General features: G+C 71.5%; 101 protein-coding genes and 4 pseudogenes (1 of these 105 only partly in view). 53 read left to right on the top strand and 52 right to left on the bottom strand.

Going from position 1 to position 111,035, the window contains the following annotated elements; all coding sequences use genetic code 11:
* From ACIRRU_RS19490 to ACIRRU_RS19475, 4 genes are all read right to left on the bottom strand, one after another.
* Positions 1-979 carry the beginning of a fructose-specific PTS transporter subunit EIIC gene (locus ACIRRU_RS19490; RefSeq protein ID WP_403681999.1) on the bottom strand. Its footprint begins 1,061 nt before the window's first position, so 979 of the gene's 2,040 nt are visible here — the first part of the coding sequence; it begins with the start codon at positions 977-979; its stop codon lies beyond the left edge, outside the window.
* A 73-nt stretch (positions 980-1,052) separates the two neighbouring features.
* On the bottom strand, positions 1,053-2,000 hold the full coding sequence (gene pfkB, locus ACIRRU_RS19485; protein ID WP_403681996.1) for a 1-phosphofructokinase: 948 nt from the start codon (positions 1,998-2,000) through the stop codon (positions 1,053-1,055).
* The gene (locus ACIRRU_RS19480; RefSeq protein ID WP_403682127.1) at positions 1,997-2,758 is read right to left on the bottom strand and encodes a DeoR/GlpR family DNA-binding transcription regulator; all 762 of its coding nucleotides are present in this window, start codon (positions 2,756-2,758) and stop codon (positions 1,997-1,999) included. The genes pfkB and ACIRRU_RS19480 overlap by 4 nt, the downstream gene beginning before the upstream one ends.
* Positions 2,759-2,959: 201 nt before the next feature.
* Positions 2,960-3,217 carry a DUF6296 family protein gene (locus ACIRRU_RS19475; protein WP_363203360.1) on the bottom strand — a complete coding sequence of 86 codons (258 nt, stop codon included), beginning with the start codon at positions 3,215-3,217 and terminating at the stop codon, positions 2,960-2,962.
* 174 nt (positions 3,218-3,391) lie between these two features.
* On the opposite strand from ACIRRU_RS19475, the gene ACIRRU_RS19470 reads away from it, so the two are divergent.
* Entirely contained in the window at positions 3,392-4,234 is an 843-nt protein-coding gene (locus ACIRRU_RS19470) for a PepSY domain-containing protein (RefSeq protein ID WP_403681992.1), read from the top strand.
* Between the two features lie 250 nt (positions 4,235-4,484).
* On the opposite strand, the gene ACIRRU_RS19465 is transcribed toward ACIRRU_RS19470, so the two are convergent.
* Positions 4,485-4,856 (bottom strand): STAS domain-containing protein, encoded by a 372-nt coding sequence (locus ACIRRU_RS19465; RefSeq protein ID WP_403681989.1) that lies wholly within the window; start codon positions 4,854-4,856, stop codon positions 4,485-4,487.
* Between the two features lie 304 nt (positions 4,857-5,160).
* Here ACIRRU_RS19465 and ACIRRU_RS19460 point away from each other — a divergent pair, with 304 nt between their 5' ends.
* Both ACIRRU_RS19460 and ACIRRU_RS19455 read left to right on the top strand, forming a co-directional pair.
* The gene (locus ACIRRU_RS19460; protein WP_403681987.1) at positions 5,161-5,502 is read left to right on the top strand and encodes an STAS domain-containing protein; all 342 of its coding nucleotides are present in this window, start codon (positions 5,161-5,163) and stop codon (positions 5,500-5,502) included.
* A 220-nt stretch (positions 5,503-5,722) separates the two neighbouring features.
* On the top strand, positions 5,723-6,193 hold the full coding sequence (locus ACIRRU_RS19455; protein ID WP_403681984.1) for an ATP-binding protein: 471 nt from the start codon (positions 5,723-5,725) through the stop codon (positions 6,191-6,193).
* A gap of 42 nt (positions 6,194-6,235) precedes the next feature.
* On the opposite strand, the gene ACIRRU_RS19450 is transcribed toward ACIRRU_RS19455, so the two are convergent.
* The gene (locus ACIRRU_RS19450) at positions 6,236-8,266 is read right to left on the bottom strand and encodes an ATP-binding protein (RefSeq protein ID WP_403682124.1); all 2,031 of its coding nucleotides are present in this window, start codon (positions 8,264-8,266) and stop codon (positions 6,236-6,238) included.
* Between the two features lie 126 nt (positions 8,267-8,392).
* Positions 8,393-9,373, bottom strand: coding sequence for an LLM class flavin-dependent oxidoreductase (locus ACIRRU_RS19445; RefSeq protein ID WP_403681981.1), 981 nt, complete (start codon positions 9,371-9,373; stop codon positions 8,393-8,395).
* A gap of 386 nt (positions 9,374-9,759) precedes the next feature.
* On the opposite strand from ACIRRU_RS19445, the gene ACIRRU_RS19440 reads away from it, so the two are divergent.
* The 7 genes from ACIRRU_RS19440 to ACIRRU_RS19410 all read left to right on the top strand — a co-directional run bounded on the left by ACIRRU_RS19440 (position 9,760) and on the right by ACIRRU_RS19410 (position 16,849).
* Positions 9,760-9,987 (top strand): hypothetical protein, encoded by a 228-nt coding sequence (locus tag ACIRRU_RS19440; protein WP_403681978.1) that lies wholly within the window; start codon positions 9,760-9,762, stop codon positions 9,985-9,987.
* Between the two features lie 217 nt (positions 9,988-10,204).
* A complete protein-coding gene (locus ACIRRU_RS19435; protein WP_403681976.1) occupies positions 10,205-10,789 on the top strand; it encodes a hypothetical protein in 585 nt (194 codons plus the stop codon).
* Positions 10,790-10,953: 164 nt separating this feature from the next.
* Positions 10,954-11,115: a hypothetical protein gene (locus tag ACIRRU_RS19430; protein ID WP_363203367.1), complete on the top strand. Its 162-nt coding sequence runs from the start codon at positions 10,954-10,956 to the stop codon at positions 11,113-11,115.
* Positions 11,116-11,819: 704 nt separating this feature from the next.
* The gene (locus ACIRRU_RS19425; RefSeq protein ID WP_403681973.1) at positions 11,820-13,172 is read left to right on the top strand and encodes an ABC transporter substrate-binding protein; all 1,353 of its coding nucleotides are present in this window, start codon (positions 11,820-11,822) and stop codon (positions 13,170-13,172) included.
* Positions 13,173-13,177: 5 nt separating this feature from the next.
* Positions 13,178-14,146: a carbohydrate ABC transporter permease gene (locus ACIRRU_RS19420; RefSeq protein WP_403681971.1), complete on the top strand. Its 969-nt coding sequence runs from the start codon at positions 13,178-13,180 to the stop codon at positions 14,144-14,146.
* A 17-nt stretch (positions 14,147-14,163) separates the two neighbouring features.
* Positions 14,164-15,093 carry a carbohydrate ABC transporter permease gene (locus ACIRRU_RS19415; protein WP_403681969.1) on the top strand — a complete coding sequence of 310 codons (930 nt, stop codon included), beginning with the start codon at positions 14,164-14,166 and terminating at the stop codon, positions 15,091-15,093.
* A 154-nt stretch (positions 15,094-15,247) separates the two neighbouring features.
* On the top strand, positions 15,248-16,849 hold the full coding sequence (locus ACIRRU_RS19410; RefSeq protein WP_403681968.1) for a glycoside hydrolase family 13 protein: 1,602 nt from the start codon (positions 15,248-15,250) through the stop codon (positions 16,847-16,849).
* Positions 16,850-17,160: 311 nt separating this feature from the next.
* Here ACIRRU_RS19410 and ACIRRU_RS19405 read toward each other — a convergent pair.
* Positions 17,161-17,313: pseudogene (locus ACIRRU_RS19405) on the bottom strand (hydroxyurea phosphotransferase); the annotation flags it as partial.
* A 205-nt stretch (positions 17,314-17,518) separates the two neighbouring features.
* Between ACIRRU_RS19405 and ACIRRU_RS19400 the strand changes: the two are divergent.
* Positions 17,519-18,187 (top strand): lysophospholipid acyltransferase family protein, encoded by a 669-nt coding sequence (locus ACIRRU_RS19400; protein ID WP_403681966.1) that lies wholly within the window; start codon positions 17,519-17,521, stop codon positions 18,185-18,187.
* Between the two features lie 135 nt (positions 18,188-18,322).
* On the opposite strand, the gene ACIRRU_RS19395 is transcribed toward ACIRRU_RS19400, so the two are convergent.
* Positions 18,323-18,928, bottom strand: a complete 606-nt coding sequence (locus ACIRRU_RS19395; RefSeq protein ID WP_403681964.1) for a DinB family protein — start codon at positions 18,926-18,928, stop codon at positions 18,323-18,325.
* Between the two features lie 332 nt (positions 18,929-19,260).
* Here ACIRRU_RS19395 and ACIRRU_RS19390 point away from each other — a divergent pair, with 332 nt between their 5' ends.
* Positions 19,261-20,079: a VOC family protein gene (locus ACIRRU_RS19390; RefSeq protein ID WP_403681962.1), complete on the top strand. Its 819-nt coding sequence runs from the start codon at positions 19,261-19,263 to the stop codon at positions 20,077-20,079.
* A gap of 6 nt (positions 20,080-20,085) precedes the next feature.
* On the opposite strand, the gene ACIRRU_RS19385 is transcribed toward ACIRRU_RS19390, so the two are convergent.
* The 3 genes from ACIRRU_RS19385 to ACIRRU_RS19375 all read right to left on the bottom strand — a co-directional run bounded on the left by ACIRRU_RS19385 (position 20,086) and on the right by ACIRRU_RS19375 (position 22,131).
* Entirely contained in the window at positions 20,086-20,946 is an 861-nt protein-coding gene (locus ACIRRU_RS19385; RefSeq protein ID WP_403681960.1) for an endo alpha-1,4 polygalactosaminidase, read from the bottom strand.
* A gap of 79 nt (positions 20,947-21,025) precedes the next feature.
* Positions 21,026-21,166 (bottom strand): hypothetical protein, encoded by a 141-nt coding sequence (locus tag ACIRRU_RS19380; protein WP_403681959.1) that lies wholly within the window; start codon positions 21,164-21,166, stop codon positions 21,026-21,028.
* Positions 21,167-21,210: 44 nt separating this feature from the next.
* The gene (locus ACIRRU_RS19375) at positions 21,211-22,131 is read right to left on the bottom strand and encodes a LysR family transcriptional regulator ArgP (protein WP_403681957.1); all 921 of its coding nucleotides are present in this window, start codon (positions 22,129-22,131) and stop codon (positions 21,211-21,213) included.
* A 66-nt stretch (positions 22,132-22,197) separates the two neighbouring features.
* Here ACIRRU_RS19375 and ACIRRU_RS19370 point away from each other — a divergent pair, with 66 nt between their 5' ends.
* Positions 22,198-22,809 carry a LysE/ArgO family amino acid transporter gene (locus ACIRRU_RS19370; RefSeq protein ID WP_403681955.1) on the top strand — a complete coding sequence of 204 codons (612 nt, stop codon included), beginning with the start codon at positions 22,198-22,200 and terminating at the stop codon, positions 22,807-22,809.
* A 40-nt stretch (positions 22,810-22,849) separates the two neighbouring features.
* Here ACIRRU_RS19370 and ACIRRU_RS19365 read toward each other — a convergent pair whose 3' ends face one another.
* Entirely contained in the window at positions 22,850-23,488 is a 639-nt protein-coding gene (locus tag ACIRRU_RS19365; protein ID WP_403681953.1) for a ScbR family autoregulator-binding transcription factor, read from the bottom strand.
* Positions 23,489-23,643: 155 nt separating this feature from the next.
* On the opposite strand from ACIRRU_RS19365, the gene ACIRRU_RS19360 reads away from it, so the two are divergent.
* From ACIRRU_RS19360 to ACIRRU_RS19350, 3 genes are all read left to right on the top strand, one after another.
* A complete protein-coding gene (locus ACIRRU_RS19360; protein WP_403681950.1) occupies positions 23,644-24,621 on the top strand; it encodes a ScbA/BarX family gamma-butyrolactone biosynthesis protein in 978 nt (325 codons plus the stop codon).
* 37 nt (positions 24,622-24,658) lie between these two features.
* Positions 24,659-25,513, top strand: a complete 855-nt coding sequence (locus tag ACIRRU_RS19355; protein ID WP_403681948.1) for an NAD(P)H-binding protein — start codon at positions 24,659-24,661, stop codon at positions 25,511-25,513.
* A gap of 89 nt (positions 25,514-25,602) precedes the next feature.
* On the top strand, positions 25,603-26,319 hold the full coding sequence (locus ACIRRU_RS19350; RefSeq protein ID WP_403681946.1) for a ScbR family autoregulator-binding transcription factor: 717 nt from the start codon (positions 25,603-25,605) through the stop codon (positions 26,317-26,319).
* Positions 26,320-26,385: 66 nt separating this feature from the next.
* Here ACIRRU_RS19350 and tpg read toward each other — a convergent pair whose 3' ends face one another.
* The 3 genes from tpg to ACIRRU_RS19335 form a co-directional block, all read right to left on the bottom strand.
* Positions 26,386-26,943: a telomere-protecting terminal protein Tpg gene (tpg, locus tag ACIRRU_RS19345; RefSeq protein ID WP_403681944.1), complete on the bottom strand. Its 558-nt coding sequence runs from the start codon at positions 26,941-26,943 to the stop codon at positions 26,386-26,388.
* Positions 26,944-26,952: 9 nt separating this feature from the next.
* Positions 26,953-29,232: a telomere-associated protein Tap gene (gene tap / locus ACIRRU_RS19340; protein WP_403681942.1), complete on the bottom strand. Its 2,280-nt coding sequence runs from the start codon at positions 29,230-29,232 to the stop codon at positions 26,953-26,955.
* 159 nt (positions 29,233-29,391) lie between these two features.
* Entirely contained in the window at positions 29,392-30,300 is a 909-nt protein-coding gene (locus ACIRRU_RS19335) for a helix-turn-helix domain-containing protein (RefSeq protein ID WP_403681939.1), read from the bottom strand.
* Between the two features lie 152 nt (positions 30,301-30,452).
* On the opposite strand from ACIRRU_RS19335, the gene ACIRRU_RS19330 reads away from it, so the two are divergent.
* Positions 30,453-31,493 (top strand): NAD(P)-dependent alcohol dehydrogenase, encoded by a 1,041-nt coding sequence (locus ACIRRU_RS19330; RefSeq protein WP_403681936.1) that lies wholly within the window; start codon positions 30,453-30,455, stop codon positions 31,491-31,493.
* A 182-nt stretch (positions 31,494-31,675) separates the two neighbouring features.
* Here ACIRRU_RS19330 and ACIRRU_RS19325 read toward each other — a convergent pair whose 3' ends face one another.
* The 3 genes from ACIRRU_RS19325 to ACIRRU_RS19315 form a co-directional block, all read right to left on the bottom strand.
* Positions 31,676-32,797, bottom strand: a complete 1,122-nt coding sequence (locus ACIRRU_RS19325; protein ID WP_403681933.1) for an AI-2E family transporter — start codon at positions 32,795-32,797, stop codon at positions 31,676-31,678.
* A gap of 65 nt (positions 32,798-32,862) precedes the next feature.
* Entirely contained in the window at positions 32,863-35,073 is a 2,211-nt protein-coding gene (locus ACIRRU_RS19320; protein ID WP_403681931.1) for a HelD family protein, read from the bottom strand.
* A gap of 172 nt (positions 35,074-35,245) precedes the next feature.
* Positions 35,246-37,138, bottom strand: a complete 1,893-nt coding sequence (locus ACIRRU_RS19315) for an RICIN domain-containing protein (RefSeq protein WP_403681929.1) — start codon at positions 37,136-37,138, stop codon at positions 35,246-35,248.
* A gap of 148 nt (positions 37,139-37,286) precedes the next feature.
* Here ACIRRU_RS19315 and ACIRRU_RS19310 point away from each other — a divergent pair, with 148 nt between their 5' ends.
* Complete coding sequence (locus ACIRRU_RS19310) at positions 37,287-37,949, top strand: TetR/AcrR family transcriptional regulator (RefSeq protein ID WP_363203389.1); 663 nt, start codon at positions 37,287-37,289, stop codon at positions 37,947-37,949.
* 130 nt (positions 37,950-38,079) lie between these two features.
* Here the strand turns inward: ACIRRU_RS19310 and ACIRRU_RS19305 are convergent, their stop codons facing one another.
* The 8 genes from ACIRRU_RS19305 to ACIRRU_RS19270 all read right to left on the bottom strand — a co-directional run bounded on the left by ACIRRU_RS19305 (position 38,080) and on the right by ACIRRU_RS19270 (position 44,789).
* On the bottom strand, positions 38,080-39,597 hold the full coding sequence (locus ACIRRU_RS19305; protein ID WP_403681926.1) for an AMP-binding protein: 1,518 nt from the start codon (positions 39,595-39,597) through the stop codon (positions 38,080-38,082).
* Positions 39,594-40,019: an acyl-CoA thioesterase gene (locus tag ACIRRU_RS19300; protein WP_403681923.1), complete on the bottom strand. Its 426-nt coding sequence runs from the start codon at positions 40,017-40,019 to the stop codon at positions 39,594-39,596. Before ACIRRU_RS19300 ends, ACIRRU_RS19305 begins: the two co-directional genes overlap by 4 nt.
* On the bottom strand, positions 40,016-40,354 hold the full coding sequence (locus ACIRRU_RS19295) for a holo-ACP synthase (RefSeq protein WP_403681920.1): 339 nt from the start codon (positions 40,352-40,354) through the stop codon (positions 40,016-40,018). The genes ACIRRU_RS19300 and ACIRRU_RS19295 overlap by 4 nt, the downstream gene beginning before the upstream one ends.
* The gene (locus ACIRRU_RS19290; protein WP_363203393.1) at positions 40,344-41,309 is read right to left on the bottom strand and encodes a hypothetical protein; all 966 of its coding nucleotides are present in this window, start codon (positions 41,307-41,309) and stop codon (positions 40,344-40,346) included. The genes ACIRRU_RS19295 and ACIRRU_RS19290 overlap by 11 nt, the downstream gene beginning before the upstream one ends.
* Before the next feature lie 25 nt (positions 41,310-41,334).
* Positions 41,335-41,595: a hypothetical protein gene (locus tag ACIRRU_RS19285; RefSeq protein WP_363203394.1), complete on the bottom strand. Its 261-nt coding sequence runs from the start codon at positions 41,593-41,595 to the stop codon at positions 41,335-41,337.
* A gap of 57 nt (positions 41,596-41,652) precedes the next feature.
* Entirely contained in the window at positions 41,653-42,279 is a 627-nt protein-coding gene (locus ACIRRU_RS19280; protein WP_403681916.1) for a TIGR03086 family metal-binding protein, read from the bottom strand.
* Positions 42,280-42,469: 190 nt separating this feature from the next.
* The gene (locus ACIRRU_RS19275) at positions 42,470-43,834 is read right to left on the bottom strand and encodes a PLP-dependent aminotransferase family protein (protein WP_403681914.1); all 1,365 of its coding nucleotides are present in this window, start codon (positions 43,832-43,834) and stop codon (positions 42,470-42,472) included.
* A gap of 4 nt (positions 43,835-43,838) precedes the next feature.
* Complete coding sequence (locus tag ACIRRU_RS19270) at positions 43,839-44,789, bottom strand: alpha/beta hydrolase (protein ID WP_403681911.1); 951 nt, start codon at positions 44,787-44,789, stop codon at positions 43,839-43,841.
* A gap of 516 nt (positions 44,790-45,305) precedes the next feature.
* Here ACIRRU_RS19270 and ACIRRU_RS19265 point away from each other — a divergent pair.
* Complete coding sequence (locus ACIRRU_RS19265; RefSeq protein WP_403681909.1) at positions 45,306-46,385, top strand: alpha-hydroxy acid oxidase; 1,080 nt, start codon at positions 45,306-45,308, stop codon at positions 46,383-46,385.
* Positions 46,386-46,773: 388 nt separating this feature from the next.
* The gene (locus ACIRRU_RS19260; protein WP_403681906.1) at positions 46,774-48,114 is read left to right on the top strand and encodes a class I adenylate-forming enzyme family protein; all 1,341 of its coding nucleotides are present in this window, start codon (positions 46,774-46,776) and stop codon (positions 48,112-48,114) included.
* Here ACIRRU_RS19260 and ACIRRU_RS19255 read toward each other — a convergent pair.
* Positions 48,084-48,749 carry a 4'-phosphopantetheinyl transferase family protein gene (locus ACIRRU_RS19255; RefSeq protein WP_403681904.1) on the bottom strand — a complete coding sequence of 222 codons (666 nt, stop codon included), beginning with the start codon at positions 48,747-48,749 and terminating at the stop codon, positions 48,084-48,086. The genes ACIRRU_RS19260 and ACIRRU_RS19255 overlap by 31 nt on opposite strands.
* 17 nt (positions 48,750-48,766) lie before the next feature.
* Between ACIRRU_RS19255 and ACIRRU_RS19250 the strand changes: the two genes are divergently transcribed.
* From ACIRRU_RS19250 to ACIRRU_RS19210, 9 genes are all read left to right on the top strand, one after another.
* Positions 48,767-49,030, top strand: a complete 264-nt coding sequence (locus ACIRRU_RS19250; protein WP_363203401.1) for an acyl carrier protein — start codon at positions 48,767-48,769, stop codon at positions 49,028-49,030.
* Between the two features lie 173 nt (positions 49,031-49,203).
* Entirely contained in the window at positions 49,204-50,853 is a 1,650-nt protein-coding gene (locus ACIRRU_RS19245; RefSeq protein WP_403681901.1) for a class I adenylate-forming enzyme family protein, read from the top strand.
* Complete coding sequence (locus ACIRRU_RS19240) at positions 50,850-52,115, top strand: beta-ketoacyl-[acyl-carrier-protein] synthase family protein (protein WP_403681899.1); 1,266 nt, start codon at positions 50,850-50,852, stop codon at positions 52,113-52,115. Before ACIRRU_RS19245 ends, ACIRRU_RS19240 begins: the two co-directional genes overlap by 4 nt.
* A 174-nt stretch (positions 52,116-52,289) precedes the next feature.
* The gene (hppD, locus tag ACIRRU_RS19235; protein ID WP_403681896.1) at positions 52,290-53,354 is read left to right on the top strand and encodes a 4-hydroxyphenylpyruvate dioxygenase; all 1,065 of its coding nucleotides are present in this window, start codon (positions 52,290-52,292) and stop codon (positions 53,352-53,354) included.
* 50 nt (positions 53,355-53,404) lie between these two features.
* Positions 53,405-54,322, top strand: a complete 918-nt coding sequence (locus ACIRRU_RS19230; protein WP_403681893.1) for a phytanoyl-CoA dioxygenase family protein — start codon at positions 53,405-53,407, stop codon at positions 54,320-54,322.
* Positions 54,322-55,215 carry a prephenate dehydrogenase gene (locus ACIRRU_RS19225; protein ID WP_403681890.1) on the top strand — a complete coding sequence of 298 codons (894 nt, stop codon included), beginning with the start codon at positions 54,322-54,324 and terminating at the stop codon, positions 55,213-55,215. Before ACIRRU_RS19230 ends, ACIRRU_RS19225 begins: the two co-directional genes overlap by 1 nt.
* 59 nt (positions 55,216-55,274) lie before the next feature.
* A complete protein-coding gene (locus ACIRRU_RS19220) occupies positions 55,275-57,245 on the top strand; it encodes an FAD/NAD(P)-binding protein (RefSeq protein ID WP_403681888.1) in 1,971 nt (656 codons plus the stop codon).
* Positions 57,242-58,711: an adenylosuccinate lyase family protein gene (locus tag ACIRRU_RS19215; RefSeq protein WP_403681885.1), complete on the top strand. Its 1,470-nt coding sequence runs from the start codon at positions 57,242-57,244 to the stop codon at positions 58,709-58,711. The genes ACIRRU_RS19220 and ACIRRU_RS19215 overlap by 4 nt, the downstream gene beginning before the upstream one ends.
* A gap of 121 nt (positions 58,712-58,832) precedes the next feature.
* Positions 58,833-60,293, top strand: coding sequence for a DHA2 family efflux MFS transporter permease subunit (locus tag ACIRRU_RS19210; RefSeq protein WP_403681882.1), 1,461 nt, complete (start codon positions 58,833-58,835; stop codon positions 60,291-60,293).
* 88 nt (positions 60,294-60,381) lie between these two features.
* On the opposite strand, the gene ACIRRU_RS19205 is transcribed toward ACIRRU_RS19210, so the two are convergent.
* From ACIRRU_RS19205 to ACIRRU_RS19195, 3 genes are read right to left on the bottom strand one after another with little or no spacing between them, the layout of a single operon-like run.
* A complete protein-coding gene (locus ACIRRU_RS19205; RefSeq protein WP_403681879.1) occupies positions 60,382-60,732 on the bottom strand; it encodes a 4Fe-4S dicluster domain-containing protein in 351 nt (116 codons plus the stop codon).
* On the bottom strand, positions 60,729-61,667 hold the full coding sequence (locus ACIRRU_RS19200; RefSeq protein WP_403681876.1) for a hypothetical protein: 939 nt from the start codon (positions 61,665-61,667) through the stop codon (positions 60,729-60,731). The genes ACIRRU_RS19205 and ACIRRU_RS19200 overlap by 4 nt, the downstream gene beginning before the upstream one ends.
* A complete protein-coding gene (locus ACIRRU_RS19195; protein ID WP_403681874.1) occupies positions 61,664-61,837 on the bottom strand; it encodes a hypothetical protein in 174 nt (57 codons plus the stop codon). The genes ACIRRU_RS19200 and ACIRRU_RS19195 overlap by 4 nt, the downstream gene beginning before the upstream one ends.
* Positions 61,838-61,983: 146 nt before the next feature.
* On the opposite strand from ACIRRU_RS19195, the gene ACIRRU_RS19190 reads away from it, so the two are divergent.
* Entirely contained in the window at positions 61,984-62,847 is an 864-nt protein-coding gene (locus ACIRRU_RS19190; RefSeq protein ID WP_403681871.1) for an alpha/beta hydrolase, read from the top strand.
* Complete coding sequence (gene fabI / locus ACIRRU_RS19185; protein WP_403681868.1) at positions 62,844-63,623, top strand: enoyl-ACP reductase FabI; 780 nt, start codon at positions 62,844-62,846, stop codon at positions 63,621-63,623. Before ACIRRU_RS19190 ends, fabI begins: the two co-directional genes overlap by 4 nt.
* 69 nt (positions 63,624-63,692) lie before the next feature.
* Here fabI and ACIRRU_RS19180 read toward each other — a convergent pair whose 3' ends face one another.
* Together ACIRRU_RS19180 and ACIRRU_RS19175 are read right to left on the bottom strand one after the other, a co-directional pair.
* Positions 63,693-64,337 carry a TetR/AcrR family transcriptional regulator gene (locus ACIRRU_RS19180; RefSeq protein ID WP_403681865.1) on the bottom strand — a complete coding sequence of 215 codons (645 nt, stop codon included), beginning with the start codon at positions 64,335-64,337 and terminating at the stop codon, positions 63,693-63,695.
* 381 nt (positions 64,338-64,718) lie between these two features.
* Complete coding sequence (locus ACIRRU_RS19175) at positions 64,719-65,612, bottom strand: alpha/beta fold hydrolase (RefSeq protein WP_403681862.1); 894 nt, start codon at positions 65,610-65,612, stop codon at positions 64,719-64,721.
* Between the two features lie 99 nt (positions 65,613-65,711).
* On the opposite strand from ACIRRU_RS19175, the gene ACIRRU_RS19170 reads away from it, so the two are divergent.
* A complete protein-coding gene (locus tag ACIRRU_RS19170) occupies positions 65,712-66,146 on the top strand; it encodes a hypothetical protein (RefSeq protein WP_403681859.1) in 435 nt (144 codons plus the stop codon).
* Between the two features lie 13 nt (positions 66,147-66,159).
* Here ACIRRU_RS19170 and ACIRRU_RS19165 read toward each other — a convergent pair whose 3' ends face one another.
* Positions 66,160-67,200, bottom strand: a complete 1,041-nt coding sequence (locus ACIRRU_RS19165) for a MerR family transcriptional regulator (protein ID WP_403681856.1) — start codon at positions 67,198-67,200, stop codon at positions 66,160-66,162.
* Positions 67,201-67,292: 92 nt separating this feature from the next.
* Between ACIRRU_RS19165 and ACIRRU_RS19160 the strand changes: the two genes are divergently transcribed.
* Positions 67,293-68,912 (top strand): alpha/beta hydrolase, encoded by a 1,620-nt coding sequence (locus ACIRRU_RS19160; protein WP_403681853.1) that lies wholly within the window; start codon positions 67,293-67,295, stop codon positions 68,910-68,912.
* Here ACIRRU_RS19160 and ACIRRU_RS19155 read toward each other — a convergent pair.
* Complete coding sequence (locus ACIRRU_RS19155; RefSeq protein WP_363203420.1) at positions 68,902-69,312, bottom strand: organic hydroperoxide resistance protein; 411 nt, start codon at positions 69,310-69,312, stop codon at positions 68,902-68,904. The two genes, ACIRRU_RS19160 and ACIRRU_RS19155, sit on opposite strands and share 11 nt — an antisense overlap.
* A gap of 112 nt (positions 69,313-69,424) precedes the next feature.
* Between ACIRRU_RS19155 and ACIRRU_RS19150 the strand changes: the two genes are divergently transcribed.
* Positions 69,425-69,916 carry a MarR family winged helix-turn-helix transcriptional regulator gene (locus tag ACIRRU_RS19150; protein WP_403681850.1) on the top strand — a complete coding sequence of 164 codons (492 nt, stop codon included), beginning with the start codon at positions 69,425-69,427 and terminating at the stop codon, positions 69,914-69,916.
* A gap of 178 nt (positions 69,917-70,094) precedes the next feature.
* Here ACIRRU_RS19150 and thpR read toward each other — a convergent pair whose 3' ends face one another.
* Positions 70,095-70,718 (bottom strand): RNA 2',3'-cyclic phosphodiesterase, encoded by a 624-nt coding sequence (gene thpR / locus ACIRRU_RS19145; RefSeq protein WP_403681848.1) that lies wholly within the window; start codon positions 70,716-70,718, stop codon positions 70,095-70,097.
* A gap of 643 nt (positions 70,719-71,361) precedes the next feature.
* Here thpR and ACIRRU_RS19140 point away from each other — a divergent pair.
* The 5 genes and pseudogenes from ACIRRU_RS19140 to ACIRRU_RS19120 all read left to right on the top strand — a co-directional run bounded on the left by ACIRRU_RS19140 (position 71,362) and on the right by ACIRRU_RS19120 (position 78,157).
* Entirely contained in the window at positions 71,362-72,252 is an 891-nt protein-coding gene (locus ACIRRU_RS19140; protein ID WP_403681845.1) for a S1 family peptidase, read from the top strand.
* 403 nt (positions 72,253-72,655) lie between these two features.
* Positions 72,656-74,512, top strand: a complete 1,857-nt coding sequence (locus ACIRRU_RS19135; protein ID WP_403681842.1) for a glycosyl hydrolase family 18 protein — start codon at positions 72,656-72,658, stop codon at positions 74,510-74,512.
* Between the two features lie 526 nt (positions 74,513-75,038).
* Entirely contained in the window at positions 75,039-76,907 is a 1,869-nt protein-coding gene (locus ACIRRU_RS19130; protein WP_403681841.1) for a hypothetical protein, read from the top strand.
* A 314-nt stretch (positions 76,908-77,221) separates the two neighbouring features.
* Positions 77,222-77,358 (top strand): annotated as a pseudogene (locus ACIRRU_RS19125) (IS5/IS1182 family transposase); the annotation flags it as partial.
* Between the two features lie 166 nt (positions 77,359-77,524).
* Positions 77,525-78,157 carry an NAD(P)-dependent oxidoreductase gene (locus ACIRRU_RS19120; RefSeq protein WP_403681838.1) on the top strand — a complete coding sequence of 211 codons (633 nt, stop codon included), beginning with the start codon at positions 77,525-77,527 and terminating at the stop codon, positions 78,155-78,157.
* Between the two features lie 21 nt (positions 78,158-78,178).
* Here the strand turns inward: ACIRRU_RS19120 and ACIRRU_RS19115 are convergent.
* Positions 78,179-78,610 (bottom strand): annotated as a pseudogene (locus tag ACIRRU_RS19115) (transposase); the annotation flags it as partial.
* Positions 78,611-79,216: 606 nt separating this feature from the next.
* On the opposite strand from ACIRRU_RS19115, the gene ACIRRU_RS19110 reads away from it, so the two are divergent.
* The 4 genes from ACIRRU_RS19110 (at position 79,217) to ACIRRU_RS19095 (ending at position 83,483) form a co-directional block, all read left to right on the top strand.
* Positions 79,217-80,068, top strand: coding sequence for an ABC transporter substrate-binding protein (locus ACIRRU_RS19110; protein WP_403681836.1), 852 nt, complete (start codon positions 79,217-79,219; stop codon positions 80,066-80,068).
* On the top strand, positions 80,065-80,901 hold the full coding sequence (locus ACIRRU_RS19105; protein ID WP_403681833.1) for an amino acid ABC transporter permease: 837 nt from the start codon (positions 80,065-80,067) through the stop codon (positions 80,899-80,901). The genes ACIRRU_RS19110 and ACIRRU_RS19105 overlap by 4 nt, the downstream gene beginning before the upstream one ends.
* Positions 80,898-81,713, top strand: coding sequence for an amino acid ABC transporter ATP-binding protein (locus ACIRRU_RS19100; RefSeq protein ID WP_403681830.1), 816 nt, complete (start codon positions 80,898-80,900; stop codon positions 81,711-81,713). Before ACIRRU_RS19105 ends, ACIRRU_RS19100 begins: the two co-directional genes overlap by 4 nt.
* Before the next feature lie 981 nt (positions 81,714-82,694).
* A complete protein-coding gene (locus ACIRRU_RS19095; protein WP_403681827.1) occupies positions 82,695-83,483 on the top strand; it encodes a YsnF/AvaK domain-containing protein in 789 nt (262 codons plus the stop codon).
* Between the two features lie 225 nt (positions 83,484-83,708).
* Here the strand turns inward: ACIRRU_RS19095 and ACIRRU_RS19090 are convergent, their stop codons facing one another.
* Positions 83,709-84,212 (bottom strand): hypothetical protein, encoded by a 504-nt coding sequence (locus ACIRRU_RS19090; RefSeq protein ID WP_403681825.1) that lies wholly within the window; start codon positions 84,210-84,212, stop codon positions 83,709-83,711.
* A gap of 1,201 nt (positions 84,213-85,413) precedes the next feature.
* Here ACIRRU_RS19090 and ACIRRU_RS19085 point away from each other — a divergent pair.
* Positions 85,414-86,820 (top strand): polysaccharide pyruvyl transferase family protein, encoded by a 1,407-nt coding sequence (locus ACIRRU_RS19085; RefSeq protein WP_403681823.1) that lies wholly within the window; start codon positions 85,414-85,416, stop codon positions 86,818-86,820.
* Positions 86,821-87,098: 278 nt separating this feature from the next.
* Positions 87,099-87,893: a MerR family transcriptional regulator gene (locus tag ACIRRU_RS19080; RefSeq protein ID WP_403681821.1), complete on the top strand. Its 795-nt coding sequence runs from the start codon at positions 87,099-87,101 to the stop codon at positions 87,891-87,893.
* A gap of 331 nt (positions 87,894-88,224) precedes the next feature.
* Here ACIRRU_RS19080 and ssuE read toward each other — a convergent pair whose 3' ends face one another.
* The 10 genes from ssuE to ACIRRU_RS19030 all read right to left on the bottom strand — a co-directional run bounded on the left by ssuE (position 88,225) and on the right by ACIRRU_RS19030 (position 98,220).
* Entirely contained in the window at positions 88,225-88,782 is a 558-nt protein-coding gene (gene ssuE, locus ACIRRU_RS19075) for an NADPH-dependent FMN reductase (protein WP_403681818.1), read from the bottom strand.
* 56 nt (positions 88,783-88,838) lie between these two features.
* Entirely contained in the window at positions 88,839-89,630 is a 792-nt protein-coding gene (locus ACIRRU_RS19070; protein WP_403681815.1) for an alpha/beta hydrolase, read from the bottom strand.
* A gap of 45 nt (positions 89,631-89,675) precedes the next feature.
* The gene (locus tag ACIRRU_RS19065) at positions 89,676-91,001 is read right to left on the bottom strand and encodes an NtaA/DmoA family FMN-dependent monooxygenase (RefSeq protein WP_403681813.1); all 1,326 of its coding nucleotides are present in this window, start codon (positions 90,999-91,001) and stop codon (positions 89,676-89,678) included.
* A gap of 35 nt (positions 91,002-91,036) precedes the next feature.
* Complete coding sequence (locus ACIRRU_RS19060) at positions 91,037-91,906, bottom strand: ABC transporter ATP-binding protein (RefSeq protein WP_403681810.1); 870 nt, start codon at positions 91,904-91,906, stop codon at positions 91,037-91,039.
* Entirely contained in the window at positions 91,903-92,802 is a 900-nt protein-coding gene (locus ACIRRU_RS19055) for an ABC transporter ATP-binding protein (RefSeq protein WP_403681808.1), read from the bottom strand. Before ACIRRU_RS19055 ends, ACIRRU_RS19060 begins: the two co-directional genes overlap by 4 nt.
* Positions 92,799-93,689: an ABC transporter permease gene (locus ACIRRU_RS19050; RefSeq protein WP_403681806.1), complete on the bottom strand. Its 891-nt coding sequence runs from the start codon at positions 93,687-93,689 to the stop codon at positions 92,799-92,801. The genes ACIRRU_RS19055 and ACIRRU_RS19050 overlap by 4 nt, the downstream gene beginning before the upstream one ends.
* Positions 93,690-93,691: 2 nt before the next feature.
* The gene (locus ACIRRU_RS19045; RefSeq protein WP_403681804.1) at positions 93,692-94,720 is read right to left on the bottom strand and encodes an ABC transporter permease; all 1,029 of its coding nucleotides are present in this window, start codon (positions 94,718-94,720) and stop codon (positions 93,692-93,694) included.
* 66 nt (positions 94,721-94,786) lie between these two features.
* Positions 94,787-96,361: an ABC transporter substrate-binding protein gene (locus ACIRRU_RS19040; protein ID WP_403681801.1), complete on the bottom strand. Its 1,575-nt coding sequence runs from the start codon at positions 96,359-96,361 to the stop codon at positions 94,787-94,789.
* Positions 96,362-96,841: 480 nt separating this feature from the next.
* The gene (locus ACIRRU_RS19035; RefSeq protein ID WP_403681798.1) at positions 96,842-97,783 is read right to left on the bottom strand and encodes a DsbA family protein; all 942 of its coding nucleotides are present in this window, start codon (positions 97,781-97,783) and stop codon (positions 96,842-96,844) included.
* On the bottom strand, positions 97,780-98,220 hold the full coding sequence (locus tag ACIRRU_RS19030) for an Rrf2 family transcriptional regulator (RefSeq protein ID WP_363203445.1): 441 nt from the start codon (positions 98,218-98,220) through the stop codon (positions 97,780-97,782). Before ACIRRU_RS19030 ends, ACIRRU_RS19035 begins: the two co-directional genes overlap by 4 nt.
* Before the next feature lie 153 nt (positions 98,221-98,373).
* On the opposite strand from ACIRRU_RS19030, the gene ACIRRU_RS19025 reads away from it, so the two are divergent.
* The gene (locus tag ACIRRU_RS19025) at positions 98,374-98,859 is read left to right on the top strand and encodes a cupin domain-containing protein (RefSeq protein WP_403681794.1); all 486 of its coding nucleotides are present in this window, start codon (positions 98,374-98,376) and stop codon (positions 98,857-98,859) included.
* 935 nt (positions 98,860-99,794) lie between these two features.
* On the opposite strand, the gene ACIRRU_RS19020 is transcribed toward ACIRRU_RS19025, so the two are convergent.
* On the bottom strand, positions 99,795-100,520 hold the full coding sequence (locus ACIRRU_RS19020) for a nitroreductase (RefSeq protein WP_403681792.1): 726 nt from the start codon (positions 100,518-100,520) through the stop codon (positions 99,795-99,797).
* Positions 100,521-100,621: 101 nt separating this feature from the next.
* Between ACIRRU_RS19020 and ACIRRU_RS19015 the strand changes: the two genes are divergently transcribed.
* The 4 genes and pseudogenes from ACIRRU_RS19015 to ACIRRU_RS19000 all read left to right on the top strand — a co-directional run bounded on the left by ACIRRU_RS19015 (position 100,622) and on the right by ACIRRU_RS19000 (position 106,931).
* The gene (locus ACIRRU_RS19015) at positions 100,622-101,227 is read left to right on the top strand and encodes a TetR/AcrR family transcriptional regulator (RefSeq protein WP_403681791.1); all 606 of its coding nucleotides are present in this window, start codon (positions 100,622-100,624) and stop codon (positions 101,225-101,227) included.
* Between the two features lie 16 nt (positions 101,228-101,243).
* Positions 101,244-101,480, top strand: a pseudogene (locus ACIRRU_RS19010) (STAS domain-containing protein); the annotation flags it as partial.
* A gap of 859 nt (positions 101,481-102,339) precedes the next feature.
* Entirely contained in the window at positions 102,340-105,177 is a 2,838-nt protein-coding gene (locus tag ACIRRU_RS19005; protein WP_403681788.1) for a PQQ-dependent sugar dehydrogenase, read from the top strand.
* On the top strand, positions 105,174-106,931 hold the full coding sequence (locus ACIRRU_RS19000) for a ThuA domain-containing protein (RefSeq protein ID WP_403681785.1): 1,758 nt from the start codon (positions 105,174-105,176) through the stop codon (positions 106,929-106,931). The genes ACIRRU_RS19005 and ACIRRU_RS19000 overlap by 4 nt, the downstream gene beginning before the upstream one ends.
* Before the next feature lie 301 nt (positions 106,932-107,232).
* Here the strand turns inward: ACIRRU_RS19000 and ACIRRU_RS18995 are convergent, their stop codons facing one another.
* Positions 107,233-107,559: a hypothetical protein gene (locus ACIRRU_RS18995; RefSeq protein WP_403681783.1), complete on the bottom strand. Its 327-nt coding sequence runs from the start codon at positions 107,557-107,559 to the stop codon at positions 107,233-107,235.
* 690 nt (positions 107,560-108,249) lie between these two features.
* On the opposite strand from ACIRRU_RS18995, the gene ACIRRU_RS18990 reads away from it, so the two are divergent.
* The 3 genes from ACIRRU_RS18990 (at position 108,250) to ACIRRU_RS18980 (ending at position 109,875) form a co-directional block, all read left to right on the top strand.
* Complete coding sequence (locus ACIRRU_RS18990) at positions 108,250-108,453, top strand: hypothetical protein (protein ID WP_403681780.1); 204 nt, start codon at positions 108,250-108,252, stop codon at positions 108,451-108,453.
* A 180-nt stretch (positions 108,454-108,633) separates the two neighbouring features.
* On the top strand, positions 108,634-109,191 hold the full coding sequence (locus ACIRRU_RS18985) for a hypothetical protein (protein WP_403681777.1): 558 nt from the start codon (positions 108,634-108,636) through the stop codon (positions 109,189-109,191).
* A gap of 468 nt (positions 109,192-109,659) precedes the next feature.
* Positions 109,660-109,875, top strand: a complete 216-nt coding sequence (locus tag ACIRRU_RS18980; protein ID WP_403681774.1) for a DNA-binding protein — start codon at positions 109,660-109,662, stop codon at positions 109,873-109,875.
* Positions 109,876-110,061: 186 nt separating this feature from the next.
* On the opposite strand, the gene ACIRRU_RS18975 is transcribed toward ACIRRU_RS18980, so the two are convergent.
* Both ACIRRU_RS18975 and ACIRRU_RS18970 read right to left on the bottom strand, forming a co-directional pair.
* A complete protein-coding gene (locus ACIRRU_RS18975) occupies positions 110,062-110,217 on the bottom strand; it encodes a hypothetical protein (protein ID WP_403681771.1) in 156 nt (51 codons plus the stop codon).
* 223 nt (positions 110,218-110,440) lie between these two features.
* Positions 110,441-110,656: a hypothetical protein gene (locus ACIRRU_RS18970; protein WP_403681769.1), complete on the bottom strand. Its 216-nt coding sequence runs from the start codon at positions 110,654-110,656 to the stop codon at positions 110,441-110,443.
* Between the last annotated feature and the right edge of the window lie 379 nt (positions 110,657-111,035).

Below are 111,035 nucleotides of genomic sequence, written 5' to 3'. Positions count from 1 at the left end.
CGGACATCAGATACGTCCGCAACCGGACGCCGAAGTGCGCGTGGTCCGCGCCGGATCCGGCCCCGGAGTCCGTACCGCCTTCGCTCTCCGCGAGGGTGGCGACCTCGCCGCGCTCGGCCTTGCGACGGGCCTCGGCGATCAGCTCGGCCGGCCGGTTGATGCCCGCCTTCACCCCGACGTCCACCAGCGGCTTCCCCCGGAACCGGCCCTTCTCCCGGACCTCCACGTCGTGCGCCCAGATGACGGCGTCGGCCGACGCGATCACCGCCGGGTCCAGCTTCTGGAAGCCGGCCGAGCCCTGGGTCTCCACGGTCACCTCGACACCCTCGGCGCGCCCGGCCGCGGCAAGCGACTCGGCGGCCATGTAGGTGTGGGCGATGCCGGTGGGGCAGGAGGTGACGGCGACGATCCGGAAGGGCGCGTCCCCGGACGCTCCCGCGCCCCCGGTCCCCGGCTCCTCGCCGGCCGGGGCCCCGGTCCGGGCCTCGCCTTCGGTGGCGTGGACCTCGGCCGCCGTATCCGCATCCGGCTCCGGGGGCTCCTCGCCGCGGATCAGCGCGGCCACCGCCCCCGGGTCCGTACCCGCGCGCAGCGCGTCCGTGAACTCCGGGTCCATCAGCCTGCGGGCCAGGCCCGAGAGGATGGTGAGGTGGTCGTCGTCCGCCCCGGCCGGGGCGGCGATCAGGAAGATCAGGTCGGCCGGACCGTCGGCGGCGCCGAAGTCGATGCCCCGCCCGCTGTGCCCGAAGGCAAGCGTCGGGGCGGTGACATGTTCGCTGCGGCAGTGCGGGATGCCGATCCCGCCGTCCAGTCCGGTCGGCATCTGCGCCTCCCGGGCGGCGACGTCCGCCAGGAAACCTTCGAGATCGGTGACGCGGTGCGCGGCCGCCATCCGCTCGGCGAGCGACCTGGCGGCGGCGTCCTTCGTGGTGGCGGACAGATCGAGGTCGACCAGTTCCGCGGTGATCAGCTCACTCATCGCGGTGCTCCTTGCTCGGGGACCGCCCTGCGGCGGCTCGGGGGACGAGAGGGGGACGGGGGAGGCACGGGGATCATGGCGCGGGCTCCGTCAGCGCGCGGTCCAGGGGGATGTGGGAGGTCGTCACGACCGACGCCGGATCGAGATCGGCGGGGGTGGGCATCAGGCTGCCCGCCAACTGCACCGCCGCCGCGCCGTGGGCGACGGCGGACGCCAGCGCCTCGGGCCCCCGCCCGCCCGCCGTCAGGAACCCGGCGAGCGAGGCGTCTCCGGCGCCGACGTTGCTGCGTACGGCGGAGACCCGGGCGGTGGCGAAGTAGGCGCCCGACGCCTCGGCCAGCAACTGCCCGTCCGCGCCGAGGCTGGCCAGCACCGACCGGGCGCCGCGCTCGCGCAGTTCCCCGGCAGCCTTGAGGGCGTCGCCCACCGTGGCCAGCGGACGGCCCACGGCCTCGGCGAGTTCCTGGGCGTTGGGCTTGATCACGTCGGGCCCCTCCGCGAGCGCGGCGGTGAGGGCCGCCCCGGAGGTGTCCAGCGCGATCCGCACCCCGGCCCGGTGACTGCGGGCGACCAGCTCCGCGTACCACCGCGGCGGGAGACCGCGCGGCAGGCTTCCGCAGCAGGCGATCCAGTCGGCGGCGGTCGAGCGGGCCCGGACCGCTTCCAGGACGTCCTCGGCCTCGTCGCCGCTCAGCTCGGGTCCGGCCGCGTTGACCTTGGTGAGGGTGCCGTCGGGTTCGACGAGCGTCACGTTGATCCGGGTGTGTCCGGCGACCGGAACCCCGGCCGCCTCGATGCCCAGGTCGCCGAGGAGCCGGGCGAGCAGCGCGCCCTCCGGACCGCCCATCGGCGCGACGGCGACCGTGCGGTGCCCGGCGGCCGCCACGGCCCGGGAGACGTTGACGCCCTTGCCGCCGGGGTCGACCCGGTCCGCGGTGGCCCGCAGCACGGCGCCGCGCACCAGACCGGGCAGCTCGTAGGTGCGGTCGAGGCTGGGGTTGGGGGTGACGGTGAGGATCATGCGCGTACCACTTCCGTGCCCCGGCTCTCGATGGAGCGGGCGTCGTCGGGGCTCAGGCCCGTGTCGGTGATGAGCAGGTCCACATCGGCGAGGTCGCCGAAGCGCGCGAAGTGCTCCTGCCCGAACTTGCCGGAGTCGGCGAGCAGGACGACCCGACGGGCCGCCCTGATCACGGCCCGCTTGACCGCGGCCTCGGCGAGGTCGGGGGTGGTCAGACCGCTGTCGGGGGCGAAGCCGTTGGTGGCCAGGAAGACCACGTCGGCGTTGATCTCGGCGTACGCACCGAGCGCCCAGGCGTCGACCGCGGCCCGGGTGCGGTGGCGGACCCGGCCGCCGACGAGGTGCAGCGCGACGCCGGGGTGGTCGGCGAGCCGGGCGGCCACCGGCAGCGCGTGCGTCACCACGGTCAGCGCCGCGTCGACGGGGAGGGCGGCGGCGAGCCGGGCGGTGGTGGTCCCGGCGTCGAGGATCACATTGCCGTCCGCGGGGAGTTCGGCGAGCGCGGCCTGGGCGATGCGCTCCTTCTCGTCGGCCGCGAGGACGTCGCGCTGGGCGAGATCGGGCTCGAAGTCCAGCCGGCCCGCGGGGATCGCACCGCCGTGCACCCGGCGCAGCAGCCCCGCCCGGTCGAGGGCCTTGAGGTCGCGCCGGACCGTTTCGGCGGTCACCTGGAACTTCTCCGCCAGGGAGAGCACGTCGACCCGTCCGCTCTCCTGGGCGAGGCGGAGAATCTCCTGCTGACGCTCCGGTGCGTACATGTGGTTTCTTTTCCGTTTCATGCCCGAGTCTGTGGTTTCGCGCTCAGGTTACGTCCGAGGTGCGGGAATGTAAACACAATCGGGCGAGGCGTGGGCAAGAACGGAAGGCGGGCCGGGAGGCCGGCGGGACAGGAGGAGGTGCGGGTGCGCGACAGCGGGGCGCACCCGCGGAAGGGGTGCGCCCCGCCGGTGCGGGGCCGGTCAGCGTGTTTCCGGCGCGTCCGCGCGCAGGGGGCGGGCCAGCAGGGGCGCCCCCGGGAGCTGATGGCCGCCACTGGCCAGCATCCGGACCTCGCCCCGGTCGCTGATCTCCGCGCGGACGATCCCGGTCTCGTCCTCGTACACCGGGAAGCCCCCCGCCCCGGACCGGTCGGTCAGCTCGACGGTGACGACGTCGTCCGTGGCCCCGGACACCTGGAAGATGAGTTCGTAGCGCTCTGTGGGAACCCTGTGATCCATGACGGCCTCCCGGCCGGACCGTGAACAGGTTGCGGTCCTGTAACCCATTGTTTCGCACCCGGACACCCTCTGCCCGGGGAGCGGCGGCCAACGGGCGGAGCCGCCCCGGTCGATCGGGTGACTCCGCCCGGTGGGACAACATGACCGGACGCTCGGGGGGCTAGGCATGCGTGCATGAGACATGAGCCTCGACGAACGAACAGCGCCTCCTTCCGCTCCCGCAACCTGACCATGGTCGGCGCTCTCGGCATGGCGGCCGCCGCGGCCGTCCTGCTGACCGGCTGCGGCCAGAGCACCGGCGACGCGACGTCCGCCGCCACCTCCGAGGCGGCCAAGGTCGTTCCGCAGCAGCAGACGGCCTCCGCGTCCGCCTCCGCACAGCTGAGCGAGGACCAGCGGGAGCGCAAGAAGGTGCTCGACGCCACGAAGGTCACCTTCGACGACGCGGCGACGGCCGCGGTCGGCGAGGTGGCGGGCAGCAAGCTGGTCGACCTGGATCTGGAGGGTGTGGACGACGACGACCGCGAGGACGGTCAGAGCCCCAGCCCCACCGGGACGGCGAGCCCGTCGGGCACGGCCAGCCCCTCGGGAACGGCCAGTGCGGCCGGGACCGCGAGCCCGAGCGGAAGCGGAACCTCCAGCCCGTCCGCGAGCCCCGGCGCCGAGGGCCCGGTCTGGGTGGCCGAGGTCGCCGAGAAGGACGGCACGGTCCACACCGTCCGGGTCGACGCGGTCGACGGCAAGGTGGTCGAGGCCCGCGTCGACGCGGATCAGGACGCGCAGGACAAGAAGCGGACGGCCGACCGGCTCGCCCAGGCCACCCAGACCCCGCAGCAGGCGGCGAAGGTCGCCACGGACAAGAAGAAGGGCACGGTCACCTCCGTCAGCCTGGACGACAACGACGGCAAGGGCGTCATCTGGTCGGTCGACGTCGTCGGCTCCGACTGGAAGAAGACCACCTTCGACGTGAACGCCAAGGACGACACCATCGTCCGCGAGGAGACCGACAAGGACTGACCGCTCCACCCACCCAGCAACTGAAGGGGTACGCCGGACATCCGGCGTACCCCTTCACTCTCGTCCGCCCTATGTCCGGCCTGCCCTGCCCCGCCCCGGCCCCTGTCGATGCCGTGCGCGCGCTGTCCGGATCCCGGGCCGTCGGGACGACTGTTCCGGGCGTCGGGACGATGCCCGGTCGAACGCGGTCCGCTGCCGTGGTGGAGGGGCGGTGGGCGTCGCACGGGGCTGGGCGGCCGAGGGGGCCCGGTCACCGTCCGGTGCCGCTGTGCGGGCCGCCTTCCAGGCCCCCGGTGAGGGATTCAGCGACCTCGAAGTGCTCCAGCACCTTCGTCACGGTCAGGAGCAGCAGGACGCGAGGGTGGAGCGGTCCGATCAGGACGAGTCGGCGCCGCGCCGCACGGTGGCGCTGACGTGCCCGCAACAGGGCGTCGAGGAAGGAGCTGTCGCCGAAGGTGACTCCGCTCAGCTCGACGGCGGTGGTGGGCAGGGCCCGTTCGTCGGCCTCGTCCCACGCGGCGTCCAGCAGGTCCCGCTCATCGGTGTCGAAGTCCCCGGAGACCACCACGACGAACGCGTCACGCTCGGCGCGGACGTGCACACGGGCAGGTGATCTTGACATCATCCGGTCATCCTCTCACCCACAGGAGTGGTCTATACCAAAAGATCGGCAACCTCTGACGCGATGTTGACCCAGCGGCCGGGATCCCCCCCTTCCGGGCCCCGGGCAGCGGTGGAGGGCCTTGGGCGGACCGCGGTTCCGTGCGACGATGGCAGGACACGAGACCGGCCGGCGCCTGTCGCCGGCCTTTGGGTTCTGGGTATCGCCCCCCTCACGGGCAGCCAGCTCCCGCCATCGTCGGCCGTCCCTGGAGAGGGACGCTTCGCCTTTGGGCTCTCAACCCCCGGAAGGGGGAATGCCCGCCATGCACATCATCACGATGCTCGACGGGGTGACCGCGACGGTCACTCCCCGCGGAGAGCTCGACCACGACACTCTTCCGCTGCTGCGCGCGGCCGCCGCGGAGCTGCCCGACCACGTGACCCGGGTGACCTGGGACCTGCGGGAGATCCACTTCATGGACTCCGCCGGCCTCCACCTGCTGACCGACCCGCCGGCTTCGGACGGCGGACCCGCGCGGTCCGTGTCCGTGACCGGCCTGACCGCGCAGACCCGGCGCCTGCTGAGCCTGGCCGCGGACGTCTTCCCCACCGAGGACTTCGCCCAGTTCCTCGCGAACGAGCACGCCGTCGAACAGGCGGCATGACCCCGGACGGAACAGCTCTCCGCCGACCTCGGGGCCGGTGTCCCGCACGGGGCACCGGCCCCGCGCCTGTTCCAGGGCGGTAGGCGTTCCCGGCGGAACGCCTCGGGCCGCGCGCCCGGCGGCCGACCGGTATTACGATCAGTGAACGAATGGCCTCACCTGTCGTCGACGACGGCCCCGGTGTGCGGGGCCGCGAGGCCGGGGCAGAGGAATTGATGTGATGGCGGACCAGATTCCGGGCACCGGCCACCGGCCGGGCGAACGCACCCTGCCCACAACCGTGGCCGAGGCGCGCGCACGGGTCAGCGAACACATCCTGACCGCGTTTCCCGCCCTGGAGGGCGGAACGCCGGAACCCGGCACGCAGGGCCTGGCGGAAGCGCTGCTGGTCACTTCCGAGCTCGTCACCAACGCCATCCGCCACGGCGGCGGACTCACCGGCTTCGACATCGTGATGACCGAGGACGGCGTGGTCCTGAACGTCGCCGACAGCGACCCTCAGCCTCCCGTCACCACCGATCCCGCGACCCGGGCGCCGGGGCAGCCCGGGGGGTTCGGCTGGCCGCTCGTCTGCCGGCTCGCCCAGCACATCACCCTCACCCCCCGGCCGGACGGCAAGGAGATCACCGTGCTCGTCCCGCTGACCGCCCCCGCGGCCGGCCCGCCGACGGGGCCCCGCCCCGCAGGTTGAGACCACCGCCCCGCGGGCTGGGACAACCGGTGTCCCGGCGCCTCAGGGCAGCCGCCGTTCCAGCGCGTGGGCCAGACCGCGCTCCGCGTCGTCGGCCGAAGCGCGCCTGTAGGCCCGCTCGTACGCCGAGTCCCCGGCGGCCTGCCGGGCCCGCAGCTCCCACTGCTCGCGGATCGCGCCCAGCTCCGGGGTGCCCCGGTGGGGGTGCCCGATCATGCGCCAGTACGTGTGCCCCGTACCGGAGGCACGGGCCGCGGCCACCCCGTTGCCCTGGGCGGCGATGGCCCCGGCGAGCAGATCCAGGCCCAACGCGATACCGAGGCTGTCGTGCAGCTCGTGCTTGCTCGCGAGCATCGCGCGCGCGTGGCTCTCGGCGTGCCGGGGCCGCCCCTGGAGGAGATGGATGAGAGCGAGCTGGTGATCGGCGTAGGCCCTGGCCCAGTGCTCGCCGAAACGCAGGCTGATCCGCTGGAGCCGGGTGGCCTCCTCGTACGCCTCGTCGAGCCGGCCCAGCGCGGATAGGGAGAACAGGCGTATCACCCGGCAGCGCAGCTGCGAGGGCGCGTCGGCCGGGTCGCACGGGTGGTGGCGCAGAGCGTGGTCGCTGACGGAGTGGGCGGTGTGCGGCTTGCCCATCATCAGATACGTGAAGCTCATGGAGTGCGCCGCCAGCAGGACCGCCTCGGGGTCCGCGTCCCGGCGCGCCGCGTGATGGCACTCCTCGCCCGTACGGCGGGCCGCCTCGTGGTCGCCCTGCAGAGTCAGCGTGATGCCCAGGGCCCACAGGGCCCGGGTGCGGTGCGGACCCGCGGAGAGCGGCAGGGCCAGCACCCGCTCCAGATACCTGCGGGCCTGGTGCAGGTGGCCGCAGCAGCTCCAGAAGAGACCGGCGCATCCGGCCATCTCCATCGCCCTCTCGGGGTCCTCCGCCAGAAGGTGGTCCAGAGCCGCGCACAGGTCTCCGTGGGTGTCGGCGACCCGGTGGTACCACGCGACCTGCGAGGGCCCCAGCCAGCCCGCGAACGCCTGCACGGCGACCTGGGCGAAGTGCCGGGCGTGCCGGTCGGTGAACAGCGTGTCCTCCGCCAGCTCGGCGAGCCACATCGCCCCGTACTCGCGCAGCGTGTCCAGCATCAGATAGCCGTCCTCGGTGCGCCGCAGCACGGACTGGTCGGCCAGCCGCTCCAGCGCGGGGGCGATCGCCTCGGCGCCGAGCGGACCGCCCGCGCACACCGCCTCCGCGTCCGGCACCATCACCACGCCCCGGAAGACGGACAGCCGCGCCCACAACAGCCGCTCCAGCGGGGCGCACAGCTCGTGGCTCCAGCCGATCGTGGTGCGCAGCGCCCGGTGACGCCGTGGCCAGGCGGTGTCGTCGGTCAGCTGGTCCATGCTGGACGCCAGACGTCCGGTGATCTCCTGGGCGCTGCTCCCGCGCAGCTGGGCACAGGCCAGTTCCACGGCCAGCGGTATGCCGTCGAGGCGCCGGCAGATCTCCTCGACGGCGGCCGCGCTGTCCGGGGCGTCGAGCCGCAGGCCCGGAGCGACGGCGGCCGCCCGGTCGTGGAAGAGGCGTACGGCGTCGTCGCCCTCGTCGCCCGCCGAGAGCGGGGGCACCTCTATGGGATGCTCACCCGGCGCACCCAGGGGCTCCCGGCTGGTGGCCAGCACCGTCAAGCCCGGGGCGGCCAGGAGCAGTTCGGCGACGAGCTGGGCGCAGGGGCCGACGAGCCGTTCGCAGCAGTCGAGGACCAGGAGCAGCCGCCGTTCGGAAAGCCACTCGCAGAGCGCGGCCACCGGGCGGCGGGGACTGTGGTCGAGCAGTCCCACGCCGTCGCAGACCGTCGTGGAGAGCAGCTGGTCGTCGTGGAGATGGGACAGGTCGGCCCACCAGACGCCGTCCGCGTAGTCTTCCTGCACGCGCTCGGCGGTGCGCAGGGCCAGCCTGCTCTTGCCGACCCCGCCGCTGCCCGTGAGCGTGACCAGCCGATGATCTCGAAGTGCCCGTTCGACGCTGACCAGTTCGTTGCTGCGGCCGACGAAGCTGGTCGTCACGACGGGAAGGTTGCCCATCACGGTGACATCCTGCCTCGCCGCACCCCACCGCCTCCGTTCATAGCGAAAAGTAGTCAGAAACGGCCGACAACACACCCTTTCCGGTCGTCGGGTGACGGGATGCGAAGGAGGGGAGGCGCCGCCTCACCGACCTCCGTCGAGAACAGCGGCCAAGGAGTCCAGCGCGCCCATCGGGTCGGGCCCGACCGGGGCGAGGACGGCGTCGGTGACCCCGGCCTCCCGCAGCCCGTCGAGACGCGTCCGGGCGTCCTGGGGCGTCCCGGCCACGGCGAGCCGTCCGATCCAGGCGTCGGGCACGGCCCGGACGAACTCCTCGCGGCTCGCGCTCCCCGCCCGCAGTTCCGCCAGCTCGTCGGCGAACGGCAGCGGGGCGACATGGGCCCGCCAGTCCGGCTCACCGATCCACTCCAGTCCCGGCCGGACGGCGTCCAGCGCGGCGGCCCGGTCGGTGTCGACGGACGCGGCGTTGTACGCGACCAGGCGGTGCGGGCGGGTCGCCGCGATGTGCCCGAGCGCCGCGCGGACGTACTCCGGGGCGACCGGCTCCGCCAGGACCGTCCCGTCGGCCACCTCGCCGGACACGGCCAGCGACTTGGGGCCCCGGACGCCCGCGAGGACGCCGGGCACCACCTCGGGCCGCGCGCTGGGGTCGAGCCGTGCCCCGTCGAGGTTCACGTAGCGCCCCTGCCGATGGACGAGGTCGCCGCGCAGCAGGGCGCGCAGGGCGTCCACGTACTCGTGCAGGAGCGTGAGCGGGCTCCGCGGCCACTGGCCGACGCTGCGCATCCAGTCGGGCATGCCGTGTCCGACGGCGACGTCGGTCCGGCCGGGGAACAGCTGGGCCAGGGTCGCGATCTCCAGCGCGGCGAACGCGACGTTGCGCGCACCGGCGGGCAGCAGGCCGATGCCCACCCGGATCCGTTGTGTGGCGGACAGCACGGCGGTGGCCTGGGCGATGCCGCCCCGGTAGCCGAGGTCCTCGACGACCCACACGGAACCGAACCCCAGCTCCTCGGCCCGGCGGGCGTAGGGAAGGACCAGGTCCACGGGCAGATCACGCGGCAGCAGGACGCCCACGGACCAGGAGGTGTCGGGGGAACGCACAGGTGCTCTCCTTCGCAACGACGGTGCGGCTTCTGGTGGCGCGGCAGGGTCCCGCGTCCCGGGGTACGGGCCCCGCGGCCACGGCGCGGCTTCCGGCACCGCGGTCCGGCCGCCTGCACCGCGACACGGTCTCTGCCGAAGCCCAGCGAAGCACCGTAGCCGGTCGGCGGCACGACCGGGGGGTCTGTCAGACCTCTGCGTTACGTTGCTGGCATGACGCGACACGTACTGCCGGCAGGCGCCCGGCTCGCCTCCCGTATGCGGAGCGAGGCCGCATCCGGCCCGCGCGCGGCCGGACACGGGGGTCACCCGCCGACCCGGTCGGGCCCCGTCGAGGAACGGACCGCGCGGACCGGTCCGGGAATCGTGGGAACGGAGGGCCGACGATGACGACCTCACCCGGCTCGCAGAAGCGGTCCTCGGCCGAAGCGGCCACCGAGCACCCGGAGATCACCTTCATCGGGTGCGCGCGGTGCGGCACGCAGATCGCGGGCCTCGACGGCCGGTACGCCTGCTCGGGCTGCGGCTGGGTGAACGAGTGGACCGAGGGCCACCGTCCGTTGCCCGCCGCACGCCGCCGCCCCCAGGGCGGGAGGACGGCCCCGAGCCCGTGAGATCCACGGCGCGGCCCGCACGGTCAGGGCTGCCCGCGCGGCGGGCGGCACGGAGAGAGGCTCACCCTCTCCCACGGTGCCGACGGCCCGCGGGCCGCTCGCAGTACCGGACCACCGGCATCCACGAGTCGGCACACCGGCAACGAGACCGAGTCGGCACACCGGCAGCGACACCATCCACCGCGGCGACGACGCGACCGCAGCAAGGAGAAGGACCATGCCCGCTCCCGCCGACCTCTCCGGCCACGCCGGTCCCCCCGGCTCCGGTGATCTGCCCGGCCCCGCCGGTGTCCGCGCGGCTCTGGCCGGTATCGCCTCGCTGCTGGCTTCCGGGCACCCCGCTGTCGCCGAGGAGGTGCTGGAGGCGCACGACAGCCCGGACGCGTACGTGAGCCGCTTCGGTGACCGGCTGGACCGGCGGGGCATCCGGGAGCCGGTCGACAACCTCGCCTGGATCGCGCTCATCGACGCGCTCGACTCCCGCGGCCTGCTCGCCGAGTTCGACTGGAAGGAGGACCCGCAGGAGATACGGGCGCAGTTGACGGGACTGGCGTCCCGCCCCTCGGCGGACCCCTGGGGGCCCGCCGAGGACGCGGAGACGCTGCTGCCGACCCACGAGTTCCTGCACGTCTGCGGTCGTCACTACCGGGAGGTCGGAGCGGCCCTCGCCGTTCTCGACATCGAGTCCGACTGCTACCCGGTGGTGGGGCTGCGGGCCGCCCAGGCCGATGAGCTGACCCGGCTCGCCGAACGGGCGGGCTTCCCGCTGCTGCACCTCGGGACGGAGCCGGACACGGACTGACGGCGACGCAGTGCGGAGCCGTGCGCGGCAGCGTTCCAGCAGGTGCGGGGCAGGTTCCGGCCCCTGAGGGGAATCGCGGAGCCCGCCGCCCACCACGTACACTCGCCCCCGCCTTCGCCGACCGGCGGAGGCTATTCGCACCAGACCGACGGGGAATATTCCGTATGACCACCGCAGACAGCATCGAGGCACCGATCTACGCAGGCCTCGTCGAGGAACAGGGCGACGTACTCGCCGAAGTGCGCCGTGTGGCGGAGGAGGTCCTGCGCGACGCCGACCGCGCGGTCGACTTCGGAACCGTCCGCCAGGCCCCCGTCGCCCGCTAGAGGGCGTCCGACGTGTGTCGCGCGCCCCAGGGGCGCGTGTCCATGACGGGACGATAAACGTCCAGCAACTATTGCCATATTCTTGCGTTCGTGACGCGACGGTTTGCTGAACAGGCGTCGCAAGCGGCAGCGGGTGAGGCCGCGGTAGGCCGGGTCCCCGACATCGGGCCCGACGCCACCGCGGCCCCCGGCGAAGAGCCGCGGACGCGGACGCGACCCCGTAACGACGAAGTGGCCCGCGCGTCGCACGCGGGAGAGCCCGCCGACGGTCCCTGGCGCAACGCGGTGACCTGGAAGCGCAAGGGCAGGGGGTCTCCGCCCTCCCCGGCCCGGACCTCTCCGCCCCCGCCTCCCGACCGCGACCTCACCCGGCCCGGCCCCGGCTCACCCGGCCCGGCCGCGGCACGTCACCGATCTGCGCGCCTTCCCGCGGCGCCTCGCCTCACGCGTCGTCCCGCCCGGCCTCCGGACGCCTCCTCCGGGCCCCCCGGCCCACCCCCTTCTCGCGGTCCGTGACGCCCCGCCGTTGTCGCCCCTTCGTATCGGCACGGCGGTTCCTTCCACACGCAACCGGCAAGGCCTGTCAATGATTTACGAAATCAACGCGACATCTTGCGGACATTCATCGGCGGTGGTTGAGTGTGGGGCGCCGCACAGCTCGGGGCTGTGGGCTTCCCGCACTCCTGCCCTAGAGGGGTCCACCGATGAGAACTTCTGTGTTTCGTCGTACCTGCACTGCCGCCGTCGCCACGGCCCTGGCCCTCACCGGCCTGGCCGCCTGCGGCTCCGAGGGCGGGGAAGCCGCGGACGGCAAGACGCGCATCACGGTCAACTGCTGGCCCCAGCCGAGTGCGAAGATCGACCACCAGCGGTTCGACGAGGACGTCAAGGCGTTCGAGAAGCAGAACCCCGGCATCGACGTCGTCGCGCACGACGCGTTCCCGTGCCAGGACCCCAAGACCTTTGACGCGAAGCTCGCGGGCGGGCAGATGGAAGACGTCTTCTACACGTACTTCACCGACACCGAGCGCGTGGTCTCCATCAACCAGGCCGCCGACATCACCGCGTACGTCAAGGACCTCGCGACCTACCAGGACATAGCCCAGCCCCTGCGGGACGCCTACACGGTCGACGGGAAGATCTACGGCGTGCCGCGCACCAACTACTCCATGGGTCTGCTCTACAGCAAGGCACTCTTCACGAAGGCCGGGCTCGACCCGGACAAGCCGCCCGCCACCTGGGACGAGGTCCAGGCGGCCGCCAAGAGGATCGCGGCCCTCGGGAACGGCACCGTCGGCTTCGCCGAGTACAGCGCCCAGAACCAGGGCGGCTGGCACTTCACCGCCCACATCTACTCCCAGGGCGGCACCGTCGTCAGTGAGGACGGCAAGCGGGCCGCGGTCGACACCCCCGAGGGGAAGGCCGTCCTTCAGAACCTCAAGGACATGCGCTGGCGCGACGACTCCATGGGCGCCAAGCAGCTCCTCGTCATCAACGACACGCTCCAGATGATGGGCTCCGGCAAGCTCGGCATGTACCTCGCGGCCCCCGACAACGTCCCGCGCATCGTCAAGGAGGCCGGCGGCAAGTACGAGGACCTCGCGTTCGCCCCGATGCCCGGCGGCGAGGGCACCCTCATGGGCGGCGACGGCTACATGTTCAACAAGAAGGCCACCCCCGCCCAGATCAAGGCCGGACTCAAGTGGCTGGAGTGGACCTTCCTCACTCCGGGCCAGGGCTACATGAACAACTACGCGCGCGCGGCGAAGGACGAGTCCCCGGTCGGGCTGCCCGAGCCGCGGCTGTTCACCGGCGCCACGGACTCCGAGGACCAGAAGCTGAAGAAGGCCTCCGCCAACGTCCCCGTCGAGAACTACCAGGCCTTCATCGACGGCGGGCAGCAGCTCGACATGAAGCTGGAGCCCAAGCACGGCCAGCAGATCTACGCGGTCCTCGACGGAGCCGTCTCGGCGGTGCTGACGAAGAAGGACGCCGACATCGACCAGCTCCTGAAGGACGCCCAGGCCAAGATCGACGGAATCCTGGCCCGAGGCTGACCGCCGTGAAGACCACGTCCCCGCCCGCGGCACCCGCGAGGACGCGGCCCGCCGGAGCGACGCCTCCCCCCGGAGACGTACGCCCGGCGGGCCGCGGGCCCCGTCGCCCGCTGCGCCGCAGGATCGCCGACCAGGCCACCGCCTACGCGTTCCTGACCGGCGGCCTCCTCTGCTTCATCCTGTTCTCGTGGTACCCGGCCGTCCGGTCGGTGATCATCGCGTTCCAGAAGTACACGCCCGGCTCGGACCCCCAGTGGGTCGGCACCGCGAACTTCACCCGGGTCTTCCAGGACCCCGAATTCGCGGCCGCCTGGCGCAACACCCTCACCTTCACGGTGCTCGCCCTGGTCATCGGCTTCGCCATCCCGTTCGTCATGGCCCTCGTCCTCAACGAACTCCGCCACGCCAAGGCGTTCTTCCGGGTCGTGGTCTACCTCCCCGTGATGATCCCACCGGTGGTCAGCGCCCTGCTGTGGAAGTGGTTCTACGATCCGGGCGCGGGCCTGGCCAACGAGGTGCTCCGCTTCCTCCACCTGCCGACGTCGAACTGGACCAACGGCGCCGACACCGCGCTCGTCTCCCTCGTCATCGTCGCCACCTGGGCCAACATGGGCGGCACCGTCCTCATCTACCTCGCCGCCCTCCAGGGCATCCCCGGCGAGCTGTACGAGGCGGCCGAGCTGGACGGCGCGTCGCTGTGGCAGCGGGTCCGGCACGTGACGATCCCGCAGACCCGCTTCATCATCCTGATGCTGATGCTCCTTCAGGTCATCGCGACGATGCAGGTGTTCACCGAGCCGTTCGTCATCACCGGCGGCGGACCGGAGAACTCGACAGTCACCGTGCTCTACCTCATCTACAAGTACGCCTTCCTCTACAACGACTTCGGCGGCGCGTCCGCCCTGAGCGTGATGCTCCTGCTGGTGCTGAGCGCCTTCTCCGCCCTGTATCTGCGACTGACCCGCACCGACTGAGAGGAGCGGCGCCCACCATGAGCCGGACAGCTCCGTCCCCGCCACAGCCGCCGCCCGCCGCACCCGCGGAACGGGCGGTACGCACCCTGGTCTCCCCGCTCGCCCTCGCCGGACGGCGCGGCAAGGCCGTCTACTGGTCGGTGTTCGCCCTCGTCGTCGTGGCCTTCGCCCTCGCGTTCCTCTTCCCCGTCTACTGGATGGTCACGGGCGCGATGAAGCCGCCCGAGGAGGTGGTCCGCGCCCCGCCCACCCTCGTGCCCGAGCAATGGCGGGTGACCGGCTACACCGACGCCTGGGACCTGATGCGGCTGCCGAGACACCTGTGGAACACGGCGGTCCAGGCCTCCGGCGCCTGGCTGCTCCAGATCGTCTTCTGCACGGCCGCCGCGTACGCGCTGTCCAAACTGAAGCCCGCGTTCGGGAAGGTCATCCTCGGCGGCATCCTCGCCACCCTGATGGTCCCGGTCCAGGCCCTCGTCGTACCGAAGTACCTGACCATCGCCGATCTGCCGCTGATCCACGTCAACCTGCTGAACGACCCCCTGGCCATCTGGCTCCCGGCCGTCGCGAACGCCTTCAACCTCTACCTGCTCAAACGCTTCTTCGACCAGATCCCGCGCGATGTCCTGGAGGCCGCCGAGATCGACGGCGCGGGCAAGCTCCGTACGCTCCGGTCCATCGTGCTGCCGCTGTCCCGGCCGGTGCTCGGTGTCGTCTCGATCTTCGCGCTCGTCGCCGTGTGGCAGGACTTCCTGTGGCCGCTGATGGTCTTCTCCGACACCGGTGAACAGCCGATCAGCGTCGCCCTGGTCCAGCTCTCGCAGAACGTCCCGCTGACCGTCCTGATCGGGGCCATGGTCATCGCGAGCATCCCCATGGTCCTGATGTTCCTCGTCTTCCAGCGCCACATCATCGCGGGAATCAGCGCGGGCAGCACCAAGGGCTGACCCGCGCCCCGTGGCGCACCCCACCCGAATCCGCCACCACCCCACTCACCGCTCCACCCCGCTACGGGGCGGCGCCAGCACCTCCAGCTCCTCCCGTCGCGCGGACCGGCCCCTCCCGCCGGCCACCGTGCCCCGTCCGAAAGGAACCCGCCTTATGGAAGGCAGCCAGCCCGCCGCCGACGACTGGTGGCGCTCGGCCGTCATTTACCAGGTCTACGTCCGCAGCTTCGCCGACGGCGACGGCGACGGCACCGGCGACCTGAGCGGCGTACGGTCCCGGCTGCCCTACCTGGCCGAACTCGGCGTCGACGCCCTCTGGTTCACCCCGTGGTATCTCTCCCCGATGGCGGACGGCGGCTACGACGTCGCCGACTACCGGACCATCGACCCGGCCTTCGGAACCCTCGCGGAGGCCGAGAAACTCATCGCGGAGGCCCGCGAGAGCGGCATCCGCACCATCGTCGACATCGTCCCCAACCACGTCTCCGACCAGCACGCCTGGTTCAGGGCGGCCCTGGCGGCGGGCCCCGGCAGCCCGGAACGCGCCCTCTTCCACTTCCGCCCCGGCCGCGGCGAACACGGCGAACTGCCGCCCAACGACTGGGAGAGCGAGTTCGGGGGAGTGCCCTGGACCCGGGTCGCGGACGGCGAGTGGTACCTCCACCTCTTCGCCGCCGAACAGCCCGACCTCAACTGGGCCCACCCCGCCGTCCGCCAGGAGCACGAGGACATCCTGCGCTTCTGGTTCGAACGCGGGGTCGCCGGAGTCCGCATCGACTCCGCCGCCCTCCTCGCCAAGGACCCGGAGCTCCCCGACCTCGCGGGGCACCGGGGATCCCACCCCTACCTCGACCGCGACGAACTCCACGACATCTACCGGGGCTGGCGGGCCATCGCCGACGAGTTCGGCGGCATCTTCGTCGGCGAGGTCTGGCTGCCCGACTCCGAGCGCTTCGCCCGCTACCTGCGCCCCGACGAACTGCACACCGCCTTCAACTTCACCTTCCTCACCTGCCCCTGGGACGGCGAGCGGCTGCGCCGCGCCATCGACGAGACCCTCGCCGAACACGCCCCCGTCAAAGCCCCCGCCACCTGGGTCCTGTGCAACCACGACATCACCCGCACCGTCACCCGCTACGGCCGCGCGGACACCGGCTTCGCCTTCACCAGCAAGGCGTTCGGCGTCCCCAGCGACCTGGAGCTCGGCACCCGCCGCGCTCGCGCCGCCGCCCTGCTCTCGCTCGCCCTGCCCGGCTCGGTCTACCTCTACCAGGGGGAGGAACTGGGCCTGCCGGAGGCCGACGTACCGCTGGACCGCGTCCAGGACCCCATGTACTTCCGCTCCCAGGGCCGGGCCCCCGGCCGCGACGGCTGCCGCACTCCGCTGCCGTGGGCGGCCGGTGAACCGTACGCGGGCTTCGGCTCCACCGGGGACCCCTGGCTCCCGCTTCCCCCGGACTGGCCCCTGCGCGCGGCGGACCGCCAGGCCGAGGACCCCGCCTCGATGCTGTCCCTCTACCGCGAGGCCCTGCGGCTACGGCGCACCCTGGCCGCCCTGCACACCGGACCGCTGCGCTGGCTCAGCGAAGGACCGGACCTCCTGGTGTTCGCACGCGGCGAGAACCTGGTCTGCGCGGTCAACCTCGGCGACGCGCCCGTACACCTCCCCGCCCACACCGGGATCCTCCTCGCCAGTGGCCCCCTGGACGGCGAGGACAGGCTGCCCGGTGACACGGCGGTGTGGCTGGCCGTCTGACAGCGACGACGGGACCTGGCTCCGGACGCCCCCCGGCGTCCGGAACCAGGAGCACTCCCGTTCCTCAGGCGGCGCGGGGCGTCGTCCCCCGCGCCATGGGACGCAGCCCCGGCCCGATGCGGTGCGGACCTCCGCGCGGCCGCCGTCGTGAGCCCGGAGAGGGGGGAAGGGCTACGGAGCGTCCCGAGGACCACGGACGACCCCACGATCACGCCCTTGCTCCATTCCAGCAGCTGCGAACGATGTGCAACAAGGTAGCTGACGGGCCACCCGAGCTGCGGACCGGGGGATCTGTGCGGGTGCGCCTGATCGGACCGTTGCTCCAGCAGCGTCCGCGCAAGGGCGGCCTGAGCGGGTTCCAGGGTGCTCTTGCCGTCCTCGACATCCCACAGCGCGTTCCGCTGCACCCGGCCGCGGGTCCACCTGGTGGCCCGCCCCCGGTCCAGCGTGAGGGCTTCGGTGAGCCGCCACCCGGTCGGGAAAACCGGGGGGTTGAGGCCTGGGAGGGGCGGAAGCACCGCCGGGCCGGAGGCGGCGGCCGCGTACGTCCGCCACCGTGCCCGGCTGAGTATCCGAACTCATGCCCGAGGCGCCCTCGGTCGCAAGGATGAACACGACCGCCCAGGGCACTGCCCCGCCCGACCCACCGGCCCCAGGAGAACCGAGACCGTGCTCAGCCGCATCGCCGCCGCCGTGGTCCCGTCCCTGGGACGCCTCACGGTCACCGCCGACCCCGCCACCGCCCCGCCCCCGGGCAGCATCGTCGTCGCCAACCACACCTCCCTGGCCGACCCGGGCATCGTTCTCGCCGCGCTGCTCCGTCTCGGCATCGAACCCGTCGTGCTCGCCACCGCGGGGCTCTGGCGGATTCCGGTCCTCGGCCGGCTGCTGGAGCGCGGCGGTCACGTGCCCGTACACCGCGGCACCCATCGAGCGGCCGCCGCCCTCGACGAAGCGGTCGCCGCACTCCGCGACGGGAGGCACATCCTCCTCTACGGCGAGGGCCGGCTGCCCTCCCGCACCGACGCGGCCGAGGCGCCGCCGGAGACTTTCCGCACCGGCCTCGCGCGCCTCGCGCACGCCTCCGGCGCCCCGGTCGTGCCGCTCGGCCAGGCGGGCGCCCGCCGTGTGACCTCCGGGCGGCGCGCCAAGCAGCTCTCCGGGCTGCTCACGGCCCCGGCCCGCCGCCCCCGTCTGCACGTCCACGTCGGGTCCGCCGTGCACCTTCCGCCGGACGTCGAGGAGGCCACCGCCACGGCCCGTGCCGCGGTGACCTCCGCCTGGCGTACGGCCGCCGCGCACCTGGGCGAACCCGCCGCACTGCGCCCCGCGCCATGAGCCGCCGGAACCAGGCCGGTCCCCGGAACCGCGCCGGATCCGCGACGCCCGCGAGCGCCGCCCGTGTTCACGCGGCCCCGCTTCACCTGGCTCCGCGCGGCGAGGCGCACCCGAGACCTGATCCCGGGGCAGGCCCTACCCTCCGGCCGACGTCCCGCTCCCCGCCTCCCGGGCGGCCTTCTCCAGCCGCTCGCGGTACGCCTCCCACCAGGCCCGGTCGTCCGAGGGCATGTTCTCGTTGCCGAGCCGCAGCCCTACCGCCCCGTCGACGAGCTCCCGCACGATGTCGGCGTGCCCGGCATGGCGCTGGAGATCGGAGATCACATGGACGAGGATCCGGTGCAGGGTCACCTCGCTCCGCTCCGCGGGCCACCACGGGACCCGTCCCACCGCGTCGAGGGGCAGGGCGGCGATCGTGCCGTCCGCGTGCTCCGCCACCCGGCGGTAAAGGGCGACGATGTCCTCGCGGGACTCGTCGGCGGTCGCCCACATGTCCTGGTTCTCCTCGGCGCCCTCCTCCAGCGCCGCCGGCACCTCGGCGAACGGCCGGTGGAAGGTCTCACCGAAATAGCCCGCCTCCACCCCTGCCGCGTGCTTGACCAGCCCCAGGAGATTGGTGCCGGTCGCCGTGAGCGGACGACGGATGTCGTACTCCGAGAGGCCTTCGAGCTTCCACAGCAGCGCGTCACGAGCGGATTGCAGATAGCTCTGGAGATCGGCCTTCAGCCGCGATGCGTTCATGCCCGAAGTCTGGCACCCGCCACTGACAGAGCCGCCCCGGCAAGCGACCGCCCCGCCACCGCCGGGCCCGGCGACTGCTCGGTCCCGGACCCGCGACCGCCCGGCCCGGCGAACGGTCCGGAGCGGTCAGAGCGGTGCGGGCGGGAGCGGTGCGGGGGAGCCGCCCAGGTGGCGGCCGTGTCCCGGGCGGCGTAGGTATGGAGGACATGCCGCTCCGCGGAAGGTGTGACGCCGCGGGGCCGACGCGCCTGCGACGGCCGACGACCACCAGCCCACCCGACCGGCCTCAGCGGTCGGCGGTTCAAGGGCCGGGTACGAGGAGACAGATCCCGATGACCGCGGCAGAGCAGACCACGCCCGTGCACGGCGTCCCGTGCTGGGTCAGCCTCATGACCCGGGACCTGCGGGCCACCGAGGACTTCTACGCGGCCGTCCTCGGCTGGACGTTCCGCTCCGGCACCCTCGGGGAGGGCTTCTCCGTGGCCCACGCCGGCACGCTGCCCGTGGCCGGGTTCGGACAGATCGCCCCCGGCCTGCCCACCTCCGTGACCTGGACCCCGTACTTCGCCGTGACCGACGCGGACGTCGTCGCCGCCCGGGTGCGGGAACGCGGCGGCACGGTCGCCGTCGGCCCGATCCGGCTGGGCCCCGGCCGGGGCGCCGTCGCCGCGGACCGCGAGGGGGCGGGGTTCGGCTTCTGGGAGGGCCGGACCCCGTCGTGGTCGCTCGGCCGCGGGAACGCGCTCGCCTCCCTCGAACTGCGCACCAGCCACGCCTTCGACTCGGCGATCTTCTACGCCGGGATCTTCGACTGGGCCTCCGGGGAGCCCGGCGGCTGCGAGGTGGGATACGCCTACGCCCAGGACGCCGTCGTCGTGCGGCAGGGCGGCCGGACCGTGGCCACCCTGCGCGGCGGTGGTGACGCCGCCTCCCGCGACCCCCGGCTGCGTCCGCGCTGGCACGTCCGCTTCCTGGTGGAGGACGTGGCGGCGGTCGCCGAAGCGGCGCGCGCGGCGGGCGGAACGGTCTCCCCGCCGGTGGACTCGCCGTCCCCTGCCGACGGTACGGAGTCGGTGATCAGCGATCCCGAGGGAGGGATCTTCACCGTCTGCTCCCGCCCGGTGCCGGGCGTGCCGGGCCCTCCGGGTTGAGGCCGGTCAGCAGGTACGGAACACGTACCCGGGTTCCCCCGCGGGCCTGACGTCGAGGTCCCGGCGTACCACCGACAGCCTCGCCCCCACGGAGGCACAGGCCTGGGCGAAGTCCCGCGCGGTGTACTCGACGACGAAGACCCGGTCGTCGTACGCGGAGGCGTAGTCGCCGCACTCGTCGTACCGGCCGCACTCCTCGGTGACGGCGAAGTCGAAACCGATCTGCTCCCGCCGCGCCAGCAGACCAGTGGTGTTCTTCTGCCCGATCGCCAGCCCGGCCGCGTGCGCGCGGGTGGCCAGCAGTTCGGCGAACGCGGCGTTGTGCGCCGGGGTCAGCAGACCGTCGGACCGCTCGAACGAATCCAGGTTGTCGGGCTCGACGGCCTGGAACCCCGCCTCCGCGCAGCCGTCGATCCAGCGGCCGACGATCGACTCCAGCCGGGTGCGCCGGTCGGCGGTCGTGGTGTCGAGCAGCGCCTCGTCCCACGCCTCGTCCACGACCAGGTCGCCGTCGTCGTCACGCAGCAGCAGATCGGGGTGGTTCTCGCGCCACCAGTCCAGGGCGTCCGGCTGGGCCTGGAAGGCGTTGACGTAGCAGACGTTGTACATCCCCTCGGCGGGCTGGTCGCCGCGGTCGCGGGCGACCGCCCGCACTCCGGCGGCGGGCGGGTACCCGCCGCCGATCTGGTAGTCGAACGTCATGTCGGGTGTGGGCGGCACGGCCTTCGGCGCGGACCGGGCGGGGGAGACGGGGGAGTGGACGGCGGACAGCAGCAGTCCGGCTCCCACCGCGAGAGCGGCACAGACGGCCAGGACGACGAGCGTGCCTCTGCGCCGTACGAGGAAGGAGGGGGACTGCGGGGACATACGTACTCCGTGCGTGGGCGGTGGACCGGACGGGCCTGCGGGACGCGCCCCCCGGGGTGCCCCGTGCACCCCATGGTCCTCAGGCCGGTGGGGCCTCGACGGTCTGGAAGATGTTCGGCGCGGGCAGCGGTGTGATGGCGCGGAGGGCGAAACCGCCCGCCGTGCACTGGGCGGCGACGTCGTCAGCCGCATGTTCCCGGCCGCCGACATGGACGAGCATATGGAGGTCGCTCAGGTAGACGCCCTCGGGGCGGTGCGCCGGAGTCAGCCCGGCCGGGTGTCGCGCAGTGTCTCGGCGGCCTCGGCCGTCACCGCTTCGGCGACGGCGGCCAGGGCCGGCGAGTCCAGCTTCCACTGCTGCCAGTGGAGCGGGACGTCGACCACGTGGTCCGGGGTGAGAGTCACCAGCCGACCGGTGGCCAGCAGCGGTTCCGCGTGGACGTCGGGCAGCAGGCCCCAGCCCATACCGGCCACCACGGCCGTCATGAACCCCTCCGACGTGGGGACGAAGTGGCGCCGGGCGCTCGCTCCGGCCGGACGGCCGAGCCGGCGCGCGAACGAGTCCTGGAGATCGTCCCGCCGGTCGAAGCAGATCACCGGCGCATCGGCGATCAGCTCCCGCAGCGGGGCCGCCGTACCCCGCCCGAGCCACCGGTCCGCGAAGCCGGGCGTCGACACCGGCAGGTACCGCATCCGGCCGAGTCCGCGCACCGAACAGCCCGCGACCGGCTCCGGCGACGAGGTGACGGCCGCCATCACCAGCCCCTCGCGCAGAAGTGCGGCGGTGTGGTCCTGGTCCTCCCGGCGCAGCTCGAAACAGAGCCCCAGCTCGTCCGGCACCCGGCGCAGGGCGGAGAGGAACCAGGTCGCCAGGGAGTCGGAGTTCACCGCGATCGGCAGCCGCGTCGACTCGCCCGGCCCGGCCGTCCCGAGCGCCGCGAGAGTGTCGCGCTCCAGCCGGGCCAGCTGGCGGGCGAACCGCACCACCGCCTCGCCGGACTCGGTGGGCCGGACCGGCTTCGTGCGCATCAGCAGCACCCGGCCCGTGCGCTGCTCCAGGGCCTTCACGCGCTGGCTGACCGCCGAGGGTGTGACGCGCAGGGCCCGCGCCGCCGCGTCGAAGGTCCCCTCGTCGACCACGGCCAGCAGCGTCCGCACTTGATCGAGAGGAAGCTCTGTCATCATGAAAGCTAATGATAGGTAAGAATCATTAGCTGTACACCAGATCATCCCTCTTCGTAGCGTGGGGCCATGACGACTGCCCTGACCGCTGCGGCCACCGGATTCGGCACCGGTCTCTCCCTCATCGTCGCCATCGGCGCCCAGAACGCCCTGGTGCTCCGCCAGGGTGTCCGCCGGGAAGGCGTGCTCGCGGTGGTGGTGATCTGCGCCCTTTCCGACGCCGCACTCATCACCCTGGGCGTCGCGGGAGTCGGCGCCGTCGTGGTGGCCTGGCCCTCGGCCCTGACCGTCGTGGGGCTGCTCGGCGGCTTTTTCCTGATCGGCTACGGAATTCTCGCCGCACGCCGCGTGCTGCGCCCGGCGGCGCTGCACACGGGCGACGCGCCCGGCGCGTCGAAGCGGGGCGTCGTGCTCACGTGTCTGGCGATGACGTGGCTCAATCCGCACGTGTACCTGGACACCGTGTTCCTGCTGGGCTCCGTCGCAGCCGACCAGGGGGCGATGCGCTGGACCTTCGGCCTCGGGGCAGTTCTGGCCAGCGTGTGCTGGTTCGCCGCGCTCGGCTACGGGGCCCGGCTGCTGAGCCGGGTGCTCGCGCGCCCCTCCGCGTGGCGGGTGCTGGACGGCCTCGTCGCCGTGATGATGACCGGCCTCGGCGTGAAGCTGGCGCTGGGGGCCTGACCACCCCGGCCCCGGTGGCGCTCCGCCGGCCGGGCCGGGGTCACTCGCCGGTGTCGAGGTGGCTGAGACGCTCCGCGCGTTCCGGGGTCAGGTCGAGGGCGGTGAGGATCGACGGCGTGGCGATACTGGGGAGGATGTGCTGCTGGAGGGTGATGTGACGCCGTTGCAGGTCCCGGTAGTCGGTGAGGGTCTGGGAGACCGCCTGGGTGCCCGCGAAAGCTGCGACGTAGAGATCCGCCGTCTCCGTGGGGTTGACGTGGGGGAGCAGTTCGCCGTTGTGTTTGGCCTGGGCGAGGAGGGCGTGGGTGGCCTCCTGCCAGCGGAGGAAGGGACCACTGCGGTCGAGTCCCTGCGCCTGCTGATCCATCGAGAGGCGGACGCCCGCGCGGGCGAGAGGGCTGGTCTGGAGCCGATGGCTGAAAAGTATCCCGACGTCGATGAGCTCCTGGAGCTTCAGCGTCTGGTTCGGGACCGTCCTGGGCGGCTCCTGGGCCTCGATGACGCCGAGCGCGAGATCTTCCTTCGACGGGAAGTGGAAATACAGGGCGCCTTTCGTGACGCCCGCGCTTTTCAGTATTTCGGTAATGGTGGCCGCCTGGTAACCGTATTTCTCGAAGGCCTGGGCCGCCGCCATGAGAATCGTCCGGCGGGTGCGGATCGCCCGGTCCTGCTTCGCCATACTGTCTCCTTCGCTGGGCGGGGGCCGGTGAACGGTCGGGTCGACGTGGGGGGACCACCCTGCCGGGGATAGGAAAAAAACCGCGTAGTCTGTATCTTATCAGCGCACGCGCGGTTCAGGAACGGCTCGCCATCACATGACCCCTGGGGGGAGTTATGACCGAAGCAGCAGTCTTGATCGATTCGGCGCCGACTACGGGACCGGAAGCCGCCGCGGCACATCCGGTGGGGATCGACCTGGTGCACCGGGCCCGGCCCGAGGACGCCTTCCCGCGCACCTGGGTACGGCTGGGGCACGACCGGTTCTCGGTGGAGGCGGTCCTCCCGCACGATCACCCGTTCTTCGCCCCCCTGGCGGGCGACCGGCACGATCCGCTGCTCTTCGCGGAGGCGATGCGCCAGTCGGCCGTGCTGGCCTTCCACGCCGGGTACGGCGTCCCGCTGGGTCATCACTTCCTGATGACGGATCTCGATTACGCCTGCGAACTGGAGCAGTTGGCCGTCGGCGGCGTACCCACCGAGATCGACGTGGAGGTGTTCTGCTCCGACCTGAAGTGGCGGGGCGGGATCCCGGCGCAGGGGCGCGTCGCGTGGGCGGTGCACCGGGACGGACGGCTCGCCGCCACGGGCACCGGGGCGACCCGGTTCACCACCCCCCGGGCGTACCGCCGGATCCGCCACGGCGCCCCGGCCGAGGGCATATCCATACCGCGGACCCCACCGGTCGCCGCCGCGCGCGCGGGCCGGACCAGGACCGAGGACGTGGTGCTCGCGGAGACCGGGGAGGACGGCGTCTGGGAGCTCCGCGTGGACACCCGGCACCCCACGCTGTTCCAGCGCCCCAACGACCACGTCCCCGGCATGTTCCTGCTGGAGGCGGCGCGGCAGGCCGCCTGTCTGGCGGCCGGAGCCGGAGGGTTCGTCCCGGTGGAGGCGCGCACCCGCTTCCACCGGTACGCCGAGTTCGGCAGCCCGTGCCGGATCAGGGCGGTGAACCTGCCGGAACCGGCCGGGGATACGGTGACCATGGGCGTGACGGGCCATCAGAACGAGGAGACGGTGTTCACCGCGGTGCTGTCCGGACCCTCCGCGGCGGCCCGGGTGGCACCCGGCGGGAGCGAGGCGGACCGGTGACGATCCCGGTCCCGGGACAGGGATATGAGGAGTTGCGGTGATTCTGGTGACGGGCGCGACCGGAGCGGTGGGCCGCGAGGTCGCGGGGCTGCTGGCGGCGGCCGGACCGGTACGGGTTCTCGCGCGTCGGCCGGAGCGGCTGACGGTTCGGGGACCCGGGGTCGAGGTCGTCGCGGGGGAGTACGGGGACCGTGGGGCCCTCGACCGGGCGCTGAAGGGCGTCACCTCGGTGTTCCTGGTGACGAACAGCCCCACGGAACCCGACGACGAGCGGGTCGCGACGGCCTCCGCCGAGGCGGGTGTCCGCCACCTGGTCAAGCTGTCGATGATGGCCGTGGAGGAGCCCGGAGCCGAGGACCTCATCACTCGCGTCCAGCGGCGGAACGAGCAGACCATCAGGGAGTCGGGTGTGCCCTGGACGTTCGTCCGCCCCCGGACCTTCATGTCCAACACCCTGTCCTGGGCGCCGGGCATCCGCTCGTCGGGCGTGGTGCGCGCCCTGTACGGCGACGCGCCGGTCGCGTGCGTCGACCCCCGCGACGTCGCCGCCGTGGCCGTCCATGTCCTCACCGGCGCCGGACACGAGGGCAGGGCGTACGCGGTCTCCGGCCCGGAGGCGATCAGCGCGCGGGAGCAGACGGCGCAGCTCGCCCGGGAACTGGGGCGGCCGCTCCGCTTCGAGGAGCTGGACCGGAAGACCGCGCGCACGGCGCTGCTCGCGAGGTATCCCGCCCCGGTGGCGGAAGCCTTCCTGGAGAGCGCCGAGCGGCAGTCGGCGGGTGCCAAGGCGGCGGTCGTACCCACGGTCGGGGAACTGACCGGGGCCGCGGCCAGGCCCTTCCGCACCTGGGCGGCCGACCACCGGGACGCCTTCGGGGAGCTCAAGCCGTAGGCCGCACATCGGGGTTTTCCGTTTCCTGGAAAGGAAACCGGTAAGTTGGTTTGGTACCTCCATCAAGCCGTCCAGGAGCGGAGAACCCGGTGACCAAGCAGGAGCGCGCCACCCGCACCCGGCGGGCGCTGATCCATTCCGCCGCCACCGTGATCGAGCGGCACGGCTACGCGGAGGCCCGCCTGGTCCTGATTAGTTCCGGCGCCGGCGTCAGCACGGGCGCGCTCCACTTCCACTTCGAGAACAAGGCAGCCATCGCCGAAGCCGTGGTGACCGAGGCGTTACGCGGACTGGCCGAGGTGTCGGGCACGATCCGGCACCGGACGGACACCGCGCTCCAGGCCCTGGTCGACACCTCGCACGCCGTCGCCGAGCTGCTGCGCGAGGACCCGGTGACCCGGGCCGGATTCCGGATCAGCTGCGACGGGGAGGGCTCCGGGGCCCCGGACCTGCGCGCGGAATGGCTCGCCCGCGTCCAGGACCTGCTGGCCGACGCGGCCGCCGCCGGAACGCTCGCCGAGGGCGTCTCCCGCGCGGACGCGGCTGCGGCCACCGTCGCCGTGACGACCGGTTTCGAGGTACTGGGCCGCCACGACTCCGGATGGCTGTCCCCGCAGACGCTCACCGGCTTCTGGCACCTGCTGCTGCCCCGGCTCGCCGCCCCCGACGTGCTCGCCCTCCTGGACCCGTCCGGCCCCGGGGCGAAGGAGACCGTTTCCGGACACGTCGGCTCCACGGAGGCCGGCGCACCGGCGAGCAGGTCGACGGTCCGCGCGACGCCGCCGTTCCCGGACACCCGTTCCTGACCACCGGCCCGCGCACCGTCGAGATGCGGCCGACCGTCGAGCCGTTCCGCTCGGGCGCCGGAGGGCTCAGAACTCCAGCTCGACGTAGTCGATGTCGGTGAACTCGACCCGCAGCCCCGGGGCCCGGCGGCCCCGGTCGGTGAAGTACTGCTCCTGGAGACCTTCGGCGGCGATCCGCCGCAGCTCCTCCTCCGCCGCCCCCGCGCCGCGCGCGTCGAAGAGACGGGCGGCGTACGCGGGTGGCAGATGCTGGGTGATGAGCCGGACGCGTCCGTCGTCGGTGCTGCCGGGTGCGGCCGTGAAGCCGAAGCGGGCCCGCGTCTCGATGACGATGCCCGTCGAGGTTGCGGCCTGCTTCCTGGCCCGGTCCCGGACCCGGGGCTGCCACCGGCGGCGGACCTCGCCCTCCAGCCGGGCGGCCAGCTCCGGGCGCGGGCGCTTGATACCGCCCGTGAGATAACGCTCGACGGTGCGCTGGGACACCCCCAGCACCCGAGCCGCCTCACGGGTCGAGCCCTTCAACTGCTTGACCAGGAAGCGGACTTGCGCCCCGGCCGACTTGGGGAGCGGGCGCGTCGCCGTGTTCTCCGAGGCCCGGTCCAGACTGTCTTCGAAGATGCCCACCGGCTTGTCCTACTCTCCGCCGTCGGCGGCATCGACGCCCTTGATGTGCCGGGCCGGATTGTGCCCCTCGTCCAGCATCCGCACGGCCCACAGCAGATCCTGGGTGCCCTCGTGCTTCACCATGCCGGGCGACACCCCCAGCCGGAACGAGCCGGGTGCGGGCTTCCCGTCAGGCGTACGGGGCAGCACGTCGAGCGGGGAGGGCCCGTCGGCGAGGTAGACGGCGCAGTCCGACAGCAGCGCCACCGGAACCGATGCGGCCGCGGCCAGGACGAGACTGCCTTCCGGGACGGCCCCCGCACCGGTGGCGATCGCGGTCTTCAGGATTTTGCGGTGCATGTTGACCCGCGCGGAGGCGACGACCGCGGCCCGGATATCGGGACGCCACGTCGCCCGCTCCAGCGCGGGCCACCGCTCCCCGGGGCGGTACCCGGCGCCCTGAGGCCGCTCGCGGAGCTTGCCGATGCCGCCCTTCACCGTCGACTTGATCGCCGACAGCACCATGGCCGCTCCGGCGTCGCCTTCCTGGCGACCGGCCATCGCCGCCAGAAACGCCTCGTCGTCCAGGCCCGGTGGGACACCGAGCTCGGCCATCGTGGCCTTGTACGCCTCGCTGAGGTGCTTGTACCAGGGGTCGAGATACGGCCCCGACTCCGGCCGGATCCACGCCTCCAGCGGGGCGAGCGCGACCGGCAGCCGGTGCGTCGCGACCAGTTCGTAGGCGTACGCCACCGTCGGCGTGGTGTACCAGGCGGGCCCCTCGGGTCGGCCGCCGTGCGGGGTGAACGGCGACGGCAGCCTCGGGTCCAGCTCGATGCCCGAGAGGTCGATCAGCCAACTCCCCGGCACCGCCTTGTCGAAGGCGGGAGAAGAGACATGGACGGGTGCGCCGAGGCCCACGGGGAGCCGGTTGGCGGCGGCGAGGAACGCGGTGTTGACGTCGATGCCGACCGCGTACCGTCGTTCGCACTCGGCGTCCGTCAGCAGCTGCGGATCCCGGATCCAGTCGAAGGCCTCCTCGTCGAGCACCTCGCCCGGGGTACGCCGGTGGCCCCGCGGGAACAGGGCTGCGACGACCGGGTGTTCGTCGGGAGCCTCCGGGGGCGCCGGGTCGACGGCGCCCGGAAGGGACCCCGGCACCGGTCCGGAGACCCAGCTTCCGGTCCCCTCGTCCCGCACGGCCCGGGTCGGCGGGCGCAGGGCGGTCATCAGCTCCAGGCCCGACACGGCGGTCGACCCGCGCGGCGTGATGACACGCCGGGCGAACGCGCAGAGCACCGCGGCCAGTTCCCCGGGCGGCAACCGGTCCGCGGCCCCCCAGGAGCGGGCGTCCAGCGCGCCCCAGGGCAGAACTGCGAACTGCACGCAGGCGCGCTGCCCGGAGTGCGCGGGCCGGTAGACCCGGGCCCAGGGGCCGAAGCCGCGCCGGGTGAGCTGCCACTTGGCGCGGGCGAGCTGTTTGAGGGCCGGATGGCCGTCGGGCAGCCGCAGCCCCCTGCGATCCTCCAGCTCCGCCGGCAGCCCGAACCGTTCGGCCGCCGACGCGGTGAGGACGACGAGCGGGTCACCGTCCTTGCCGTGGCGGTGCAGCCGGGGCGAGCCGAGACCGCCCTCCGCCAGCGTCCACGCCACCAGCTCGGGCAGGGTGGAGGCCGGGCAGTCCAGGACCAGGCCGTCCGCGCAGTACAGCGATCCGTCCCCGTCCAGCACGCCGACGGGCCCGTGCGCGAACGCGTCTCCGCCGGTTTCACGGGAGCCGGTCCCGGCGGGCGAGAACCGCGGCGTCCGGGCTGCACCGGGGGGCTCCCGGAGCGTGGCGGGGGATGGGGAGGGGGACGGCTCGGTGGCTTTGGGAGCGGCCTCGGCCGCCGGGGCTGAGGGCGACGGTGCGTGTTCCACGGGGCCGGGCGCGGACGGCGTGGGCTCCGCGGGGCCGGGCACGGGCGCCGTCACCGGAGCCGCCGGGTCGGCCGAAGGGGCCGGTTCGACCGAAGGGTCCGGGTCGGCAGCGGCCGGTGCAGGGGACTGCGGGGGATAGAGCGCGGCCAGTTGTTCCAGGAGCCGTGCGTACGCCTCACGCTGGGGCGCGCGCGGCTCGGTCCTGCCGCTCTCCCACGAGAGGACCGTGGCCCGGCGGACCTTGAGGGCTGACGCCACCTGTTCCTGACTCAGCCCGTGCGCCTTGCGCAGCCGTTCGCGTTCGGCGGGCGGGGGCAGGGGCGACTGCCCGGCGATCAGGGCGTCGACGGCATCGAACAGTTCGGACAACAGGACACCTCCGCTCCGCATCGTAGCCGCGGAGCGCACTTCTTCCGTACATCACGCGTACGGGCGGGGGTGTCACGGCCGACGGCTCACGGCCTGCCAGCCACCCTCCGCCCCCCCGGGGACCCTGCTCCCCGCCATCCCCCGGCCCGGTCAGGCAGACGGCCGGGGCTGTCCGCTGTCTCACGCCCGCCGCGACGACTCCGCTCCCCGGCGCGCGTCCGCTCCCCAGCTCGCCAGCAGGCGCAGGGCCTGGGCCGACTCCGAGTCCGGTTCTGCGTGGTAGGTGACCAGGTGCTGTTCCTCGTCGTCCGGCAGGTTCAGCGTCTCGTACGACAGGGTCAGCTCCCCGACGAGCGGGTGGCGGATCAGTTTGACGCCGTGGCCCTTCTCCTTCACGTTATGGGTGGCCCACAGCCGGCGGAACTCCTCGCTCTTCACGGACAGCTCGCCCACCAGGGCCGACAGCTCCGGGTCGTCCGGGTGGCAGCCCGCGTACAGGCGCAGATAACTCACCATGTCCGAGGCCTTGGAGTCCCACTCGACGTACAGGTCCCGGTAGTCGGGGGAGAGGAACACGAGCCGCGCCCAGTTGCGCTCGGCGGGCGGCAGGGCGCCCCAGTCTCCGAACACGGCCGCCGCCATGGGGTTCCAGGCGAGGATGTCCGAGCGCGCCCCGGAGACGTAGGCCGGAATGCCGTCCATGGCCTCCAGGAGGTAGCGCAGCCCGGCCCGCACCTGCTGGACCCGGGCCGGGCGGCGCTTCTTCTTGTGCTGCCCCGGCTTGGCCAGATGCGTCAGATGCGCGTGCTCGGCGCCGGTCAGCCGCAGCGCGCGGGCGATCGCGTCCAGCACCTCGGCCGAGACGTTGCGGCCGTTGCCCTGTTCCAGGCGGGTGTAGTACGCCACGGAGACGCCCGCCAGCTGCGCCAGCTCCTCCCGGCGCAGCCCCGGGACCCGCCGGGCCCGCCCGAACTCGGGCAGTCCCACGTCCTGCGGCCGGAGCCGGGCCCGCCGGGTGCGCAGGAACTCGCTCAGCTCGGCGCGGCGGTCCAGCGGCTCGGGGGAGGAGGGGGCGGGCTGCTCGTTCATACCTTCCAGTATTCCTGGTCGCACGCCCGGCAGCCTGTCCCTGCCGGTAGTAGGACCACTGGACGTAGGCAAAGCGGTGACCTGGGTAAACAGAGACCGCCGCGTGATGCTGGAAGCGTTCCTGACGCATCACCCAGAGGAGAACCTCCGGCATGACCACCGTTGCCGCATACGCCGCTCCCCGTGCCAAGGCCCCGCTGGAGCGCACCACGATCGAGCGCCGCCCGGTGGGCGAGTTCGACGTCCTGATCGACATCAAGTACGCCGGTATCTGCCACTCCGACATCCACCAGGCCCGCGACGGGTGGGGCGAGGGCATCTTCCCGATGGTGCCCGGCCACGAGATCGCCGGGACCGTCGCCGAGACCGGGTCCGGCGTGACGAAGTTCAAGGTCGGCGACCGCGTCGGCGTCGGCTGCATGGTCGACTCCTGCGGACAGTGCGACGCGTGCCGACTCGGCCGCGAGCAGCACTGCGCCGAGGGCAACACCCAGACGTACAACGCGCTCGACCGCAGCGGTGAGCCGACCTACGGCGGCTACTCCACGCACATCGTCGTGCGCGACGCGTTCGTCGTCTCCATCCCCGAGGGCATCGCCCTCGACGAGGCCGCGCCGCTGCTCTGCGCGGGCATCACCACGTTCTCGCCGCTCAAGCGCTGGGGCGCGGGCCCCGGCAAGAAGGTCGCGGTCATCGGTCTGGGCGGTCTCGGTCACATGGGCGTCAAGATCGCGCACGCCCTCGGCGCCGAGGTCACCGTCCTGTCCCAGTCGCTGCGGAAGAAGGACGACGGGCTGAGGCTCGGCGCCGACCACTACTACGCGACCAGCGACCCGAAGACCTTCGAAGAGCTGGCCGGGACCTTCGACGTCATCCTGTCCACCGTCTCGGCCCCGCTGGACTTCGGCGCCTATCTCGGTCTGCTGCGCACCGACGGGACCCTGGTCAACGTGGGCGCGCCCGAGGAGCCGATCTCGTTGAACCTGTTCTCGCTTATCAACGGCAACCGTTCGATCGCGGGCTCCGCGATCGGTGGCATCGCCGAGACCCAGGAGATGCTGGACTTCTGCGCAGTGCACGGTCTCGGGGCAGAGATCGAGGTCATCGGGGCGAACCAGGTCAACGAGGCGTACGAACGGGTGCTCGCGAGTGACGTCCGCTACCGCTTCGTGATCGACACGGCGACGATCTGACCCTCCGGGCGACCAGCCCGGTGATCACGCGTCCGCCCCGGCCCCCGCGAGGGACCGGGGCGGACGCGTTCGCGTCAGCGCGGGCGGCCCGGGGCGCCCACGGGCTCGCTCGCCCGGCCGCCGAGGCGTTACGCCGGGGCGGGCGGGCGAGGCCGGGCCCGGGACACCGGCCGCTCGGGCCCTTACGCGGGGGCGGGCGATTCGGCGGTCACGGTGTCGCCCTCCGGGGCCTCCGGCTCCCCGGGGGCGCTGAGCTGTTCGCGGATGTAGTTCCAGACGACCGCGATCACCGCCGCGATCGGCACCGCGAGCAGGCTGCCCACCACTCCGGCCAGGCTGCCGCCCAGCGTCACCGCGAGCAGCACGACCGCCGCGTGCAGCCCGAGACCCTTGCCCTGGATCATCGGCTGGAACACGTTGCCCTCCAGCTGCTGCACCACGATGATGATCGCCAACGTGATCAGCGCGTCCGTCAGCCCGTTGGACACCAGGGCGATGACCACCGCCACGAAACCGGCGAACAGCGCGCCCACGATCGGCACGAACGCCGAGACGAACGTCAGCACCGCCAGCGGGAGGACCAGCGGCACCCCCAGAATCCACAGACCCAGCCCGATGAACACCGCGTCGAGCAGCCCGACGAACGCCTGGGACCGCACGAACGCGCCCAGGGTGTCCCAGCCCCGCTCGGCCACGGCCGGAACGTCGGTCGCGAGCCGTCCCGGCAGCTGACGGGTCAGCCACGGCAGGAAGCGGGGCCCGTCCTTGAGGAAGAAGAACATCAGGAACACCGCGAGCACCGCCGTGACCACCCCGTTGACCACGGTGCTCACCCCGGTGACGACGGTCGTGACCATGCTGCCGACACTGTCCTGGATCTTGGCCGTGGCGCTGTCGAGCGCCCCGGTGATCTGGTCGTCGCCGATGTTCAGCGGCGGCCCCGCCGCCCACTCGCGCAGCCGCTGGATGCCCTCCACCACCCCGTCGGCCAGCTCACCGGACTGGGAGGCCACGGGCACCGCGATCAGCGCCACGGTGCCCGCCGCCAGCAGCAGGAAGAGCACGGTCACCGCGGAGGCGGCGAGCGCGGGCCGCCAGCCGCGCCGCCGCAGGAAGCGGGCGACCGGCCAGGTGAGCGTCGTGAGGAACAGGGCGACTATCAGCGGCCAGACGACCGACCACATCCGGCCGAGCACCCACAGAGCGACCCCGGCCATCACCAGGACCAGCAGCAACTCGGCGGAGACACGGGCCGATGTGCGCAGAGCGGCGGCCGTTTTCGTCGAACTCAGGGGCGAAGACATGGCGTCACCCTATGGGCTTCCCGGCCCCCTCCCGAACCGTGCTCGCGCCGGGCGCCGGGAAGGCCTCACCGCAACGCCCGGGGCAGCTCCTCCCGGTGGACGATCCCCAGACGCTGGGTGGCCTGGGTCAGCGCCACGTACAGATCGCTCGTGGCGAACCGGGCGGGCTCCACCACCAGCACGTGGTCGAACTCCAGCCCCTTGGCCTGGCGCGGCTCCAGCAGCACCACCGGGCGCGCGAGATCGGGCGCGGCCCCCGGCGTGACCCCCGGGAGCGGGGCGGCGATCTCCTCGTGCAGCGTGCGGGGGGCGATGACCGCGAGGCGCCCCTCCCGGGGCGTCAGCTCCGCGACCGCCCCGGCCACCGCGCCCGCCAGGTCGTCGCCCGCGTCCCGGGTCCAGGGCTTCTCACCGGTGGACCGCACCGAGAGGGGCGAGACGAAGGACGGGTCCCGCTCCCGGACGACCCCGGCGGCCAGCTCCATGATCTCCGCGGGCGTACGGTAGTTGACCTTCAGGGTGACGTGCTCGAAGCGGTCCCCGACGTACGGGCCGAGGATCTCCCGCCAGGAACGGGTGCCCGCCTCCTCGGAGGTCTGGGCCGGGTCCCCGACCAGGGTCAGCGAACGGGTCGGGGACCGGCGCATCAGCAGCCGCCAGGCCATCGGGGAGAGCTCCTGCGCCTCGTCGACGATGATGTGGCCGAACGCCCAGGTGCGGTCCGCCGCGGCCCGTTCGGCGGCGGTGCGGTGGTCGGTCTCCTCGTGCCGCTCGGCCATCCGCTCGGCGTCGATGATGTCGTGCGCGGCGAGCACCTCGGACTCCTCGTCCTCGAACTCGTAGCTCTCCGACCCGCGCGACAGCTCCAGGACCCCCTGCGCGTAACCGATCCGCTCCTGCCGTACGGCCTCGGCCGCGGCCCGCTCGGCGCTGTCGTCGACGCCGAGCAGTTCGGCGGCCTCGTCCAGCAGCGGTACGTCGGCGGGGGTCCACCGGCCCTCGCCCGGCGCGCGCCGGAGGGCGTCGGCGTCCTTCTCCGGCAGGTACACCGGCTCGGCCAGGAAGTCGGTGAGGAACCCCTCGGGGGTGAGCGGCGGCCACAGCTCCTCCATGGCCGCGTGCACCTCCTTGCTCCGGGCGATGTCCCGGCCGAGCAGGGCGACGTCGTCGGGTCCCAGAAAGTTGGGGCCGCCGTGCGGGTCGGCGCCGATGCGCTCGGCGAGCTGGGCGGTGAGGGCGTCGATGATCCGGAAGACGAAGTGGGGGCGGGCCGGGTTGTGGGGGAGCCGGGTGTCCCGGGCCGCCTGCCTCGCCTCGTAGGCGATCTCCCAGTCGATGACCAGGTCGCCATCGTCGTGCGGGACGACCACCGGGGCGCCGGGTTCGGGCAGCCGCTGACGGTCGCGTACGGCCAGGGCGAGCGCCTCGGCCATCCGCTCGCCGCCCTTGACGGCGGCGGCGCGCGCCGTGTCCCTGCCGGTGGCCCGCACCCCGGGGAACAGCTCGGCCGGCGTCGACAGGAGCACCCCGGTCTCGCCCAGCGCGGGCAGCACCTCGGAGATGTAGCGCAGGAAGGCCGGGTTGGGCCCCACGATCAGCACCGCGCGCCTGGCCAGGAGCTCGCGCCGCTCGTAGAGCAGGAACGCGGCCCGGTGCAGCGCGACGGCCGTCTTCCCCGTTCCGGGGCCGCCCTCGACGACCAGCACCCCGCGGTGCGGCGCGCGGATGATGGCGTCCTGCTCGGCCTGGATGGTCCGCACGATGTCGCCCATCCGCCCGGTGCGCGCCGAGTTCAGCGCCGCGAGGAGAACGGTGTCTCCGTTGGGGTCCTCGAAACCGGTGCGGTCCTCATCGCCCAGATCGAGGATCTCGTCGTGGAGTTCGGTGACACGCCGGCCCTCGGTGGCGATGTGGCGGCGCCGGCGCAGCCCCATCGGGGTGTGTCCGGTGGCGAGGTAGAAGGGACGCGCCACCGGGGCGCGCCAGTCGATGAGGACCGGGGTGCGCTCGCCGTCGTCCTCCCGGACGCCGACGCGGCCGATGTGGTGCGTGAGACCGTCGCGGCGGTCGATGCGGCCGAAGCACAGAGAACCGTCCACGGCGTCGAGCGCCGCCAGCAGACCCGAGCGCTCCGCGAGGAGGATGTCGCGCTCCAGGCGTGCCTGCTGTCCGGTCCCGACCGGAACCAGCGCCTGCTCGACGCCCTCGGCCGCACCGCCCCGCAGGGCGTCGACCCGGGCATGGAGCCGGTCGATGAATTCCTGTTCTTCCCGCAATTCGTCGCTTTCCCGGTTTGACAAAATAGCTCCCCACCGGATACATTGATTCTCATAAGGCCCCCGAGCGGGGCCTTTCTGCGTGTGAGCAGAAGAATCCAATATACGCGCGACAATCCCCGGCACGCAATTACGCGCCGGGGATTTCCCGTGTGCGGGGGCGGCTCCCGGATCAGCGGGTCAAGGTGAACGCCTGGGCGGCGGACCCGTCGCAGGGCTGCTGGGCGAGCCGGGCCCCGTCCGCCGTCGAAGAGCCGTTCACGGTCAGGCACTTGCCGCTGTGGCGGGCGGCGAAGCGGAACTGGCCGGTCGAGCCCAGCGGCTCGGCCCGCCACTGCTGGTTCGTGCCGCCTGCGTAGGACCACAGATGGACCCTCGCGCCGTCGGCGGTGGCCCCGGAGCCGCCGTCGACGTCCCAGACCCGGGAGTTGTGCCGGTTCACCACCTGGTGGTGGCCGCCGTCGGTGGGCCGGAACTGCCAGCTCTGGTTCGCCCCGGTCCCGCAGGCCCACTGCTGGAGCGCCGTGCCGTCGCCGGTGCCCCAGTCGGCCGCGTCCAGGCAGGCGCCGCTGCCCGCGTTGCGCACCTGGTACCAGGCGGCGGGATCGATGGAGCCCGTCGGCGGCTGGGTCGGGCTCCCGTCCCAGGTGAAGGTCGCCACGGCACCGGCGGGCAGGGTGTGGACCAGTGACTTCCCGTTGTCGGTCAGCGAGAACCGCTGGGCGCCGGACGCGGTGTTGACGACGACGGCGGCCCGGCTGCCGTCCGGGTTCTGGAAGACGACGTTCTGCACCCCGCCGGCCCCCTGGCTGGTGGAGCCGATGCGGGTCGCGCCGGGCCTGATGAACTTGGTGACATGGCCCAGAACGTAGAACTCGGCGTTCCGGGTGACCTGACCCCCGGCGATCTCCACGACGCCGTTGCAGCGGTTGCCGCAGTGCCCCTGGTGCGGGCCGCCGTTCCGGTCGAGGGCGAGATTCCAGTTGACGACCGTCTCACCCCCGTTGCGCATGTTCTGCACGACGAGGTTCTCCGTGTGCCACCGCAGCGTGTCGCCGAACGTCGAGGCCGCGTTCGCGCTGTCGGTGCCCGAGCACTCGGTGAAGAAGACCCGCTTTCCCGCGTTCACGATCTGCTGCTGCGCGGCTGGCGCACCGCCGTAGCAGTGGAAGGCGGCGCCGATGACCCGCTGGATGCCCCCGATGCGGGAGAAGACGTCCAGCGGATAGTTCGGGTGATCCCAGTTGTGGTCGTAGGCGAGGATGTTGGTCGGCAGGTTCGCGGCGGTGAGCGTGCGGTCCAGGACCTGGAGGAAGGCGGCCTGCTCCGCCGAGGTCATGCTCATGGACGGGTAACTCGTCGCGAACTCCGGCTCGTTCTGCGCGGTGAGGTCGGTGAGGGCGATCCCCTCCTGCGCGTACGCCCGGATCGCCTTCACCAGGTAGTCGGCGTACGCCTGGTAGTGCTCGGAGCGCAGGCTGCCGCCGTTGAGGGAGTTGCCGGTCTTCATCCAGGCCGGAGGCGACCAGGGCGACCCCATGAACCGGATGGCCGGGTTGACCGCGGTGGCCTGCTTCAGGACCGGGATGATCCGGGCGCGGTCCCGGTCGATGGAGAAGGACCCGCGGGTGTCCTCGTAGGTGTACGCGTTGGAGTCGGCGTCGAAGTCGGTGCTGCCCAGGGGCTGGCGCAGATAGTTCAGCCCGATGCCGTCGCCCTCCGCGGAGAACAGCGACCTCAGCAGCGAGGTGCGCTGGGCCTGCGGGAGACCTTGGACGAGCTGGGCGGAGGCGCCGGTCACCGAGGCGCCCGCGCCGGTGAACCTCTGGGCCCTGGCCGAGGCGTCGACCCGGATGTCGACACCCTGCGGGGCGCCGGTGAACGGCACGCCTCCCTCGGCGGTGAGCTTCTTGCTCCCGTCGGCGGTGGTGACCCACACCTGGGCGACCGGATCGGCCGCTCGGGCGGTGGTGGCGGTGGCGTCGGCGCCGAACGCGGCGAAGGCCAGGACGAGCGCGGCACCTGCCGCGCGGGCTCTGCGGCGCGGGGGACGGGGGTGAGGCATGTGCGGCTCTCCTTCGGACGGGTGGTGCGCGCGATCCCGGCGCGCACAGCGGAGGGGCAACCGCATGAAACCACACCCACTAAGTGGTTAGTAAGTAGTCGGTCGACACCTTCCCCACCGCCGTTCCGGGCGGGCTTAAGCTGATCCGGTGACCAACCAGGAAGTGGACAGACCGGCTCGCCGTCCCGCGGGGCCCCGCACCCCGCGCAGCCCCGAGGCGCGGCAGCGGCAGCAGGACATCCTGGCGATCGCCATGGACACCTTCGCCGCCCGCGGCTACAACAACGCCTCGCTCGCCGAGATCGCGGACCGCGTCGGCCTCACCCAGGCGGGTGTCCTGCACTACTTCCGCTCCAAGGCCCAGCTCCTCACCAGCGTCCTCGAACTGCGCGACCGGGCCGACATCGAGCAGCTGGGCACGGACCGCCCCCAGGGCCTCGACTTCCTGCACCACCTGGTCGACACCGCGCTGCGCAACGCCGAACGCGAAGGCATCGTCCGCCTCTACACGGTGCTCTCGGCGGAGTCCGTCACCGACGACCACCCGGCCCAGGACTACTTCCGCGACCGCTACGACGGTCTGCGCGCCTTCGTCGTCGACGCACTGCGCGAGACCTGTGAACCGGCCGCCGAACGGGCGGAGATGACGGAGAACGCGGCCAACGCGATCATCGCGGTCATGGACGGCCTCCAGGTCCAGTGGCTGCTCTCCCCGGGCTCCGTGGACATGGCCGCCTCGACCGAACTCGTGGTCTCCTCGCTGCTCGCCGCCCTGGCCCCCGAACGCTTCGGCCCCGCCACTCCCCGCTGAGACGCCGCAGGGGGCGGGGCCGATCGGACCGTTCGTCGGCGGCAGCCGATCGCCCGGCCCTCGGGCCCGGCCGGCCGTGTGGGCGCCGCGGGTTCGCGCGGGGGCACACGGCCGGCCCTGGCCGCCCGGTTCAGCCGAGCGCGCCCTCTTCGAGCCGCGTGAGCATATGGGCGCGGGCGGGCTTCCCGCTCGCCGTGCGGGAGAGGGCGCTGTGCGCCACCGCCATCACCCGCTCCGGAGCCGCACCGAACTCGGCGGCCACCAGAGCGGCCAGCCGGTCCGTGTCGACCGTCCGCCCCCGCTCCGGCACGACGAGAACGGCGAAGGACTCTGTGCGGGGCAGGACCACGCACTCCGCCACTCCGGGAACCGTCGCCGCCACCTCCTCGACGTCCGTGGCGAAGACGTTCACGCCGCCGACGCAGACGCGGTCGCCCCGGCGGCCGCTGAGGTGCAGCCGCCCCGCGTGCAGGGACCCCAGGTCCCCGGTGTCGAACCAGACGGTGCGGTGGTCGGTGGTCCCGTCGTACCCGTCGAACAGCGTCGCCCCGCGCAGCCGCACGGAGCCGACCTCACCGTCCGCGCAGTCGCGGCCCGCCTCGTCCACGACGCGCAGGTCCAGGCCCGGCATGGTGCCGCCGAGACACGCCGTGGTGGTGGTCCCCTCGGTGCGAAAGGCGGTGGCGGTGTCCGTGTAGCGGTGCGAGGTGGCCATCAGCGCCGCCTCGGCGAGCCCGTAGCAGAACACCAGGGCCCCCGGGTCGAAGCCCCAGGGCCCCACGGCGTCCAGAAAGGCGCCCACCGACCGCGGCCGGATGGGCTCCGCCCCGCAGAACACGGTGCGCCAGCTCCGGAGCAACCCGGGATCGAGACCCTCCCGGCCGTCCGCCGCCTCCGTCATCCGGGCCGCGAGGTAGCGCAGCATGAAGTCGGGGAAGGCGCTGTGCACGCTCTCCGCCTCGCGCACCAGCCGCAGACCCGCCAGGGGCCTGCGCAGGAAGGCCCCCGGCTCCTCGACCACCAGGCCGATGCCCCGCACGAGCGACGTCAGCACCCCGATGAGCCCCATGTCGTGATGGAGCGGCAGAGCGATCAGCCCCGCGTGGCCGGGCTTCATGCCCGCCACGGCCCCGATCGCCTCGATGTTGCCGAGCACGGCCCGGTGGCTCAGCGGGATGGGACGCGGCATACCGGTGGAGCCGCTCGTGTACTGGACGAACGCGAGTCCGTCCCGTTCGCCCGGCTCCGGCCCCCGGGCGGAGCGCGGCCGCAGTTCCAGCCGCAGCTCCGTCAGTCCGGGGCCGGAGAGGCGCAAGGCGTACCGGGCGCCCTGCTGCTCCGTCACCATCGCCACGTAACTGCCCATCATCGCCCCCGGGACGCGTGGCTTCACCGAGACCGGGACCGCGCCCAGGTGCATCAGCCCCAGCAGGGCCAGCACCCCCTCGCGGGATCCGGTGACGCGCAGCAGCACCCGGTCCCCGGGACGTACGCCCTGGTCCGCGAAGCCCCCGGCCGCGGCGGCGATCTGCTCGGCGAACACGGGGTAGGTCAGCTGCTCCCGCGCGGCGGAGGTGCCGAAGGTGACCGTCGCGTCCTGCCGGTGGGCCTGGGCGGCGACGGCCTCCTGGAGCGTGTTCACCGTCATACGGCTCTCCCCGGGATGTCCAGCAGTGCCTGGAGGTCGGCCCGGTGGACCCGTTTGGTGTCCCGGTCCACGAGCCCGAGCCGGACCCGGCCCCGGGCGACGACGGTGCCGTCCGGCCGCTCGATGTCCTGGGTCAGGGTGAAGCTGTACGTGGACTGCCCGGCGAACGCTGTGCGGACGACGACCGACCCCACGGGGTCCCAGTCGACGGCCTTCAGATAGTCCAGCTGGAGCTGGAGCACCACCGCGACCAGGGTGCTGTCGCGCAGATCGACCCCCAGGGCGAGCCCCCACTGCCAGCGGCCCGCCTCCAGGATCTGGACGTGCACACTGTTGTTGAGGTGTCCGGCCCAGTCGAAGTCGTTGGACCGCAGGGCCACTTCGCAGGTGTGCGGGACGTCCAGCGGTGTCGTGACGCTCATGGCGCCTGCCCTCCTCTCTCCGCCGGTGCGGCCAGCAGTACGACCACCGCACCGGCCGTGTCGCCGGTGTGGCTGATGGACACCTCCACGGCGAGACTCCGCCGGAGCTGCCACGCGGCGATGTCCCCGTGCAGCCGTATCCGTGGCTCCCCGGCGGCGCCGTACACCACCTCGACCTCGGGAAAGGTGTGGTCCGGGGCGCCCCCGAGGGAGCAGAGCGCCTTGACGAAGGCCTCCTTGGCCGAGAACAGTCCGGCGAGCGAGGCGTGGGGGTCGGGCCGGGAGCGGCAGTGCGCCCGTTCACCGGCGGTGAACAGGGCGCCGCTAGCGAGCAAGTGCGGCTTCGCGCGAAGCTCCGCCACGGACTGCAAGTCGAATCCGGTCGACATCGTTCGAGCGGAGGCTGGCGAAGTAGGCACGCTTGAGGTCCTCGTACGATGTGATCTGGATTCCGGTCACCTCGCGGACCAGGGCGAACACGCTGGTCAGCTTCTTGGCGTGCACCGACCCCTCGTGCAGGGCGTCGTCGGCGAGGGCGAACTCCTCCTCACCGCTGCGGGTCCGCTCCCACCAGTTCACGTGCCCCTGGCGCTCGGTCTGGGAGTCGCGCGCGGCGCCGTAGGTCTCGCCGCCGTCCGGCCGGACCCAGGTGTAGGCCATCGACAGGACGTCCTTGAGGGGGTAGACGCCGGAGTCCACCAGGGCCTTGGCGAAGGAGGCGAAGTACTGGCGGTGCTGCACCTCGTCCTTCATGACGGTGTGGAAGACGTCCCGTACGAGCGGGTCCTCGGTGGTGCGCGACTGCCAGCCGTAGGACACGCACGCCTCGATCTCCACGCACGCCTGGAGCATGCAGACACGGGCGTAGTTGTCCGCCGGGAGGGGGCCCCGGCACTCGATCACCTCCTCCTCGTCGATCGGGTCGATGCCCGCCATCTCCATCAGCCGGCCGAAGGCGATCTCGTGGTGCGCCTCCTCCTCCAGCCAGTACCGTGCCGACCAGGCCGCGGCTATGTGCAGGATGTCGGAGCCCAGCGGGTTCGACTCGCGGATCTCGCCCGCGAGCTTGACGCCGTCGACGGCCAGCCGGATACCGGCCGGCTGGGTGGTCAGCTCGGCGCGCGAGGCGTGCCACAGGGCCGCCCGGTCACCGGCCTTCGGGCGGTCCAGGCGGCGGCCCTCGAAGAGGATGTCCGTCCCCCAGCGCCGCTGCTCGTGGTAGCTCTGCTGGACCCGCAGGACGTCGGTGACGGTGGCTCCGGCGCGGAGCTCCTTGACGATGTCGGTCATGATCAGCACGGTTCGCGCCTTCCGGTCAGGAGGAGGTGGTGGCGAGCTGTTCGGCGAGCGCCGAGACGACGTCCTCGGCGGTGTGGTTCAGCGTCATCGTGGGCAGCTCCACGTCGTCGTCGAGTCCCGCGTCGGCGAGCGCCCCGGCGAACGCGTCCAGCAGGTCGATGGAGTTGATCGCGCTCGGCGAGGCGACCAGCACGGCCGACAGCGGCTGACCGGCGAACACCTCCTCCTGCGGCAGGCCCAGACGGCGTGCGACGTTGGCTCTGAGGTCGGCGAGCATGCGTGTCTCCCTGTTCGGGTCGGTAAGGGCGTACGGGTGGGGGCCGGGCGGGCGTGCTCAGCCCCGCGGAGCGGTGAAGGGCCGATGAGCCGCGTCCGCGGTCCAGTCGGGCGACCGGCCGAGTGTGGTCAGGACCAGGTCCAGGACGTCCGCGCCGGGCGCCGCGAGCAGCGCCGGGCGGAACAGCGCCGCGTCGCCGAGGCGGCGTTCGTCGTCGGGGACGCGCAGGGCGAACACCAGGGCCGCCTCGGCGATCTCCTCGTCCAGCTCCAGACCCACCCCGAGGGTCCGGGCCAGATCCCAGCCGTGGACGACGTGGTCCAGGAAGTGGAACCCGATCGCGACCGAGGAGGGGAAGCGGACGGTGTCGCTGATCTCCGGGAGGACGAACTCCCGGTTGAGCACGGTGGACGGGGCGAAGGCGTCGAGGACCTTGTCCGCCGCGGTGCGGTAGGCCGCCACCAGGTCGTCGCCGAGGTCGCCGGGCCGCCATACGGAGAGGTCGGCCCCGTTTCCCGCCGCGGCGGCCGCGAAGCCGTGGTGCTGGCCCGTCATGTGGGCCACGAGCTGACGCAGCGTCCAGTCGGCGCACGGAGTGGGCCGTTCCCAGTCCGCGGGACCGGCCTGCTCCAGGACCCGTACGGTCTCCAGCACGGCGGCGCGGTCCAGCTTCCGGACGTCCATACGGAACCTTTCGGCGAGTGCGGACCCAGGCGGATGTCTCCTGACGGAGCCCGCCAACGAGAACACATTAGCACGATCGTGCGTTTAGTTAGTGCCTCCCGGAGAGACACCGGCGAAAAGGCGCCGCGCCCCAGGGGCGGAGGTGCCCGGCCCCCCGGCCGGACACCTCCGCCCCGCGCGCGGCCGGGTGCTACCGGACCGGCCCCGCCGCCCGCTCGGAGATGAACGCGGCCAGCCGGGTCACGCCCTCCGTGACCTGGTCAGGGGTCAACGAGCTGCACGAGAGCCGGAGTGTGTGCTCCCCGCCGCTCCCCGGATAGAAGTCGCTCATCGGCGTCCAGAGCACGCCGAAGTTCCGTGCCGAATCCTCCAGGGCCTTGGCGTCGGCGAGGAAGGGCACGTCGACCACGAGGAAGAAGCCGCCGTCCGGCCGGTTCCAGTCGATACCGAGCGACTCCCGCCGCGCGGCCGGGAAGTGCCGGTCCAGCTCGGCCAGGAGCGTGTTCATGTTGGCCCGGTAGAAGGCGATGGCCTCGGCGTTCGCCTCACGCAGCCGGAAACCGCAGTCGATGAGCAGCCCGCCGACGACGGCCTGGCTGATCGCCGAGGTGTTGACCGTCGTCATGCTCTTGATCTTGGACAGCTGGTCGGCGAGCAGCGACCGCTCACCCGCCGCCCCGATGACCTCCTGATCGGCTACCACGTAGCCGACGCGCGCCCCCGGCAGCGCGGTCTTGGCGAACGAACCGAGGTGCAGCACCCGCCGCTCACGGTCCAAAGCCTTCAGCGTGGGCCGCGCGGTCCCCTCCCGGACGAAGAACCCGTAGGGGTTGTCCTCCAGGATCAGCAGATCCTCATCGGCGGCGACCTCCAGGAGTCGTTCGCGGGCGGCCACGGTCATGCTCGCGCCCGTCGGATTGGCGAAGTCCGGCACGATGTACAGCGCGCGGGGCCGCCCCCCGGCCGCCCGGGTACGGCGGGCCGCCTCCGCGATCGCCTCCGGGTCGGGCCCCTCGGGCCCCTCGGGGACCGGGCGCACCGCGATGTCGAGGAGCCGGGCCGCGCCCGTGGCCCCGATGTAGCAGGGAGAGCTGATGAGCAGCGTGTCCTCGGGCCGCGCGAACAGGGCCCGCAGGACGAGCAGCATCGCCTCCTGGCAGCCCGTCGTCACCACGACCGACTCCGCGGCAACGTGGATGTCCTCGTCGTTGGCGAGCGTCCGGGCGATCAGCTCGTGGATGATCCCGCCCGTCCGCCCGTACTGGAAGAGCTGGGTGCGCACCCGCTCCCCGGGCCAGCCGAGCTCGCGCTCCAGGTACTCGGTGTAGATCCGCAGGAAGTACGCCAGGTCCTCCGTCGCGAAGGAGCCCTCCGACGGTCTGCCCGGGGCGAAGGAGAGCGCTTCAGGGAAGCGCGAGACGACCTCGTTGAGGAAGTTCATCGCGTCGAGCACCGGATCGGTGAGGGACCCGTGCAGCTCGTCGAGTCCGAGCACCGGGGCGCGCCTCGTGGCCGCCGTCGTCCCGCCCGGCACCGCCGGGGATGTCTCGTTCAAGGGATCAGCCTCTCGTGGCGGCACGGGCGAAGGCCCCGCGCAGATAGTCCGCGGCCTGGGCCACGGCGCGGCGGCCCGCGTCCAGCGTGCCCGCCATGGCGAAGAAGCCGTGGGTCACGCCCTGGTAGCGCGCCGACTCGACCGGCACGCCGCTCTCCCGCAGCCGGGCGGCGTACTGCTCGCCCTCGTCGCGCAGCGGGTCGTACTCGGCGGTGATCACCAGTGCGGGCGGCAGTCCGGAGTGGTCGGGTGCCCGCAGGGGTGAGGCGAGGGGGTGGCCGCCGTCCCCGGGGGAGGCGAGGTAGTTGTCCCAGTACCACTGGACGGACCTGCGGTTGAAGAGCAGCGGGTCGGTGCTCTCGCGCAGGGACGGGGTGTCCGCGAACTGGTCGGTGTTGGGGTAGACGAGCAGCTGGGCCAGCAGCTCCGGACCGCCGGCGTCCTTGGCCATGAGCGTCACGGCGGCGGCGAGATTGCCGCCCGCGCTGTCGCCGCCGACGGCCACCCGGGAGCTGTCGCCGCCGTACCGCCCGGCGTGCTCGACGGCCCAGCGCACGCCCGCGAAGCAGTCGTCGGGAGCCGCCGGGAACTTGTGCTCCGGGGCGAGCCGGTAGCCCACCGCGACGGTCAGACAGCCGACGGCGTTGGCCAGGGACCGGCAGATCGCGTCGCCGGTGTCCAGGGAGCCCAGCGTCCAGCCGCCGCCGAAGAAGTAGACGAGCACCGGCAGCGGGCCCTCGCCGGACGGCCGGTAGATCCGGACGGGGAGCGGCCCGCCGGGGCCGGGTATCGACACGTCGGTCACCTGGCGCACCGGCTCGTGGGTCCCCGCGTCGGCCCGCACGGCGGCGAGGTCGGCGGCGCGGGCCTCCTCCAGCGTCAGGGTGTAGAGCGGCCGGACGTCCTCGGCCGCGCGCCGGTCGTACAGCTCCTGGAGCTGTGGGTCAAAGGGCATGGTGCCTCCGGTCCATGGTGCGCGGTCGGACGGGACCGCTGAGGGGACGGTGTCGGGCGGTGCGGTGTCAGCGGGTGCCGGGCGGCGGTGAGGCATCGGTCACGGTGCTCGCTGTGCGGGCTTCCGCCGCCGTGCACCCCGGCCACCGCGTCAGGCTCGGCCCCCGCACGCGTCGTGCGGCGGCTCGGCCTCGGGGCCGAACCGGGCGGACGGGGTGTTCTCGCCGGGCCCGGGGCCCGGACGAGCAGCGTTGCGGGAAGGCCCTTGAGGCCTTCGCCCGATGTGATGCCGACGGACTGATGGAGGGTCAACCACATTGCCGCGCACCCCTGTTGGGTCATGCCGTCGGCGCACGTCGCTGTCACGCGACCTCCTCGATCTCTCCTGCCGGACCCGCGACGTGGCCCGGCCACTGTACTAAGTGGACGACCGTGCTGTCATTGTGCGAGAGTACGGTAAGCGTACGGTCGTGCGGTTAACTCAGCACGCGGATCCAACCATCGGCGGGGGAGCGGGATGGCGGCGTTGACGCTTGACGGGTACGAGGCTGCGGCGAAGGAGCGCCTGGCCCGTCCGGTATGGGACTTCATCGAGGGCGGCAGCGGCACGGAGTCGATGCTGTCGGCCGCCAGGGACGCGCTCGACAGGATGCGGCTGCGCCCGCGCTGTCTGGTGGACGTCTCGGTCTGCGATCCCGCCACCTCGCTCCTCGGGGCGTCCCTGGCGGCTCCGCTGGGCATCGCGCCCATGGCCTACCACCGGCTGGCGCACCCCGAGGGCGAGGTGGCGACCGCCCGTGCGGCGGGCGCCGCGGGCGCTCTGCTGGTGGTGAGCATGTTCGCCAGTCGCGCCCTGGAGGACATCGCCGCGGCCGCGACCGGCCCGCTCTGGCTCCAGCTCTACTGGCTCAAGCGCCGCGAGGCGATGGTGGAGCTGATCCGGCGGGCCGAGAAGGCCGGGTTCCAGGCGCTGGTGCTGACCGTGGACGCTCCACGTGTGGCGTACCGGCCGCGGGACGCGCGTAACGGATTCGCCCTGCCCGAGGGAATACGGGCCGTCAACGTCGACCCCTCGCTCATGTCCGCCTCGCACGGGGGGCGCGCGGGGGAGTCGGCCATTGCGCGGCATTCGAAGGAGCAGTTCGACCCGTCCATTACCTGGGCCGATCTGGAGTGGTTGCGGGAGAGGACGTCGCTGCCACTGGTATTGAAGGGCGTGCTGACCGGGGAAGACGCCGAGCTGGCGGTCAAATACGGGGTCGAGGGGATCATCGTCTCGAATCACGGAGGCCGCCAACTGGACTTCGCCAGGCCCGCAGCCGACGCCCTTCCGGAGATCGCGGAAGCGGTCGACGGGCGGTGCCGGCTCCTTCTGGACGGCGCCGTCCGGCACGGCGCCGACGTGGCGAAGGCGCTGTGTCTGGGCGCCGACGCGGTTCTCGTCGGCCGCCCGGTCCTGTGGGGTCTGGCGCACTCCGGTGCCGAGGGGGTCGCGGGCGTCCTGGGTGCGCTGGCGGACGAGTTCACCGAAGCGATGGCCTTGATGGGCGCTCCGCGCGTCAAGGATTTCGTAAGTTCGAGAATTGTTCATTTCTGAACCTAAATTCTTTTGAATGCCATCCGGCACCCTCCGGCGCTTTCACCGGCGCCGAAGGGTGATTCGGCATGTTCGCAATAGGGCTCCCGTGCGGGTGCCTAATCTCTACTCGCAAGTATTAATCCGCAGAAGGTTTCACTTGATTACCCGGTGGTAGTGCGTGACGATGGTTCTGCCGCCAAGGAAACGAGCGCGGCAAGAATGTCCGGCAGATCCAGGACGCAGTTGTCCAGTGGATTGCCAGCACTTTCCGAAAACTTTGGGATGGGTGGGGATTCCTGTGGGGGGAACGGTGCCTATAGGGCCCGTTTGCGCCGAGGGCGCCTGGGTCGACGACGTATTACTCAAGGGGGACGGGCGGGATATCGCTCTGCATCTGGACGGACCGGTGAGCCGGGACGAATTGCGGCGGCTCGTCGACGAACAGCAGCGGTCCTTATCGGCGGCCGGACTGACCGCCGGAGGCACGCTCGCCGTACGGCTGCCGCCCTCCCTGAGCTGCGTCGTCGCGATGCTTGCCGGATGGCGCGGCGGAGCTCAGGTGGCCCTCCTCGACTACCGGCTGACGACGCACGAGGTCGGCAAGGCGGTGGCGCGGCTGGCACCTCAGCTGGTCGTCGAACCCGTCGCCGACGTCACCGGCACACTGCGCGGCTTCTTCGACGTCGACGCCCGTACCACCCCTCTGCGCGGCGGCCGGCCGGCCGCCTCGGACCACGTCCTGCTGCAACTCAGCTCCGGGTCCACGGGCCCCTCCAAGGTCATCGGCCGCACCGCCGGCAGCCTCCTCACGGAGCTGGACCGGTACGCCGCGCTGGAGGGCTTCCCCGGCCGCGGCGAACGCACCGTGGTGCTCGCCTCGATCGTCCACGTGCTCGGCCTGGTCGGGGGACTGCTGCACGGACTGGCCGCCGGATCCGAAGTGGTCCTGCCCGCACGGCAGACCGTCGACGGCATCCTCAAGGCCGTCGCCGCGGGGGACCGCCCGACGACCATCCTCGGGGTCCCCTCGCAGGCCGCCGTACTCGCCGCGGCCCGGACACCACCCCGGCTGCCCCATCTGCGGCGCATGATCACCGGCGGCGAGCTCGTCAAGGAGAGCGTCCGGGAACGGTTCACCACCGGCTACGGCGCCGAACTGGGCGTCATGTACGGCATGACCGAGGCCGGGGTCATCGCCACCGACCTCACCGGAGCCGACCGCCCCGCCCTGACCCCCGCACCGGACATGCCGGTACGGGTGGAGAACGGGGAGATCCTCCTCGGCCTGCCCGAGAACCCCTACGTCGGTCTGAGAGACCCCACCCGCTACGTCGAGGGCTGGCTGCGTACGAAGGACGCGGGCACCTTCGACGACGCGACCGGGCTGCTCACCGTCCACGGACGGCTCGACTCGCAGGTGTCCATCGGCGGACTCAAGGTCGACCTCACCGAGGTCGAGGCGTCCATCTCCGCCCTGCCGGGCGTCAGCGAGGCCGTCGTGGTGCACGGCACCGGCATCGAGGCCTTCGTCATGGTGGACGAACAGGCCGTGTTCGACGGCCTCGCCGGAAGCGTCGCCGCCCGGCTGGCCCCCTACAAGCGGCCCCGCTCGCTCAATCTGCTGACCGAACTGCCGCGCACCGCGACCGGCAAGCCGGTGCGCGACGCGCAGGTCCTGCGGGCCGCGGCGAAGTCCGCCGCCACCCCGTCACCGGCTCACTCGCACGCGGCGGGGGAGACCCGGTGAACCCTGACACGGGCCGCGCCACCACCCTCACCCTCTGTCCCGACGCGCTGGGCGACACCGATGACACGGCGCCCGCCGTCGACGAGAACGGCCGCCGAAGCGACCTCCGGGTCGGCGGGCAGCGGCCGTAGCACCGGGGGCAGGTCCCCGACCGGCGGCCACGCCTCCGGAAGCGGAACCCGACGGCTCATCCCGCCCCGGCGAAGGCCCCGGCCGAGCGCCTTTCCCACCGACTCCTTCTGCGTCCACAACCACAGGAACGCGGCCGGGCGCTGCTCCTCGGCCAGCGCCGTCACCCAGGCGGCCTCGGCCGGGTCGAGCCAGGCCCGCGCCATCGCCTCGGCGCGCAACCGCCGTACGACCTCCACATCCACCCCGACGCAGGCCCCGCCGGTCAGTGCGACAGCCAGAGCGCCACGTCCATGCGTGACGCTGATCCGCACCGCGCTCCCGGCCCCGCGAAGCACCGGGCGGCCGCTCTCCTCATGCTCCAACCAGATTTCGGACGGCGGGACGTCGAGCATCCCGGCCGCGGCCCGCACCAGCAGGGTGTGTGCCTTGCGGCGCTCGTCGCCGTCCGCGGTGCACCACAGCACCGTCACCGTGTCCGGGTCCAGTCCCGGGCGCCCATCCATGAAAAGGAGTCAATCAAATGTCCACCGAGGTTGAGAAGTTCATCATCGAGGCGCTGAAGAACATGAACTACGACGTCACCGATGTCACCGGCGAGACCCCGCTGGGCCCGGCCGGTCTGGACCTCGAGTCCCTCTCCGTCGCCGAGGTCGCCATCCAGGTCGAGGACACCTACGGCGTCAAGTTCGAGGAGGACGAGATGGAGACCGTCGCGCTGTTCACCGTCGCGGGCCTCGTCAAGGAGATCGTCGACCGCGCCTCCGCCACCGCCGCCGCCAAGTGACTCCAGGGCCACGGGCCCACGGGAAACGCCCTTCCCGCCCGCGTGCCTCCCGGCACCGGCGGGTGAGGGCGGCCCGGAACCGCTGAGCGGGGCGGACCCGGGCGCGGCCTCGCCGCTCACCCGCAGGACGCCGCACGCAAAGAGTCCGATCCAGGAAGTAGGGACACCGGGGAATGAATCCGAAGAACGAGCGCGCCGAATTCTCGGCCGACCGGAGACTGGGCGTCGGCAACGTGCTGACGGAGCTTCTCGCCCGGGGCACCGGTCTGCACGCGCCGACCCTCACCTTCGACACCGAGGTGGACGGCCACCCCGCCTGGCAGGCGCTGACACTGGCCGAACTGGGCGAGCGGGTGGCGTCCCGCGCCGCCGCCCTGCACGACCTCGGCGTCAGGCCGCGGGACCCGGTCGCCGTCTTCGTGACGGCCGGCGCGGACCAGGTGCTCAGCTATCTGGCCCTGGCCCGCCTCGGCGCGATACCGGCCCTCATCAACGGCAGGGTCCCCGTCGAACAGGCCGGCGAGTACATCAGACGCCTCGGCGCGGTCGGCGTCATCGCCGACGTCCCGCACTGGGACGCCCTGACCTCCGTGGGCAACGGGACCCCGCTGCTCGCCGACCCGGCCGACCTCGGCAAGGGCGACCCCGCCGCGGCCCCGGCGCCCTACCGGCACCACGGCGGGGAACCCGCCGTCATCACCCACTCCTCCGGAACGACCGGCCTGCCCAAGGCCGTCATCCACTCCCACCACAGCCTCTTCGCGGCCATCCGGCACCGGCTGACCCTCCCCAAGGGACAGGGCATCGACCGGATGCTGGGCGCCCTGCCGTCCGCCCACGCGGCCACGGTCATCGCCGTCAACCTCGCCCTGACCAACCGCGCCCAGCTGGCCGTCCTCTCCCAGCAGGCGGGCGGCCCGGTGCTCGACGCCATCGAGTCTTGGCAGCCGCACAGCGTCCTCGGCTTCGCCACCACCTGGTCCGAGCTGGCCGGTGAGGACCTCACCCAGCGCGACCTCAGCTCCGTCAGCACCTGGTGGAACACCGGCGACTGCGCGCACGAGGCCCACATCCGCAAGCTCATCGCCGTCGGCTCACGGCAGACCATCACCGCACGCGGACGCGAGCGGCGCACCGGGTCGTTCTTCGTGGACGGCCTCGGATCCTCCGAGATGGGCCACTCCCAGTTCTTCATCACGCACACCCCCGAGACCACCCGCTACGGCCGGTGCATCGGAAAGCCGCACGCCTTCTCGGACGTCGCCGTCGTCGACGACGACGGGGAGAAGCTCGAAACCGGCCAGGTGGGCCAGCTCGCCATCAACGCCCCCACCCTGTCGCTCGGTTACTGGAACGACTCGGTGACCACCTACCGCACCCGCCGCGACGGCTACTTCCTCACCGGTGACCTCGTCTACCGCGACGCGGAGGGCTACTACTACCACGTGGACCGGCTGGTGGACGCCGTGGACATCGGCGAGGGCCACAAGCTCTACACCATGCTCTGCGAGGAGCAGGTCCTCGCCCGGTGCGCCGAGGTACGCGAATGCACCGTCGTCGCCGTCCGGACCGAGGACCGGGTGGCCACCTCCGTACTGATCCTCCTGGACCCGGCGGCCGACCAGGAGGCCGACCGGACCGATGAGGTCATCGCCGCCCTCGACCCGCGGGTCGCCCGCACCGTCGAGCGCGTGGTCGTCGTCAGCCCCGACCTCATCCCGCTCGGCGCGACCGGCAAGGTCCGCAAGATCCTGCTGCGCCGCCGCTTCCTCGACGGGGAACTGTTCGGTACCGCGACCACGGGCCAGGAGGCGGCGGCATGAGCGGACCCACCCCGGAGACGCGGGCCGTCATCACGGGACTCGGCACCTTCACCCCGCTCGGCCGCGGCGCGGCCGACACCTTCGACGCACTGCTGCACGGCAAGTCCGGGCTGCGCAGGCCCCCCGAGGGCCACCTCCTCGACGGCAGCGTCGGCGTCGCGGGCATCGCCCCGGACATCGAGGCGAGCGAGGTGCTGCCGCCGAGCGAGGGCCGCCTCGTGGACCGCTACGCGCTGATGGCCCTGGCCGCGGCCGACGACGCGCTGTCCGACGCCGGACTCGTCGTCGGCAGGGACGTCGACCCGCACCGGGTCGCCGTCGTCGTCTCCAGCGGAGCGGGCGGTCTGACGACGTACGAGGCACAGACCCAGGCCCGCACCCAGCGCGGCCCCACCGCCGTCAGCCCCTACCTCCTGCCGGGCATGCTGCCGAACATGGCGGCCGCCCGTATCGCCATCAAGTACGGGATCCGGGGCTGGAGTTCGGCGATCGCCACCGCCTGCGCGGCCGGCGCCCACGCCGTTGCCGAGGCCGCCCGGCTCATCCGCTACGGCGAGGCCGACGTCGTGGTGTGCGGCGGCGCCGAGGCACCGCTCAATCCCACCTCCGCACTGGCCTTCGCCCACGCCAGGGCACTCGCCAGCGGCTGGGACGACCCCGAGGCGGCCAGTCGCCCCTTCGACCGCCGCCGCAACGGCTTCGTGCTCGCCGAGGGCGCCGGTGTCCTGGTCGTCGAGCGGGCCGCCCACGCGGACGCGCGCGGCGCGGCGGGCTACGCCGACCTCCTCGGCTGGGGCGCCACCACCGACGCGCACCGGCCCACCGCGCCCCGGCCCGACGGCGAGGGCGCCGCACACAGCATGCGCGGGGCGCTCGCCACCGGCGGGCTCGGCCCCGAGGACATCGGCTACATCAACGCCCACGGCACCGCGACCAAGCTGGGCGACATCGCCGAGACCAAAGCGGTCCGCGCCGTCTTCGGCGACCGCTCCCCGGCCATCAGCAGCACCAAGTCGATGACCGGCCACCTCCTGGGCGGATCCGGTGCGGTGGAGGCGGCCTTCACCGCCCTCGCCCTCTCCCGGGGCCAGCTGCCGCCCACCCACAACCTCGACGAGATCGACCCCGCCTGCGACGTGGACCACGTGCGCGGCGAGGCCAGGGCGGTGCCCGTCGAGGCCGCGATCTCCAACTCGTTCGCCTTCGGCGGCCACAACGTCAGCCTGCTGCTCGGCAGGGCCAGTACCCGTAAGAAGCGCTGAGGGGTGTCTTGCTGATCATGCCGGGCCGGCGGGGCCTGGTGCCGCACCTCGCGTCGTCGTCGGCCGCCGACGCTCCGCGTCCACTCCCTCCTCCGCCTGGCGATGCACGACACCAGACCCCGCTCCCTCATCCGGCCTGATCACCAACACACCCCCAGAGAAAGGGAAACAGACGTGCACATCGGAGCCGTCGACCATGTCGAGTTCTACGTCGGGGACGCACAGCAGTCAGCGTTCTTCCTCTGCACCGCCTTCGGATTCCGGGTCTGCGGTCAGGCCGGACCCGAGACGGGCCGCCCCGACCGGCGTTCCCTGCTGCTGCGCCAGGGCGGCATCGAGATCGTCCTGACCTCCGCCCTGAGCGACACCCACCCCGCGGCCGCCTACGTGGCCCAGCACGGCGACGGGGTCGCCAACATCGCCTTCGAGGTCACCGACGCCGAGAAGGCGTTCGCCCTGGCCGTCGAGCGCGGCGCCACCGCCGTCGAGGAGCCCGAGACGCACCGCAAGGACGGCACCGAGGTGGTCACCGCCTCCGTGCTCGGCTTCGGGGACGTCGCCCACCGCTTCGTCCAGCGCTCCGGGGACCGGGAGCAGTTCCTGCCCGGCGTGATGGACATCTTCGCCGAGGACCCCGACCCCTGCGAGGAACTGCTCAGCACCGTGGACCACGCGGCGATCTGCCTGCCGGCGGGCCAGTTGCGCCCCACCGTCGCCTTCTACGAGAAGGTCTTCGGCTTCCAGCAGATCTTCGAGGAGTTCATCGAGGTCGGGGAGCAGGCCATGGACTCCAAGGTGGTGCAGAGCCCCTCGGGCAAGGTGACCTTCACGCTCATCGAGCCGGTCACCGACCGCAAGCCCGGCCAGATCGACGGGTTCCTGGCCCGGCACAACGGGGCCGGCGTCCAGCACCTGGCCCTGCTGGCCGACGACATCGTCACCGCGGTGCCCGCGCTGGAGGCCCGCGGCGTGCGGTTCCTGGAGACGCCCGGCACCTACTACGACGAGCTGGAGTCCCGCCTCGGCCGCCCCGACCTGAAGACCGAGGACCTCAGGCGTACCAACGTCCTGGTCGACCAGGACCACTGGGGTCAGGTCTTCCAGATCTTCACCCAGTCGCCCCACGTGCGGAAGACCTTCTTCTGGGAGGTCATCGACCGGCACGGGGCCCGCACGTTCGGCAGCGGCAACATCAAGGCCCTCTACGAGGCGGTGGCCCGAGAGAAGGCGACCGCCTGACCGGCAGCCCGGCCCGTACGCACCGCATCACTCGTACCGAAGGAAGACCCGTGACTGTTCAGGAATTCTCAGCCTTCGCCCTCACCGAGGAGGAGCGGGCACTCCTGCCCTCCGACGAGGACGTCCACTTCTACGCCGAACACGGCTGGTTCCTCTCCAAGAAGCTGTTCACCGACGAGGAGGTGGACCTCCTCGAAACCGCCAGCGAGCGCTTCTACGGCGGCCACCGCGACCGCACCCTGCCGGTGCGCCCGCCCAAGCTCGCCTACTGGGAGCCGGAGCACGGCAACGTGCAGCGGCACAACGACTACATCCACTACGAGGACGACACGATCGGCCGCATCCTGCGCAAGCCGCTGCTCGGCGCGGTGGCCGCCCGGCTCGCGGAGGCCGAGGAGATCCGGGTCTTCCAGTCGACGCTGATCCTCAAGCCGCCGGTGGCGGGGGAGACGTCGAACATCGTGCCCTGGCACTTCGACCGCCACTACTGGTCCACGTCCACCTCCGAGCGGATGCTGACCGCGTTCATCCCCTTCCACGACTGCGACGAGGAGATGGGCACGATCACCATGGTGGACGGCAGCCACAACTGGAAGGAGACGGCGGACAACGATGCCACCTCCCTCCACTTCGCCGAGCGCGATCGCAGCGAACTGGACGTGATGCTGGAGGAGAACGCCCGCTACAACGGCGTCGAGGTGCGCAAGATCCCCGTCCGTATCCCCAAGGGGCACGTCAACTTCCACCACTGCCGCACCTATCACGGCAGCGGGCCCAACGTCAGCGGCCGGCCGCGCCGGGCCATCTCCTTCCACCTCCAGGACGGCGAGAACCGCTACCGCGACTTCAGCCGCTCCGACGGCACCCAGGTCGCCTACAACCACGACGTGCTGGTGCGCCGGACCGCCGAGGGCACCCCGGACTACAGCGACCCCGAGTACCTGCCGCTGTTGTGGAGCAGCCGCTGATGCGCAGTGCCGCAGTGGTCGGTACCGGCCTGATCGGTACGTCGATCGCCCTGGCCCTGCGGGGCCGGGGCGTGACCACCTATCTGCTGGACCGCGACCCGCAGGCCGCCCGCACCGCGGCCGGCCTCGGCGCCGGTCTGGTGGGCGTCCCGCGGACACCGGTGGACCTGGCGGTCCTCGCGGTACCTCCGCAGCACGTGGCGGCGGCCCTGCACGAGCACCAGCGCGCTGGCCTGGCCGAGGACTTCACCGACGCCGCCAGCGTCAAGGCGAAGCCGCAGGCCGAAGCCGCCGCGCTGGGCTGCGACCTCAGCCGCTACGTGGGCGGCCACCCCATGGCGGGCCGGGAGCAGTCCGGCCCGCTCGCCGCCCAGGGCGACCTCTTCCAGGGGCGGCCCTGGGTGCTCACCCCGGCCCCCGCCGCCGGCCCACGGGCCGTCGGCCGGGCGACGGAACTCGCCGAGCTCTGCGGCGCCCGCCCCGTCGTGATGGGCCACGACCAGCACGACCGGGCGGTGGCCCTGATCTCGCACGCCCCGCACATGGTGGCGAGCCTGCTGGCCGCCCGGCTGCTGCACGGGGACGAGAGCGAACTGCACCTCGCCGGGCAGGGGTTGCGCGACGCGACCCGGATCGCGGCGGGCGACGCCGAGCTGTGGACCGACATCGTCGGCTCCAACGCGGGCGCCGTCGCCGAGGTGCTCGCGGAGGTCGCCCTCGATCTCCGCACGGTCGTGGACGCCCTGCGCGACCTCGGCTCGGACACACCGCAGCGGTACGCCACCAGCCGGGCGCACCTCACCCAGGCCCTCGCCCGCGGGGTGCAGGGCCGAGGCCGCATCCCGGCGAGGGCTCCGGGCGCGCTGCGGCTGAGCGGTGTGGCCGCCGGCTGACCCGTGGCCCCCGTGACCGCAAGGCTCCAGAAGACCTCGATCCAGTGGAGAGACTGACTATGACCAGCCGACGGCTCGACGTCTGCCTCATCGGTGCCGGGCCCCGAGGGCTCTCCGTCCTCGAACGGCTGTGCGCGAACGCCGGTTCGGCACCGGAGGGAACGCCGGTCACGGTGCATGTGGCCGACCCGTATCCGCCCGGGGCCGGTCAGGTGTGGCGCACCGACCAGCCCGAGCACCTCCTGATGAACACCGTGGCCTCCCAGGTCACCATGTTCACCGACGACAGCGTCCGGATCGCCGGGGTGCTCGCCCCGGGACCCAGCCTCTACGAATGGGCCCGCTTCCTGACCCTGGTCGGCCCCATGGACGACCGCCAGCCCGATCAGCGGGTGCTGGACGAGGCACGCGCGCTCGGCCCCGACTCCTACCCCACCCGCGCCTTCTACGGCCACTACCTGGAGTGGGTCTTCCAGCGGGTCACCAGGACCGCCCCCGGCAGAGTGACCACCGTCGTCCACCGGGCGCGCGCGGTGGCGATCGAGGAGGAGCCGCGCGGCGGGAAGGCGGGCGGCTCCCAGAGCGTCCTGCTCGACAACGGCGTGCTCATCGACGGTCTCGACGCGGTGGTCCTCTCCCAGGGCCACCTGCCCGTACGCCCGTCCCGGCGGCAGCTGGAACTCGGCGCGTTCGCCCGCGCCCACGGCCTCGGCTACCTGGTGCCCGCCAACCCCGCCGACGTGGACCTGTCGTCGGTGCGGGCGGACGAGACCGTAGCGCTCCTCGGACTCGGCCTGAACTTCTTCGACTACATGGCGCTGCTGACCCGCGGCCGCGGCGGCCGCTTCGTGCGCCGTCACGACCGGCTCGTCTATCTGCCCTCGGGCCGCGAACCCCGGCTGGTCGCCGGTTCCCGCCGGGGCCTGCCCTTCCACTCCCGGGGCGAGAACCAGAAGGGCGCGCACGGTCGCCACGAGCCCGCCGTGCTGACCCCCGAGGTGATCGAGGAACTGCGGGAGCAGTCCCGGCGGCACGGCGGGCTCGACTTCCACGCCGCGGTGTGGCCGCTGGTCGGCAAGGAGGTCGAGACGGTCTACTACGCCGCGCTGCTCACCGCCGACGGCCGCTCCGGCGACGCGGCGCGGCTGCGCGCGCGCTATCTCACCGCGAAGCCCGGCAGCCGCCAGGAGCTCGACATCCTCGCGGACTTCGGCATCGGCCCGCTCGACTACTGGAACTGGGACCGGATCGCCCGCCCGCACGCCGACCGCGAGTTCGCCTCCCCCCTGGACTTCCAGGACTGGCTGCTCGACCGGCTGCGCGAGGATCTGCGGGCCGCGCGCGAGGGCAATGTCGCGGGCCCGCTCAAGGCGGCCCTGGACGTCCTGCGCGATCTGCGCAACGAACTCCGGCTGATCGTGGACCACGGCGGCCTCACCGGAACCTCGCACCGCCAGCACCTGGACGGCTGGTACACCCCGCTCAACGCGTTCCTCTCCATCGGCCCGCCCGCCGGCCGGATCGAGGAGGCGATCGCCCTGGTCGAGGCGGGCGTCCTGCGGGTGCTCGGACCCGACGTCCGGTCCGGCACGGACGAGGAGGACGGGGTGTTCACCGTGGAGTCGGCCGTGGTCCCCGGTTCGCTGACCCGGGCCACCACCCTGGTCGAGGCGCGGCTGCCGGAGATCGACCTGCGGACGACCGCCGACCCGCTGCTGCTCCACCTCCTGGACACCGGCCAGTGCCGCCCCTACGAGGTCACGGGCCCCGACGGTACGGTGTACGAGACCGGCGGACTCGCCGTCACCGGCGCGCCGTTCCACCTGGTCGACGCCGAGGGCCGGGCGCATCCGCGCCGATTCGCCTTCGGGGTCCCCACCGAGTCCGTGCACTGGGCCACCGCCGCCGGGATACGCCCCGGGGTCAACTCCGTGACCTTGCAGGACTCCGACGCCATCGCGCAGGCCGTGCTGGCGCTGGCCCGGGGGCTGACCCCGGACAACGAGATGATGGGAGAGCTGACCAGGTGAGCGCAGACCCCGCCCGGCCCGTCGACGCCGGACTGCTCAGCCCCGTGCGGGCCGGAACCCCGGCGGAGGCCGCCACGTCCGACGCCGCCTGGCTCCAGGCGATGCTCGACGCGGAGGCCGCGCTGGTGCGCGCCCAGGCGGGCCTCGGCAACGTGCCGGAGGCCGCGGCCGGGGCGATCACCGAACTGGCCCGCGCCGACCGGCTCGACCTGCGGGAGATCGCCGTACGCAGCCGGGGAGCGGCCAACCCGGTGGTCGCCGTGGTCCAGGCGTTCACCGCCCTGGTGGCCGCCGAGGCGCCCGACGCCGCCGACTACGTCCACCGCGGCTCGACCAGCCAGGACATCTTCGACACCGCGCTGATGCTGGTGGCCAGACGGACCCTGGACCTCCTGGTGGCCGACCTGGACGCCGTCGCCGCCTCCCTGGGCACGCTGGCCGAGCAGCACACGCGGACCCTTATGGCCGGGCGCACACTGGCGCTCCACGCCGTGCCCACCACCTTCGGCCTGAAGGCCGCCGGCTGGCTGGCGGCGGTCGCCGGGGCGGCGGACCGGCTGCGCGCGCTCAGGGCCGACGGCCTCGTCGTCCAGCTCGGCGGCGCGGCGGGCACCCTGGCAGGCTACGTCGAGTACGAACGGCTGCACCGCGCGGCGCACGGGGAGACCCCGGCCGATGAGGACTACGCGACGCGGCTGACCGAACGCTTCGCCGCCGAGACGGGGCTGTCCGTCCCGGTGCTGCCCTGGCACAGCCACCGTGCCCCCGTCGCCACCCTGGGCGCCGAACTGGCCCTGGCCACCGGTGTGCTGGGGAAGATCGCGGTGGACGTGCAGTCGCTGGCCCGGACCGAGACCGCCGAGCTCGCGGAGCCCGCCGCCGCCGGCCGAGGGGTGTCATCGGCGATGCCGCAGAAGCGCAATCCCGCCCTGGCCACGCTGATCCGTTCGGCGGCACTGCAAGTCCCCGCCTACGCCGGGGTCCTGGCCCAGGCGATGCTGTCCGAGGACGAGCGTTCCGCCGGGGCCTGGCACGCCGAGTGGCTGCCGGTGCGCGAGTGCCTGCGGCTCGCCGGAGGAGCCGCGCACACCGCGCGCGAACTGGTGGCGGGTCTGGAGGTCCGGGCCGGGCGTATGCGGACCAACCTGGACCTGACCGGTGGTCTGATCGTCACGGAGCGGCTCGCCGCCGTTCTGGCCCCCGTGCTCGGCAAGGCGGCCGCGAAGGACGTGATGAGCCGGGCCGCTCGCACGGCGGCCGAATCGGGCCGCCCGCTGGCGGACATCCTCCTGCGGGAGAAGGCGATCGCCGAACGGTTCGACGCGCGGGAGGTGGAAGGGCTGCTGGACCCGGCCGGTTACACCGGCGCCGCCGCGGAGCTGACGGCACGGGCGCTGCGCGGTCACCCCCCGCGTGAAGCCGGTCCCGTCCCGCCGCGCGAGGCGGGGTCCGCCCCGCCGGGGTAGTGAGCCGTCCGACATCCGCAGGCCATGACTCCGCTTCCCGCCCGCCCTATAAAAGCACGCACGATCGTTTATATTCATTCCCGGGTCCGACGCCGCGGGCCCACCGACGAAGGGGCCACGCATGACCACCGCTTCACCGCAGTCGCCCGGGGCGGACCCGGCGGACGACGCGGCACCCGCCGACGGGCAGCGCCCGCGGAACACGTCACCGGGCACGCCCGCCGCGAAACCGGCGCTGTTCGTCGCCTCCGGTGCCACCTTCCTCGCGGTGCTCGACACCACCGTCGTGAACATCGCCTTCTCCGACCTGCGCGTCGACTTCCCCGACGCCTCGCTGTCCCAGCTCACCTGGGTAGTCACCGCCTACACCGTGGTGTTCGCCGCACTGCTCGCCGTCGCGGGCCGGGTCGCCGACGTCATCGGGCGCAAGAAGCTCTTCGTACGGTCCACCGCCCTGTTCACCCTCGCCTCGGTACTCAGCGGCCTCGCCGTCGACGTCCCGATGCTCGTCGGCGCCCGAGCCCTCCAAGGGGTGGCGGCGGCCGGGATGATCCCCGCCGCACTCGGCCTGGTGCTCCAGCACACGCCGCCGGCCCGCCGCCAGATCGCCGTGGGGGTGTGGGGCGCGGTCGGCAGCATGGCCGCCGCCGTCGGACCGAGCCTCGGCGGCCTCCTGGTCGACGTGTGGGGCTGGCGCAGCGTCTTCCTGATCAACCTGCCGATCGGCCTCGCCATCGTGGCGATCGCCGCCCGGCTCGCCTCCGACGCACCCAGCGGCCGCCGCTACCCCGACCCGGTGGGCACCCTCGCCCTCGGCCTCGGCATCGGCGGTGTCGTCTTCGGCGTGACGCAGGGAACGGAATGGGGCTGGGGCAGCGTCCGGGTCCTCGCCCTGATCACCGGCGGCGCCGTGCTCGTCGTGACCGCGCTGCTGCTCTCCCGGCGGCACCCGTCGCCCGCCGTCGAATGGGACCTGTGGCGCAACCGCGTCTTCGCCGCCACCAACGTCTCCTCGCTGCTCTTCGGCGCGGCGATGTACGCCTACCTCCTCAGCACCCTGCTCTTCCTCAACGCCGTCTGGGGCTACGGGGAACTCAAGGCGGGCCTCGCGGTCACCCCCGGCGCCTTCAGCGCCGCCGTCGGCGCCGTCGTGGTGGGACGGCGGGTCGGTCCCCGCGCCCAGTGGGCGGCGCTCGCCGTGGGCTCGACGCTCTTCGGTGCCTCGTGCGCCGCGATGTATCTGCTCCTGGACGCCGAACGCGCCTACCTGGCGCTCTGGCTCCCCATCGGCATCGTCGGCGGACTCGGCATCGGCGCCGCGCTCACCGCCATCTCCAACGCGGCCACCGCCTCGCTCCAGCCGGAGCGGTTCGCCTCCGGCACCGGGTTGCTCATGACGACGCGCCAGGTCGGCGGGGCGCTCGGTATCGCCGCCCTCGCGGCCATCCTGGAGCGGTACGACGTCCTCGACGCCGAGGGATATCTGCGGGTCTTCCTCGCCTGCGCCATCGGGGCCCTGGCCGCCGCCGCGGTCGCTCCGGCGTTCCGGCCGCGGCGCGACCGCGCCCCGCAGGACGCCTGAGGACCGGGCACGGGCCTCCCGGCCGGAACTGACGGACCGCACCGCCCCCTACCCGGGGCGGTGCGGTCCTGTACCGGGGGAGCGGTACTCACTCCCGGGCGGCGCCGGGAGCCTGTTCCGGCGGGAGCGAGGCCCATTTGCCGGGCTTCCCCCGCCAGTCCTCGCCGTCCGGAAGCGGTGTCACCCGCGTGGTGGCCAGCGGGAGTCCGGCCGACAGCCGGGCGTTCCACTCCAGGGCGGGGGCCAGCTCGGGCGGCAGCTCGTCCTCCGGGTAGATGGCGTCGGCGGGGCACGCCTCCACGCAGTTGCCGCAGTCGATGCACTCGTCGGGGTCGATGACCAGGAACGTCCCCGCCTCGCGGAAGCAGGCGACGGGGCAGTAGGTGACGCACTCCGCGAACTTGCAGTGGACGCACTGCTCGGTGACCACATGCGTCACGCTCCGGCCTCCCCTGTCCCGGCGTGCTCCGCGACGAAGGGGGCGAGCGCCTCGGCGTGCCGCCCGAGGAAGCGGTGTCCCTCGTCCAAGCCGCGCTCGTAGGCCTTGACCAGCCCCTCCGGGGACGCCGCCGCGTAGTCGACGCCCAGATGCGCCAGATCCTCCTCTGGCTTGACCACCAGGACCCGCGCCCCGCCGAGGAGGGACTCGTCGCCGATCTCCTCCGAGGCGTAGAGGTCGCGGAAGAGCGGGAAGGGGTCGTTGCCGATCGCGATCAGCACGGACACACCCGTGGCCGCGACCTCCCGCGCCGGACAGGAGCAGGTGTACGAGGCGTCGACATGAGCCTCCCCGTCGACCTCGGCCGGTACGGCCCAGGCGTGCAGCATCCGCGTCGAGGCGTAGGCGACGGCGTCGTAGTTCTCCGGCGTCAGCCGGGGCGCCTCACCCCCCGCCGCGGCGCGCGAGGAGAACACGGCGGCGGTCAGGTTCTCCTGGACCCAGCTCCGGTTCCCCGCGAAGACATCGCGCAGCAACTGCTTGCCGAGCGCCTTGGCCTCCGGCCCCTGGGTCGCCGCGGCGGCGGCCGCGTTGGTGACCTTGCTGGTGGCCAGCAGGAACTCCGGAGCCCCGGGGCGGAAGAGCCCCTCACGCAGCCGGGGCCCGTACTCCTCGATGCTGTCGAGCGCGACGCGGCTCATGCCCTTCTCCGCGACACCCCCGGCGGCGCCGATCCAGTAGTCCACGCCTGTCCGCCGCGCCTGGCCGATCGCGGCGAGACCGCCGGACAGCCCGGAGGAGGAGGCCGCCCCGTACACCTGCGCCCGCAGCCCCGCCTCCTCGAAGGCCGACAGCACGCCGTGGCCGTAGACGCCCTTGAGCATGCCCGAGGCCACCGCTATGCCCAGGCGCCGGGTGGTGTCCGCTTCGGTCATGGCAGCAGCTTCTCCTCGAACGGTGACGGGGTGGCGGTGCCGGACGCGGGGACGTCCGGCAGCAGGTGCTCGTCGATCAGGCCGTCCAGATGGTCCTTGATCCACTGGTTCGGGCCGGAGCTGGTGTCGAGTGCTTCGCCGGTGGGCGGAGCGGAGTGCGGGGGTGTCATACCGGCCTCCAAGGAAGAGAGTTGACCCACAAAACATTAGCACGACCGTCCGTTCATGTTTACGGGTTGGGCGTCCATCGTCAGCAAATATGAGCGAACGATCGTGCTAATATCTTGGCCGTTCTGATCGATCTGGAGGGTGTGGCATGGATCCCGCTACGGCAACCGCCGACGTGGCCCTGAGCGACCAGGGTGAGCAGCTGTTCGACCTCTTCCGCCGGCCGCAGGGCCGCAGCAGACCCAGACCCGACGAGCGCGACGTCATGGAGCGGGCCCGGAGGAGCGAGCTGGCCGTCAACGGCGAGGTGGCTGTCGTCCACCACTGGGGCGACGGCGAACGGCCGGTGCTCCTGGTCCACGGCTGGGAGTCGCGGGCGTCGCGCTACGCGAAGGCCGTCGCCCGGCTCCTCGACCTGGGCTTCAGCCCGGTGGCCTTCGACGCACCCGGCCACGGGGAGGCCACCGGCGAGACCACCACCATGCTGGAGTACCTCGACATCATCACCGCACTCCACCGTGCGCACGGAGACTTCGACGCGATCGTGGCGCACTCGTTCGGCGCCACCGCGACGTTCGTGGCCCTGCGCCAGGGGGTGCGCGCCCGCCGGGTCGTGGCGATCAGCGCGGTACCCGACTTCGCCTACCTGGTCGACGCGTTCAGCGTCGGCCTGAGCCTCGGTCCCGACCTCGACGCGGAGGTGCGGGGACGGCTGGAGCGGCAGGTCTACCCGGGCGAGAGGGACATGTGGTCCCGCTTCTCGGTCTTCCCCGGCTCCGCGGACGTGAGGATCCCGCTCCTGTTCATCCACGACGAGGACGACACCATGGTCGACATCGGCCAGGGCAGGCGCATCGCCGAGGCCTTCGGTGAGCGGGCCCGGCTGGTGATCACGCGCAGACTCGGGCACCAGCGCATCCTCGGCGCACCGAGGGTCGTCGAGGAGCTGGCCGGGTTCATCGCGCCGGACGGGGAAGTACGGGAGCGGAAGGCCGAGGTGGCGGCGCGATGAGCGGGATACTGGCGGGCAAGCGGGTCCTGGTGACCGGAGTGCTGATGGAGTCCTCCATCGCCTTTCACACCGCCCGGATCGCCCAGGAGCAGGGTGCCGAGGTGGTGCTCACCGGCTACGGCCGGCTCGGCCTGGTCGAACGCATCGCCCGGCGGCTGCCCCGCCCGGCGCCGCTGGTCGAACTGGACGTCCAGGACAAGGAACACCTGGAGAGCCTCGCGGACCGTATCCGGGCGAGCGCCGGCCAGGACGCCCGGCTCGACGGTGTGGTGCACTCCATCGCCTTCGCCCCGCAGGACGCCCTCGGCGGCAACTTCCTCCAGGCCGGATGGGACTCCGTCGCCACCGCCGTCGAGGTGTCCGCTTACTCGCTCAAGGCGCTGGCCATGGCGACCCTCCCGCTCATGGAGGAGCGCGGCGGGTCGATCGTGGGCCTGGACTTCGACGCCCGGGTCGCCTGGCCCGCGTACGACTGGATGGGCGTGGCCAAGGCCGCCCTCGAATGCACCTCGCGCTACGTCGCCCGGGATCTCGGCCCGCACGGCATCCGCTGCAACCTGGTGGCGGCCGGGCCGGTCAAGACGATGGCGGCCAAGTCCATCCCGGGGTTCGAGACGTTCCGGGAGGTGTGGAACACCCGCGCCCCGATCGGCTGGGACCTCTCCGACCCGGAGCCCGCGGCCCGTGCGGTCGTCGCGCTGCTCTCGGACTGGTTCCCCCGGACCACCGGAGAGATCGTCCACGTCGACGGAGGAGTGCACGCCATCGGGGCGTGACACCGGCACGGGCGGGCGGGGGCTCCGGCGGTGGCCGGTCCCCGCCCCCTCGCGTGCGGGGCCGCTGTGTCAGGGGGAGTCGGGGACCAGGGACGGGTCGGTGGCCACCGAGCGCAGCCGGTTCAGAATGGCTCGGGTCGCCTTGTCGTAACAGGTGAACTCGTCGTGCAGGACGGACTCGGCGTTGGCCATCTCCATCAGCGCGGCGAGCTCGAACACCAGCTGGGGCACGTCGGTCTCCGTGTCGATCTCGCCCGCCCCCTGTGCGTCGCGCACCGACTGTTCGAGGAAGGTGACCCAGTTGGTGCGGGCGGCCGCGAGGATGTCGTGGACCTTGCCCCGCCGGGCGTCGTACTCGGCCGAGACCGAGTAGAAGAAGCAGCCGCCCGGGAACACCCGCTGCCGGGAGTACTCGAGCCAGCCGCCGCAGACCCGCCACAGATGACCGATCCCCGGCGGCAGGTCGCGGGCGGGCTGCACGACATGCTCCAGGTAGACCTTGATGGCGGCCCGGACCGTGGCGAGCTGCAAGTCCTCCTTGGACCCGAACAGGGCGAACACACCGCTCTTGCTCAGCTTCAGCTCGGTCGCGAGCTGCCCCAGGGAGAGGCCTTCGAGCCCGTCGACGGAGGCGATGTCCACGGCGCGCTTGAGGATCAGCTGACGTGTCTGGTTTCCGCGCGCGATCCGACCGTCGGTGTGTGTCGCTGCCATGTCTGCCTACCCCTCTGGGCCGGACCCGGGTGGTGCCGTCGTGGAATCAGTCTACTGAGTAAGTAGACGACTGTGCGTTCAGTGTGTCAGCCGAAAAATCGGCCGACAAGCGTCCGGTCCTGCACTTTCGCCCGAAACTCCCCGCTCGGAAATCGAGTGCGCGGAAGAGCGGGCGATGACGCACGCGTCGGCGCGACCTTGGACCGGCGCGGTAGTCGCGCGACCGCCCTCCAACCCCAAGGTCGCCGGGCCCGCGTGCGTCGAGCCGCCACGCCGACGGTGTTCGGCCACATCCTGAACGTCTCCGCTACGCGCGGGCGGCGGGTCCGAGGGTTCCGGAGGGGCGCGGAGCCTCGTACGGGGTAGCGCCCGGCGCACCGCTCACGGAGTGGCGGCAGCCTCGGTGCCGGCCTCGGCGGCCCGGTCCGGCCCGTGCTCGACGAAGTCCAGGACGGTTCGTACGACGTCGGGGTCGCCCAGGATGCGACGGTGCCCCAGGCCGTTCGTCACGACCAGCCGCGCCCGGTCGCCGAACGCCCCGGCGAGCCGGCGCCCCTGGTCCACCAGGATCCGGGGGTCGTCCTCGTCGTGGACGACCAGCAGAGGCGCGTCCAGGACCGGGGCCGCGTCGACCGCGGAGAACGGCCGCTGCTCGGGAGGCAGGGAGGAGAAGAGGTTCTTCCCGACGCGATCACGCAGTTGAGCCTTGAGCGGAGCGCGCAGGGGAACGGCCGTGCAGAACTCCTCGATGAGGTAGTCGAAGTCGCAGACCCCGCTGATGGTGGCGATCCGCTTGGCCTTCACCCCGTTCAGCAGGGCGAAGATCGAGCCGAGGGCGCCGAGCGAGTGCGCGACCACCGCCTCGAAGTCGCCGTACTGCCGGTGGAGTTCGCTCAGCATGTGGCGGTACTCCAGGATCGTGGTGCTCCGGCCGCTCGCGTCCCCGTGGCCGGGCGCGTCGAAGGTGATGACGCTGTAGCCGCGCTCCAGGAGGCCCGGGACGAAGTCGGCGAACCGCGAGCCGCGCGACTGCCAGCCGTGCACCAGGAGCACCGGCCGTGTTCCGTCCCCCCAGCGGTAGACCACCGCGGACTTGCCCTCGACCGCCAGCCGCGCGACGTCCGCCGCGCCGAACAGCTCCCGTTCGCCCGACCGCATCTTGCTCCGGGCGAGCGGCATGTGGAACAGGGCATAGGCGCCCGCGCCCGCGAGCCGTCCCGAGACTCGGGAGACGACATTGAGCGCGGTGCTGGCAAGAGCCTCGGTGGGGGCCATGCTCAGAACTCCTCGGTCGGCAGCTGGAGCGTGATATGTTAGCACGAACGACCGTGCTGTTATGAGGTGCCGTGGTGCGCCCCACATGAGGAGAACGCCATGTCGGCCACCATCTGGTTCACGCCGTGGAAGCCGGGCCCGGCGGGCGGCCGGAGGAACGGCGCCTTTGCGGACGGCGAGGCCGTCGTCAGTCTCACCGAGTTCACCCCGCACCGGCCGTGGACCGCACCGGGCGTCACCATCGCGGGCATCGCGCTGCGGCGCGTGTGGGACGACCTGGACGGAGCGGTCGGCCTCTGGCTGTGGGCGGACCCCGACCCGCTGCGCCCGCGGTCGGGCTCGGTCTCCGTCTGGCGCGCCGAACGGGACCTGTACGCCTTCGTGGGGCGCACGGACCACGGCAGGATCATGCGTTCCTATAAGGACCGGGGGAGTATGCGCGCCACCACCTGGCACACCGAGCGCTTCGACCCGGACGCCACCCAGGAAGCCGCCCGCTCCCTGCTCTCGGGGCGGTCGACCTGGCCGGACTGACACTCCGGTGCGTTCAGCCCCCGACCGCGGGGCTCGGGGGAGCGTCGCGACCCGGCTCGGACTCCGGCGCGCTCACCCGCCCCGGGCCGGCCCGGCCGAGATCCACGCCGAGGGCGCCGAGCAGCCAGTCGTGTGCGGACCCCGGAGTCGGCTCGGGGCGGCCGCCGGGAGCACTGATCACCTGGGCCGTCAGCTCCCAGTACCGGTCGATGCGCGGATCGGCCGCGAGCCGCCCCGCCAGCACCCGGCGGAAGGCGGGACTGTCGCGAGCGCCGTACGTCCCCGCGTACGCGTCGACGAACCCGTCCAGCGCGCCGCCGGGTGACGGAACGGCGCCCCGGCGCATCTGCGCGCCCGCCAGCTCGTACGCCCGAGCCAGCCCCGCGTACAGCACGGCCGACGCACGGCCCCCCGCGCCCCGGTGCGCCCGGGGCTGGCAGGGGCTGGACCCGTCAGCCCCGCAGGGACGGGTCACCAAGGCGTGCAGCCGGGCGAAGGCGAGCACCTGCACCGGGCCGGGAGCGTCGGGTGGGTGCGGAATGGCCGCTTCCAGGAACGCGGCGACGGACCGGGCCGGCATCCGGGGCGGCAGCCAGGAACGCCAGAACCGGGCCAGGGACGCGGTGCTCGGCGGGAGGGTCACCGCCCCCACCAGCCGCAGCCGGGCGGGCCGCTCGGACGGCGGGCACTCCTGTACCAGCCGGAGCGCGGCCTCCCGCCAGCGCAGCGCCGTCATTTCGGAGCCCAGGGCGCGGAGCCGCCCGGCGACGGCGTCCTCCAGCGCGCCTCCCGCCCGCGCTCCGTCCGGCCCCTCGCCCTCCTCCTCGTCGAGGACGCCTCGCACGGTGGGCAGCGACAGGCCGAGGCCGCGCAGCGAGCGGATCATGCCCAGCCGGTGCACCGCCTCCGGCGCGTACCGGCGATGCCCGCCGACGCTGCGGGACGCCTCCGGCAGCAGCCCGCTGTCCGAGTAGAACCGGACGGTCTTGACGCTGACCCCCGCCCGCACGGCCAGCTCACCGATGGTGCACAGGTCGTCGTCCGACGCGAACACTTGAACCTCCCTCAGGGGGAGTTCCTACGGTACCGGCGGGCGCCGCCGGTCGACCGGGCGGTGCGCGGGAGACAGCGTGACGAGGAGGGACCATGACCGTATTCATCCTGGTGGCCGGGGTGTTCACCGGCCCGCAGATCTGGCGGGCGACGGCCGCGCGGCTGGTCGCGGACGGCGCGGAGGTGCACCCGGTGGCCTTGGCCGGACTGGGCGGGCGCCCCGCCGTCGCCGGGAAGGCCGTCGACCTGGAGACGCATGTGGCCGACGTGCTCGCGGTGATCGACTCGGTGGTGGCGAACGCCGAGCCCGGAGGCGACGTCGAGGCGGGTACGGGGGCGGGGCCCGGCCGGGAGGTCGTGCTCGTCGGCCACGGCTACGGCATCCACCCCGCACGGGTAGCGGCCGACCGGCGCCCGGGGGCCATCGCACGGATCGTCCACCTGGACGCGGGACTGCCGCAGGACGGCGTACCGGCGGCCGCCGCCGTACCCGACCCGTCCCTGCGCGAGGAACTGTCGGCCGGCACGCACGAAATGGCGAGCACGGCCCAGGAGGTGGCCATGGCCGGGGAGGCGGGCACAGGCGGAATGGCGGGCGCGCTGCCACCGCCGGACCGGGACGGATGGAGCCGCTGGGGGAGTACCGCGGGGCTGTCCGACGCGGCGCTCGACGGGCTCACCGCCCTCGCGTCACCGCAACCCCTGGGGACACTGCTCCAGCCGGTACGGCTCACCGGCGCGGCGGCCGCGGTGCCGCTGACCGGAGTGCTGTGCACCGCCGACGGACCCGGCGTCGAGATGCTCCAGATGGTGGTGGACATCGGCGACCCGGCCCTGCGGGAGCTGGCCGATCCGCGGGTGACCTTCTTCGAACTCGCCACCGGCCACTGGCCGATGCTGTCCTGCCCCGACGAACTGGCCCGCGTGCTGACCCGGGCGGCGGCGGGCGGCGGCCGTCGGCTGGTCCCCGCCTGCCCCGCCGAGCCCCCAGCCCACCTGCGGCCGTTCCTCCTCGACGTACCCGAACACCCGCGCGAGCGGAACGGGAACATCGATCTCTATGTGCCGGACAGCCCCGGTCCGCACCCCGCCGTCGTGTTCGTACACGGTGGCCCGGTCCCCGCGGACGCCCGGCCCACTCCCCGGGACTGGCCGACCTTCAGGGGATACGCGAGGTACGCAGCCGGGCGGGGAGCCGTCGGCGTGACGCTCGACCACCGGCTGCACACCGTCGCCGACTACGAGCGGGCCGCGGCGGACGTGGCCGACGCGGTGGCACGGGTACGGGCGGATCCCCGGGTCGACGCGGACCGGGTCGCTCTGTGGTTCTTCTCCGGTGGCGGCCCGCTCATGGCGGACTGGCTGACAGCTCCGCCCCCGTGGCTGCGCTGCCTGGCAGCGAACTATCCGATCCTGTCGCCACTGCCGGGCTGGGGCCCCGTCGGGCCCCGCTTCCGGCCCGTCCAGGCGCTCGCCCACGCTGGACGGCTGCCCCTGGTGCTGGTCCGCGCGGGCCGTGAGGACGCCCGGATCGCGGCGACGGTCGAGGAGTTCCTGACCGAGGCCGAGCGCTGTGGGGCGAACGTCGAGGTCGTGGACGTACCGAACGGGCGGCACGGTTTCGAGACGCTCGGTCCCGCCGACGACGACGCGCGCGAGGCCGTGCACCGCGCCGCGGCCGCGGTACTGGCCCGCCTGACGGCTACTCGATGACGAGTTCGACGTCGATGTTCCCCCGGGTGGCCTTGGAGTAGGGGCAGTAGGCGTGGGTGGCCTCGACGAGCTTCTGCCCGGTCTCGCCCGCCAGGGAGTCGGGCAGTTCGACGCGCATCACCACGGCGAGTCCGAAGCCATCGCCGTCCTTGCCGATGGAGACCTCGGCGGTCACGGAGGCGTCCTTGGTGTCGACCTTCATCTCGCGCCCGACCGAGGCCATCGCGCTGGCGAAGCAGGCCGCGTACCCGGCGGCGAAGAGCTGCTCGGGGTTGGTGCCCTTGCCGCTGCCGCCGAGTGCCGGGGGCATGGCGAGGGGCAGGTCGAGCTGCCCGTCGGAGCTGACGGCGCGGCCCTCACGCCCGTTGGCGGTGGCGGCGGCGGTGTACAACGCGTCCATGGATGACCCTCCTCTGGGGCGATGACCGGGCTGGTCCCCGCCTCGGAAAGAAATATTGCACACAACTAAGTTGCGCACAACTCAATAGCGCACCCGGCGGTACGCTGGAGCCATGACCAGAGCCCCGGACGCCCCGCACCCCGACCTGTCCGCCGTCCCGGACGCGGAACTGCTGCGACTGGACCATCAGGTCTGCTTCTCGCTGCACGCCGCGTCGAGGGCGTTCGGAGGCTTCTACCGGCAGGCGCTGAAGGACCTCGGGCTCACCTACTCGCAGTACCTGGTGATGCTGGTCCTGTGGGAGGACGGCCCACAGCCGGTCAAGGCCATCGGACGCCGCCTCCATCTGGACTCCGGCACCCTCTCGCCCCTGCTGAAGCGACTGGAGGCCGCCGGACTGGTACGCCGCGAACGCAGCCGCGAGGACGAGCGCTCCGTCCTCATCGAGCTCACCCACGAAGGGGCGCGGCTCCGCGACCGTGCCCTGTCCGTCCCCCGGGGCGTGCTCGCCGCCACCGGCCTGTCTCTGGACGAGGTCCTCGGCCTGCAAAAGGTCCTGGGCCGCCTCACCAATGCCCTGGGAAAGACAGCCGACGCGGGCTGAAGGGCTTGACGGCTTGACATGCCTGATACGGCACTACGGGCGGACGCGCGGGGGCCGCCCGTATGGTGCCGAGGTTAGGGACGCGCCGAAGCGCTCCCCCTTTCGGCGGCATCGGCACCGGCCACGGCCACGAGGCTTTGCCCATCCGCCCATCCGGCCCCAGGCATTCGCCTTTACGTCAGGCGCTGTCGCGCTCGAATGCCCAGGTCGCGATGGACCGATAGCGGATCGGCCCCGGTCCGCGGCCGATGTTGCTCCCGACCAGATGGAGGTGGGCGGCCTCCCACTCCCGGCCGTGGAACGAGTCGAGTGCCGTGGCTGCTGCAAGGGTGGCATCACCGTCACCCCGGCGGGCGCGGGCCAGGGTGAGATGGGGCCGGAACGGTCGGGCGGGGAAGTCGGCACCGCACTCGACGGTCACGGCGCGAACGTCCGCGGCGAGCCGGTGCAGTTCGTCGAGCTGCCCTGTCACCCCGCTCCATACGACCCGTTCGTCGAAGTGCCCGCCGCCGTGCAGCGCGAGCCGCGTCGGCCGGTGTCGCGCCGCGAGCGCGGCGAGCGGAGACATCAGGCGGGGCACCACATCGACCGGGAGTTCACCGAGGAACGCCAGGGTGATGTGCCAGTCCTCGATGCGGTTCCACCGCATACGGGAGTACGTCTCGTAGGCCGGGCGCAGCTCCTGCGCCAGCTCGTCCTTCGCGTCGTCGGGCGGGGCGAGCGCCACGAACACGCGGGTCGTCGCGGTAGGGGCAGCGGCATCGGCGGGGCGTCCGGTCGCGGCGTCGGGCCTGTCGTTCACCCGTCGTACCGTACGTGCCGGGCGCGCTCCGCAGGCACGCGGGTGGGCGGCAGCCGGTGCCGTGGGCGGACTCCCGGAGCGGTGATGGCGTGGACACCGGGATCTGGCGTGGACATCGGGATCCAGGGCCGCCGAAGTCCGGCGCGTCGCCCGCTCCGCCCCCCCGGCCCCCGATGCCGTCCCGGCTCCATGATCGACCTTTCGAGGTCCTCGCGACGGGTTTCGGGCGGCACGTCGGTCATTCCGATACGGCAAGCGCCACAGCGGGTCGCCTTCTCCGGATCCGGCGCGTGCAGGGAGGGCCGTCAGGGCTCCGGACCGACGGGCGAGGGCGCGATGTGGATCAGGGCGAGGGGACGGATCGGCTTGCCCTTGTGGGGGACAGCGGCGAATTTGATGAAGTCGACTTTCAGTCATCCCCTTCTGTTCATGGGGTGCTCATAGGCTGATTTGACGTCGCATAAGTTTCACTTGATGAGCGCTTTTCCGTCAGCAGCGCTACGGGGGTCTTGTGCCGGTCTACTGGCCTGTCCAGCATGAATAACGTTGTCAGGGACACGTCGGAATGATCGTTTCCCTGCCGACATGCCATGGGCGTCCACCCAAACGCCCCGAGTTCCCCCCACGATCTGGAGGACCAAAAGTGCGACTCTCTCACCCCCACAGCATGTCGAGACGAGCACGACTCATCGCCGGGGCGACCGGTATCGCCGCAGTCGCGGCGCTCGCCGTTCCCGCCGCCAGCGCGTCCGCCCAGTCGGCCCCCAAGACGTTCAGCGCCACCGAGCTCACCCGGACGGCCGACTCCGTGCGCACCGCCGACGTCGGCGGCACCGCGTGGTACGTCGATGCCGAGTCCGGCAAGGTCGTCGTCACCGCCGACAGCACCGTCAGCAAGGCGGAGATCGCGAAGATCAAGGACGAGGCCGGGGTGAACGCCGACGCCCTCGTCGTGAAGCAGACTCCCGGTAAGTTCTCCAAGCTCATCGCGGGCGGCGAGGCCATCACCACAGGCGGAGCCCGTTGCTCCCTCGGCTTCAACGTGCAGGACGGTGCGGGCACCAAGTTCGCCCTGACCGCCGGCCACTGCACGAACATCGGCAGCTCGTGGTCCATCGGCACCACCGCCGGTTCCAGCTTCCCCGGTAACGACTACGGCATCATCCAGCACTCCGACCCGGGCGCGGCCGACGGCCGTGTCTACCTCTACAACGGCGGCTACCAGGAGATCGACGGCGCCGGCGACCCCTCGGTCGGCCAGTCCGTCCAGCGCAGCGGGAGCACCACCGGCCTGCACGGCGGCTCCGTCACCGGCCTGAACGCCACCGTCAACTACGGCGCCGACGGCATCGTCTCCGGTCTGATCCAGACCAACGTCTGCGCCGAGCCCGGCGACAGCGGCGGCGCGCTCTTCTCCGGAAGCACCGCGCTCGGCCTCACCTCCGGCGGCAGCGGCAACTGCTCCTCCGGCGGCACCACGTTCTACCAGCCCGTCACCGAGGCGCTCGGCGCCTACGGCGTGAGCATCATCTGAGTCCTGGTCCGAACCCCGGTTCTGCCGGGGTTCGTTCCTCATCGACTCCCTGCGCCGCCCCCGTCCGGTCCGCCGGCGGGGGCGGCGCTCGTCGGGGGAGGGCACGGTACGGCACCACCGAGGACGCCAACTTGTCGGTACGGCCCGTCAGATGGCGAACGGGGAGTGCCCGAGAGTCCCCCCGCGGTCCCCGCCGCGCCGGGGTGTCCATCAGCCTGATCGGCGCGTCGTGCGTATACCGGACTTTTCTTTGGTCCAGACCTCTTGACGGTTGGTCTAGGCCTTCTTAGGGTCGCGGAAACACTGCGAGGGTGCCGCGGAGAGACGCCACGTGCTCATGGCCGCGCAGGGTTGAGGGGCCAGGGACTGCCCTGTCCCTTCCGGAGCCACTCATGGAGCAGCCTTGAGCACAGAAACACGATGGGCCCGTATCAGACCCGCCCGGCGCATACGGTCCAAGGCCGTCGCCGCAGCCACGGCGCTCCTCCTGCCACTGGCGGCCATGGTGGGTCTCGCCGCCCCGGCGCAGGCAGCCGCCTCGGCCACGGCCGCCTACACCAAGAAATCCGACTGGGGCAGCGGCTTCGAGGGCCAGTGGACGGTGAAGAACACCGGCACCACCGCGCTCTCCACGTGGACCGTCGAGTGGGACTTCCCCGCGAGCACCAAGGTCACCTCCGCCTGGGACGCCACCGTCACCAACTCCGGCAACCGCTGGACCGCCAAGAACCTCGGCTGGAACGGCACCCTGGCTCCCGGCGCGTCCGTCTCCTTCGGCTTCAACGGCTCCGGCTCGGGCGCGCCCTCCGGCTGCAAGCTCAACGGCAACCCCTGTGACGGCGGCTCCACCAACCCCGGTGACAACGCCCCCTCCGCTCCGGGCAAACCGACTGCGAGCGACATCACCAACTCCTCGGTGAAGCTGTCCTGGGCACCCGCCACCGACGACAAGGGCATCAAGAACTACGACGTCAAGCGCGACGGCGCCACCGTCGCGACGGTCACCGGCACCACGTACACCAACACCGGTCTGACCGCGGGCACCGACTACTCCTACACGGTGGTCGCCCGGGACACCGCCGACCAGACCGGCCCGGCCTCCGCGGCCACGACGGTCCGAACCACCGGCGGTGGTGGGGGCGGTGAGAACCCCGGCGGCAACGGGAAGATCAACCTGGGCTACTTCACCAACTGGGGTTCCTACACGGTGAAGAACCTGGTCACGTCGGGCTCCGCGGCGAAGATCACGCACATCAATTACGCCTTCGGCAACGTGCAGAACGGCAAGTGCACCATCGGCGACGCCTACGAGGACTATGAGAAGTCCTACACCGCGGCCCAGTCGGTCGACGGCAAGGCCGACGCCTGGGACCAGCCGCTGCGCGGTCACTTCAACCAGTTGCGCAAGCTGAAGGCGCAGTACCCGCACATCAAGATCCTCTGGTCCTTCGGCGGCTGGACCTGGTCCGGCGGCTTCGGCCAAGCCGTCCAGAACCCCGCCGCCTTCGCCCAGTCCTGCTACGACCTGGTCGAGGACCCGCGCTGGGCCGACGTCTTCGACGGTATCGACCTGGACTGGGAGTACCCCAACGCCTGCGGTCTGACCTGCGACACCAGCGGCCCGGCCTCGATCAAGAACATGATGCAGGCCATGCGGGCGAAGTTCGGCCCGGACAACCTGCTCACCGCGGCCATCACCGCCGACGGCTCCAACGGCGGCAAGATCGACGCCGCCGACTACGGGGGCGCCGCGCAGTACATCAACTGGTACGACGTCATGACGTACGACTACTTCGGTTCCTGGGCGGCGCAGGGCCCGACGGCGCCGCACTCGCCACTGACCTCGTACCCCGGTATCCCGGCGCAGGGCTTCAACTCGGCCGATGCCATCGCCAAGCTGAAGGCCAAGGGCGTCCCGGCCAAGAAGCTGCTCCTGGGCATCGGCTTCTACGGCCGCGGCTGGACCGGCGTCACCCAGTCCGCCCCCGGCGGCAGTGCTTCGGGCCCGGCGGCGGGTGTCGAACCGGGTAACCAGTACTACAAGGTTCTCAAGACCACGTGTCCGGCCACGGGCACGGTCGGCGGGACGGCTTACGCGCACTGTGGGAACAACTGGTGGAGCTATGACACCCCGGCGACGGTCGGCACGAAGATGGCGTGGGCCAAGAGCCAGGACCTGGGTGGTGCCTTCTTCTGGGAGTTCAACGGCGACACCGCCGAGGGCGAACTCGTGAGCGCGATCAGCAGCGGCCTCAAGTAGCCCCGGCTACGGCCCTACGGGTCCGTCCGCCCCGAACGGGGGCGGACGGACCCGCTGCTGCTTCCGGGGTGTGTGCGCACCGGTAGGTGTGCTGGTCTCAGACGTCTTGTCCCCCGGGACGCTGCCTTGTGTACTGGCCTGCCCGCCAACACGATCAGGCGTCTCTCGCCCGCTCGTTCTGTGATGCGCTTATTGCGGCGCTGGACCAGTTCCTGTTGCGTCACAGTGTGTGTTCCGGGGGTCTGCGCCCGTTTCTGCTTCGCTGTCGGCTCGGAGACGCCCGTGTGCACCGTACCTGTGCTGTGTGCCGACCTGTGCCGCTGTGCGCTGTTGCCCGTTGAGTGTATGCAGCACCCGTGCCGTGTCCGTCGCGCGGGTGAGGTGTCCGGAGGCCTTTGGCGCCCCCTCTGGGGGCAGGGGCGTGGGGAGCGGGCCTGCCACCCCGTTCCGGTTTGTGAGTTGGCCGTGGTTCGTTGCTGGATCTGTTGTGGGGTTGTGTCAGTGGGGATCTGTAAGGTCCCCGGACATGATCTCTCTCACGGGTGCCGGGCACCTGAATGACCCTGTAACTACCTACTCCGGGCTGCTTGGAACGGTGAAGCGTCCGCAAGCACGTAAGGCGGTAAGGGAGTTGTCGGTGCTCGCTGATGATGGGTCGGCTTTGAAGCTGGCGGCGGCTTTCGCACCGGTCGCGGGTCTCGCGTCTGACACGTTGCTGCGGTTGTGGCCGCAGGCTCATGACCCGGACGGCTTCGCTGAGGCTCTGCTGGTGCCGGCTTTTCGTGAGGAGGGCCGTACGGAGCTGAAGCTGAAGCGGGTGACCTCGCTGGCGGGCCTGCGGCATCTGGGCATGCTGCGTTCGCTGACGGTGGAGCGCTCCAAAGAGATATCCGACCTCACGGAACTCGAAGGCCTGACCGGGCTGCTCTCTCTCGATCTGAACGGCTGCGCGGGAGTCGAGGACCTGTCACCCCTCAGCGGACTGACCCAGCTGACGCGGCTGAGCCTGCACCGCTGCCGTCCCGTCTCCGACGTCGGACCGCTGCTCACCCTCAGCCGTCTGCGCCACCTGGATCTGAGTATCACGCGGGTCACGTCGGTGAAGGGATTCGCGGCGGCGTTCCCCCTGCTCGAAAGGCTTGACCTGCGTGGCTGCCGGTCTTTCAGGTCCCCTTCTCAACTCTCCGGGCTGACTCGTCTGTCCCACCTCGACCTGGGGTGGACTGCTCTGCGCAACTTGAGCGGCCTGACGAATGTGCCTGCGCTCAGCTCCCTGCACCTGGCGAGCTGCAAGCAGTTGCGTGACCTGACGGGTATCGGCGCGGCGGTGAACCTTTCGGAGCTGGTTCTCCAGGAGTGTCCCAACCTGCGGTCCGTCGAGGGTTTGGGACACCATCCCCGTCTGAGGAAGCTGGAGGTGGAGGGCTGCACGGACTTCTCCGACCTGCGCGGTGTTTCTGCCCTGTCGCACCTGGAGGAACTGCGGATTGCGGGAAGCGAACGTCTGGCCTCCCTGGCAGGGGTGGGCCCTCTGCCCGCCCTGAAGGAGATCGCGTTCGAGGACTGCCCTGCGTTGGCGGACTTCACTGGCCTGGCCCAGCTCACTTCCGCATACCGGCTGCGCCTGAGCGGGCTCGGCCTGGTCCGTGACCTTTCCCCTTTCGCTTCCCTGCCCGGCCTGCGTGCGCTCGCCCTCGACAGGTGCCAGGGCCTGTGGGAGCTCACCGGGCTTGATGGCCGCAGCGGCCTGGAGGAGCTGTCCGTCGGCCGTACCGGGAGTCTGAGCAGCCCTGGTGACCTGGGGGGTGCGCCGGACCTGCGCGTACTGGAGCTGCGCGATCTTCCCGCGCTCACCGATCTGGGCCGGCTGGAGGGCCTGGGTGCGCTCACCACCGTTGGCGTCGAGAAGTGCCCGAGGCTCACGGACATCGGCACACTGGCCCGCTCACCGCTCACCGGGCTCTCGCTGCACGGAGCGACGGCCCTGGAAACGCTCCACATCCTGGAGGAGTGCCGTGACCTTCGGGTCCTGAGCGTACGGGACATGCCCCGGCTCATGACCTTCCCCGCCCTCCCTTCCCTGCGTGAGCTCTCCCTCTCGCGGCTGCACTGGAGGGACCTCTCGCCTCTCGCCGGTCTCGAAGGGCTCCAGCACCTGCGGCTCGAGAACTTCGACGACCTGACGGACATCAGTACGCTGACCGGGCTGCCGGAGCTGTCCGAACTCCTCCTTGGACACCTGCACTCCTTCACCGAACTCGGCCCCCTGCTGGACATCCCGTCGCTGCGGCGGCTGAACAAGTCACCGCAGATGAACGCGCAAATCCTGATGGGCCGGCGCGATCCCGTGCTGGTGGAACTCGCGAACCGCGAGGTCGCCATCGACCGGCGCTGAGGAACTCCGGTCGGCCGCGTGGCACACCTGGCCGGTTGCGGCTGTCCGCCCCGCCCCGCCCCGGGGCCGGGGCTCGGCGGTGTCGCTTCCGGCTCGGTGGCACTGTATGCGGCAGCGCGATGCTACGTGTCGACGATGGCCGACGCCCGAGGCCCGGCGGACCAGAGAACGGCGCCGCAACCCGCCCAGCTCAGCCGCGAGGAATTCGACTCTCTGCATGCTGTCGACACGGGATCGACAGGCCCCGGCGGACGGCGCACCACACGTTGTTGCCGGTCACCCATCAGAAGGCCGCCCGGCGGACAGCTCTCCCACTCGCCAGGTCCCGTGCCCCCGTAGAGCAAGGGATGGCACTGCTGAAGTCCTGGCGCATCTTCCGCAGATCCCGGACCAGCCCGAACCGCATGACGCTGTCACCAAGGCCGTCCTCATCTCGGAGAGGCAACGCTGACCACGCTCAATGATGTGCCTTTTGCAGCGGTCTTCAGCCTGGTCCATGATGTGGCTGAACACAGAGGCCAGAAATTTCAGAAACCGGCCGAAAGCAACGCGAGGGGCATAGGGCCCGCGTGGTGGGAGCGGCCGGATCCCCGTCCCGCAGAGAGAACAAGAAACCCATGCGTATCACGGTTTTCGGCGCCACGGGCCCGACCGGTCTGCTTCTGATCGACCAGGCCCTCGCCCAGGGGCATGAAGTGGTCGCCTACGCACGGACACCTGCCAAGCTGCCGTCTCGCTCCGGACTCACCATCGTTGAAGGCCAGTTGGCCGATGCGGCCGCCATCGCCAGGGCGATAGAAGGAAGCGCCGCCGTGCTCAGCCTTCTGGGTCCCTCCGGCAAGAAAGAGGATGCGCCACCGGTTGTCACCGGAACCCGGAACATCGTCGCCGCGATGAGCGAGCACGGTGTCAAGCGGCTTGTCGCGATGGGAACGCCCAGCGCCGCCGACCCCTTCGACCGGAAGGACCTGCGAGTCGGACTGATGGTCACCGCCATCCGGAAGTTCAAACCAGCTGCATTCCAGACCATCGTGTCCGTCGACCGTGTTGTCAGGAAGTCCGGGCTTCGGTGGACCATCGTCCGCTTCCCCGTGCTCACCAACGGACCGCGCACCGCCGGTGTCAACGCCCGTAGGGTCGGCGACAAGGGCGGCCTGCGCCTCTCGCGTGCCAACGCCGCTGCCTACTTCCTCGACCAGCTCACGGACGAAACCCAGATCGGCCGCGCACCATTCGTCACCGACAACTAGGACCTGTCCGGCGGACCATGGGCGGAGCCATAGGCGGACTGCTGCTGCGGTGACCGCGCCGTGGAAGACGTAGGCCCTCTCGTCATAACAGGTGGCGACCGCGCGGGAGTTCTTGAGCCGGTTGACGGTCCGCTCGACCTCGTTGCGTCGCCGGTAGCGCTCGCGGTCGAAGCCGGCAGGTCTGCCGCCCGCGCTGCCTCCGAGCCGGCAGTTGGCCCGCTGGTCCCTCGGCTCGGGGATCGTGTGCTTGATGCGACGCCTTCGCAGGTAGCGGCGGTTTCGGCGGAAGCTGTCAGCCTTGTCGCCGCTGACATGGTCGGGCTTGGTCCGGGGCCGCCCGACCAGCGGGTGGGGAACCCGGATCCGGTCCAGGACCTCGATCATCTGCGGGCCGTCACCCCGCTGGCCCGGAGTGATCAGTAGAGCCACAGGGCGGCAGCCGCCTTGTGCAGCTGGTTGTCCGGGCTCCTCCCAGGACCGTGTTCGTGTGGGCGCAGCGACGTGGGCGCCCGCGGATCATGCGGGCCCGGGGCCGGTCCGGCTGGAGGTGGCCGAGCGGTGAGGATGGCGGCGTAGGGGGTGGTGGGGCAGTCCGACTGCGCTCGGTGGTCGGCGTCGGAGGCCGCGGTGGCAGGGACCAGGCGGGGTCGGTGGAACCGACGGCCGGCCCCGAACCCGGCCGTCGGCGTCCGTGGCAGTCGGCGGCATGCGGGCGTAAGCGGCCCGGTCCGGGCCGATGTCGGCAGGGTCGCCGCCCATGCTTGAGGAGATCGCTGCCGAGGGCCTGCCCGACCCTGAGCAGTGCTCTCGGGGGGAGAGTTTGCGCGAGGCCCGTTTCGCCCGGTCCAGCCCGACGTGCCCGGAGCGCGGCCTGCTGACGGCACCTCGTCTGCTGTCCGTACCTGCGGCGGGCGGGTGACCACGTCGCCCGGACCGGCGTGGAACCACGGGTGCGGCTTGGGGGTCTCAAACCTTTCCTTATAATCGGAACTTGTGCTTTGACCATGTCTTCCGGGGCATGGTTGCCGTCCGTCCCCGTTTCCCACAGGAAGGCCCGCCGTGAACCCGCTCTCCGGGCGTCGGTCCCGCGTCCTCGCCGTCACCACCGTCACCACCGGGCTTCTGCTCATGGCGGCCTGCACCTCCACCGACGACGGCGGCAGCGGCGCCTCCAAGACCGCGGCGGGCGGTGTCGAACTCGCCAAGTCCGGGCAGCTCACCACCTGCACCCACCTGCCGTACCCGCCGTTTCAGTCGGAGATCGACGGCAAGGTCCAGGGCTTCGACGTCGCGCTGATCGACCTGGTCGCGAAGGACCTCGGCGTGAAGCAGAGCATCCTCGACACGCCGTTCGAGAACTTCAAGACCGGTGCCTTCCTGAACGCGGGCGAGTGCGACCTGGCTGCGGCCGGTATGACGATCACCGACGAGCGCAAGAAGAACGTCGACTTCTCGGTTCCGTACTTCGACGCCACCCAGGCCGTCCTCGTCGACAAGGAGGCCGGGGTCACCTCCCTCGCCGACGTCAAGGCGAAGAAGGTCAAGCTGGGCGCCCAGGCACAGACCACCGGCGAGGACTACGTCAAGAAGCAGGGTTTCGACCCGTTCTCCTTCGAGTCCTCCGACGCCGTCCTCAACGGCCTGCGTACCGGCCAGGTGAAGGCCGTGGTCATCGACTACCCGGTCGTCCAGGGCTGGCTGAAGGACAAGACCACCGCCGCCTCCTTCCAGGTCGTCGACAACCTCGAGACCGGTGAGCAGTACGGCTTCACGGTGAAGAAGGGCAACACCGCGCTGATCAGGGCCGTGGACAAGGCCATCGAGGGCGCCAAGGCGGACGGCACGTACAAGAAGCTCTACGAGCAGTGGATCGGCCCGTACGAGGCGGCCGTCGCACCGTCGGCTTCATGAGCGACACGGCCAGGACCGGTCCCGTGCCCCGCAGGAGGGGACTCACCCGGCGACAGAAGCGAAGCGTTTCGCGCGCTGTCCAGTACGTCGTCTTCGTCGCCGCCGTGATCGCGTTCGCGGTCTCGGCGGACTGGGCGCGGCTGAAGAACCAGTTCGCACAGGCGGACATCGCCAAGGAGATGTTCCCGGACGTCATCACCCTGGCGCTCAGGAACACCGTCCTCTACACCGTGACCGGCTTCGCCGTCGGGCTCGCGCTCGGCATGGTCATCGCCCTGATGCGGCTCTCGTCGGTCGGCCCCTACCGCTGGCTCGCCGGGATCTACATCGAGATCTTCCGTGGACTGCCGGCCCTCTTGATCTTCATCTTCATCGGGGTGGCCATCCCGCTCGCCTTTCCCGGCACGGAGATCGTCGGCGGCACGTACGGCAAGGTCGCTCTCGCGCTCGGACTGGTAGCCGCCGCCTACATGGCGGAGACCATCCGCGCCGGCATCCAGGCGGTCCCCAAGGGGCAGATGGAAGCGGCGCGTTCGCTCGGGTTCTCCCCGGCCCGCGCCATGGTCTCCATCATCATCCCTCAGGCGTTCCGGATCATCCTGCCGCCGCTGACCAACGAACTCGTCCTGCTCTTCAAGGACTCCTCGCTGGTGCTCTTCCTCGGCGTCACCCTGGGGGAACGCGAACTGTCCAAGTACGGCCGCGACCTGGCCAGTACGACCGCCAACTCCACGCCGATCCTCGTCGCGGGCCTGTGCTACCTGCTGGTGACGATCCCGCTCGGCTTCATCGTGCGGCGCATGGAGGCCAAGGCCCAGGAGGCCGTGAAATGAGCCGACCGGAAGAGACACGGGACGTCGTCGCCCCGGAGATCCGGGTGCGGGGCCTGCGCAAGTCCTTCGGCGACAACGAGGTACTGCGCGGCATCGACCTGGAGATCGGGCAGGGCGAAGTGGTGTGCGTGATCGGGCCGTCCGGCTCCGGCAAGTCGACGCTGCTGCGCTGTGTGAACCTGCTGGAGGAACCCAGCGCCGGGAAGGTGTACGTCGGCGGCATCGAACTCACCGACCCCGATGTCGACATCGACGCCGCCCGTCGCCGGATCGGCATGGTTTTCCAGCAGTTCAACCTGTTCCCGCACCTCACCGTGACCGAGAACCTCACCCTGCCCCAGCGGCGGGTGCTGCGGCACTCCAAGGCGCAGGCCGCGCGCAACGCCTCCGAGAACCTGGCCCGTGTGGGCCTGTCCGAGAAGGCGACCGCCTACCCCGCTTCTCTCTCCGGCGGTCAGCAGCAGCGCGTCGCCATCGCCCGCGCGCTGGCGATGGGTCCCGAGGTGATGCTCTTCGACGAGCCGACCTCGGCCCTCGACCCCGAACTGGTCGGTGACGTCCTCGCGGTCATGCGGATGCTCGCAAGGGAGGGCATGACGATGATGGTCGTCACCCACGAGATGAGCTTCGCCCGCGAGGTCGCCGACCGCGTCGTCTTCATGGACGGCGGCGTCGTCGTCGAGGACGGCACTCCTGACGAGGTCATCGGCTCCCCCCGCCACGACCGCACCCGCCACTTCCTTGCCCGCCTCCTCGACCCGGCCATGGCCGACGTGCAGGAGGACGCTCCGGGAGACTCCGTCAAGGGCTGACGCCACGGCCGGGCCGCTGTCAGCGGACAGCACAGCCGTGACCGTGCCCCGGCACTCCCTCCAGCGGCACCGGTGTGCGGGTGACCGGTTACTGATGTGGCCCCATGCGTCCAAGGGGCGTCTCGGGCCTGACGGCGTCGTTCTCCGGCGCGACGGGGACATGCCAGGACGTCCACGCCGACGGGGACGACGCCGTCAGGACCGCCCCGATCGGGGCCTCGCCCAGGGGTGGAGCTGTGGAGCGACACCGACGGCACCGACGGCACCGGGGGAGCGATCACGATCGGCGGTGGGGGCTGCAGCTCCGTCGGAGCCATGAGTCAGCGCCTGCCGCGACACGCGTCCGTGGGGCCGCCTTCCGTGTCAGGAGCGCGTGAAACGGGCAGCAGTCGCGAGGCAGGCGGATGCGCCGGCTGCGACTGGCTCCCGTCCGATCGGAGCGTCGGCCCGAAGCCGGGGATCACCGCCGCGGAAGTGAAGGGCAGGAATCGGGCCGGGCGGTTTCCGATCGTATGCGTCTCCAGCCCTCTCCCGTGCGGTAGGGCGCGTCGGCAGCCGAGTCCGTCGGCCCACCCCCCCCGGGGGGTACGGAGGAGGCTGTTGCCCGCGCTCCGTAAGCGGTCTCCGGCACGGCACACTCCGGGGCCCCTGCGCGGGCCCATCCCACCTGCCTCACAAACCGGTGTACGGGCTGCGAGGACCACTGGCGGTTTCTTCCCGCCTGTGTGTCCAAGGCTCTGCCCGAGACGCAGGGGCCCGAAGGGCGCCCCTGAGAGCCGCCTCTGTCCGCAGGTGACGAGTCGAGCGGGTGTACGCCCGCTTCGCCACGGTTGCGTCGCGTTCAGCCGGATAGCCGGGCTCAAGACAGTTCCGCAGGCGCCGGAGGCCATACCGGTTCTGGTGTCGACGGGCAGGTCTGCTCCCGTTCACGACCCGACTCCGACCCCGTCGAGCCGGCTCAACAACAAGAAGGTGCCGCGTATGAGCAACTACCTCACCACCGATCAACTGAGGGACCTCACCGTCCACGACCAGGAGGGCGGGAAGGTCGGCTCCATCGGCCAGGTCTTCGTCGACGACACGTCGCGACGTCCGGACTGGGTGACCGTGTCCACGGGTCTCTTCGGCACCAAGGAAACGTTCATCCCGCTGGCTGGGGCTCAGGTTCGCGGCCTGGAACTTCACGTTCCGTTCACCAAGGACGTCATCAAGGACGCTCCCCGGGTCGACGCCGATGAGCACTTGGCCACCGACCAGGAACGGCACCTGTACACCCACTACGGTCTCAACGACCCGGCGTCCACCGATGAGGGCCCGACGGCGCGGTCCGCCGCCTCCCCCGATGGCGGCACCGCACAGCACACGAACCGCGCTGACGGCCCCGGAGGCGAGCACGAACTGGTGCGCTCGGAGGAGCGCCTGCGAGTGGGCACGGAGGAGCGGGTGGCGGGGACCGCCCGGCTGAAGAAGGTCGTGGTCACCGAGAACGTGACGACGACGATCCCGGTCACACACGAAGAGGTGCGCGTCGTGCGCGAGCCCGTCCGCGAAGGCGAGATCGCCGGGCCGGGCATCGGAGAGGCCGAGGCCACCGTCACGCTCCACGAGGAGCGCCCGGTCGTGGGCAAGGAGAAGGTGGCGGTCGAGCGAGTACGGCTGGAGACGGCCGAGGTCACCGAGGAGGAGCAGGTGAGCGACACGGTCCGCAAGGAGCAGATCGCTTACGAGGGCGTGACCGCGGATGCGGAGAGCCGTCGCGACCTGCCCTGATGACGGGAGTCGCCCTCCACCGGCCGCCTTCCCGCTCCCTGAGTTCCGCGGCAGGGGGAAGGCGCGCCCGACGGCACGAGGGGCGGCCGTGTGATGCCCCTCGTCCTCCCGCCCCGGACCGCGCGGGGCGGGCCTCAGGGGATCGGCAGGGCGCGCCGGTATCGGTTCGGCAGTCGGTTGCGGACCGGGGGAGCACGTCCCAGTCCGTCCGAGGGTGCGCCGGATTCAGCCGCCGCAGTGACGCTCGTCCAGCCACGCCACCGGGCCCTCCGGCGTGGTTCCCCAGTGCGGCATCCGCTCTTCGTGCCCGGGTGTGAGTACGCACACATGTCCCCATCGGCCGTACGTCTCGGGACACACACGGGACAGCACGGTCCTGTCGTCCGCTCGAACGGCCAAGTCGTACCGGTCCTGGAAGACCTGTAGGTTGTCGCGGAGCTCCGCACCCGACCGGAACTCCTCCCGGTCCAGAAGATCCCCGATCTGGTGTACTTCGGGGTCGGCCAGCAGCGCGGCGGCCAGTATCTGCGCCTCTTGCAGGGCCGGACAGGACGCGCTCTGCCCACCGTCGCGGGAGGCCGACGCGGTGAGGCCGTCGTCCTCGACGGGAAGCGGTGGCGTCTGACGACCCCGCGGTGAACCGCTGCTGTGCGATGCCTCGTTCGGATCGCGCGAGCCCTGCCCCACCGGATGCTGGTGAACGGCGCCCGTGCCTCGGTGCACCTTCATCGTGGTCTCCTCTTCCTCGCCGGAACCTCAAGGTGCCCCCACCCGGCCGAAGCAGTCCCGCCCCGCGGTTCGACGACGAGAACGACGAGGTCGACCGGTTGCCCGTTCTGGGGGAGGCCCAGGTACTGCCCGTGGACGGTGTCGGCCCGCAGCCGGTCGGTGACGCGCAGGATTGAGGCCAACCGGTCGGAGATCAGTCCGGCTTCGTGCGGGAGGCCGTCGGCGAGGGCACGGGTGAGGTCGCCGATGAGGGTGGCGGCCTAGAGGCCTACCCGGCGAGTGACGGCGGGCCGGCCTCGGCATGCCTACCTCCAAGCCCCCCGTGGCGGCATGGGCGCGAGAGGCAGACCCGGGGCGCAGAACCGCGCACCGGACCACTGCCCACACCTTCGATCCTCAGACCGCTGCGGCCCCCCGCACCACCGCTGCCGCCCGCCCCCGCGCCGGGCTGACCACGATCGCCCCGCTCGGGTTCTATGTACGCCCGAGGTAGGGGGACACCTTCGACTTCGGTCGAAGGTGTCCCCCGGGTCCCACCGTCTCCAGTGGGAAATTCGATGGTCTGAGCGGAGGACGCGCTGAGGGGCGGCCCAACGGAAGAATGGCAGACCTGATGGGCAACAACAATGAGCCGCAGTGACATCCCACCCCCTAAGGCTGACTGTCAACCAGGTCGGTTTCTCCATCCCAGTAACGGACAACTACGCCGTTCCTGGGAAAAGAAAGGTGTCAACTAAGGACCCTCGGTGTTCTGTCGTGCACGACGGCACCGGAGTCGCTTCGCTGGAGATCACGATGTGTCAAGAGAGCGCCACCGTGACGGGGGCAGGCGTTCTTTTTGGGCAGCCGAGCGTGTTGAGGCCGCGTATCGGCGCGGATAGGACACGGAACGGTGTCATTGTCCGGATAAGGCGCATCTTCGCCCCGTACTTCTCTCGATCGGCTGGATTCGGCCCCGTTGGGTCCCCCTGTTTTTGAGAGATCGCACGTTCACCTAGTCGATCGCGCACCGAGCTCAATCCACCTTCCCGCGGGCGCTGATTTCGTCGCGGATCAGATGGTGGATCTTGGGCACTCCCCGGGCACTTGTTGGGTGACCGAGATCTTACAGTCCAGAGATGACCGAAAGGTTGCCCTGGTTGCTTATGGAATTTCAAGATGAAGCAAATGTAGTCTAAAGAATGTGACAGAAACTTCGCGCGTGCAGCGCATCCTTCTCCGTTCCGGTAAAAGCCCGTTCGACGTTGTGCCGTTGGAGGAGGCACTCCACCGGGATGTGATCGCCACCAACTCCGGCAACCTGATCTTCAGTGACGCCACCCATAAGATCCTCCAGACCCCGGGCACCGAGGTCGTCTCGAACGGGATCCGCACCGATGTGGCCGCGGCGGAGCGTATCAACGAGGAGTACGACGTCTTCGCCGTTCCGCTGGCGAACGCGTTCCGGCCTTCCTTCGAGCCGCAGTTGAAGAGGCTGACCCGGCTGATCTCCCGGCTGCGCATCCCGGTCGTGGTGATCGGCGTCGGCGCGCAGGCCGGGCTGAACTACAACCCGGCGCGGCTGAAGCCGATGGAGAGGTCGGTGCGCGCGTTCGTTTCCGCGGTGCTCGACCGCAGCGCGTCCATCGGTGTGCGGGGCGAGTTCACCGAGAGCTACCTCCGGGGTCTCGGATTCCAGGACGTCGACGTCATCGGCTGCCCCTCGCTGTTCATGCACGGCAAGGACCTCGCGGTCGTCAAAGAGCGGCCCGTGCTGACCGCGGACTCCCGGATCGCGGTCAACGGCTCGCACGGCGCGATGGAGAAGCAGGGCCTCGACCGGCAGGTCCGCTGGGCCCACGCCCGCTATCCGCGGCTGTGCTTCATCGGCCAGAACATCAGCGACGCGCGGCAGTTGCACTGGCGGGACCTGTCCCACCCGAACGCCGCCGTGACCGCGATGCCGACCCACCCCGGCCACCCGATGTACCGCGAGGACAAGGTCCGCGTCTACATCGACCCGCTCACCTGGATCGAGGACCTGCGCGCCTTCGACTTCTCCTACGGCTCCCGCATCCACGGCAATATCGCCGCGCTGCTCGCGGGCACCCCGGCCACCGTGCTGTGCGGCGACTCGCGCACCCTGGAGCTGTGCCGGTACTTCGAGATACCGCACCGCAGGATCGACGAACTGCCCGGCGACCTCGACCCTGCAGCGCTCTACGAGAACGCCGACTTCAGCGGCCTGACGGGCGGTCACGGGGAGCGCTTCGAGCGGTTCACAGCGTTCCTCGACCGCAACGGCCTGACCAACACCTTCAGCCACGGCGACTCAGGTGCCGCCTTCGAGGCCCGGCTGCGCTCGCTCGACTTCCCGGCGGGCGTGGCTCCCTGGAACGAGACCGACATCGCCTCGCTCTCCTCCCGGTTCGGCTGGCTCCAGAACCAGATATCCGAACTGTCCCTGGACAACGCCCGCTTGCGTCGGGATCTGGAGCGCGGCGGCCCGAAGACGAGGACCAGGAAGAGCGCACCGCCCGCGGCGAAGCCCCAGGTCTCGGTGTACCGAAGGGCCCGCCGGGTGGTCGGCCGCCCCATCCGCCGGGCATTCCGGAGCGGCCGCCAGTGACTCCCGCCCCACGGCGGGACGCTGCTGGTCCTGGACGGCGTGATGGCACTGCCTATGAAGGCGTCACTGGTCCAGTGCGGTCCGCACCGCCCCGCCTCCACGGCTTGGCGATCCACCGCGCGGGTCCGCTGCACATCAGCATGCTCTGTGACCGGCTCCCAAGCCGAACCGTGGCGGCCTGGGTCGCTCCGGTCGCTCCGGTCGCCACGGGGGGAGGGGAGAGGCAGGCTCCTCCCGGCGGAGGGCCGCCGGGGGCGGAACCTTGAGAAGGGATTCCCGTGGTGTGGAGTACGCGTCAGCTGGCGGAACTCGCGGGTACGACGCTCAAGACGGTCCGGCATTACCACAAGCTGGGTCTGCTGGAGGAGCCGGAGCGCGCACCGAGCGGCTACAAACGCTACGACGTGCGGCACCTGGTGCGGCTGATGGGCATCCGCCGGCTCACCGACCTTGGTGTGCCGCTCTCCGACATCCCCGCGGTGGCCGCCGCTGATGAACGCTCGGCGAGAATTCTCCGAGCCCTGGATGCCGAACTTGCGGCGAACATTCAGCACCAGCAGCACACGCGCCGCCAACTGGCCGCAATCCTGGAGGACGGGGCCCCGCTCGGTCTGCCCGCGGGCTTCGGGGTCGGCGCCGCCTCGCTGCCCCGAGCCCAGCAGGACCTTCTGATGGCGTGTTCCAGTGTCCTCACGCCGACGGCGATGTCCGTCATCCGGGAGCAGTACACGCGCCCTCGGGACGAGATGGATGAGGAGTTCGAGCAGTTGCCGGCCGATGCGCCCGAGAACGTACGCCGCAGGCTTGCTGCGCACCTGGCGGCCGAGGTCCGGGCCCAGCGCGCGGACCGGTCCGTCGTCGCGGACCTGGACGCCGCGTCCTGCCGGAACCTGGCGCTCACCAGGTCGGTCGTGGCACAGGCTGTGGCTGCGTTCTGCAACGAGGCCCAGCACGACGTCCTGCGCCTCCTGGGCGTCCTCCTCCAGAAGAAGGAAGATGAGAGAGGCGGAACGGGTGAGGGACACGAGAATGCCGTCCACCCGCCTCGGACCGCTCCAGATGCGACCCACTGAGTGATGCGTGCGGTTCCCTGTAGGCGGCTTGCGGGAGCCACTCCTCCGCTCGCCCGAGAGTGATCGTCGGGCGTCGCCCTCAGCCGCTCAGGATCAGTGAGCCGCGCCCTGCGAGCTCTGCCTGCAAATGGCTTCGTTGCTCGCAGTCATCGCATGGCGGGTCTTGCCGGTGTCCGCTGCTGGAGTGCGTGACAGGCCGGTTCGAGAACCACGGCGCGGCCCTTCGCCGCTCGGGCGGTGAGCGTCACTTCTCTGGCCGGTACTGAACGTCCGGCTGGCTGGCGGGTTCGGCGGTGTCTGGTCGGGTCGTGGTTTCGGGGTGCGCTCCGGTTCACCTGGTGGCGGCCGGGGAGGGTACGTGGTTGCTGAGGGTGGTGGAGAAGAGGTCGGTGACCCTGGCGAGCGCTTCGGCGGGTCCCGGTGGAAGGCTCACCGCTTCGTCGGCGTCGGTGTTGATGTCTTTGTCGAGGGTGAACCAGCCCGGCACGACGTGGGGGGCGCCCATCGAGGTGAGGACCGGGCGCAGCGCGTAGTCGATGGCCAGTACGTGGGCCGTGCTGCCGCCGGTCGCCAGGGGCAGCACCGTCTTCCCGGTCAGCGCGTACTGGGGGAGGAGGTCGAGCAGCGACTTGAGCAGCCCGGAGTAGGCGGCCTTGTAGATTGGTGTTCCGATCACCACGCCGTCCGCCCGTTCGAACAGTGCGGCGGCTTCGACGATCGCCGGATGCCGGAAGTCCGCGCCCAGCAGGGCGTCGGCGGGCAGCGTACGGACGTCCAGGGGGAGGACCTCGTGTCCCTGTCCCCGGAGTCGCGTGTCGAGGTGGCGCAGGAGTCGCGTGGTGCGGGAGGTGGCGGAGGGGCTGCCGGAAACGGACAGGACGGTGGCCATGAGGGGGCCTTTCGGGCTGCGGTGTTCGGGAGAAGGTGTGGGCGGAGACCGCCGTCTCACCAGGCGCTGGACTCCACGGTGACGAGTGGGACGAGGCCGCCTCGCAGGGCTTCGAGGAACGTGACGATCTCCGCGGCGACCGAACGGTGCTGGAGGTCGTTGAGGACGTCGTGACGGGCGCCGCGGACCACCGACAGACGGGCCCGGGGCAGCGAGGCGGCCGTGCGGACGAGGGCGTCGTGGTCCGCGAGCGGATCGGCGTCCCCGGTCAGGATCAGCGTCGGGATGTCCGTCCTGCCGTCGTGGAGGGCGGCCAGGAGCCCGTCGGGTACCGGGAGGCCGAGGACGCCGCGGCCGAAAGCGGCGTCACCGGTGAGGGCGGCCCGGTGGGCGGGACAGGACGTACGCCGGTCCAGCTCCTGCTCCCAGCTTTCCGCCGTGGGCATGGCCGTGCGGGAGGGATACCCGGCCAGGACGACGGCGTCCGGACGGACCCCGGCCTCCGCTGTCCGGGCGGCTCGCCCGAGCATCGCCGCCAGCGCCACGGCCCCGGTGTCGGCGCCGATCAGGACCACGGGGTGGACGACATCGCCGTCCGCCTCCGCCGTACCGGTGACGGCTCCGGCGATGCGGGCCCCGAGGCGGGTCAGCGTGGGCTCTGGGTCCTTGGGGCCGAGCGGGGCCGGGTCCACGACCCGTACCCGGTAGGCGTCGGCGGCGAGCCGCTTCCCGAAGCGGGTGTAGGTCTCCCGGGTCTCCCCCCGGCCGGGCACCACGACGACGGTGCCCCGGACGGCGGGGCCCCGAGGGACGTGGTGGTCGGTGTACGGACTGCTGTTCGCGGTCATCGAGGGCTCCTGGATCGGTGGCACGGGCCGTCAGCCGGCCGCGTGTTACCGGCCGCGGGTGTGGCGGTTGGCGGGAATCGGCAGACCGAGGTTGCCGCGCAGGGTGTCGGACTCGTACTCGGTGCGGAACAGGCCGCGCTTCTGGAGCAGCGGCACGACCCCGTCGACGAAGAGTCCGAGGTCGTCGTCGGTGCGGAAGGCGAGGTTGATGCCGTCGAGGGTGCCCGCCTCGAACCACTTCTCGATGGTGTCGGCCACGGTCCCGGGCGCGCCGACGAACGGGGACCGGCGGAACGCGTTGGCCTCACTCGCCACCTGGCGCAGGGTCAGTTTCTCTTCCCGGGCCCGCTCGAGGATTATCGCGGCCCCGGTGCGACCGCCCTTCTCGGCGAGGTGCGCGACGTCGGGGAAGGGGGCGTCCAGGTCGTGGACGCTGAAGTCGTACGCCCCGAACGAGCGGCCCAGCAGGGCGAGGTTGCGCTCGAAGTCGTCGTCCTCCTCGAAGATCTCCCGCTCGCGGCGCCGGGCCGCCTCGTCGGTGGGGGCGACGACCGGCCCGCCGTGGATGAAGACCTTGATGTGCTCGGGGTCGCGGCCGTGGGCTGCGGTGCGCTTCTTGATGTCCGCGTAGTACTCCCGCGCCTGCTCCAGGCTGCCGCCGGGGGCGTAGATGCCCTCGGCGACCCGGGCGGCGAGGTCGCGGCCCTCGGCGGACACCCCGGCCTGGAAGATGACCGGCTGGCCCTGCGCCGAGCGGGAGACGTTGAGCGGTCCGGCGACCTGGAAGTGCTCCCCCCGGTGGTCCAGGGCGTGCAGCCGCGCCGGGTCGAGGAAGACGTTCTGCTCCACGTCGGCGGGGAACGCGTCGTCCTCGTAGGAGTCCCACAGCCCCCGGGCGACCTGGACGAACTCCAGGGCACGGCCGTAGCGGGTGGCGTAGTCGAGGTGCTCGTCGAGTCCGAAGTTCTTCGAGGTGCCCGTGTCGAAGCTGGTGACCACGTTCCATCCGGCGCGCCCGCCGCTGATCAGGTCGAGCGAGGCGAACCGGCGGGCCAGGTTGAAGGGGGAGTTGTAGGTGGAGCTCGCGGTGCCGACGAGCCCGATGTGCCGGGTGTGGGTGGCGACGGCCGACAGAAGGGTCAGCGGCTCCAGACGGTTCAGGTAGTGCGCGGGGTAGGTGTGGTTGATGAACTGGCTGTCGACGACGAACAGGGCGTCGAAGAGGGCGTGTTCGGCCGCCTGGGCCTGCTGGATGTAGTAGTTGACGTCGATGCTGGCGTTCTTGGCGACGCGGGGATCCTTCCAGAGACCGTGCTGACCGGGGCCGCCGACGCCGTACGGGTGCAGGGCGAGGTGGATTCTGCGGGACATGGGGTTCCTCTCGGGGCGGAGCGGTACGGCGCGGGTCAGGCGTCCAGCAGCGCGCGGAGTGCCTCGCGCTCCTCGCGTCCGGCGGGCCTGCCGCGCAGGGTGGGGGCGGAGCCGATGAGCAGCCGGGTGTACGGGTGGCGAGGGCTGCGCACCACGTCGCGGGCGCTGCCGGTCTCGACGAGTTCGCCACGGTGGAGCACGGCGATGCGGTCGGCGGTCCCGGCCACGGATCCGAGGTCGTGGGAGATCAGCAGGAGTGCGACGCCGGACGCGCGCAGGTCCTTCAGGATCTCCAGAACCTGGACCCGGTTGGCGGAGTCGAGGGCGCTGACCGGTTCGTCGAGGATGACGAGCCGGGGCTCGGGGACCAGCGCGCGGGCCACGGCCACACGCTGGCGCTGGCCGCCGGAGAGCTCGCCGGGCAGCCGTCCGAGGAGGTCGGCGCAGAGGTGGACGCGGTCCAGGAAGGACCGGGCGCGCCGGGCGGCCTCCTGGCGGGGGACACCCCGCACGAGCAGGGGTTCGGTGAGGGAGTCCGCGATGGTCATGTCCGGGTCGAGGCTGCGCAGCGGGTCCTGGAAGACGTACTGGACGTCACCGCGCCGCCGCAGGTCGCGCCACTGGCGGGAGCTGAACGCGCTGACCTCCTGCCCTGCGATCCGGATGGCGCCGGAGGAGGCGGGGACGAGGCCGAGGACGGTCCGGGCCAGGGTGGATTTGCCGGAACCGGTCTCACCGATGACGCCGACGACCTCGCCGGGAGTGACGCTGAGCGTGACGTCGTGCAGGGCCCGCCGCCTCGCGCGGCCGCGTCCGTAGTGCACACCGAGTCCGCTGATTTCCAGTACCGGCCGCTGGGCCTCCGCGGTGACGGGGTCCTTGGCGCGTGGTGCGGAACGGGTCATGACTCCTCCCGCGGTCCGAGGAACTTGTCCAGGCCGTAGGAGTCGTGCTCGGCGACGAGCAGGCGGGTGTACTCGTGCCCCGGGTGGTGGAGAACCGCCCGGGTCGGCCCCTGCTCCACCACCTCTCCCTGGCGCAGTACCAGGACCTCGTCGCAGAGGTGGGCGACGACCGCGAGGTCGTGGGAGACGACGACAAGGGCCAGGCCGGTGCGGGCCCGCAGTTCGGCCAGCAGGTCGAGGACCTCGGCCTGGACCGTGACATCGAGGGCGGTGGTGGCTTCGTCGGCGACGAGGGCCCGGGGCTCCCCGGCCACGGCGGCGGCGATCAGCACGCGCTGGAGCATGCCGCCGGAGAGCTCGTAGGGGTACTGCCCGTAGACCAGCTCCGGGTCGCGCAGCCGTACCGCGCCAAGGAGCTCCACGGCGCGGCGGCGGGCCGCTCGCCGCTTCAGTCCCTGTTTGACGCGGACGACCTCGGCGATCTGCGCTCCGACCCTGATGGCTGGGTTCAGGTAGGAGGCGGGGTCCTGGAAGACGGCGCCGACGGTGGCGCCCCGCAGCTGCGTCCACCGACGGGGCGTCAGGGTCGCGATGTCACTGCCCGCGAGGTCGATGCGGCCGCCGGAGACCTCGAAGTGCGGGGGCAGGATGCCTAGGGCGGCACGGCAGGTGAGGGTCTTGCCGCTGCCGGACTCCCCGACGATGCCGACGGCCTTGCCCGGTGTCAGATCGAAGGTGACGCCGTGGACGATCTCCCGGTCGGTGACCCGGTCGGTGATGCGTACGTCGTGGAGGGCCAGGACGGGTTCGGTAGCCTCCGCACCGGGCGGGTCCGCAGCCGGCCGGCCGGGTTTCGGCGGGCGGGCGGTGAGAGTGGCGCGGGTCTGCGGAATCATCGGGAACCTCCGGCGGGAAGGGGGCCGGCCGCCGCGCGGCGGTTGGCGCGGGCCTTGCGGTCGTTGGCGAGCGCCCGGCCGGCCTCTCCGGAGACGTCGCGGATGGCGTCGGCGAGGAGGTTGCAGGCCCAGACGGTGATCATGATCAGCAGAGCGGGCGCCACCGGGGCCCAGGGCCGGTGGCTGAGGTAGCCGAGGTCGGAGGCGAGCAGTCCGCCCCAGGTCGGCTCGGGCGGCTGGACGCCGATACCGAGGAAGGTCAGGCTGGAGACGATCACGAAGCCGACCCCGATGGTCTGGGCGAGCGCGACGGCGATCGGCGGGAGCACCTTCGGCCCCACGTGACGCCGGACGATCCACCCGACGGAGGCGCCGGAGACGATCGCCGCCTCCACATAGGGGGAGCGGGCCACGGCGAGGGTGGCGGCGCGCGAGACCCGGTAGAAGAGCGGTGAGACCAGCACCCCGGTGACCAGCATCGCCTGGGTGATGCCGTTGCCGAGCAGGGCGATCACCGCGATGGCGAACAGCAGGAAGGGCAGGGCGACCAGGGTGTCGGCGAGACGGAGGGTGAACCACTCGAAGAAGCGGCCCAGGTAGACCGAGAGGGTGCCGGGGACCGCGCCGACGACGAGAGCCACCGATGCGACCTCCAGCGAGCCGAGGACGCTGATGCGGGAGCCGTCCAGCAGTCGGCTGAGGACGTCGCGCCCCAGGTAGTCCGTCCCCAGCCAGTGGCTGCCGGAGTAGGCGGCGAGCGCGTCGTCGCTGGTGGCCAGGGGGTCCTGCGGAGCGAGCCAGGGGCCCAGCAGCGCGAGGAGCGCGATCAGGGCCAGGATGACGACGGCGATCCGTCCGGATGTCAGGGTGAGCACGCGGCGCACCATGGTCACACCCCCCGCTGGGAGGCTGGCATGACGCGGGCCAGCACCAGGTTGATGATGAGGTTGAAGGAGACGACGAGGGCGATCGAGACCACCAGGACGCCCTGCACGGCGGGTACGTCCCCGGCTTGGGCGGAGTCGTTGGCGAAGCGGCCGAAGCCCTGGAGGCCGAAGATCCACTCGGTGACGACGGACGCGCCGACCAGGGCGGGGAATTTCTGTCCGAGCGTGGCGAGCGTCGGGCCGAGTCCGTTGCGCAGGACGTGTCCGAAGAAGACGCGGCGGGGACTCAGCCCGCGGACGACCGCACCGGTCACGTAGTTCTCCTGGTAGGCCCCGATGAGGCTGGAGCGCAGCTGGCGTGCGACGTCGGCGATGACGTCGAAGCTCAACGCGAGCGCGGGCAGGGTGATGTGGGCGAGCCAGGGGCCGACGCCCTGCTCCGCCGGGACGTAGCCGGCGGAGGGGAAGAGGCCGAACCCGACCGCGAGGACCGACACGAGCACGATGCCGACGACGAAGGCGGGCATCACCGAGATCACGGTGACGAACCCGGTGATCGTCCGGTCGACAGCCGTGGTGCGCCGGAGCGCCGCGAGCGTGCCGAGGGCGAATCCGACGACGACCCCGATGGCCAGGGCGAAGGTGGCGACCGACAGGCTCACCCCGAGGCCCAGGCCGATGAGGGTGGAGATGTCGGCGCCGTTGACCCAGCTGGTGCCCAGGTCGCCGCCGAGCACGCCGGAGAACCAGTCCCCGTACTGGGTGATGAAGGGCCTGTCGAGCCCCCACTGGGACTCGATCCGGGCGATGGCCTCGGGGGTGGCCTCTTCCCCCAGCTGGATACGCGCGGGGCTGAGCCCGCTCAGCGAGCGGAGAGCGAACGTCACGAACGTCGCGACGAGGAAGACGGGAACGAAGATGGCGGTCGACCGGGCGAGGACGGTCAGGAGGCGGCGTACGGCGTGCCGGGTCCTGGCCCGGGCGGCCCCGCGACGGCGGGCGGAGGCGGTCGGTGGTTCGGTCGTCGTCATGGGGGCTGCTCCCTCTCTGTGCGATGGGCGGATACGCGGACGTAGGCGAACGGTGCTGCGGGCGCGTCAGCTGGCGCCGGAGATCTTCACGCCGGTCCAGTCGATGTGCCCGGGGTTCCTCGGGAGCGCGGACACCGATGCCGTCCTGGCGAACAGGTTCGGCGAGGAGTAGGTGAAGACCAGCGCCTTGCTCCGGAGCCCGGTCCGGGTCGCGGCTCGCAGCGTCCGGGCGTAGGCGGGCGACTCCAGCGGAGTCCGGCGGACCTCGGCCACCGCCTCCTCGAAGCCGTCGGGCTCGTAGGGGGAGGAGAGGTTGAGCGGTCCGTCCGGACCGAAGTGCGCGGTGAGCGTCTGCACGGCCGAGTCGCGGCCGGTGGTCGCGTACAGCGAGAAGGCGAGGTCCTTGGCGAAGAACGGGGTGGCCCAGTTCTTGTCGATCTTGATGGTGACCTTGATGCCGATGGCGGCGAGCTGCGACTGGACGATCTCGGCCTGGGGGTCCTCGGCGGGGACGACGAGCGTCAGCTCGAGGTCACCGGGCTGGTGGCCGGCCTCGGCGAGAAGCTTGATCGCCTTCGCCGGATCGTAGGGGTAGGCGTCCTCGGACTCCGGGTCGTAGGCCACGTACCCCTTGGGGAAGGGCTGGTCGGTGGCCTCGCCGTGGCCGAAGGTCAGTTTCCGGACGAACTCCTCGCGGTTGACCGCGTGCCGGAGGGCATCGACGACCCGGTCGTCGTCGAAGGGCGCCTTGTTGATGTTGAGGCTGAGGTTGGCGGCGTTGAAGCCCGGCTGGACGAAGACGTCCAGGCCCGCCTTCTCCGCGGCGTCCGCCTGACTCGGTTCGATGTCGGCGAAGTTGTAGACGCCGGTTTGCAGGCCGGAGACCACGGTCGAGGCGTCGGGGGCGGAGACCAGCTCGACGTGGTCGATGTGGATGTTCTCCGCGTCCCAGTAGTCCGGGTTCTTCTTGAGGACGGCCTTGGTCCCCGGGATCAACTGCTCGGCGACGAACGGCCCCGCGCCGACCGGGTTCTGATCGAGGCGGGTCGGGTCGGCAGCCGCTTTGGGGCTGGCGATCTGGAGCACGCGCTGACCGAGCAACTGAGGTATCTGGTAGTCGACCTGAGTGAGGTTCAGGGTCGCTTCGAGCCCGTTCGCCTCCACCGAGCCGATCGAGGTGAGGTCACCGAAGAGCGCGGAGTTCTTCTGCTTCTGGGCGCGTTCGACGGCGGCCTTCACAGCGGCGCCGTCGACCGGTTCGCCGTCGCTGAACTTCTGCCCCGGACGCAGCGTGAAGGTGATGCGGTCGCCCTTGTCGTTGTACTTCCAGCTCTCGGCGAGGTCGGGCACGGGCTTGCCCTCCGCGTCCGTCCGGGTCAAGGAGGCGTAGACGAGGGAGAGTTGACGGAACTGGGCGCCGCTGCCGGAGACCACCGGGTCCCAGTGGGCGGGGAAGTAGGAGGAGGCCCACTTCAGCGTGGCGTTGCCCGAGGCCGAGGACGTGCCCCCACCGCACGCGGTGAGAGCGGGGACGAGGAGGGTGGCGACGGCGGTGCCGAGGGCCGTGGCCCGCAGGCCCCGGGCCCGTCGGGCGGGCCGGGCGCCGAGGCGCGGGCGGCGGTTCGTCGGATGTGCAGGCATCTCGGTGTTCTCTCTGTGATGGTCCCCGGCCCGGACAGGACGAAGGGTGGCGGGCCAGGAGTGCTTGCCACCCGTGCCGGTGCCGGTGCGAGGGCCCCCGGGCAGGGCCAGGGGAGACCTGATACGGCAGGGGTGCCGGTCCCCGGATCCGTCGGCTCGACGGAGGCATGGGGAATGCACGGATGCGGCGGGGAAGGCCGTGGAGGCGCGCGAGGGCAGAACGCGAAGAGAGCGGACTGTGCGCTCAGCGAGGCGAGGTCAGCGGTGACACCGCGACCGGTGGCCGGAAGGAACGCCTGCCGGCCGCCGGTGGCGGGCGGTCAGCGACAGAGGGCGCTGGAGGTGCGCCGCAGGTCCACATAGCGGCACATCACGCCGGGGTGCGTGGTGAGCATGCGGCACATCCTGGTGGCAGCCCGCACCGGATGTCAATGGACACCTTTTGATGTCTCATTCGGTGGAACGGTGCTGGACCGCAGCTCAGCGCGGTGTGGGGGTGTACGGAGTTGCGGCCGGGTGCTGCCGGGCCTCGTCGGGGTGCAGCCACAGCGGCCCCTGCGCGGTGTCCACACGCAGCGCGCCCGGCGGTGGCCAGGCGCCGTCCCCGAGCATCAGCCGCTCGGGCTCGGTCAGACTCCGGTAGCGCTCCAGCGCCCCCGCCGGGTCGAGCGGCGGGGCCGCGGGGAGGAGCCCCGGGGCAAGGGCGTCCACGACCGCGGCGTACGTCTCGAAGGGCCGCCACCCGGGCACCGCGCGATGAGCGGCCGGGGTGCGGAACAGCAGGGTCGGCAGGGCGTAGCGGAGGTCGCCGTCAGGGGTTTCCCTGGCGGCGCCCGGGTGCGGCGACTCCGCGCTGACGGTGAGCACCTCGGGGACCGGGTGACGCGCCTCCGCACGGTCGGCGAGCACCTGGTCCCGCACGCCGGGGGAGGCGGCGTCCCGGGTGAGCCGGTCGGCGTCCAGGCCGGGCACCCCGCGGACGCTCCGGAGTACGAGGAGTGGGGTGTCGGCCGGTTCGCCGAGGACGAAGACGCTCTCCCGCAGGCGGCGGAGCACACGGTCGGCCACCTCGGCCCCTTGGAGCTCCGCCGCTTTCGCCGCGAGCGACGCGGGCCAGGAACTGGCCGCGACCCGGCGCAGGACCTCGGCCCGGGGAGCCAGGGTGTGTGCGCCGATGCCGGTCACGAGCTGTGCGTACCAGGCGGTTTCGGCCGCCGGGTCGGGTGCCGGGTCCTCGCCCTCGTCGAAGAGGATGCCGTACACCCGCCGCCAGCGCACGTGCCCGGCGAGCGCGGAGCGCAGTCTGCGGAAGACCGGCTCGGAGCCCCAGGCCCAGGGGCAGAGCGGGTCGGTGTACTCCACGACCTCCAGCGGCCGCGAGGGCCCGCCGCCCGGGGCGGCGTCCCGGGCGGACGGCGTCATGCGGCTCCGGCTCCGGCTCCGGTGGGCTGTTCCCGTGCGGTCCCGGGGAGCAAAGCGGCCAGCGTCAGGCCGCCGAGGACGGTGGCCGCGCCCGCCTCGATCTGCCGCCACACGCCGGGCAGGGGAGCAGCGGGGCCCGGGTAGCCGAGGAGGTCGAGCGGCTCGCCTCGAAGGGAGAGGACGTCGCCGTCGATGACCCGCACCACGTCGAGGAGGGTCACCTCATCGGCGGGCCTGCCGAGCCAGTAGCCTCCCTCGCAGCCGCGCTGACTGCGGACGAGTCCGGCCCTGCGCAAATCGCCGACCACGGACTTCAGGAACCGGAAGGGGATCTCCTGGGCCGAGGCGATGGCTTCGCAGGTGAGCGGACGGCCTGGTTCACGGGCCAGCTCCAGCAGAGCCCGTGCGGCGTAGTCCGCCTTCGCGGAGATATGCATACGGCCATCATGCCCGACCCGCGTCCGGATGGACCCCGGTTCCGTCCTGCGTTCCCGGCTCCCTACCGGCGCGTGTGTACGGCACGTTGCCGCAGATGAAGCACAAAGGACACACCTTGACATCCTTTTTCGGATCCCTTTAGCGTCCCCGGCATGAGTGAGCCTCTGACCACCGCGGGCGAAGGTTTCCACCCGCACCTGCACCCGCCCGGGGAAGAGCGCACGGCCGCGCCTCTCCACACCCGTCTGCACCACATCCGCGCGGACGCGCTGGACGGGGACACGGCGCAGTCCGGTGGCATGCGCCGGTTCGCGGCGATCAGCGGACGGACCACCGGGTCCGAGAAGCTGTGGATGGGCCAGACGCACGTGGCGCCCTCGACGGCCTCCTCCGACCACCACCACGGCGAGTCCGAGACGGCCATCCATGTGGTCAGCGGGCACCCGGAGTTCGTCTTCCTCGACCACTCCGGCGCGGAGCCCGAGGAGGTGCGGCTGCGGACCGGGCCCGGCGACTACGTCTTCGTACCGCCGTTCGTGCCGCACCGCGAGGAGAACCCGGACCCGTCCGATGAGGCCGTGGTCGTCATCGCCCGCTCGACGCAGGAAGCGATCGTGGTCAATCTCCCGCATCTCTAGACACTGTCTTCAAATGATCATCGTTGGTGGATCATGGTGTCGTGATGCGCCGCCATGAAGTGTCTGATGCCGAGTGGCGGGTTCGTCCGGCCGTTGCTGCCTGTGTCGTCGAGGCGGCGGAAGCGGCTGGATGACCGATGGGTCTGAACGGGACCGTGCGGAAGGTCCGGACCGGGACGGCCTGGCGGAATGTGCCCGAACGTCATGGGCCGTAGGACCGGGCCTCGGACCTGTTCCGGCGTTGGCAGCGGGACGGAAGCTGAGCGAGGAATTTCACTCAGCTCCAGGCCGAGGTCGACGCGAGGGGCCTGATCACCTGGGACGTGAATGGCGACTCGACCGTCTGCCGTGTCCACCGGGGCGTTGAGAAGGAAGATTTCAGAAGGAGCCGCCCGGCGGCCTCTTCGTCCAGCCGGCCGCCCACGGCTTCGCGCGCTCCCGCGGCGGACCCACCAGCAGGATCCACCTCGCCGTCGAGCAGGCCAGAAGCCGCTGTCGGTGGTGATCGCGGCGGGGCAGCGGGGTGATCTCCCCCAATTCGAGCCGGTCCCGGAGGCCGTCCGGGTTCCCGGACTCGAGCTTGGTGGGCCGCGCAAGCGTCCGGACCGGGTCCGCGCCGACAAAGCGGCTCCCTCGGCAACCGCCGCTCCCTCCGTATACGCGGGATCGAGGCGACTGTCCCGGTCCCGGTGGGCCGGACCCGCAACCGGCTGAAAGCGGTCTGCACGGCGGGCGGCCCACCTGCGTTCACTCGACCATTCACTCGACAAAGGCGACTACGAGCAGCGGCACGCGGTCGAGTGCGGGAGCAACCGCCCCAAGCGCCACTGGGCCGTCGCCACCAGGTACGACGAACTCGCCGTCCGCTACGAAGCAGCCGTGCTGGTCGCATCCCTCAACGACTGGCTGCGACCAGCACTGTCGGGACCGGCTCTTCAGGTGCGGAACGTGGTGGTTGCCTCCAGGCCCGCCCGGCCGGTCGTGACCTGGTTCACCGGCGCGTTCTCGTCGGCGTAGCCGAAGGAGACACCCACGAGCAACTTCCCCTCGCCCACCCCGAGTTGATCGCGGACGGTATCGGCGTAGAAACTGAGCAGGCCCTGCGGGCAACTGGCCACGCCGTAGCCGGTCATGGCCAGGAGCAGCGTCTGCAGGTAAGCACCGACGTCGGCTGCCAGTCGTGGCCCGCCGTCGCCGGTGACGAACAGGAACGCGGCATGGGGCGCCCCGTAGAAGCCCAGACTTTCCGCGTCGTAGCTCGCGCGAGCAGAGTGGTCGTCCGGGCCGATGCCCAGGGCTCCGTACAGACTGGCACCGAAGGCGACCCGCCGTTCCTGGTGGACGGGGGCGTACATGCCCTCGGAATACGGGTAGTCGGCCGTCACGCGTCGCTCGGCGTGGGCCGTCCGCAGGGCGTCGGCCAGACGGTCTCGCCGTGCGCCCCCGACCACCTCGACCCGCCACGGCTGCGCGTTGGAATTGGACGGCGCGGTGCCGGCCAGGGAGAAGATGTCGCGCAGAGTGTGCTCGGGTACGGGGTCGGGGCGGAAGGCGCGGGTCGCGCGGCGCCCACGGATCAGTTGCTCGGCATACCGCGACGTTCGCGTCTCACCGGTGGGCTCCTCGCTTGTGCCTGTTCGGGTGATGGCCGGGCCGCTCATGGCACTCTCCTCAGGATCACTGAAGTAAACGCAATCGTTTACCTGAGATGCACCATAACCAACTACCTCCCTCGAAGTAAACGAGAACGTATACTTGCCCCATGACCACGACGGCGACGGCTTCTCGACGGCCGGGGCGCGGAGGGCGGGAGCGCATCCTTGCCGCCGCGGCCGGACTGTTCGCGGCCCAGGGGATCAACGCGACCGGCATGGAGCAGATCGCGGAGCGGGCGCCGGTCTCCAAGCGCACCCTCTACGCCCACTTCAGGACCAAGGACGAGCTGGTCCTCGCCCACCTCAAGGACCTCTCCTCGGCGGGACGCACCCTGGAGGGCGTACTGGCGCGCGAGGACATTCCTGCCAGGGAGCGAATCCTCGCCCTGTTCGATCCGCCCCCGACCGGCACGGATCCCGTGCGCGGATGCCCGTTCATCGACGCCGCCGCAGAGTTCCCCGACCCCCAGAACGCTGTCCACTCCTACGCCCGCGAACAGAAATTGCTGATGGCGCGGCTGGTGACCGACCTGGTAGTGGAACTCGGCTGCCCCGAGCCCGCCGTCCTCGCCGAGCAACTCGTGACCCTCGCGGACGGCGCCGCCAGCCGCGCCATGGTGCTCGACGAGTCGAACTACGGCCGACACGCAAGGACAGCGGCAGAGACCCTTCTGAGAAACGCGCTGTCGGCCCCGACCCTGGGACGAAGCTGACGAACGAGCACTCCCCGCCACCGTCGTCGACCTCACCGGGTGCACCTTCGGAGACAGTTCGTTCCTCCACGTCCTTCTCCTGGCCCGTGCCCGGCACCGCAGGGCGGGTCGCCGGCTCGTCCTGGCGGGCCCCCTTCAGCCCCAGATCCTGCTCCTCCTGGCTGTCTCGGGGACCGTGGAGGTGTTCGACATCGCCGACAGTGTCCACGAGGCTGTCGCCCGCCCGGACGAAGGACAAGCCTCCCGCACATGAGCGGGGGCCGGGTGGCGCAACATGCTGGCGCACGACCTTCATACGCTGGGCCTGGTGCGGTATGTCGCTCCCGGGGGCGTCCAACGGGATTCAGTGCGGGGCCGGTTCAGTGCCCCTGGAAGTCGAGGCCGGGGCACTCGCGGCCTTCGCGCAAGGCCGCGGCCGCCGAGGCCAGTGCGTCCTTGGCGTCCTGAGTGCCGAACAGCGGGATCGCCAGGTCGGACAACGCGCGGTCGGCCGCTGCCGTACCGCCGGTGGACCATGCGTGCTGGAGCGCCTTGTGCGCGGCGTAGGCGAGGGTGGGCCACTGGCGAGGGCTTCGGCTTCTGCGTGGAGCTGGTCAGCGGGGACGACGTGGTTGGTCACACCGGCCTCGCGCATGGTGGCGGCGGGTACCTGCTCGGAGGTCATGGCCTGGCCGGCCTGAACGACTTTGGTCGCGCCAACCGCCGCTCCCCTCGTCGTAGGTCGGTGGGCCAGTCATCCACCTGCGCGGCTGCCAACCGTTCAGCTCAGCTGGATGGGCGCCATCACGGTGGGCAGCGGCATGACGGGGCAACACGTACAGCCGGACGCGTTCGCCGGATCGCGGCCACGGACTTGCGAGAGCCGGCCCGCCACCGCCGTACCCCTGCATTGACGGAGAGCCCGACCCGCCGCTTTGTCTCATCAGGAGAGAAAGTTGCGGCCAACTGCGTCGAAGGGCTTTCTGGTCGGCGAAGAAGCCATTACCTTCCTGCTCTGTACCGAACGACATGACCTGAGCGCTCCTTCCTCCCCTTGGGGCGCCCAGGTCTCCGGCGCGTCGGCGCGCGCCTGTGCTCCAGACCTCATCCCTGTCACCACACGGAGGACCCTCGTGCACAGGAGACTCACCCGACCCGTCGCGGCACTGGCCTGCGCCTTGCTCGCCGCCGCGGGTGCCCTCACTGTCCAGCAGAGACCCGCCGCAGCGTCCCCCGACTCCGTGGCAGGAGTCGCCGCCGACGAGTTCCAGCAGGTCACCCTCGCCAAGGGAGTTGCCGAGACCGGCGAGCCGATGACGCTCGCGGTGCTGCCCGACCGATCGGTGCTGCACACCTCGCGGGACGGCACGCTCCGCCTCACCGACGCCGCGGGCACGACGAAGACCGCCGGAAAGCTGGACGTCTACTCGCACGACGAAGAGGGCCTGCAAGGTGTCGGTGTGGACCCTGCGTTCACCACCAACCGCTTCGTCTACCTCTACTACGCGCCGAAGCTGACCACGCCGGCGAGCGACGCGCCCGCCAACGGGTCCGCAGCCGATTTCGCGCCTTTCGACGGCGTCAACCGGCTCTCGCGCTTCGTCCTCAGAACCGACGGCACCCTCGACACCGCCAGCGAGAAGAAGGTCCTGGACGTCCCCGCGAGCCGCGGCCTCTGCTGTCACGTCGGCGGAGACATCGACTTCGACGCCCAGGGGAACCTGTACCTCTCCACCGGTGACGACAGCAACCCGTTCGCCTCCGACGGATACACGCCCATCGACGAGCGCCCGAACCGCAACCCCGCGTACGATGCGCAGCGCTCCTCCGGCAACACCAACGACCTGCGCGGCAAGGTGCTGCGGATCAAGGTCGCCGCCGACGGCAGCTACACCGTCCCGTCCGGCAACCTCTTCGCGCCCGGCACCGCGCGGACCAGGCCGGAAATCTACGCCATGGGCTTTCGCAATCCCTTCCGGATGAGCGTCGACAAGCCCACCGGCATCGTCTACCTCGGCGACTACGGCCCCGACGCCGGCACGGCGAACGCGGGACGCGGACCCGCCGGGCAGGTCGAGTTCAACCGGATCACCAAGGCCGGAAACTTCGGCTGGCCCTACTGCGTCGGCACCAACAGCCCGTACGTGGACTACAACTTCGCCACATCCACCTCGGGCGCCACCTTCTCCTGCGCCGCACCGAAGAACACCTCGCCGAACAACACCGGCCTGACCGACCTCCCAGCGGCCCAGCCCGCCTGGATACCGTACGACGGAGGCTCCGTCCCCGAGTTCGGCGGCGGCTCCGAGTCACCCATGGGCGGGCCCGTCTACCGGTACGACGCCGCCTCCACCTCGCCGGTCAAGTTCCCGCAGAGCTTCGACGGCGACTACTTCGCGGGTGAGTTCGGCCGCAAGTGGATCAAGCGCATCGAGCAGGGCTCCGACGGCACCGTACAGTCGATCAACGCCTTCCCGTGGCAGGGCACCCAGGTCATGGACATGGCCTTCGGCCCGGACGGTGCGCTGTACGTCCTCGACTACGGCACCGGCTACTTCAACGGAGACGCAAACAGCGCGGTCTACCGCATCGAGTACGTCACCGGAGGCCGCGCCCCGCTCGCCAAGGCCACCGCCAACCGCACCTCCGGCCAGGCCCCGCTGGCGGTCGCGTTCTCCTCGGCCGGCACGTCCGACCCCGACGGCGACCCGCTCACCTACTCCTGGAAGTTCGGCGACGGCGCCACCTCCACGGGCGCGAACCCCTCCCACACCTACACCGCCAATGGCCGCTACACCGCCGAACTGACCGTCTCCGACGGCACCGGCAACACCGCCACCGCCTCCGTCGTCATCACCGTCGGCAACACCGCACCGACCGTCACCCTCGAACTGCCCACCGACGGCTCCATCATCGACCCGGGGTCAGCCGTCCCCTTCAAGGTCACCGTCACCGACCCCGAGGACGGCACGATCGACTGCTCCAAGGTGAAGGTCACCTTCGTCATCGGCCACGACAGCCACGGTCACCCGCAGACCTCCGCCACCGGCTGCTCCGGCACCGTACAGACCATCGCCGACGGTGAGCACGATCCCAACGCCAACATCTTCGGTGTCTGGGACGCCGAGTACACCGACAAGGGGGCGAACGGGCTGCCCGCGCTGACCACGCACGACCAGAACATCAGCCAGGGCAGCAAGCGCCAGGCCGAACACTTCGGCGGCTCCTCCGGCATCCAGATCGTCGACAAGGCCTCGGCCAACGGCGGCGAGACCGTCGGCTACATCGACAACAACGACTGGATCTCCTTCACGCCGTACCTCCTCTCCAACGCCACCAAACTGACCGCCCGGGTCTCCTCAGGTGGGTCGGGAGGGACGCTGGAGGTACGCGCCGGCTCGCCCACCGGCACGCTCCTCGGCTCGGCCGAGGTCCCGGTCACCGGCGGCTGGGACACCTTCCGCGACGTGAGCGCGAACCTCACCAACCGGCCGGCCACCACCACCACGCTCTACCTCGTCTTCAAGGGCGGCAGCGGCTCCCTCTTCGACCTGGACGACTTCGCCTTCACCACCGGCCAGACCACCCCGGCCGGCCGCGCCCTCACTGGCATCGGCGGCAAGTGTGTGGAGGCCGCCGGTGGGTCGAGCGCGGACGGTACGCAGGTCCAGCTGTGGACGTGCAATCAGTCGGCCGCGCAGAAGTGGACGGCTGGTGCGGACGGCACGTTCCGGGCGTTGGGCAAGTGTCTGGACGTGAGCGGTGCGGGTACGGCGGATGGGACGAAGATCCAGCTGTACGGGTGCAACGGCACGGGTGCGCAGAAGTGGGTGGCCCAGGCGGATGGAACGTTGAAGAACGTGTCCTCCGGGAAGTGCTTGGACGCTGCCGGGGTCTCCTCGGCGGACGGTACGAAGCTCCATCTGTGGACCTGCCACACCGGCGCCAACCAGAAGTGGAGCCTGTCATGAGCCGTCGACTCACCCGTCTCGCCAGCTGGGCCGCCTGCGGCCTGCTCGCCGCTGCCACTCTACCTGCGGCAGTCTCCTCGGCCGCCGCGCCGAGCCAGGAGGCATCCGTCGTCACGTCGGCAGCCGCCGCCGACCCCGCGTACGACGTACTGGTCTTCTCCAAGACCGCCGGCTTCCGCCACGACTCCATCCCGGCGGGTATCACCGCCCTGCGCCAGCTGGGAGCCGCCAACAACTTCACCGTCACGGCGACCGAGGACGCCACGGCCTTCACCTCCACGAACCTCGCCGGCTACGAGGCTGTGGTCTTCCTCTCCACCACCGGCGACGTCCTCAACGCGGCCCAGCAGACCGCGTTCGAGGGGTACATCGAGGCGGGCGGCGGCTACGTCGGCATCCACGCGGCGGCCGACACCGAGTACGACTGGACCTGGTACGGCGGCCTGGCCGGAGCCCTGTTCAAGTCCCACCCGCACATCCAGCCGGCCACGGTCAAGGTGGAGGACCGTGCCCACGACGCCACCGCGCACCTCGGCCCGACCTGGCAGCGGACCGACGAGTGGTACGACTACCGCACCAACCCCAGGACCTCCGCTCACGTCCTGGCCTCGCTCGACGAGTCCACCTACAGCGGCGGCACGATGGGCGGCGACCATCCGATCGCCTGGTGCAAGGACTACCGGGGCGGACGCGCCTTCTACACCGGCGGCGGTCACACCGCGGAGTCCTACGCCGAAACCGCCTTCCGCCGCCACCTGCTCGGCGGCATCCGCTGGGCCGCGGAGATGACGGAGGCCGACTGCCGCCCGGAGACCGGCTACACCACCTTGTTCGGCACCTCGGGGACCGCGGGGTGGAAGCAGGCGGGTCCGGGCTCCTTCACCAACGCCGACCACACGCTGACCTCCCAGGGCGGCCTCGGCCTGTTCTGGTACCAGGCGAAGGAGTACACGTCCTACTCCCTCAAGCTCGACTGGCGCCAAGCCGGTGACGACAACTCCGGTGTCTTCGTGGGCTTCCCGGCCTCCGACGACCCGTGGTCGGCGGTGAACAACGGCTACGAGATCCAGATCGACGCCACCGACGCGCCCGACCGGACCACGGGGGCCGTCTACGGTTTCAAGTCCGCCGACCTCGCCGTACGGGACGCGGCCCTGAACCCGCCGGGGGAGTGGAACACCTACGAGATCCGGGTCGAGGGCGAGCACTTGCAGCTCTTCCTCAACGGCCGCAAGATCAACGACTTCACCAACACCGACCCCGCCCGCAGCCTCCAGCAGGGCCACATCGGCTTGCAGAACCACGGCGACGGAGACGACGTGTCCTTCCGCAACATCCGCGTCAAGGAGCTCGGAGGCGCGACCGGACCCAAAGAAGGCGCCGTCACTGGCATCGGCGGCAAGTGTGTGGAGGCCGCCGGTGGGTCGAGCGCGGACGGTACGCAGATTCAGCTGTGGACGTGCAATCAGTCGGCCGCGCAGAAGTGGACGGCTGGTGCGGACGGCACGTTCCGGGCGTTGGGCAAGTGTCTGGACGTGAGCGGTGCGGGTACGGCGGATGGGACGAAGATCCAGCTGTACGGGTGCAACGGCACGGGTGCGCAGAAGTGGGTGGCCCAGGCGGATGGAACGTTGAAGAACGTGTCCTCCGGGAAGTGCTTGGACGCTGCCGGGGTCTCCTCGGCGGACGGTACGAAGCTCCATCTGTGGACCTGCCACACCGGCGCCAACCAGAAGTGGGTGCTGCCGGGCTGAGCGACCCTCTCGACTCCGGGGTCACCGCGGGAGGCCGTGGCCCCGGAACCGGCCGCCACACGGGGCCGGTGACGGCGGCGGGGCGCCACGCCGAATCGCACCGCCGCCGTTCTTCTTGGGTGGGGGCGTCGTCCCATCCATTGTGTTCCGAGCTGGATCGCCGAAGGGACCCGACCGGGACGACCGCCGGGAGGGGGAGTACGGCCGGTCAGATGGGCTCACACTCATGGGCTCCGACGTCGCACCACCACACCGCTCGCTCTGCCACCACCATTGGGCGCGTTCCGAGGTGGTGGCAAGGTCACAGGGGCCAGACCTTGCGGTGTCGGTCAGCCAGGTGGCTCTGGATGGTCTCGGAGATGTCGACGTACATTTTCGGGGGGTCGGACGACCAGATGGGGGAGCCGGCGAAAGAGACCAGACCGATGAGGAATTCCTCGGAAGCGTGCCCGAGGGCGAGGTCAGGGTTGCCGGTGGAGGGGTCGACGCCGGTCTGCGTGTGTGCGGTCGCGGCGACGCGGGTGAACGCTTTGGTGATGTCGGTGCGACGCTCCCCAACCCCGCACAACGGCGACACCATCGCCCTGCGGACCCGGATCGGAACGTCGTATTCGACGTCGAAGCACACACCTGGGATCACACAACCCACTACACGGCCCCGCAGGCCGTCGGCTTCACCGACTTCGCCTGGTCCCTGCCCACCGCAGTCCCCGACGCCGACCACCACGCACTGTCCAACTACCTCACCACCCCGCACGCCGCCATTCTCACCGCCCACCTACCCCCCGCCTGACCAACCCCAAGACTCCCACCTGGCACCCTGCCCGACAAGCTGAAACTGGACTCGGTAGTGTCCCCGCCGCCCCAGGACACGTAGGATCCGCCAGCTCCTGGACCACGACCTCGACGACACCGATCGCGCGCGGCAGTATGCGGCACTCCTGGAGGATTGAGCCCGAACAACGTGCCCTGCTCGCACCGCCTGACCACCCCAGCTCCGAACCCGCCACTATGCAGCGGGGCGCCCCCACCTGCGGGGACGCTCCTTCTTTGCTGTGCCGGACGGGGTTTACCGGCAGACCCCTACCGGCTGGACATCCTGCGGGCCCCACTAGACTAGGTCGAACGCTGGCACCGTCGGCCATCCCTTCTCATCGGGCCTGGCTGCTGGCCCGCACTTCTCGTCGCTGCACGCTTGCCGGGAGGGACTGAGTCCGTGCTCATTGCCGTCGTCTGCGTTTTTCTCGCGCTCGTGATCTGCTCAGGAGTGTGCGTAGCCTCGCCGAGGTATCGGCGCCGGATCCTCAGAGCGGCAGCGATGCTTGTCGGCGGGCTGCTGGCGATCTATCTGGTCGCCCGAGGCATCGCCGAGTTCTTCATCCTCGACTACTCCGATCCATCAAGCTACGCACAGGACTGGGGCGGTCCCTACCTGCTGGGCGTCCTTGCTGTGCACTCCGGCCCCGGCCTGCTCGTCCTGGCCGCAGCGATCACCTACCTCCTCCGCCGCCACGCCCGATAGCCCCGCACACCGCCGGTACGCGGGCGTCGTGGACGCGAGGCATTTCGGAACCCCGCACCGCACCCCTTGCTGATCTCGCGGCCGGTGGCTGGGAATGGTGGGTAGCATTCCAGCTCACAATGACAGTTGCACCGACTCCCAGGGCGAGGTCTCATGCCGACAACTTCTCGTGCGGACAGTGTGTCCGCGGACTACGGCCAGCGGGTCGCCACGGACCTGGCGGCCAATCACGAAGAGCAGCAGCGGGTACGGTCCGAGCTTGAGCGACTGCAAGAGGAACTCGACAGGCTGGAACGCGACGAGGCCGTCCTCACCCAGGTGCAGGCAGTGCTGGGCGAGACCGGCACCGAGCAACGACCGACCCGGGCACGCGCGGACCGTACTTCCGCGAAGGCCGGAGGCAGGAAGAAGACTGCGAAAGCCGCCGGGGTTCCGTCCGCCCCGTCCAGGAGGACCGCGGCGAAAGCGAAGCGGGAGAGCGGCGCGCCGACGTGGCTCGACCTGGTCACCGAAACTCTCACCGCGCAGGGGGAGCCCCGGTCGGCAGCCGAGGTGACCACCGCGCTCCAGAAAGCTCATCCCGGGCGCGCGGTCAAGGCGCCCGTCGTACGCAACACCCTGGAACAAGGCGTCGCGCAGGGCCGGTTGGAGCGTACTCGGCAGGGCCGGTCGGTGTTCTACACGGTGGTCGCCGTCCCGGTCGCGGCTGATGCCGGTCACGGCTCGGAAGGTTCCTGAGCGGCAACCAGCCCGGCGCCGCGTGGGCAGGGGCTACCTGTCATGTCCGGCCCTGGTTCCTGCTGGGGACGTTCCTGCCCGCGCAGCGAGGCTGTGCCCGGGGCGTGAACGGCCCTCGTGCTCCGCACCAGCCGCTGTCGGTGCGGAGCGCCATATCCGCAGGCCCGGACCGGCCGGTCGGCCCGGGACGCCCCTACCCTGGTCGGCCGTGGCCTGCGGCATCAGTCTCACGCGCAGGCTGACCATACGTACGAACCTCCCTCGGAGCGGCCGGGATGCCTTCCTGTGCCGATGCGTTCGCAGGTGGCCGTGGTCTGGGGGTCACGCGCTGTGAGCATGAAGCGACGAGGCGAGGCAGAGGGGTGATGGCCACTTTGCGCCGTGGGTCAGAGACAGGACTGTGGCTGTCCTATGCGTCGGCTACGGTGCCGTCGTACCTGTCGACCGTCGCTGACATTAAGGATCACCATGGCCGACCGGCCTGCCGGACCCCAGGACGAGTTCCCGCACGCCGTGGGCCGCCCGGCCCGTGGCGCTCTGCGGCAGGCGGGCTACACCCGGCTCGCGCAGCTCACCGAGGTGACATCGCAAGAAGTGCTGGCGCTGCACGGCGTCGGCCCGCGGGCGATCGTGGTCCTGCGCGAGGCGCTGGCGGCGCAGGGGCGGTCGTTCAACGGCGAGTGAGATGACAGGCCACCGAGGGGAGGGCCTGGCGGCCGTCGGCGAAGGTTTCCTCGGGTTCTCTACACCCTCACGACGTCGGCGGCGCCTACAGCAACTTCGTCACGGCTGCCCGGCTCGCTGACAACAACCCCCTCTGGCTCCGAGTGACATCGGCCTGATCCACGAAGGGAAGCCGCTGCCCACCGCTCAGCCCAGGTGGACGGGCATGATCACGGTGGGCAGCGGCCCCTCGACCGCGCCCGGCTCCACGCGCCGGTGGAACTCCTCCGCCACCGCTTCCAGGACCGCGCGCGCATCGTCGAACCAGTGTCCCGAGAGTTTGTTCCGTGCCCAGTTGAGCATGTCGGCTGAGGAGCCGTATTGGGCCCCGGGAGACGTTGAAGGTCGGAGTCATCCAAGGAACGATGCAGCCCGAGGTGCTGGCCACGGCGATTTCGTCGTCACACCGCACTTCGGAGTTCCAGGTGGAAGGCGGAGTGATCTCGGTGGCTCCGACCGCGTCGAAGTTCAGGGTGTGGTCCACGTCGAGGAAATCGTACGTCTTGGTCGGGACGTCAGCGACCTTTTAGGTTTTTCTCAGGAGCTGGCCGAGCGCGGACGCGACAACCTTGCCGCTCTTATCGCGCAGGGTGCAGCGGACATCAGGGTCGATCTGGCACTGGGACAATCGCGATGCCCACCGGCTGCCGTCCTCGCTGCCCGTGCAGTCGTTGATCGGCAGGGGAACCGTGGCAGCAGCGGCAGCACCTGCCGAACGCTGCTGGGCTTCGGCTTCGGACACCTCGGTAATGCAGCCGGAGAGGCCTTGGCCGCCTGACGCCCTGTGGCGTGCGGCAGCCTCCTCGCAGGTGCTCTTCCCCCCGCCGGGACGCCCGCGCGGAAAGCGTTCCAGCTCAGTATTCGAGAGGGCGGAACCCCGGTCACTCGCCGGGGTTGATTCGGAGTATGCCGGTACGCCAACGCCGAGTGGACCAGCAGTGAGAGCTCCGACGAGAACACGTCTGAATACATGGCCCTTTCCTGAAACCCTGGCGTCTCTCGGTCATGACCCTGTCACGGTGATGTGGGCCTGAGCGAGGGCGTTTTGAGTCGCGGCGGTGGCCCGGAGTTGCATTTTCGCTCGACCGTCAGATTCCGCGAAGCCTCCGACCGGTTGGGGT

This window comes from Streptomyces sp. NPDC101181, from assembly GCF_044767975.1.
Taxonomy (GTDB): domain Bacteria; phylum Actinomycetota; class Actinomycetes; order Streptomycetales; family Streptomycetaceae; genus Streptomyces.
Note: the sequence above shows the minus strand (reverse complement) of the source record. Positions and strands in the feature narration are given on the sequence as shown.

What these genes read in the sequence shown, in the direction of transcription:
- pfkB (WP_403681996.1), bottom strand. Translation starts at nt 2,000, where the DNA reads ATGATCCTCACCGTCACCCCCAACCCCAGCCTCGACCGCACCTACGAG.
- ACIRRU_RS19480 (WP_403682127.1), bottom strand. Translation starts at nt 2,758, where the DNA reads ATGTACGCACCGGAGCGTCAGCAGGAGATTCTCCGCCTCGCCCAGGAG.
- ACIRRU_RS19475 (WP_363203360.1), bottom strand. Translation starts at nt 3,217, where the DNA reads ATGGATCACAGGGTTCCCACAGAGCGCTACGAACTCATCTTCCAGGTG.
- ACIRRU_RS19470 (WP_403681992.1), top strand. Translation starts at nt 3,392, where the DNA reads ATGAGACATGAGCCTCGACGAACGAACAGCGCCTCCTTCCGCTCCCGC.
- ACIRRU_RS19465 (WP_403681989.1), bottom strand. Translation starts at nt 4,856, where the DNA reads ATGTCAAGATCACCTGCCCGTGTGCACGTCCGCGCCGAGCGTGACGCG.
- ACIRRU_RS19460 (WP_403681987.1), top strand. Translation starts at nt 5,161, where the DNA reads ATGCACATCATCACGATGCTCGACGGGGTGACCGCGACGGTCACTCCC.
- ACIRRU_RS19455 (WP_403681984.1), top strand. Translation starts at nt 5,723, where the DNA reads ATGGCGGACCAGATTCCGGGCACCGGCCACCGGCCGGGCGAACGCACC.
- ACIRRU_RS19450 (WP_403682124.1), bottom strand. Translation starts at nt 8,266, where the DNA reads ATGGGCAACCTTCCCGTCGTGACGACCAGCTTCGTCGGCCGCAGCAAC.
- ACIRRU_RS19440 (WP_403681978.1), top strand. Translation starts at nt 9,760, where the DNA reads ATGACGACCTCACCCGGCTCGCAGAAGCGGTCCTCGGCCGAAGCGGCC.
- ACIRRU_RS19435 (WP_403681976.1), top strand. Translation starts at nt 10,205, where the DNA reads ATGCCCGCTCCCGCCGACCTCTCCGGCCACGCCGGTCCCCCCGGCTCC.
- ACIRRU_RS19430 (WP_363203367.1), top strand. Translation starts at nt 10,954, where the DNA reads ATGACCACCGCAGACAGCATCGAGGCACCGATCTACGCAGGCCTCGTC.
- ACIRRU_RS19425 (WP_403681973.1), top strand. Translation starts at nt 11,820, where the DNA reads ATGAGAACTTCTGTGTTTCGTCGTACCTGCACTGCCGCCGTCGCCACG.
- ACIRRU_RS19415 (WP_403681969.1), top strand. Translation starts at nt 14,164, where the DNA reads ATGAGCCGGACAGCTCCGTCCCCGCCACAGCCGCCGCCCGCCGCACCC.
- ACIRRU_RS19410 (WP_403681968.1), top strand. Translation starts at nt 15,248, where the DNA reads ATGGAAGGCAGCCAGCCCGCCGCCGACGACTGGTGGCGCTCGGCCGTC.
- ACIRRU_RS19395 (WP_403681964.1), bottom strand. Translation starts at nt 18,928, where the DNA reads ATGAACGCATCGCGGCTGAAGGCCGATCTCCAGAGCTATCTGCAATCC.
- ACIRRU_RS19390 (WP_403681962.1), top strand. Translation starts at nt 19,261, where the DNA reads ATGACCGCGGCAGAGCAGACCACGCCCGTGCACGGCGTCCCGTGCTGG.
- ACIRRU_RS19385 (WP_403681960.1), bottom strand. Translation starts at nt 20,946, where the DNA reads ATGTCCCCGCAGTCCCCCTCCTTCCTCGTACGGCGCAGAGGCACGCTC.
- ACIRRU_RS19380 (WP_403681959.1), bottom strand. Translation starts at nt 21,166, where the DNA reads ATGCTCGTCCATGTCGGCGGCCGGGAACATGCGGCTGACGACGTCGCC.
- ACIRRU_RS19375 (WP_403681957.1), bottom strand. Translation starts at nt 22,131, where the DNA reads ATGATGACAGAGCTTCCTCTCGATCAAGTGCGGACGCTGCTGGCCGTG.
- ACIRRU_RS19370 (WP_403681955.1), top strand. Translation starts at nt 22,198, where the DNA reads ATGACGACTGCCCTGACCGCTGCGGCCACCGGATTCGGCACCGGTCTC.
- ACIRRU_RS19365 (WP_403681953.1), bottom strand. Translation starts at nt 23,488, where the DNA reads ATGGCGAAGCAGGACCGGGCGATCCGCACCCGCCGGACGATTCTCATG.
- ACIRRU_RS19360 (WP_403681950.1), top strand. Translation starts at nt 23,644, where the DNA reads ATGACCGAAGCAGCAGTCTTGATCGATTCGGCGCCGACTACGGGACCG.
- tap (WP_403681942.1), bottom strand. Translation starts at nt 29,232, where the DNA reads ATGCGGAGCGGAGGTGTCCTGTTGTCCGAACTGTTCGATGCCGTCGAC.
- ACIRRU_RS19335 (WP_403681939.1), bottom strand. Translation starts at nt 30,300, where the DNA reads ATGAACGAGCAGCCCGCCCCCTCCTCCCCCGAGCCGCTGGACCGCCGC.
- ACIRRU_RS19330 (WP_403681936.1), top strand. Translation starts at nt 30,453, where the DNA reads ATGACCACCGTTGCCGCATACGCCGCTCCCCGTGCCAAGGCCCCGCTG.
- ACIRRU_RS19325 (WP_403681933.1), bottom strand. Translation starts at nt 32,797, where the DNA reads ATGTCTTCGCCCCTGAGTTCGACGAAAACGGCCGCCGCTCTGCGCACA.
- ACIRRU_RS19315 (WP_403681929.1), bottom strand. Translation starts at nt 37,138, where the DNA reads ATGCCTCACCCCCGTCCCCCGCGCCGCAGAGCCCGCGCGGCAGGTGCC.
- ACIRRU_RS19305 (WP_403681926.1), bottom strand. Translation starts at nt 39,597, where the DNA reads ATGACGGTGAACACGCTCCAGGAGGCCGTCGCCGCCCAGGCCCACCGG.
- ACIRRU_RS19300 (WP_403681923.1), bottom strand. Translation starts at nt 40,019, where the DNA reads ATGAGCGTCACGACACCGCTGGACGTCCCGCACACCTGCGAAGTGGCC.
- ACIRRU_RS19290 (WP_363203393.1), bottom strand. Translation starts at nt 41,309, where the DNA reads ATGACCGACATCGTCAAGGAGCTCCGCGCCGGAGCCACCGTCACCGAC.
- ACIRRU_RS19285 (WP_363203394.1), bottom strand. Translation starts at nt 41,595, where the DNA reads ATGCTCGCCGACCTCAGAGCCAACGTCGCACGCCGTCTGGGCCTGCCG.
- ACIRRU_RS19280 (WP_403681916.1), bottom strand. Translation starts at nt 42,279, where the DNA reads ATGGACGTCCGGAAGCTGGACCGCGCCGCCGTGCTGGAGACCGTACGG.
- ACIRRU_RS19270 (WP_403681911.1), bottom strand. Translation starts at nt 44,789, where the DNA reads ATGCCCTTTGACCCACAGCTCCAGGAGCTGTACGACCGGCGCGCGGCC.
- ACIRRU_RS19265 (WP_403681909.1), top strand. Translation starts at nt 45,306, where the DNA reads ATGGCGGCGTTGACGCTTGACGGGTACGAGGCTGCGGCGAAGGAGCGC.
- ACIRRU_RS19255 (WP_403681904.1), bottom strand. Translation starts at nt 48,749, where the DNA reads ATGGATGGGCGCCCGGGACTGGACCCGGACACGGTGACGGTGCTGTGG.
- ACIRRU_RS19250 (WP_363203401.1), top strand. Translation starts at nt 48,767, where the DNA reads ATGTCCACCGAGGTTGAGAAGTTCATCATCGAGGCGCTGAAGAACATG.
- ACIRRU_RS19245 (WP_403681901.1), top strand. Translation starts at nt 49,204, where the DNA reads ATGAATCCGAAGAACGAGCGCGCCGAATTCTCGGCCGACCGGAGACTG.
- ACIRRU_RS19240 (WP_403681899.1), top strand. Translation starts at nt 50,850, where the DNA reads ATGAGCGGACCCACCCCGGAGACGCGGGCCGTCATCACGGGACTCGGC.
- ACIRRU_RS19225 (WP_403681890.1), top strand. Translation starts at nt 54,322, where the DNA reads ATGCGCAGTGCCGCAGTGGTCGGTACCGGCCTGATCGGTACGTCGATC.
- ACIRRU_RS19220 (WP_403681888.1), top strand. Translation starts at nt 55,275, where the DNA reads ATGACCAGCCGACGGCTCGACGTCTGCCTCATCGGTGCCGGGCCCCGA.
- ACIRRU_RS19210 (WP_403681882.1), top strand. Translation starts at nt 58,833, where the DNA reads ATGACCACCGCTTCACCGCAGTCGCCCGGGGCGGACCCGGCGGACGAC.
- ACIRRU_RS19200 (WP_403681876.1), bottom strand. Translation starts at nt 61,667, where the DNA reads ATGACCGAAGCGGACACCACCCGGCGCCTGGGCATAGCGGTGGCCTCG.
- ACIRRU_RS19195 (WP_403681874.1), bottom strand. Translation starts at nt 61,837, where the DNA reads ATGACACCCCCGCACTCCGCTCCGCCCACCGGCGAAGCACTCGACACC.
- ACIRRU_RS19190 (WP_403681871.1), top strand. Translation starts at nt 61,984, where the DNA reads ATGGATCCCGCTACGGCAACCGCCGACGTGGCCCTGAGCGACCAGGGT.
- fabI (WP_403681868.1), top strand. Translation starts at nt 62,844, where the DNA reads ATGAGCGGGATACTGGCGGGCAAGCGGGTCCTGGTGACCGGAGTGCTG.
- ACIRRU_RS19180 (WP_403681865.1), bottom strand. Translation starts at nt 64,337, where the DNA reads ATGGCAGCGACACACACCGACGGTCGGATCGCGCGCGGAAACCAGACA.
- ACIRRU_RS19175 (WP_403681862.1), bottom strand. Translation starts at nt 65,612, where the DNA reads ATGGCCCCCACCGAGGCTCTTGCCAGCACCGCGCTCAATGTCGTCTCC.
- ACIRRU_RS19170 (WP_403681859.1), top strand. Translation starts at nt 65,712, where the DNA reads ATGTCGGCCACCATCTGGTTCACGCCGTGGAAGCCGGGCCCGGCGGGC.
- ACIRRU_RS19160 (WP_403681853.1), top strand. Translation starts at nt 67,293, where the DNA reads ATGACCGTATTCATCCTGGTGGCCGGGGTGTTCACCGGCCCGCAGATC.
- ACIRRU_RS19155 (WP_363203420.1), bottom strand. Translation starts at nt 69,312, where the DNA reads ATGGACGCGTTGTACACCGCCGCCGCCACCGCCAACGGGCGTGAGGGC.
- ACIRRU_RS19150 (WP_403681850.1), top strand. Translation starts at nt 69,425, where the DNA reads ATGACCAGAGCCCCGGACGCCCCGCACCCCGACCTGTCCGCCGTCCCG.
- ACIRRU_RS19130 (WP_403681841.1), top strand. Translation starts at nt 75,039, where the DNA reads ATGATCTCTCTCACGGGTGCCGGGCACCTGAATGACCCTGTAACTACC.
- ACIRRU_RS19120 (WP_403681838.1), top strand. Translation starts at nt 77,525, where the DNA reads ATGCGTATCACGGTTTTCGGCGCCACGGGCCCGACCGGTCTGCTTCTG.
- ACIRRU_RS19105 (WP_403681833.1), top strand. Translation starts at nt 80,065, where the DNA reads ATGAGCGACACGGCCAGGACCGGTCCCGTGCCCCGCAGGAGGGGACTC.
- ACIRRU_RS19100 (WP_403681830.1), top strand. Translation starts at nt 80,898, where the DNA reads ATGAGCCGACCGGAAGAGACACGGGACGTCGTCGCCCCGGAGATCCGG.
- ACIRRU_RS19095 (WP_403681827.1), top strand. Translation starts at nt 82,695, where the DNA reads ATGAGCAACTACCTCACCACCGATCAACTGAGGGACCTCACCGTCCAC.
- ACIRRU_RS19090 (WP_403681825.1), bottom strand. Translation starts at nt 84,212, where the DNA reads ATGAAGGTGCACCGAGGCACGGGCGCCGTTCACCAGCATCCGGTGGGG.
- ssuE (WP_403681818.1), bottom strand. Translation starts at nt 88,782, where the DNA reads ATGGCCACCGTCCTGTCCGTTTCCGGCAGCCCCTCCGCCACCTCCCGC.
- ACIRRU_RS19070 (WP_403681815.1), bottom strand. Translation starts at nt 89,630, where the DNA reads ATGACCGCGAACAGCAGTCCGTACACCGACCACCACGTCCCTCGGGGC.
- ACIRRU_RS19065 (WP_403681813.1), bottom strand. Translation starts at nt 91,001, where the DNA reads ATGTCCCGCAGAATCCACCTCGCCCTGCACCCGTACGGCGTCGGCGGC.
- ACIRRU_RS19060 (WP_403681810.1), bottom strand. Translation starts at nt 91,906, where the DNA reads ATGACCCGTTCCGCACCACGCGCCAAGGACCCCGTCACCGCGGAGGCC.
- ACIRRU_RS19055 (WP_403681808.1), bottom strand. Translation starts at nt 92,802, where the DNA reads ATGATTCCGCAGACCCGCGCCACTCTCACCGCCCGCCCGCCGAAACCC.
- ACIRRU_RS19050 (WP_403681806.1), bottom strand. Translation starts at nt 93,689, where the DNA reads ATGGTGCGCCGCGTGCTCACCCTGACATCCGGACGGATCGCCGTCGTC.
- ACIRRU_RS19045 (WP_403681804.1), bottom strand. Translation starts at nt 94,720, where the DNA reads ATGACGACGACCGAACCACCGACCGCCTCCGCCCGCCGTCGCGGGGCC.
- ACIRRU_RS19040 (WP_403681801.1), bottom strand. Translation starts at nt 96,361, where the DNA reads ATGCCTGCACATCCGACGAACCGCCGCCCGCGCCTCGGCGCCCGGCCC.
- ACIRRU_RS19035 (WP_403681798.1), bottom strand. Translation starts at nt 97,783, where the DNA reads ATGACGCCGTCCGCCCGGGACGCCGCCCCGGGCGGCGGGCCCTCGCGG.
- ACIRRU_RS19030 (WP_363203445.1), bottom strand. Translation starts at nt 98,220, where the DNA reads ATGCATATCTCCGCGAAGGCGGACTACGCCGCACGGGCTCTGCTGGAG.
- ACIRRU_RS19025 (WP_403681794.1), top strand. Translation starts at nt 98,374, where the DNA reads ATGAGTGAGCCTCTGACCACCGCGGGCGAAGGTTTCCACCCGCACCTG.
- ACIRRU_RS19020 (WP_403681792.1), bottom strand. Translation starts at nt 100,520, where the DNA reads ATGAGCGGCCCGGCCATCACCCGAACAGGCACAAGCGAGGAGCCCACC.
- ACIRRU_RS19015 (WP_403681791.1), top strand. Translation starts at nt 100,622, where the DNA reads ATGACCACGACGGCGACGGCTTCTCGACGGCCGGGGCGCGGAGGGCGG.
- ACIRRU_RS19000 (WP_403681785.1), top strand. Translation starts at nt 105,174, where the DNA reads ATGAGCCGTCGACTCACCCGTCTCGCCAGCTGGGCCGCCTGCGGCCTG.
- ACIRRU_RS18990 (WP_403681780.1), top strand. Translation starts at nt 108,250, where the DNA reads ATGCTTGTCGGCGGGCTGCTGGCGATCTATCTGGTCGCCCGAGGCATC.
- ACIRRU_RS18980 (WP_403681774.1), top strand. Translation starts at nt 109,660, where the DNA reads ATGGCCGACCGGCCTGCCGGACCCCAGGACGAGTTCCCGCACGCCGTG.
- ACIRRU_RS18975 (WP_403681771.1), bottom strand. Translation starts at nt 110,217, where the DNA reads ATGCTCAACTGGGCACGGAACAAACTCTCGGGACACTGGTTCGACGAT.